Annotated in this window: 107 protein-coding genes, 3 tRNA genes, 4 pseudogenes and 1 other annotated feature (2 of these 115 only partly in view); of the genes and pseudogenes, 66 read left to right on the top strand and 48 right to left on the bottom strand. The window is 52.1% G+C overall.

Annotated elements, in window-relative coordinates:
• The 4 genes from OGW44_RS10095 to sid all read right to left on the bottom strand — a co-directional run.
• Positions 1 to 2,086 carry the 5' portion of a TrlF family AAA-like ATPase gene (locus OGW44_RS10095; protein ID WP_185654774.1) on the bottom strand. Its footprint begins 668 nt before the window's first position, so only the first 2,086 of its 2,754 coding nucleotides appear in the window; the start codon lies at positions 2,084 to 2,086; the stop codon falls past the left edge of the window.
• A gap of 313 nt (positions 2,087 to 2,399) precedes the next feature.
• Positions 2,400 to 2,975 carry a phage polarity suppression protein gene (locus OGW44_RS10090; protein ID WP_185654773.1) on the bottom strand — a complete coding sequence of 192 codons (576 nt, stop codon included), beginning with the start codon at positions 2,973 to 2,975 and terminating at the stop codon, positions 2,400 to 2,402.
• Positions 2,976 to 2,991: 16 nt separating this feature from the next.
• Positions 2,992 to 3,234: an ogr/Delta-like zinc finger family protein gene (locus tag OGW44_RS10085; RefSeq protein ID WP_185654772.1), complete on the bottom strand. Its 243-nt coding sequence runs from the start codon at positions 3,232 to 3,234 to the stop codon at positions 2,992 to 2,994.
• Positions 3,231 to 4,034, bottom strand: a complete 804-nt coding sequence (sid, locus tag OGW44_RS10080) for a capsid size-determining scaffold Sid (protein WP_185654771.1) — start codon at positions 4,032 to 4,034, stop codon at positions 3,231 to 3,233. The genes OGW44_RS10085 and sid overlap by 4 nt, the downstream gene beginning before the upstream one ends.
• Positions 4,035 to 4,587: 553 nt before the next feature.
• Between sid and OGW44_RS10075 the strand changes: the two genes are divergently transcribed.
• From OGW44_RS10075 to OGW44_RS10055, 5 genes are read left to right on the top strand one after another with little or no spacing between them, the layout of a single operon-like run.
• On the top strand, positions 4,588 to 4,854 hold the full coding sequence (locus tag OGW44_RS10075) for a helix-turn-helix transcriptional regulator (RefSeq protein ID WP_171284075.1): 267 nt from the start codon (positions 4,588 to 4,590) through the stop codon (positions 4,852 to 4,854).
• Positions 4,851 to 5,402, top strand: coding sequence for a host cell division inhibitor Icd-like protein (locus OGW44_RS10070; protein WP_185654770.1), 552 nt, complete (start codon positions 4,851 to 4,853; stop codon positions 5,400 to 5,402). The genes OGW44_RS10075 and OGW44_RS10070 overlap by 4 nt, the downstream gene beginning before the upstream one ends.
• Positions 5,399 to 5,626 carry a hypothetical protein gene (locus tag OGW44_RS10065; RefSeq protein WP_001216597.1) on the top strand — a complete coding sequence of 76 codons (228 nt, stop codon included), beginning with the start codon at positions 5,399 to 5,401 and terminating at the stop codon, positions 5,624 to 5,626. The genes OGW44_RS10070 and OGW44_RS10065 overlap by 4 nt, the downstream gene beginning before the upstream one ends.
• Positions 5,623 to 5,943 carry a DUF5375 domain-containing protein gene (locus OGW44_RS10060; RefSeq protein ID WP_185654769.1) on the top strand — a complete coding sequence of 107 codons (321 nt, stop codon included), beginning with the start codon at positions 5,623 to 5,625 and terminating at the stop codon, positions 5,941 to 5,943. Before OGW44_RS10065 ends, OGW44_RS10060 begins: the two co-directional genes overlap by 4 nt.
• A gap of 13 nt (positions 5,944 to 5,956) precedes the next feature.
• Positions 5,957 to 8,290 carry a primase-helicase zinc-binding domain-containing protein gene (locus OGW44_RS10055; protein WP_185654768.1) on the top strand — a complete coding sequence of 778 codons (2,334 nt, stop codon included), beginning with the start codon at positions 5,957 to 5,959 and terminating at the stop codon, positions 8,288 to 8,290.
• A 546-nt stretch (positions 8,291 to 8,836) separates the two neighbouring features.
• Here the strand turns inward: OGW44_RS10055 and OGW44_RS10050 are convergent.
• The gene (locus OGW44_RS10050; RefSeq protein ID WP_080762977.1) at positions 8,837 to 9,709 is read right to left on the bottom strand and encodes a phosphorothioated DNA-binding restriction endonuclease; all 873 of its coding nucleotides are present in this window, start codon (positions 9,707 to 9,709) and stop codon (positions 8,837 to 8,839) included.
• 258 nt (positions 9,710 to 9,967) lie between these two features.
• Between OGW44_RS10050 and OGW44_RS10045 the strand changes: the two genes are divergently transcribed.
• From OGW44_RS10045 to OGW44_RS10035, 3 genes are read left to right on the top strand one after another with little or no spacing between them, the layout of a single operon-like run.
• Positions 9,968 to 10,417 (top strand): STM2901 family protein, encoded by a 450-nt coding sequence (locus tag OGW44_RS10045; RefSeq protein WP_047414564.1) that lies wholly within the window; start codon positions 9,968 to 9,970, stop codon positions 10,415 to 10,417.
• The gene (locus tag OGW44_RS10040; RefSeq protein WP_016155588.1) at positions 10,411 to 10,737 is read left to right on the top strand and encodes a DUF1493 family protein; all 327 of its coding nucleotides are present in this window, start codon (positions 10,411 to 10,413) and stop codon (positions 10,735 to 10,737) included. The genes OGW44_RS10045 and OGW44_RS10040 overlap by 7 nt, the downstream gene beginning before the upstream one ends.
• A gap of 18 nt (positions 10,738 to 10,755) precedes the next feature.
• Positions 10,756 to 11,241: an Hcp family type VI secretion system effector gene (locus OGW44_RS10035; RefSeq protein WP_016151545.1), complete on the top strand. Its 486-nt coding sequence runs from the start codon at positions 10,756 to 10,758 to the stop codon at positions 11,239 to 11,241.
• Between the two features lie 62 nt (positions 11,242 to 11,303).
• Here OGW44_RS10035 and symE read toward each other — a convergent pair whose 3' ends face one another.
• Entirely contained in the window at positions 11,304 to 11,666 is a 363-nt protein-coding gene (gene symE / locus OGW44_RS10030) for an endoribonuclease SymE (protein WP_185654767.1), read from the bottom strand.
• Between the two features lie 778 nt (positions 11,667 to 12,444).
• On the opposite strand from symE, the gene OGW44_RS10025 reads away from it, so the two are divergent.
• The 3 genes from OGW44_RS10025 (at position 12,445) to pdxY (ending at position 16,138) form a co-directional block, all read left to right on the top strand.
• Positions 12,445 to 13,815, top strand: a complete 1,371-nt coding sequence (locus OGW44_RS10025; RefSeq protein ID WP_016155590.1) for a tyrosine phenol-lyase — start codon at positions 12,445 to 12,447, stop codon at positions 13,813 to 13,815.
• 188 nt (positions 13,816 to 14,003) lie between these two features.
• On the top strand, positions 14,004 to 15,269 hold the full coding sequence (locus tag OGW44_RS10020) for an aromatic amino acid transporter (RefSeq protein WP_016151548.1): 1,266 nt from the start codon (positions 14,004 to 14,006) through the stop codon (positions 15,267 to 15,269).
• 11 nt (positions 15,270 to 15,280) lie between these two features.
• A complete protein-coding gene (gene pdxY / locus OGW44_RS10015) occupies positions 15,281 to 16,138 on the top strand; it encodes a pyridoxal kinase PdxY (protein ID WP_137367023.1) in 858 nt (285 codons plus the stop codon).
• A gap of 471 nt (positions 16,139 to 16,609) precedes the next feature.
• Here pdxY and OGW44_RS10010 read toward each other — a convergent pair whose 3' ends face one another.
• Positions 16,610 to 18,163: an L-lactate permease gene (locus OGW44_RS10010; protein ID WP_016151550.1), complete on the bottom strand. Its 1,554-nt coding sequence runs from the start codon at positions 18,161 to 18,163 to the stop codon at positions 16,610 to 16,612.
• 580 nt (positions 18,164 to 18,743) lie between these two features.
• Between OGW44_RS10010 and OGW44_RS10005 the strand changes: the two genes are divergently transcribed.
• Genes OGW44_RS10005 through OGW44_RS09995 form a run of 3 tightly spaced genes read left to right on the top strand, consistent with a single transcriptional unit; the run spans position 18,744 to position 21,586 of the window.
• A complete protein-coding gene (locus OGW44_RS10005) occupies positions 18,744 to 19,463 on the top strand; it encodes a (Fe-S)-binding protein (RefSeq protein WP_016155592.1) in 720 nt (239 codons plus the stop codon).
• A 10-nt stretch (positions 19,464 to 19,473) separates the two neighbouring features.
• A complete protein-coding gene (locus OGW44_RS10000; protein WP_016151552.1) occupies positions 19,474 to 20,901 on the top strand; it encodes a LutB/LldF family L-lactate oxidation iron-sulfur protein in 1,428 nt (475 codons plus the stop codon).
• A complete protein-coding gene (locus OGW44_RS09995) occupies positions 20,894 to 21,586 on the top strand; it encodes a LutC/YkgG family protein (protein WP_019078288.1) in 693 nt (230 codons plus the stop codon). Before OGW44_RS10000 ends, OGW44_RS09995 begins: the two co-directional genes overlap by 8 nt.
• 49 nt (positions 21,587 to 21,635) lie before the next feature.
• On the opposite strand, the gene gntP is transcribed toward OGW44_RS09995, so the two are convergent.
• A complete protein-coding gene (gene gntP / locus OGW44_RS09990; RefSeq protein WP_019078289.1) occupies positions 21,636 to 22,979 on the bottom strand; it encodes a gluconate permease GntP in 1,344 nt (447 codons plus the stop codon).
• A 260-nt stretch (positions 22,980 to 23,239) separates the two neighbouring features.
• Between gntP and uxuA the strand changes: the two genes are divergently transcribed.
• The 5 genes from uxuA (at position 23,240) to OGW44_RS09965 (ending at position 29,044) form a co-directional block, all read left to right on the top strand.
• Positions 23,240 to 24,424 carry a mannonate dehydratase gene (gene uxuA, locus OGW44_RS09985; protein ID WP_016151555.1) on the top strand — a complete coding sequence of 395 codons (1,185 nt, stop codon included), beginning with the start codon at positions 23,240 to 23,242 and terminating at the stop codon, positions 24,422 to 24,424.
• A 78-nt stretch (positions 24,425 to 24,502) separates the two neighbouring features.
• Positions 24,503 to 25,978 carry a fructuronate reductase gene (locus OGW44_RS09980; RefSeq protein ID WP_185654766.1) on the top strand — a complete coding sequence of 492 codons (1,476 nt, stop codon included), beginning with the start codon at positions 24,503 to 24,505 and terminating at the stop codon, positions 25,976 to 25,978.
• A 221-nt stretch (positions 25,979 to 26,199) separates the two neighbouring features.
• Positions 26,200 to 26,973 (top strand): Uxu operon transcriptional regulator, encoded by a 774-nt coding sequence (gene uxuR / locus OGW44_RS09975; protein ID WP_185654765.1) that lies wholly within the window; start codon positions 26,200 to 26,202, stop codon positions 26,971 to 26,973.
• A gap of 647 nt (positions 26,974 to 27,620) precedes the next feature.
• Complete coding sequence (locus OGW44_RS09970) at positions 27,621 to 27,830, top strand: hypothetical protein (protein ID WP_047358398.1); 210 nt, start codon at positions 27,621 to 27,623, stop codon at positions 27,828 to 27,830.
• 176 nt (positions 27,831 to 28,006) lie between these two features.
• Positions 28,007 to 29,044 carry a porin gene (locus OGW44_RS09965; protein ID WP_016151559.1) on the top strand — a complete coding sequence of 346 codons (1,038 nt, stop codon included), beginning with the start codon at positions 28,007 to 28,009 and terminating at the stop codon, positions 29,042 to 29,044.
• 61 nt (positions 29,045 to 29,105) lie between these two features.
• Here OGW44_RS09965 and OGW44_RS09960 read toward each other — a convergent pair whose 3' ends face one another.
• From OGW44_RS09960 to OGW44_RS09945, 4 genes and pseudogenes are all read right to left on the bottom strand, one after another.
• Positions 29,106 to 29,507 (bottom strand): hypothetical protein, encoded by a 402-nt coding sequence (locus OGW44_RS09960; RefSeq protein WP_016155598.1) that lies wholly within the window; start codon positions 29,505 to 29,507, stop codon positions 29,106 to 29,108.
• Between the two features lie 215 nt (positions 29,508 to 29,722).
• A pseudogene (locus OGW44_RS09955) lies at positions 29,723 to 30,886 on the bottom strand (MFS transporter); the annotation flags it as partial.
• A gap of 97 nt (positions 30,887 to 30,983) precedes the next feature.
• Positions 30,984 to 32,264 carry a DUF445 domain-containing protein gene (locus tag OGW44_RS09950; RefSeq protein WP_185654764.1) on the bottom strand — a complete coding sequence of 427 codons (1,281 nt, stop codon included), beginning with the start codon at positions 32,262 to 32,264 and terminating at the stop codon, positions 30,984 to 30,986.
• Between the two features lie 75 nt (positions 32,265 to 32,339).
• A complete protein-coding gene (locus OGW44_RS09945; protein ID WP_016151563.1) occupies positions 32,340 to 33,266 on the bottom strand; it encodes a LysR family transcriptional regulator in 927 nt (308 codons plus the stop codon).
• A gap of 219 nt (positions 33,267 to 33,485) precedes the next feature.
• On the opposite strand from OGW44_RS09945, the gene OGW44_RS09940 reads away from it, so the two are divergent.
• Positions 33,486 to 34,718 carry a dicarboxylate/amino acid:cation symporter gene (locus OGW44_RS09940; protein WP_003019196.1) on the top strand — a complete coding sequence of 411 codons (1,233 nt, stop codon included), beginning with the start codon at positions 33,486 to 33,488 and terminating at the stop codon, positions 34,716 to 34,718.
• A gap of 30 nt (positions 34,719 to 34,748) precedes the next feature.
• The gene (metC, locus tag OGW44_RS09935) at positions 34,749 to 35,939 is read left to right on the top strand and encodes a cystathionine beta-lyase (protein WP_016155600.1); all 1,191 of its coding nucleotides are present in this window, start codon (positions 34,749 to 34,751) and stop codon (positions 35,937 to 35,939) included.
• Between the two features lie 92 nt (positions 35,940 to 36,031).
• On the opposite strand, the gene mdtM is transcribed toward metC, so the two are convergent.
• The 3 genes from mdtM to OGW44_RS09920 form a co-directional block, all read right to left on the bottom strand.
• Positions 36,032 to 37,273: a multidrug efflux MFS transporter MdtM gene (gene mdtM / locus OGW44_RS09930; protein WP_185654763.1), complete on the bottom strand. Its 1,242-nt coding sequence runs from the start codon at positions 37,271 to 37,273 to the stop codon at positions 36,032 to 36,034.
• Positions 37,274 to 37,596: 323 nt separating this feature from the next.
• Positions 37,597 to 38,247, bottom strand: a complete 651-nt coding sequence (locus tag OGW44_RS09925; RefSeq protein ID WP_094168652.1) for a LysE family translocator — start codon at positions 38,245 to 38,247, stop codon at positions 37,597 to 37,599.
• 48 nt (positions 38,248 to 38,295) lie between these two features.
• The gene (locus OGW44_RS09920) at positions 38,296 to 39,111 is read right to left on the bottom strand and encodes a helix-turn-helix transcriptional regulator (protein WP_172860610.1); all 816 of its coding nucleotides are present in this window, start codon (positions 39,109 to 39,111) and stop codon (positions 38,296 to 38,298) included.
• A 230-nt stretch (positions 39,112 to 39,341) separates the two neighbouring features.
• Here OGW44_RS09920 and OGW44_RS09915 point away from each other — a divergent pair, with 230 nt between their 5' ends.
• Positions 39,342 to 40,280 carry an Rpn family recombination-promoting nuclease/putative transposase gene (locus OGW44_RS09915; protein WP_172860611.1) on the top strand — a complete coding sequence of 313 codons (939 nt, stop codon included), beginning with the start codon at positions 39,342 to 39,344 and terminating at the stop codon, positions 40,278 to 40,280.
• A 51-nt stretch (positions 40,281 to 40,331) separates the two neighbouring features.
• Here the strand turns inward: OGW44_RS09915 and OGW44_RS09910 are convergent, their stop codons facing one another.
• Positions 40,332 to 41,744: an aminotransferase-like domain-containing protein gene (locus OGW44_RS09910; protein ID WP_172860613.1), complete on the bottom strand. Its 1,413-nt coding sequence runs from the start codon at positions 41,742 to 41,744 to the stop codon at positions 40,332 to 40,334.
• A 177-nt stretch (positions 41,745 to 41,921) separates the two neighbouring features.
• On the opposite strand from OGW44_RS09910, the gene OGW44_RS09905 reads away from it, so the two are divergent.
• The 6 genes and pseudogenes from OGW44_RS09905 to tssD all read left to right on the top strand — a co-directional run bounded on the left by OGW44_RS09905 (position 41,922) and on the right by tssD (position 44,462).
• On the top strand, positions 41,922 to 42,086 hold the full coding sequence (locus OGW44_RS09905; RefSeq protein ID WP_064484482.1) for a DUF1127 domain-containing protein: 165 nt from the start codon (positions 41,922 to 41,924) through the stop codon (positions 42,084 to 42,086).
• A 148-nt stretch (positions 42,087 to 42,234) separates the two neighbouring features.
• Positions 42,235 to 42,699 carry a MarR family winged helix-turn-helix transcriptional regulator gene (locus OGW44_RS09900; RefSeq protein WP_046275088.1) on the top strand — a complete coding sequence of 155 codons (465 nt, stop codon included), beginning with the start codon at positions 42,235 to 42,237 and terminating at the stop codon, positions 42,697 to 42,699.
• A 5-nt stretch (positions 42,700 to 42,704) separates the two neighbouring features.
• Positions 42,705 to 42,881, top strand: a pseudogene (locus tag OGW44_RS09895) (hypothetical protein); the annotation flags it as partial.
• A gap of 151 nt (positions 42,882 to 43,032) precedes the next feature.
• Positions 43,033 to 43,464: a tlde1 domain-containing protein gene (locus tag OGW44_RS09890; protein WP_260490287.1), complete on the top strand. Its 432-nt coding sequence runs from the start codon at positions 43,033 to 43,035 to the stop codon at positions 43,462 to 43,464.
• The gene (locus OGW44_RS09885; RefSeq protein ID WP_185654761.1) at positions 43,464 to 43,970 is read left to right on the top strand and encodes a hypothetical protein; all 507 of its coding nucleotides are present in this window, start codon (positions 43,464 to 43,466) and stop codon (positions 43,968 to 43,970) included. The genes OGW44_RS09890 and OGW44_RS09885 overlap by 1 nt, the downstream gene beginning before the upstream one ends.
• Positions 43,971 to 44,462, top strand: a complete 492-nt coding sequence (gene tssD / locus OGW44_RS09880; protein WP_185654760.1) for a type VI secretion system tube protein TssD — start codon at positions 43,971 to 43,973, stop codon at positions 44,460 to 44,462. It begins immediately after the preceding gene.
• Positions 44,463 to 44,556: 94 nt separating this feature from the next.
• On the opposite strand, the pseudogene OGW44_RS09875 reads toward tssD, so the two are convergent.
• Together OGW44_RS09875 and OGW44_RS09870 are read right to left on the bottom strand one after the other, a co-directional pair.
• Positions 44,557 to 44,870, bottom strand: a pseudogene (locus OGW44_RS09875) (SymE family type I addiction module toxin); the annotation flags it as partial.
• A pseudogene (locus OGW44_RS09870) lies at positions 44,851 to 45,006 on the bottom strand (type I restriction endonuclease); the annotation flags it as partial. The pseudogenes OGW44_RS09870 and OGW44_RS09875, both read right to left, overlap by 20 nt.
• A 148-nt stretch (positions 45,007 to 45,154) precedes the next feature.
• Between OGW44_RS09870 and OGW44_RS09865 the strand changes: the two are divergent.
• Positions 45,155 to 46,807 (top strand): DUF262 domain-containing protein, encoded by a 1,653-nt coding sequence (locus tag OGW44_RS09865; protein ID WP_185654759.1) that lies wholly within the window; start codon positions 45,155 to 45,157, stop codon positions 46,805 to 46,807.
• A gap of 69 nt (positions 46,808 to 46,876) precedes the next feature.
• Here OGW44_RS09865 and yjiA read toward each other — a convergent pair whose 3' ends face one another.
• From yjiA to OGW44_RS09845, 4 genes are all read right to left on the bottom strand, one after another.
• Entirely contained in the window at positions 46,877 to 47,833 is a 957-nt protein-coding gene (gene yjiA / locus OGW44_RS09860) for a GTPase (RefSeq protein WP_104651993.1), read from the bottom strand.
• A 12-nt stretch (positions 47,834 to 47,845) separates the two neighbouring features.
• Complete coding sequence (locus OGW44_RS09855; RefSeq protein WP_003830038.1) at positions 47,846 to 48,040, bottom strand: YbdD/YjiX family protein; 195 nt, start codon at positions 48,038 to 48,040, stop codon at positions 47,846 to 47,848.
• A gap of 49 nt (positions 48,041 to 48,089) precedes the next feature.
• Positions 48,090 to 50,240: a pyruvate/proton symporter BtsT gene (gene btsT / locus OGW44_RS09850; protein ID WP_003830033.1), complete on the bottom strand. Its 2,151-nt coding sequence runs from the start codon at positions 50,238 to 50,240 to the stop codon at positions 48,090 to 48,092.
• Between the two features lie 289 nt (positions 50,241 to 50,529).
• Entirely contained in the window at positions 50,530 to 51,072 is a 543-nt protein-coding gene (locus OGW44_RS09845) for a hypothetical protein (RefSeq protein WP_016151578.1), read from the bottom strand.
• A 191-nt stretch (positions 51,073 to 51,263) separates the two neighbouring features.
• On the opposite strand from OGW44_RS09845, the gene tsr reads away from it, so the two are divergent.
• On the top strand, positions 51,264 to 52,925 hold the full coding sequence (tsr, locus tag OGW44_RS09840; protein ID WP_047358388.1) for a methyl-accepting chemotaxis protein: 1,662 nt from the start codon (positions 51,264 to 51,266) through the stop codon (positions 52,923 to 52,925).
• Positions 52,926 to 52,964: 39 nt separating this feature from the next.
• On the opposite strand, the gene OGW44_RS09835 is transcribed toward tsr, so the two are convergent.
• From OGW44_RS09835 to OGW44_RS09825, 3 genes are all read right to left on the bottom strand, one after another.
• Positions 52,965 to 53,480, bottom strand: a complete 516-nt coding sequence (locus OGW44_RS09835; protein WP_047358387.1) for a GNAT family N-acetyltransferase — start codon at positions 53,478 to 53,480, stop codon at positions 52,965 to 52,967.
• Positions 53,481 to 53,532: 52 nt separating this feature from the next.
• A complete protein-coding gene (locus OGW44_RS09830; RefSeq protein WP_016155619.1) occupies positions 53,533 to 54,894 on the bottom strand; it encodes an MFS transporter in 1,362 nt (453 codons plus the stop codon).
• Positions 54,895 to 55,105: 211 nt separating this feature from the next.
• Positions 55,106 to 56,020: a GntR family transcriptional regulator gene (locus OGW44_RS09825; protein ID WP_016151582.1), complete on the bottom strand. Its 915-nt coding sequence runs from the start codon at positions 56,018 to 56,020 to the stop codon at positions 55,106 to 55,108.
• Between the two features lie 137 nt (positions 56,021 to 56,157).
• On the opposite strand from OGW44_RS09825, the gene OGW44_RS09820 reads away from it, so the two are divergent.
• Together OGW44_RS09820 and OGW44_RS09815 are read left to right on the top strand one after the other, a co-directional pair.
• Positions 56,158 to 57,180 carry a zinc-binding alcohol dehydrogenase family protein gene (locus OGW44_RS09820; RefSeq protein WP_149382300.1) on the top strand — a complete coding sequence of 341 codons (1,023 nt, stop codon included), beginning with the start codon at positions 56,158 to 56,160 and terminating at the stop codon, positions 57,178 to 57,180.
• A gap of 13 nt (positions 57,181 to 57,193) precedes the next feature.
• Positions 57,194 to 58,639: a tagaturonate reductase gene (locus OGW44_RS09815; RefSeq protein WP_149382298.1), complete on the top strand. Its 1,446-nt coding sequence runs from the start codon at positions 57,194 to 57,196 to the stop codon at positions 58,637 to 58,639.
• Positions 58,640 to 58,744: 105 nt separating this feature from the next.
• Here OGW44_RS09815 and opgB read toward each other — a convergent pair whose 3' ends face one another.
• From opgB to OGW44_RS09785, 6 genes are all read right to left on the bottom strand, one after another.
• Entirely contained in the window at positions 58,745 to 61,036 is a 2,292-nt protein-coding gene (gene opgB / locus OGW44_RS09810; RefSeq protein WP_185654758.1) for a phosphatidylglycerol--membrane-oligosaccharide glycerophosphotransferase, read from the bottom strand.
• Between the two features lie 230 nt (positions 61,037 to 61,266).
• Positions 61,267 to 61,758: a YjjA family protein gene (locus OGW44_RS09805; protein ID WP_016151586.1), complete on the bottom strand. Its 492-nt coding sequence runs from the start codon at positions 61,756 to 61,758 to the stop codon at positions 61,267 to 61,269.
• 70 nt (positions 61,759 to 61,828) lie between these two features.
• Complete coding sequence (gene dnaC, locus OGW44_RS09800) at positions 61,829 to 62,566, bottom strand: replicative helicase loader DnaC (RefSeq protein WP_016155623.1); 738 nt, start codon at positions 62,564 to 62,566, stop codon at positions 61,829 to 61,831.
• Between the two features lie 2 nt (positions 62,567 to 62,568).
• Positions 62,569 to 63,108 carry a primosomal protein DnaT gene (dnaT, locus tag OGW44_RS09795; RefSeq protein ID WP_016151588.1) on the bottom strand — a complete coding sequence of 180 codons (540 nt, stop codon included), beginning with the start codon at positions 63,106 to 63,108 and terminating at the stop codon, positions 62,569 to 62,571.
• Between the two features lie 123 nt (positions 63,109 to 63,231).
• Entirely contained in the window at positions 63,232 to 63,705 is a 474-nt protein-coding gene (locus OGW44_RS09790; protein WP_016151589.1) for a threonine/serine exporter, read from the bottom strand.
• On the bottom strand, positions 63,696 to 64,472 hold the full coding sequence (locus OGW44_RS09785; protein ID WP_016155624.1) for a threonine/serine exporter family protein: 777 nt from the start codon (positions 64,470 to 64,472) through the stop codon (positions 63,696 to 63,698). The genes OGW44_RS09790 and OGW44_RS09785 overlap by 10 nt, the downstream gene beginning before the upstream one ends.
• A 458-nt stretch (positions 64,473 to 64,930) precedes the next feature.
• Between OGW44_RS09785 and OGW44_RS09780 the strand changes: the two genes are divergently transcribed.
• Together OGW44_RS09780 and bglJ are read left to right on the top strand one after the other, a co-directional pair.
• Entirely contained in the window at positions 64,931 to 65,656 is a 726-nt protein-coding gene (locus OGW44_RS09780) for a helix-turn-helix transcriptional regulator (RefSeq protein WP_075847910.1), read from the top strand.
• The gene (bglJ, locus tag OGW44_RS09775; RefSeq protein WP_029139757.1) at positions 65,617 to 66,294 is read left to right on the top strand and encodes a DNA-binding transcriptional activator BglJ; all 678 of its coding nucleotides are present in this window, start codon (positions 65,617 to 65,619) and stop codon (positions 66,292 to 66,294) included. Before OGW44_RS09780 ends, bglJ begins: the two co-directional genes overlap by 40 nt.
• Positions 66,295 to 66,348: 54 nt before the next feature.
• Here bglJ and OGW44_RS09770 read toward each other — a convergent pair whose 3' ends face one another.
• On the bottom strand, positions 66,349 to 66,810 hold the full coding sequence (locus OGW44_RS09770) for a YbaK/EbsC family protein (protein ID WP_016151593.1): 462 nt from the start codon (positions 66,808 to 66,810) through the stop codon (positions 66,349 to 66,351).
• A gap of 365 nt (positions 66,811 to 67,175) precedes the next feature.
• Here OGW44_RS09770 and OGW44_RS09765 point away from each other — a divergent pair, with 365 nt between their 5' ends.
• Positions 67,176 to 68,519, top strand: coding sequence for a PTS sugar transporter subunit IIC (locus OGW44_RS09765; protein ID WP_016151595.1), 1,344 nt, complete (start codon positions 67,176 to 67,178; stop codon positions 68,517 to 68,519).
• 29 nt (positions 68,520 to 68,548) lie between these two features.
• On the opposite strand, the gene fhuF is transcribed toward OGW44_RS09765, so the two are convergent.
• Both fhuF and OGW44_RS09755 read right to left on the bottom strand, forming a co-directional pair.
• Positions 68,549 to 69,337: a siderophore-iron reductase FhuF gene (fhuF, locus tag OGW44_RS09760; RefSeq protein WP_016155626.1), complete on the bottom strand. Its 789-nt coding sequence runs from the start codon at positions 69,335 to 69,337 to the stop codon at positions 68,549 to 68,551.
• 108 nt (positions 69,338 to 69,445) lie between these two features.
• A complete protein-coding gene (locus OGW44_RS09755; protein WP_016151597.1) occupies positions 69,446 to 70,522 on the bottom strand; it encodes a GGDEF domain-containing protein in 1,077 nt (358 codons plus the stop codon).
• Positions 70,523 to 70,738: 216 nt separating this feature from the next.
• Here OGW44_RS09755 and OGW44_RS09750 point away from each other — a divergent pair, with 216 nt between their 5' ends.
• Complete coding sequence (locus tag OGW44_RS09750; protein WP_019078313.1) at positions 70,739 to 71,014, top strand: DUF1435 domain-containing protein; 276 nt, start codon at positions 70,739 to 70,741, stop codon at positions 71,012 to 71,014.
• Positions 71,015 to 71,053: 39 nt separating this feature from the next.
• On the opposite strand, the gene OGW44_RS09745 is transcribed toward OGW44_RS09750, so the two are convergent.
• The 4 genes from OGW44_RS09745 to rsmC all read right to left on the bottom strand — a co-directional run bounded on the left by OGW44_RS09745 (position 71,054) and on the right by rsmC (position 72,609).
• Positions 71,054 to 71,139: transfer RNA gene (locus OGW44_RS09745), tRNA-Leu, on the bottom strand.
• Between the two features lie 31 nt (positions 71,140 to 71,170).
• A tRNA-Leu gene (locus OGW44_RS09740) sits at positions 71,171 to 71,256 on the bottom strand.
• Positions 71,257 to 71,284: 28 nt separating this feature from the next.
• Positions 71,285 to 71,371: transfer RNA gene (locus OGW44_RS09735), tRNA-Leu, on the bottom strand.
• Positions 71,372 to 71,580: 209 nt separating this feature from the next.
• Positions 71,581 to 72,609 (bottom strand): 16S rRNA (guanine(1207)-N(2))-methyltransferase RsmC, encoded by a 1,029-nt coding sequence (gene rsmC, locus OGW44_RS09730; protein ID WP_016151599.1) that lies wholly within the window; start codon positions 72,607 to 72,609, stop codon positions 71,581 to 71,583.
• 103 nt (positions 72,610 to 72,712) lie between these two features.
• Between rsmC and holD the strand changes: the two genes are divergently transcribed.
• The 8 genes from holD (at position 72,713) to OGW44_RS09690 (ending at position 79,222) form a co-directional block, all read left to right on the top strand.
• Positions 72,713 to 73,126, top strand: coding sequence for a DNA polymerase III subunit psi (holD, locus tag OGW44_RS09725; protein WP_003837254.1), 414 nt, complete (start codon positions 72,713 to 72,715; stop codon positions 73,124 to 73,126).
• Positions 73,095 to 73,541 carry a ribosomal protein S18-alanine N-acetyltransferase gene (gene rimI, locus OGW44_RS09720; RefSeq protein ID WP_005123887.1) on the top strand — a complete coding sequence of 149 codons (447 nt, stop codon included), beginning with the start codon at positions 73,095 to 73,097 and terminating at the stop codon, positions 73,539 to 73,541. Before holD ends, rimI begins: the two co-directional genes overlap by 32 nt.
• Positions 73,542 to 73,555: 14 nt before the next feature.
• A complete protein-coding gene (yjjG, locus tag OGW44_RS09715) occupies positions 73,556 to 74,236 on the top strand; it encodes a pyrimidine 5'-nucleotidase (protein ID WP_016151600.1) in 681 nt (226 codons plus the stop codon).
• A 92-nt stretch (positions 74,237 to 74,328) separates the two neighbouring features.
• On the top strand, positions 74,329 to 75,918 hold the full coding sequence (prfC, locus tag OGW44_RS09710; RefSeq protein WP_016151601.1) for a peptide chain release factor 3: 1,590 nt from the start codon (positions 74,329 to 74,331) through the stop codon (positions 75,916 to 75,918).
• A 305-nt stretch (positions 75,919 to 76,223) separates the two neighbouring features.
• The gene (gene osmY / locus OGW44_RS09705) at positions 76,224 to 76,841 is read left to right on the top strand and encodes a molecular chaperone OsmY (RefSeq protein ID WP_016155629.1); all 618 of its coding nucleotides are present in this window, start codon (positions 76,224 to 76,226) and stop codon (positions 76,839 to 76,841) included.
• A 127-nt stretch (positions 76,842 to 76,968) separates the two neighbouring features.
• Positions 76,969 to 77,130: a DUF1328 domain-containing protein gene (locus OGW44_RS09700; RefSeq protein ID WP_003019081.1), complete on the top strand. Its 162-nt coding sequence runs from the start codon at positions 76,969 to 76,971 to the stop codon at positions 77,128 to 77,130.
• Between the two features lie 245 nt (positions 77,131 to 77,375).
• Positions 77,376 to 78,449: a patatin-like phospholipase family protein gene (locus tag OGW44_RS09695; RefSeq protein ID WP_016151604.1), complete on the top strand. Its 1,074-nt coding sequence runs from the start codon at positions 77,376 to 77,378 to the stop codon at positions 78,447 to 78,449.
• Positions 78,446 to 79,222, top strand: coding sequence for a metal-dependent hydrolase (locus tag OGW44_RS09690; RefSeq protein WP_047358376.1), 777 nt, complete (start codon positions 78,446 to 78,448; stop codon positions 79,220 to 79,222). The genes OGW44_RS09695 and OGW44_RS09690 overlap by 4 nt, the downstream gene beginning before the upstream one ends.
• Positions 79,223 to 79,254: 32 nt before the next feature.
• Here OGW44_RS09690 and OGW44_RS09685 read toward each other — a convergent pair whose 3' ends face one another.
• Complete coding sequence (locus OGW44_RS09685) at positions 79,255 to 80,118, bottom strand: YjjW family glycine radical enzyme activase (protein WP_047358375.1); 864 nt, start codon at positions 80,116 to 80,118, stop codon at positions 79,255 to 79,257.
• A complete protein-coding gene (locus OGW44_RS09680) occupies positions 80,090 to 81,640 on the bottom strand; it encodes a YjjI family glycine radical enzyme (RefSeq protein ID WP_047358374.1) in 1,551 nt (516 codons plus the stop codon). Before OGW44_RS09680 ends, OGW44_RS09685 begins: the two co-directional genes overlap by 29 nt.
• A gap of 261 nt (positions 81,641 to 81,901) precedes the next feature.
• On the opposite strand from OGW44_RS09680, the gene deoC reads away from it, so the two are divergent.
• The 4 genes from deoC (at position 81,902) to deoD (ending at position 86,376) form a co-directional block, all read left to right on the top strand.
• On the top strand, positions 81,902 to 82,681 hold the full coding sequence (deoC, locus tag OGW44_RS09675; RefSeq protein ID WP_016155634.1) for a deoxyribose-phosphate aldolase: 780 nt from the start codon (positions 81,902 to 81,904) through the stop codon (positions 82,679 to 82,681).
• A gap of 179 nt (positions 82,682 to 82,860) precedes the next feature.
• Positions 82,861 to 84,183, top strand: coding sequence for a thymidine phosphorylase (gene deoA, locus OGW44_RS09670; protein WP_016151609.1), 1,323 nt, complete (start codon positions 82,861 to 82,863; stop codon positions 84,181 to 84,183).
• 50 nt (positions 84,184 to 84,233) lie between these two features.
• The gene (gene deoB, locus OGW44_RS09665) at positions 84,234 to 85,457 is read left to right on the top strand and encodes a phosphopentomutase (protein WP_185654757.1); all 1,224 of its coding nucleotides are present in this window, start codon (positions 84,234 to 84,236) and stop codon (positions 85,455 to 85,457) included.
• Between the two features lie 199 nt (positions 85,458 to 85,656).
• On the top strand, positions 85,657 to 86,376 hold the full coding sequence (gene deoD, locus OGW44_RS09660) for a purine-nucleoside phosphorylase (protein WP_000224864.1): 720 nt from the start codon (positions 85,657 to 85,659) through the stop codon (positions 86,374 to 86,376).
• Positions 86,377 to 86,461: 85 nt separating this feature from the next.
• Here deoD and lplA read toward each other — a convergent pair whose 3' ends face one another.
• Both lplA and OGW44_RS09650 read right to left on the bottom strand, forming a co-directional pair.
• On the bottom strand, positions 86,462 to 87,478 hold the full coding sequence (gene lplA, locus OGW44_RS09655; RefSeq protein ID WP_016151611.1) for a lipoate--protein ligase: 1,017 nt from the start codon (positions 87,476 to 87,478) through the stop codon (positions 86,462 to 86,464).
• Positions 87,479 to 87,498: 20 nt separating this feature from the next.
• Positions 87,499 to 88,140 carry a YtjB family periplasmic protein gene (locus OGW44_RS09650; RefSeq protein WP_016155636.1) on the bottom strand — a complete coding sequence of 214 codons (642 nt, stop codon included), beginning with the start codon at positions 88,138 to 88,140 and terminating at the stop codon, positions 87,499 to 87,501.
• 115 nt (positions 88,141 to 88,255) lie between these two features.
• Here OGW44_RS09650 and serB point away from each other — a divergent pair, with 115 nt between their 5' ends.
• The 3 genes from serB to nadR all read left to right on the top strand — a co-directional run bounded on the left by serB (position 88,256) and on the right by nadR (position 91,985).
• Positions 88,256 to 89,224 (top strand): phosphoserine phosphatase, encoded by a 969-nt coding sequence (gene serB, locus OGW44_RS09645; protein WP_047358373.1) that lies wholly within the window; start codon positions 88,256 to 88,258, stop codon positions 89,222 to 89,224.
• Positions 89,225 to 89,307: 83 nt separating this feature from the next.
• Positions 89,308 to 90,690 (top strand): DNA repair protein RadA, encoded by a 1,383-nt coding sequence (gene radA / locus OGW44_RS09640; protein WP_185654756.1) that lies wholly within the window; start codon positions 89,308 to 89,310, stop codon positions 90,688 to 90,690.
• A gap of 65 nt (positions 90,691 to 90,755) precedes the next feature.
• A complete protein-coding gene (nadR, locus tag OGW44_RS09635; RefSeq protein WP_016151614.1) occupies positions 90,756 to 91,985 on the top strand; it encodes a multifunctional transcriptional regulator/nicotinamide-nucleotide adenylyltransferase/ribosylnicotinamide kinase NadR in 1,230 nt (409 codons plus the stop codon).
• A gap of 93 nt (positions 91,986 to 92,078) precedes the next feature.
• Here the strand turns inward: nadR and ettA are convergent, their stop codons facing one another.
• Positions 92,079 to 93,746 carry an energy-dependent translational throttle protein EttA gene (ettA, locus tag OGW44_RS09630; RefSeq protein WP_003019019.1) on the bottom strand — a complete coding sequence of 556 codons (1,668 nt, stop codon included), beginning with the start codon at positions 93,744 to 93,746 and terminating at the stop codon, positions 92,079 to 92,081.
• Positions 93,747 to 94,154: 408 nt separating this feature from the next.
• On the opposite strand from ettA, the gene sltY reads away from it, so the two are divergent.
• Together sltY and trpR are read left to right on the top strand one after the other, a co-directional pair.
• Positions 94,155 to 96,092 carry a murein transglycosylase gene (sltY, locus tag OGW44_RS09625; RefSeq protein ID WP_047358370.1) on the top strand — a complete coding sequence of 646 codons (1,938 nt, stop codon included), beginning with the start codon at positions 94,155 to 94,157 and terminating at the stop codon, positions 96,090 to 96,092.
• Positions 96,093 to 96,181: 89 nt separating this feature from the next.
• A complete protein-coding gene (gene trpR / locus OGW44_RS09620) occupies positions 96,182 to 96,508 on the top strand; it encodes a trp operon repressor (protein ID WP_019078321.1) in 327 nt (108 codons plus the stop codon).
• Between the two features lie 76 nt (positions 96,509 to 96,584).
• On the opposite strand, the gene yjjX is transcribed toward trpR, so the two are convergent.
• Positions 96,585 to 97,100 (bottom strand): inosine/xanthosine triphosphatase, encoded by a 516-nt coding sequence (yjjX, locus tag OGW44_RS09615; RefSeq protein WP_016151618.1) that lies wholly within the window; start codon positions 97,098 to 97,100, stop codon positions 96,585 to 96,587.
• A gap of 52 nt (positions 97,101 to 97,152) precedes the next feature.
• On the opposite strand from yjjX, the gene gpmB reads away from it, so the two are divergent.
• Positions 97,153 to 97,800, top strand: a complete 648-nt coding sequence (gene gpmB, locus OGW44_RS09610) for a 2,3-diphosphoglycerate-dependent phosphoglycerate mutase GpmB (protein ID WP_016151619.1) — start codon at positions 97,153 to 97,155, stop codon at positions 97,798 to 97,800.
• Here the strand turns inward: gpmB and robA are convergent.
• Complete coding sequence (robA, locus tag OGW44_RS09605; protein ID WP_003837295.1) at positions 97,797 to 98,666, bottom strand: MDR efflux pump AcrAB transcriptional activator RobA; 870 nt, start codon at positions 98,664 to 98,666, stop codon at positions 97,797 to 97,799. The genes gpmB and robA overlap by 4 nt on opposite strands.
• Positions 98,667 to 98,877: 211 nt before the next feature.
• On the opposite strand from robA, the gene creA reads away from it, so the two are divergent.
• The 4 genes from creA to creD are packed head-to-tail and all read left to right on the top strand — an operon-like array spanning position 98,878 to position 102,902.
• On the top strand, positions 98,878 to 99,351 hold the full coding sequence (creA, locus tag OGW44_RS09600) for a protein CreA (RefSeq protein ID WP_016155640.1): 474 nt from the start codon (positions 98,878 to 98,880) through the stop codon (positions 99,349 to 99,351).
• Positions 99,352 to 99,363: 12 nt separating this feature from the next.
• Complete coding sequence (gene creB, locus OGW44_RS09595) at positions 99,364 to 100,053, top strand: two-component system response regulator CreB (RefSeq protein ID WP_016151622.1); 690 nt, start codon at positions 99,364 to 99,366, stop codon at positions 100,051 to 100,053.
• Positions 100,053 to 101,477, top strand: a complete 1,425-nt coding sequence (gene creC / locus OGW44_RS09590; protein WP_019078322.1) for a two-component system sensor histidine kinase CreC — start codon at positions 100,053 to 100,055, stop codon at positions 101,475 to 101,477. Before creB ends, creC begins: the two co-directional genes overlap by 1 nt.
• Positions 101,478 to 101,534: 57 nt before the next feature.
• Positions 101,535 to 102,902, top strand: coding sequence for a cell envelope integrity protein CreD (creD, locus tag OGW44_RS09585; RefSeq protein ID WP_185654755.1), 1,368 nt, complete (start codon positions 101,535 to 101,537; stop codon positions 102,900 to 102,902).
• A gap of 60 nt (positions 102,903 to 102,962) precedes the next feature.
• Here creD and arcA read toward each other — a convergent pair whose 3' ends face one another.
• Positions 102,963 to 103,679 carry a two-component system response regulator ArcA gene (gene arcA / locus OGW44_RS09580; protein ID WP_001194359.1) on the bottom strand — a complete coding sequence of 239 codons (717 nt, stop codon included), beginning with the start codon at positions 103,677 to 103,679 and terminating at the stop codon, positions 102,963 to 102,965.
• A 95-nt stretch (positions 103,680 to 103,774) separates the two neighbouring features.
• Here arcA and yjjY point away from each other — a divergent pair, with 95 nt between their 5' ends.
• The 6 genes from yjjY (at position 103,775) to thrC (ending at position 110,041) form a co-directional block, all read left to right on the top strand.
• The gene (gene yjjY, locus OGW44_RS09575; protein ID WP_042998021.1) at positions 103,775 to 103,915 is read left to right on the top strand and encodes a YjjY family protein; all 141 of its coding nucleotides are present in this window, start codon (positions 103,775 to 103,777) and stop codon (positions 103,913 to 103,915) included.
• 399 nt (positions 103,916 to 104,314) lie between these two features.
• On the top strand, positions 104,315 to 105,001 hold the full coding sequence (locus OGW44_RS09570; RefSeq protein WP_016155643.1) for a tRNA/rRNA methyltransferase: 687 nt from the start codon (positions 104,315 to 104,317) through the stop codon (positions 104,999 to 105,001).
• 211 nt (positions 105,002 to 105,212) lie between these two features.
• Positions 105,213 to 105,278, top strand: a complete 66-nt coding sequence (thrL, locus tag OGW44_RS09565; protein WP_032337689.1) for a thr operon leader peptide — start codon at positions 105,213 to 105,215, stop codon at positions 105,276 to 105,278.
• Positions 105,214 to 105,334, top strand: a sequence feature (Thr leader region). It overlaps the preceding gene by 65 nt.
• Before the next feature lie 23 nt (positions 105,335 to 105,357).
• Positions 105,358 to 107,820 carry a bifunctional aspartate kinase/homoserine dehydrogenase I gene (gene thrA / locus OGW44_RS09560; protein WP_185654754.1) on the top strand — a complete coding sequence of 821 codons (2,463 nt, stop codon included), beginning with the start codon at positions 105,358 to 105,360 and terminating at the stop codon, positions 107,818 to 107,820.
• A gap of 1 nt (position 107,821) precedes the next feature.
• Entirely contained in the window at positions 107,822 to 108,751 is a 930-nt protein-coding gene (thrB, locus tag OGW44_RS09555) for a homoserine kinase (RefSeq protein WP_016155645.1), read from the top strand.
• Positions 108,752 to 108,754: 3 nt separating this feature from the next.
• Entirely contained in the window at positions 108,755 to 110,041 is a 1,287-nt protein-coding gene (gene thrC, locus OGW44_RS09550) for a threonine synthase (RefSeq protein WP_019078326.1), read from the top strand.
• 84 nt (positions 110,042 to 110,125) lie between these two features.
• On the opposite strand, the gene yaaA is transcribed toward thrC, so the two are convergent.
• Both yaaA and OGW44_RS09540 read right to left on the bottom strand, forming a co-directional pair.
• Positions 110,126 to 110,899: a peroxide stress protein YaaA gene (yaaA, locus tag OGW44_RS09545; protein WP_185654753.1), complete on the bottom strand. Its 774-nt coding sequence runs from the start codon at positions 110,897 to 110,899 to the stop codon at positions 110,126 to 110,128.
• Between the two features lie 77 nt (positions 110,900 to 110,976).
• Positions 110,977 to 112,407, bottom strand: a complete 1,431-nt coding sequence (locus OGW44_RS09540) for an alanine/glycine:cation symporter family protein (RefSeq protein WP_104652008.1) — start codon at positions 112,405 to 112,407, stop codon at positions 110,977 to 110,979.
• A gap of 274 nt (positions 112,408 to 112,681) precedes the next feature.
• On the opposite strand from OGW44_RS09540, the gene tal reads away from it, so the two are divergent.
• Positions 112,682 to 113,635, top strand: coding sequence for a transaldolase (gene tal / locus OGW44_RS09535; RefSeq protein WP_016151631.1), 954 nt, complete (start codon positions 112,682 to 112,684; stop codon positions 113,633 to 113,635).
• Between the two features lie 110 nt (positions 113,636 to 113,745).
• A protein-coding gene (gene mog, locus OGW44_RS09530; protein WP_019078329.1) for a molybdopterin adenylyltransferase crosses the window boundary here: on the top strand, positions 113,746 to 113,952 show its beginning. Its footprint extends 381 nt past the window's final position; 207 of the gene's 588 nt are visible here — the first part of the coding sequence; it begins with the start codon at positions 113,746 to 113,748; its stop codon lies beyond the right edge, outside the window.

Below are 113,952 nucleotides of genomic sequence, written 5' to 3'. Positions count from 1 at the left end.
TATCTATAGCACTTCTAAAACTACTTTCTAAGAATTGATTATCGGCGCAAAAATCCACATTAACCTTAAAATTAGCATTGTCATCATTAATTTCTACTAAGAACTTCCTTCTTCTTGAAGTAAGTTCTTTCCGTAACTCGATTAAACGCTTATAGCTTGAAGATGTTTCTGCTTTTTTTATATCAATATTTTTTTCATCGATAGCTATTTTTGCTAATCTCTCAGTTAGTTGATTTCTAGAATTAATTAAAGACGCATACTCATTTGGGTTGTTAACGCCATTTGCTTTAAGCGAAGATACTAAATTTGTATATTGGGTTTGATTAAAAACCATTGCTTTTTTGAGATCGCTTAGTTGGTACCAATTACTAAAGCTTTCAATTTCTTCAATCAAAGAGGCTGCGTTATCAGTTGCAGCCTTTATAGCATCTTCAACTTTTATTTGGATTTCTAATAATTTATCTTGTACTTCAATCTCAAGGGGGCTGCTGAAAAGCAAAGGGTCTTTATTAAAACCATCAGGTTTATTATTCGAAATGTTTTTTATTAATTGCTTGAAAAAGTCAGTATTCCTTGATGATATAAGTTTCACAATACCATCTTGGCTAATTGATTTTTGATAATTGGCTAATATAGCGGCATGACTAGATTTTTCAATTGATGCAATTTTTTGATTTACATCATTCAATTGTCCTGTTAGCACTGTTTTTGTGGCTATATTGCTTCTAAGTTCTTTTGTTTCCCTTCTTAATTGAGAAAGTATATTAACTTCATTTTCCCATGAATATTGCCACTCATTGAAGTTGACTATATTTGACTCATCTATGAGATTTAAAAGATAATTAGGAGATCTTGATATCTCATATATTTGTTTTTGACTAAATATTTTAACAGGGAATCGCGAGGACACTTCACCTTCTTCCGGTATAAGATTTTCATCATCGAAGCGATTAATTGATACGTTTTGATCTGAGAATGACCAGTGTAAGAGATATTTGTTATCTCCTTTTAAATATTCAATCTGTATATTGCTATCGTCTAGGAATACTCCATCATCTTCTCGATTCTTAGCTTTTTTCGCGAGTTTCTGATAAGCTGCGTACATCTCTTGATTAGAGGGGAGTTGTTCAAGTTCTCGCTCCCTGCCTAATGCAGTTCTAATGAATTCTAAAATAGTTGATTTACCGCTTCCCCTGCCACCAATTATGCAGTTTAGCCAAGGATGAAAGTCGATCGAAAATTCATTATTGCGTCCACAATATTTAGTTTTGTTAATCTTTATTTTTGTAATTCTATTCTCGGCGTAGATATTTGGCGAATCTGGGAAGTTATCAGACCTTTTTAATGAGTCGGCTCCATCAAATAATGCTAGTTTTAATCCGTCTATAGAAGGAGTGCCCATTTTTACCCAAGTAAATGCCCTTCCAACTGTATCAGGATGATGAGAGTCAGAACCAATTACTTCAGGTAAGCCAGTTTGCAAGGATATATATCCTTTTAACGGGCTTGTGCCAGGCTGGTTAGCTTCATACTCTTTGTGGGTTCTAATTACCTCAACAGCTGAAGCATTAGTTAATATCTGTCGTAGCGTAGATCCTGTGGCGTGTACTCTACATAGACCGCTAGCTTTGTCAATATGAGCAGGTATCGCAACTCCGCCACGCTCAATAATCAGATCAATGACCTCTTGAGGACTGCATTGTGTAACTGCATCACTATCTCCTTCAGAACCATTGTATTTTGCTGCGCCTATTATCTGTGAGATAAAACTTGTGGTTTTATTTGGGTCAAAAACCCCTAAAATATGTATGTTGCCATGAGATGTTATTTCTACTGAAGGAAAGATATAAATTGAATGTCCTTCATCTCTTAATTTTATGGCTTCGTCTTTTAATTGGTCAATCCATGCTCCTGAGTTATGGTCGGTTACTGCTATGCATTCTATTCCTTTATTTATATAGTCTAATAGCCAATTTCTCGGCGTCATATTGTTTTTGATTTCATGATTACCTTTGCCATAGTCCATTGAGGCGGGTGTATGCGTATGGAAATCAAATTTCCACCATTTTGAACCTATTTGCTGCATGAGAAACTCCTTTTAAATGTTTTTTAAAATTCTATGTTTTAGATAGCATTTATATAGTGGTTTACTTTACTCCTTTTTTGTCGCTGTGCCCCTACCAGATATTTATATATGAAGTTGTATCTTGCGCGCAATGCTCTCCCCGCCACGCCTGCCCGCTTCGTGGGGCGTTTTTAATGCAGGTGCATGAAGGGGCTCAGGCCGCGCCAGTACTGATGCGGCAGGGTGTGGAAAATTCAGTTTTTTGCATGCAAAGCCATGCAGCGTAGGCATGCATGGCTATTTTTATTAAAAAGACGGGTATTTTCGGGGCGTTTTATGCGGATTTTTTGCGAGTCTGCGCGGCCTGTCGGCGCATGAAAATCTGACTCTGTTCAGGCGTATATTTTGCCCAGTTGTCGTCTCTCGATGCTCTGTCAGGCCGGAAACCGATGGTTGTCAGAATGTCGCGATCTTCCCCTGCGTAATCAATATTTCCTCCGCGGGTTACATGAACGGACAGCGCTTCGCGAACACTGGCGGCCGCCCGGTCGAGAGCCCGTTCTCTGACGATGTCAGGTTGTTCGCTGAAATGCATTAATTCCGGTGCCAGCGCAGCGGCCAGCGCGTCGCCGCTTACCTGCATAAAGGCGTGGAGCTGACGCCGGATACTGATACGCTGAACAGCTTCATGCGACCGGATGTACTGCCCGGCCGACTGATTTACTGCCCATATTTTCAGGTCAATATCATCACGCAGCGCCTGTGCTGCCTCCGGTTCATAACGGGTACAGGTCAGCTCCAGCTCTTTCAGCGCCATTTCAGCTCGTGCCAGTGCTGACTTGCTGCTCATCCAGTCCGATTTATTCTTCTGACAGGTTTCAAAGGCCTGTTCCAGTAGTGCTCGTGCCATTGTCTTTTCTCCTGAATCAGTGGCGCTGCGATGAGCGGGCGCAGTCCAGAATTCGGGGCGGTGTTTCTGGTACTGTCTGTGGTGGTTCGGGTTTTTCTTCTGCCGGTGGTCGTATCACCTCGTCGATAGACTCGATGGTGCGAAAGGTCGTGGAGCAAAAGACATTCACGCACTGGAGGTAGCTCTGTTTGACGTTTTCCGACAGGTAGCGGCTGGTACGAACATGGGCAGCCTGTTTGCAGTACGGGCAGCGCATCATGGCTTAACCCCCTGTGATTTTTTCTTCTGCGCCAGCTCTTTAGCCCGCGCCATTCTGAGAGCAGGGCTTTTATAGAGTTTCATGTCCACGCCGGTAAGAGCCGGACGGTGAAGCCCAATTATTGAAATTACCGGCTCCTGCGCCATGTTGAATGTGTAGAACCTGCTTTGCGCCAGTACATTCTCACCCAGCTCCTGAATGAGAACGTTGTGAGGGTGTTCTTCTCCCTTAATTTCGAGCTCACGCAGACGTAACGCAAAAGCGCGTACCAGCGCCGGGGGAATCTCTTTCATGACCGCCGACCACTCATTCCGGGCATGGGCAGAAAGCGCCTCTGAATGGGCGCTGACGTATTCTTTTCCTGATGTACAGGCGGCCAGCATGGTACTGGCTTTATCATCGTTGAGCTCATCAATCAGGGCGGTGAATTCCTCCGCCAGCTCCCGACCAGCCACTCGCTGACTGTGTTCGGTTTTCAGTTCCGGGGTCATCATGCCGCGCAGTTCACGAAAACGGGTACGCCAGTTCTGTTCGGCTTCCGCACTTTCATTCAGGGCGTTCTGACGCTCTTTCCCGCTGCGGGTAATGGCGGCATCAATATCATTCAGTTTCAGCATATTTTCCGTGTGCGCGGATTTGGCCTTGCTGAATGTCTCAAGCGCATTATTTATCGTGACCTCTGCGTTCTGGTTTGCTTTCTCGTTAAGGGTATCCAGTGCGCAGTCTATGGCCGTGCGGATTTTCTCATCCTGCGTGCTGCCGATGGTTTTCATTACTGCGGTAAACAAATCTGGTTTCATCGTCGGGTTCTCTCTGTGTTTTCAACCTGACGCCATTCTGCCGCCCCTCAGACAACAGCTCGATTCATTGCCGTTGTAGCAGACATGGCACAAACAGGACTTCAAAACCCGGCTGGCCAGAGAAAGGTCACAGGAAAACCCCTCTCTCTGTTTGTTTTTTTACGATTAACTATTCACTACTGTTCACCTTTAAAAAAAAGATAATTAATACAGTAAGATAAGTGGTGAACAGTTGAGGATCTGACTGTTCACCGTCTGTTCACCACTGTTCACCCTCCTGTTTTTTCAGCCAGTTACTCACTTAGACTTTTTGGTAATTAAAAAATAAATTCATATAAACAAAAACAATAGAAGGATTGCCAATGGATTGCCACAGGATTGCCAGTGTATGCCACCGTTTGCCTCTGTTTGCCATTCACCTGTTAACGGTTTGTTGTGTGGGATTTCACTGCAAAATGACTTGTTGCCCTGCGTAAAAATATTCACAAAATAGAGAGCTACCCGAAGCCGGACGGACACGACCGGCACTGTATGGACTTTGTGAGGTAGCCCGATGCACACCGCTTTTTCTTCCACGTCTTCTGCTCCTGCCGCGCCGCTGATGCCGGTTTCTGATACCGTTCACGAACGCTTTATCCGTCTGCCCGAAGTGATGCATCTGTGCGGCCTGTCCCGCTCGACCATTTACGACCTCATCAGCCGGGAAGCCTTCCCGAAACAAATCTCCCTCGGCGGAAAAAATGTGGCGTGGGCGCAGTCTGAAATCACTGCATGGATGGCGGATCGCATTGCCGAGCGCAACCGGGGCTATGACGCATGATGACAACCACTCAGCAAACAGCCCCTTTTTCTGGCTTGCTTCTTTTCGCCGTTTCCAGGTATAGTTTTCCCGCTGTCGCAAAATCGGCAGCCGGGATTGGCGTCCCGTTTACAACATTGGCGACACCGGACGCGCCTTGCGTCTTTTTTTGTGTCTATGCCTCAGCGCATCCATTTTTGATCCAGAGATTTATCTGTCTATGGATCCTTCGTGTAATGGTGGCTCAGGCGGGGGCTTCTCACGAAGCGCCGGTTTCCAATGTTGCCGGTTACGCCAACCCCGTCTGGGCTACCACCAGTGAAATTGGCGTTTCCAGTGGTAGCAGTCACATGCAAACATTGGAGGTTGCCACTATGGCTACGACCCTCACCCCGTCACACTCGCAGTTTGTCTTTGTGTTTGCCGCCGTTCGTCGCGCAGACCGTAAACCCCGTATCTGTATGCTTCGCACCGTTGCCGGTGATGAGCACGCCGCACGCCTTTCCCTCGTTCGCGATTACGTCCTCTCGTTTGCTGGGCGTCTGCCGGTTGCGGAGGTGCGCGCATGAGACACACCACCATTACCGCCCGTGACCTCGAATGCCTCGAGCACATGCGCAATGTTGGCCAGCTCGTCGGCGACCTGATGCAGGTGCAGGACTGCGCCACCGTTCGTCGTGACCCGGCGCAGCACTTACAGCTCACCTCCGTGATTTACCTCATGACCGCCCAGCTCGACGGCGTGGTCGAACGCTGCAATCAGCAGTGGCTGACCGGGGAGGGTAACGTATGAAAAAGCCATTACCACCCGTATTACGCGCCGCGCTGTATCGTCGTGCCGTGGCCTGCGCATGGCTGACCCTGTGCGAACGCCAGCACCGCTACCCGCACCTCACCCTCGACGCGCTGGAAAGCGCCATTGCCGCCGAGCTGGAGGGCTTCTACATGCGCCAGCACGGCGAGGAAAAAGGCCGCCAGATTGCCTGTGCACTACTGGAAGATTTAATGGAAGCCGGACCACTGAAAGCCGCGCCGTCGCTGTCCTTTCTCGGGCTGGCCGTGATGGATGAGCTTTGCGCCCGTCATATCACGTCGCCGGTACTGCACTGAGGGAAAAATAACCATGAAAATGAACGTAACAGAAACGGTAAAACAGGTGTGCGGCCACTGGTCGCGCATTCTCCCTGCGCTGGGTGTGAAGGTGATTAAAAACCGCCATCAGTCCTGCCCGGTGTGTGGCGGCTCTGACCGTTTCCGCTTTGACGATAAAGAGGGGCGCGGGACGTGGTTCTGCAATCAGTGCGGCGCAGGTGACGGGCTTAAGCTGGTAGAAAAAGTGTTTGGCGTGACTCCCTCAGAGGCCGCCGGGAAGGTGAACGCCGTGACCGGCAATCTGTCGCCGGTTGCCCCGGAAGTGATTGCGGCCGCAGAGGCCGAAACTGTGGCCGACCGCAAAGCAGCGGCCGCGCTGGCCGTCAGGCTCATGGAGAAAACCCGACCGGAAACCGGCAACGCCTACCTCACCCGCAAGGGTTTCCCCGCTCTGGAATGTCTGACGCTCACCGCCATGCATAAAACCGGCGGCGTGACGTTCCGCGCCGGGGATGTGGTTGTCCCGCTGTATGACGATACCGGCGCACTGGTTAACCTTCAGCTTATCAATGCAGACGGTATCAAACGCACCCTGAAAGGCGGTCAGGTCAAAAGGGCATGTCATGTCATCGAAGGGAAAAAACAGGCCGGAAAACGCCTGTGGATTGCGGAGGGTTATGCGACCGCGCTCACCGTGCATCACCTGACCGGGGAAACCGTCATGGTGGCGCTGTCCTCCGTGAACCTCCTTTCTCTGGCGAGCCTTGCCTGTCAGAAGTCCCCGGCCTGTCAGATTGTGCTCGCTGCCGACCGTGACCTTAACGGCGACGGCCAGAGTAAAGCTGCTGCGGCCGCAGATGCCTGTGAGGGCATTGTTGCCCTGCCGCCGGTGTTCGGTGACTGGAATGATGCGTTTATGCAAAAAGGTGAAGAAGCCACGCGGAAAGCCATTTATGACGCCATCCGGCCACCGGAGCAAAGTCCGTTTGATACTATGAGCGAGGCGGAATTTACCGCCATGAGCGCCAGCGACAAGGCTTTGCGGGTGCATGAGCACTACGGCGAAGCGCTGGCGGTGGATGCGAACGGTCAGCTCCTGTCCCGCTATGAAAACGGCATCTGGAAAAATATCCCTGCCGCCACTTTTTCACGAAATGTGGCTGACTTATTCCAGCGTCTGCGCGCGCCGTTCTCGTCCGGGAAAATTGCCTCGGTGGTGGAGACCCTGAAACTGATTATTCCCCAGCAGGATACACCGGCACGTCGTCTGATTGGCTTTCGCAACGGGGTTCTCGATACCCAAAGCGGCCTGTTCAGCCCGCACAGTAAATCACACTGGCTGCGCACGCTGTGCGACGTGGATTTCACTCCGCCGGTGGAAGGGGAAACGCTGGAGACTCACGCGCCGAACTTCTGGCGCTGGCTCGACCGTGCGGCCGGTAAAAGTCCACAAAAACGCGACGTGATACTGGCTGCGCTGTTTATGGTGCTGGCGAACCGTTACGACTGGCAGCTCTTTCTCGAGGTCACCGGTCCCGGCGGGAGCGGCAAAAGTATTCTGGCCGAAATCGCAACCCTGCTTGCCGGGGAAGATAATGCCACGTCAGCCGATATCGACACACTGGAAGACCCGCGCAAGCGTGCCTCCCTGATTGGCTTCTCGCTTATCCGTCTGCCAGACCAGGAAAAATGGAGCGGCGACGGCGCAGGGCTTAAGGCCATCACCGGCGGCGATGCGGTCTCGGTTGACCCGAAATACCAGAACCCGTACTCAACACATATTCCGGCGGTGATTCTGGCCGTGAATAATAACCCGATGCGCTTCACCGACCGCAGCGGCGGTGTGTCACGTCGCCGGGTGATTATCCACTTCCCGGAGCAGATTGCGCCGGAGGAACGCGACCCGCAGCTCAGGGATAAAATTGCGCGCGAACTGGCCGTCATTGTGCGCCAGCTTATGCAGAAATTCAGCGACCCGATGACCGCCCGCGCACTGCTCCAGTCGCAGCAGAATTCCGACGAGGCGCTCAGCATTAAGCGCGATGCAGACCCGACATTTGATTTTTGCGGCTATCTGGAAATGCTCCCGCAAACCAGTGGGATGTTTATGGGGAATGCCAGCATCATCCCGCGTAATTATCGTAAATATCTCTATCACGCGTATCTGGCCTATATGGAGGCTAACGGGTACAGGAACGTGCTCAGCCTGAAAATGTTCGGGCTGGGGCTGCCCATGATGCTGAAAGAGTACGGCCTGAATTATGAGAAGCGACACACCAAGCAGGGGGTACAGACCAACCTGTCGCTGAAAGAGGAAAGCTACGGCGACTGGCTGCCGAAGTGCGACGAACCCGCAGCAATATAACCTTACTCAGACCGGCAACAGCCGGTCTTTTCCTTTCTGGCCATTGCCACAGGGTGAACAATCCACTGTTCACCCTTCACCGTATATTCACCCTGTATCACCATGAAGTTATTGATAAAAGATCAGAGGTGAACAGTGTGAACAGTAAAACTTGAAAAAACTATTTATCACCCCAGCGCATCGCCCGACCGGGCAGATCCAGAACGAGCACAAATCACAAAGGTGAAGAGTCGACTGTTCACTCTTCACCAACCATTCACCACTTATCGCCATGATATTAAAAAGAAAAATGAAAAGGTGAACAGTGTGAACAGTTATATGGAAAAAAAGAATTTTACTGATGTTCAATATTACCCCGGTTAGGATCCGTATATCGGAACCTAACCGATGGGGAAAATATCAATTTCCTTTTGAATACCAATCAGTTGTGAACTTAAGGGGCTTAAAAAACCATGGGGGCACAAAAGGGGGCACATGAACATGTTTTTTTGTTTATTTTCTTTATTTTCAGTTTATTACATTGTGTTTTGAGTCCGGCCTTCGCACTCACCCTCTAAACACCTCCTTCCTGTGCCACTCTACAAAACCTTCTTTTGGATAATTCTCGCGCATCATAGGCAGCGCTATCGATTTACCGTCGAAATCCCAGAACAGTCTGCCCACCATGCCGCTGCCATTCACTGCGGGTGACACCTGAACTCGCATACTCTCATCCAGCCCAATCGAACCTTTATCAAAGGCTTTATGGTGGATTGCACACAGCGCCAGTCCGTTTGAAATCTCGCACGGGCCACCATGCTGTTTCCATTTGATATGGGCCGCTTCAAGCGCAACTGAAGTGCTGTCGTGGCGCATATTGAAGCCACAAATGGCGCATTCATAGTTATAAGCACGCAGAACCTGCTGGCGGAACAACGGGTCCCGCTGTTTGCGGATTTGCAGGATATCAAACCCCAGTTCATCCGCGATTTCTTCCTGAATGCTTTCGGTGAAGTGCGCTTCGAGGATTTGCTGGGCCAGGGCGTTGATGAGGTTCTTGTTCTTTTTCAGCAGGGCAAAATGTTGTTCATCAAAGCCTCCGGAAACGTTATGCGTCACCAGTTCTCCGGCAGGGGGCTGTTTGCTGCTGCCGGATGTTGAGCAATGCTCGGCGTTTTGTAGCTCCCAGAACCCATCGCCCTGTAAGCGCCAGAAGGGCATATCCGGGCGGTACTGCGCGCGCTGTGGTCCAAATCGTTCCAGCAGGCTATGCAATGGGTCGCGAACTTCCGAACCGTAGTCAAACAGGCGACTGTGACCCTGCTGATAACCCGCCAGCACATGAAGCAGCAGCAAAGGTTTGTGCGGCGCACGCTGCTCGCCTTTACGCCAGATGGTGATGTCGGCAATTGCCTGTTGCAGGGTTTTACTGGAAGTCATTGATTTCATTATCAGGTAAATAATTGCGATGATGCTCGCAAAATATCACCTGATCAAGCAAAGACGGGTTGATGCGCTATCGACGTCACTTATTGGTATCAATTTGATAAAGCACTATGCGTGGCATGTTGTCTGACATCAACGACATCACTTTTATGTTTTCTGAAAAACACATACGCCACGGCAGTTACCGTTCCCCCACCAGGGTACGCAGGAGTACGATAAGCATGCAAATTATTGCATATCGAAGGATCTCTGATGGACACAGTAGAGGAGCTCAACGGAACATACTTTTATAAAGGGGTCTGCAACATTTCTGCAGGTGAGCTATTTTTCTGGATTTTCCTCGACAAGATTGATGAACAATTTGGGGGAATTAAAGATGTGGTAGAAATGTCATGTATCATTCTTGGGCTACCATTGTTGAAAACACGGGGTAAGCCATATGGGGCAACACAAGGTACATCAATTGCCTCCAAATATTCTCGTGAGTTTCTTAACGTAAGATTGCCCGTCAGGCTTCCTACCATCACCAATGCCAGTATCAAATATTTAAAACCCATGATGACTAACAATCTGGGGGCATTCGTTGGACGAACAATTCCTGTGATTGGTTGGGCATTACTCGCAAGTGATGTCGCCCAAATTGTCTATAAAACGGTGAATACCTACAACACCATTGCCAGAGAGGAAGATCGCGTATGGTGACGGATAATGAGGTATTAGAATTTTTTCGGGGGGAGTTATCTCTCGCGGTAACGTTTACTTTCAAACCTATCCCGATTGAACTTGATACGCCGCTGCAAGGTTACGCTGAATGGGATGAATTACCGTATGCCATTGATGATTTTGGAGAGAAATATAACGTTGATGTTTCTGTGATTGATTTCGAGGCCTATTACCCGTGGGAAAGAGAATCGGTCTATCGAAAATGGTTTACCAAAGAACCCATCAAGCAAGTGTCAAAACCGCTTACTGTGCGTATGTTTGCAGAGTCAGCCAGAGCAGGCCGCTGGTTATATGATTGATTACAAGGAGGGTTGAAAATGGCTGTACCCGTTCATTTATTTTTAAAAGACGATGGTGGCGCGATGATTCGTGGAGGCTCGGATGTCCAGGGACGTGAAGGCAGTATTGAGTTACGTGGTTTAACACATAACCTTAGCATTCCAACCGATGGTGCCACTGGAAAGCTAACCGGCACACGCCAACATGGCCCATTTCTTTTTGACAAAGAGATCGATTCCTCCAGCCCATACCTTTACAAAGCAGTTGCGACAGGTCAGACACTTCAAAGTGCGGAACTTAAGTTCTATCACATAAACGACGCAGGCCAGGAAGTGGAATACTTTAATACCCTGCTTGAAGGTGTAAAAGTTGTATCAGTGACACCAATCGTGCATGACACACGTACGGTAACGGGAACCGGACATTTGGAAAGCGTACAACTGCGCTATGAAAAAATCACCTGGTGTATTGTAGATGGCAATATTCAATATACCGACGCCTGGAACGAACGCACTACGGCATAAAGCAAAAGTGGCGTAATACCCCAAAAAAGGCGCCCTTCGGCGCCTCAATTACCATCACACTCTCACCCCTTCGACCCTTTCCCCGCAATCACCCCGATAAACTCCAGCACCTGCTTTTGCTTACGCGCGGAGAGCTTTTCCACGGCGCGCAGGGATTTCATCAGTTCTGACTCTTCGGGTTCGGGCGCGCGGGCGGTTAACACAATGCAGCCTTGCATGACGCGCACATTGACGCGGGTGCCGGTGTCGAATCCGGCGGCTTTAAGCCACTGGCCCTTCATCACAATGGACGGAAACTGGACATACTTCACCGGCAAACGGCTGTAATCAGGATAACCGCTCGCATAACCTACCTTCAGGCAACGGTTATCTGCGACGTACACTTCTGGATCAAATGAAACTGCAATACAATGCGTATCAGTCATGGTCGCTATTCCTCGATAATAGTTACTGCGATTAGCGATGCGGAGGTGTTGGCGCACCTTCGCATCGCGCTAATAAAACCCCTGTAAATTACCCCAGTAATTGGCGGGAAGTCCAGATGTAAATAAGATGAAATAAGCGCGATTAGCACGCTTTCGGAATAAATAGAAATCCTCTCTATCCCAATAAACATAGTATTATTCATCGTATAAATTCATTCCTGTCCCATCCTCCTGATACCTGCCATTTCCAGAAAATAACGCCCATCTGTATCAGACCAAAAATGCGATCTAACTCACTGAAGCAAATAGTAAACTCTGAAACAACGCCGTTTTGTACACTTTGCTTTACACTTTTAGTGATGTGAATCACAAATATAAACCCGTGAAGTGATCCGACTCTCACAAAATGGGGTGTACTCATTCAGCAATACAGTATGAGCACAGACTGGAAAGTTAAGTTTTCAGTATTTCCCCTCTCCACGGGGGCACCATCGCAAATGGCAAATCAACACGCAAAAAAAAACTTGTTGAATATGAACGGGTAAAAAAATGACGTGTGATTTGCATCACCTACATTTACAGCTTTTTAAATTATTGCCAGTGATTAATGTTGACCAGGCTATTTCCATAATCAATTAAATCTTGCATAGTGCCTCCACATTATTTCTCCCCCTGACTCAGGAGGCGAATAGTTATATTTCATCAGACTTTATTGATGAACCAGGTATGCTTTACTTCACATTAATACGTACATGACCACTGTTACTGGAGAAACAAAATGAATTATCCGGCAGAACCCTTCCGTATTAAAAGCGTTGAAACTGTATCTATGATCCCGCGTGATGAACGCCTTAAGAAAATGCAAGAAGCGGGATACAATACTTTCCTGTTAAATTCGAAAGATATTTATATTGACCTGCTGACAGACAGTGGCACCAACGCAATGAGCGACAAGCAGTGGGCCGGCATGATGATGGGTGATGAAGCCTACGCGGGCAGCGAAAACTTCTATCATCTGGAAAGAACCGTGCAGGAACTGTTTGGCTTTAAACATATTGTTCCTACTCACCAGGGGCGCGGCGCAGAAAACCTGTTATCGCAGCTGGCAATTAAACCGGGGCAATATGTTGCCGGGAATATGTATTTCACTACTACCCGTTATCACCAGGAAAAAAATGGTGCGGTGTTTGTCGATATCGTTCGTGACGAAGCGCACGATGCCGGTCTGAATATTGCTTTTAAAGGTGATATCGATCTTAAAAAATTACAAAAACTGATTGATGAAAAAGGCGCCGAGAATATTGCCTATATTTGCCTGGCAGTCACGGTTAACCTCGCAGGCGGGCAGCCGGTCTCCATGGCTAACATGCGCGCGGTGCGTGAACTGACTGCAGCACACGGCATTAAAGTGTTCTACGACGCAACCCGCTGCGTAGAAAACGCCTACTTTATCAAAGAGCAAGAGCAGGGCTTTGAGAACAAGAGCATCGCAGAGATCGTGCATGAGATGTTCAGCTATGCCGACGGTTGTACCATGAGTGGTAAAAAAGACTGTCTGGTGAATATCGGCGGCTTCCTGTGCATGAACGATGACGAAATGTTCTCTTCTGCCAAAGAGTTAGTCGTTGTTTACGAAGGTATGCCATCCTACGGCGGCCTGGCCGGACGCGACATGGAAGCTATGGCGATTGGTCTGCGCGAAGCCATGCAGTATGAGTACATCGAGCACCGCGTGAAGCAGGTTCGCTATCTGGGCGACAAGCTGAAAGCCGCTGGTGTACCGATTGTTGAACCGGTGGGCGGTCACGCGGTATTCCTTGATGCGCGTCGCTTCTGCGAGCATCTGACGCAGGACGAGTTCCCGGCGCAAAGCCTGGCTGCCAGTATCTATGTGGAAACCGGCGTACGTAGTATGGAGCGCGGAATTATCTCTGCGGGCCGTAATAACGTGACCGGTGAACACCACAGGCCGAAACTGGAAACCGTGCGTCTGACTATTCCACGCCGCGTTTATACTTACGCGCATATGGATGTAGTGGCTGACGGTATTATTAAACTTTACCAGCACAAAGAAGATATTCGCGGGCTGAAGTTTATTTACGAGCCGAAGCAGCTCCGTTTCTTTACTGCACGCTTTGACTATATCTAAATAATAATTATGGCCCCATCTCAGGATGGGGCTTTTTTGTATTTCTTTTCCATGAACAGGAAGCCTTTGCGGTGCCCGTTACCGTGACATAACTACAAAAGTAAACCCTGACTCCGACATTTTTATTATCCGCATGATGTACAAATGACAGCTGTAATTATAACGAATAGTCTACAGGAACATTTATCATGGATATTAATGCCATTGAGCGACAGAGTAGTACCCCCGGACTGATTAGCGGAACCATGTTGGTTATCGCGACCGTAGTGGGTGGAGGGATGTTTTCCCTGCCGATTGCGATGGCTGGCGTATGGTTCCCCGGTGCGTCAGTTATTCTTCTGTTTATCGCCATCATGATGTTATTAACCGGTCTGATGCTGGTCGAAGTTAACCTGCATTATGGCGCCGGTGCCAGTTTTAATACCTTTACTCAGGATTTATTAGGTCGAAAGTGGAATATTGTGGTCGGTATCGCTTTCGGCTTTGTGCTGTATATTCTGACCTATGCCTATATCTCTGGTTCGTCGGCGGTGATGGCGCAAACCGTGTTCAAATACAGCGGCGTGCGCTTTCCGGCGAATATCTCGGTGGTGATCGTCAGTATGCTGGTCGGGGCGATTGCCTGGTACAGCTCCTTGTTGGTTGGACGTATTACTACCGTGTTGATTATCGGTAAGTTTATTGCGTTCTTTGCCACCTTCTCTGGCCTGGTGGGGCATATCGAAGTGGCGAAACTCGTCGACAGCGTGGCAGTGGCGCTGCCCAATTCGCAGTACCTGCCGTATATCCTGATGACGCTGCCGTTCTGCATTATCTCGTTTGGTTTTCACGGTAACGTGCCGAGCCTGGTGAAGCTGTATGGCACGAGCGGGATCTCAAATATTACGCGTTCGATTATCATCGGCACGCTGTTTGCCCTGCTGCTGTATATCTTCTGGCTGGGCGTCACGATGGGCAATATCAGTCGTTCCTCGTTCCCGCCAATTATCGCCAAAGGTGGCAATATCGACGTGTTTGTCGAGGCTATCAGCGGGCTGTTCACCAGCCGTTATATGGATCTGATCCTGACCTTCTTCGGCAACTTTGCGGTAGCCAGTTCCCTGCTGGCGGCGACGCTTGGCCTGTTCGATTACATCGCCGACCTGTTTCACTTCCCGGATGACGGCATGGGTCGCCTGAAAACCGCGCTGGTGACCTACTTCCCGCCAGCCGCCGTGTGCTTCTTTTTCCCGAACGGGTTTGTGCACGCCATTGGTTACGCCGGTCTGGCCTTTACCATCTGGAGCGTGATCCTGCCGCCGTTCCTGGTGAAAGCGGCGCGGAAACGTTTTCCGACCGCCAGCTATACCGCGCCGTGTAATAACACCGTGCTCAATCTGGTCATTGTCTGTGGGGCGGTTGTCTATCTGACGGTTGTTCTGGACGTATTTGGTCTGCTGCCAACGTTTCGCTAGACGGAGTCAAAATGAAAAACGTGTTGTCTGTTCAGTCGTCAGTCGTTTATGGCTATGCCGGAAATAAAGCCGCCGTGTTGCCGATGCAGCTCTCGGGGATCGATGTCTGGCCGTTTTACACCGTACAGTTTTCCAACCACACCCAGTACGGGATGTGGCAGGGCATGGCGATGCCGCACGGCGAGCTGAGCGCCATCATCTGCGGGCTGGATGATCTGCAAAAACTGGCGCAATGCGATGCCGTGCTGTCCGGGTATCTCGGGGAAAAACGCCATTGCGAAGAGGTGAAGCTCGCGGTCACCACCATTCGCCAGCGTAATCCCCAGGCGCTCTATTTTTGTGATCCGGTGATGGGCGACCCGCAAAAAGGCTGCATCGTCGCGCAGGGCGTGGAGTCCTTTTTTGTCGATGACGCCATTCAACTGGCCGATGTGATGGGGCCGAATCTCTATGAGCTGGGCGTGCTGACGGGCAGACAACTACGTAGTTTTGACGAGGTGGTGGAAGCGGCGCAGCAGCTGGTGGCGTGGGGCGTGAAGAAGGTGCTGGTGAAACATCTCGGCGACTGCTCGCGCGACAAACAGGCGTTTGAAATGCTGCTGGTGACGGCGGAACAGACGTTACACATCGCCCGGCCGCTGTATACCTTTGCCAAAATGCCGGTGGGCGTTGGGGATCTGATTTGCAGCGTGATGCTGGCTTCACTGCTCAACGGTTATGAGGACAAGCAGGCGCTGGAGCGGACCACCAGTGTCGTCGACGCGGTGATGCGGCTGACGAAAGAGCACGACTCGTATGAACTGCGGCTGATAGACGCGCGTCACCAGATAATGGAGCCGCAAATTCGCTATCAGGCAACGGTGCTGTAGCGCCGCAAGGAGGCTCTATGTTTCTGACACTGCTACGATTTCAGCATCCGCTGATCTACCGTTTTGCATGGCTTCGTCTGTGGGTCAGGGTGTTAAGAGCGTGCGGGCTGCGTAAGTGAAAGGGGAGAACATTTTTCTCTGCTGCCGGATGCGGCGCTTGCGCCTTATCCGGCCTACAAATGAGCGTGAAACGTAGGCCCGATAAGCGAAGCGCCATCAGGCATTAGCGCCAGGCATTACACGCGGAAGTAGCGTGGTGGGATCAACGCGGAAAAGGCGTCGAACTTCTTCACCATCTTTTTCCAGAACAACATAACAACAATCCTCGATTTGAAACATCGGCGCTATTTTAGTCAGCGCCGACAAATCGTAAAGCCAGTCGCTTCGTTTCGATCCTGAAGCGGTGTAAACCTTTTTGGTCACCGCGTCGTCAAATACGGTTGCCGTGAATTTGACGGGGTTGACAATGGATTACGCCATAAACCAGTAATAAAAGAGACCGACTTTCAGGCCGAGGATCACAATATAGGCGCAGCAGTATTTCATGGTGCCAGACATTATCTGGTTGGCCTGTCCGTCCATTTTGGTGGCTGAAACCGCAATGGCGATACTCTGCGGCGAAATCATTTTCCCCCCCGTTGCACCAGAAGTATTCGCCGCCGCGAGCCAGTTGGGATCGATATGCAGTTTACTGGCGGCAATGGTTTGCAGTTTGCCGAACAAAATATTTGAGTTGGTATCGCTGCCGGTAACAAACGTGCCCAGCGCGCCAATCACCGGGGCGAGGAAGACGTAGGAACTGCCGGTCAGATCGACAATCGACTGGGCCAGCGTGGAGATAATTCCGCTGAGATCCATCACCGTGGCCAGCGCGACAATCGCCATAATCGCCACAATGGAATTTTTAAGCTGGAAAATGGTTTTGATAAACACTTCCAGCATCCCGCGTGCGGACGCTCCCTGAATAAAACCGCCGATAAGGGTCGCAAAGATGATCAGCATCCCCGGCGTGGTCACCCATTCAACTTTCAGCGCCAGCGTGTTGCCGTCGGCGAGCGTGAAATGCAGCACCGAGGCCAGTTGGGACGCCGCGCCTTTGATCGTCGGGAACAGCGGTGAGCACAGTAGGATAAAAACAAAAATAAACAGATAGATAGAGCCTACGCGGAACAACACTTTTGCCGAGCGCGGCGTGGTTTCGCGGGTATGGCTGACCTCAATGCGCCACTCGGGATCGGTTTTCCCTTTGCGCAGGCGGCTGACCATCGCCACGGCAAACAGGCTGACCAGGCTACCGGCAAAGGCGGGCAATTCCGCGCCAAGATGAATGGCGACAAAATATTGCGGAACCAGCGTGGTGATGCCGCAAATCAGCGTGATCAGAAATACGCCACGAATGGCTTTCAGGCCGCCGCCAATAATGCAGACAATGACAAACGGCAGCAGGATATTAAACAGCGCGAGCTGCAGAATAATGGTTCCGCCTAAGGTATACACCGGCAGATTAACCTGTTCCGCCAGAATAGATACCGGGATCCCGACCGCGCCGAATGCGGTGGGAACGGTATTCGCCACGAGAGAAGCGATCGCCGCCTTCAGCGGGTTGAATCCCAGCGCAATGAGAATGCCGATCGGAATGGCGACCGCCGTGCCATAACCTGCCGCGGCTTCAAGGAATCCGCCGAAGCACCATGAAATCAGTAGCACCTGAATACGCTTATCTTCGCTAATGCTGGCGAGAATATCGCGCAGAATATCCAGCGCCTTGGTCGCCTGCATGACGTTATAACTGAAGATGGCGCCGAGGATCACAATCACAATCGGCCATAACCCCTTCAGGGCGCCATAGCCTATCGCGGCTTTCAGATTCTGTACGGGCATTTCCCAGAATATGGCCGACAGCGCGGCAGTGAATACCAAAGAGATCAACACGGAATAATGGATGGGCATTTTCAATTTCAATATTAAAAATACCATCAGTAGTAAAGGAGAGAGTGCCAGGGCAAACATAAAATATTCGTTCATTGCTATTCCTGATTGGTTCATTAAACCTGATTTATATTTATGGTGGGGAGGCTACATTGCTGGGTTAATAAAGTATGTAAACTGAATCGCTTCAGTGAATAAAGTAATTATGATTTGTAGTTTTGTAACTATTGTAATCTTTTAATTAAAATCCAATGCCAGGTAAATATACTTAAGAGTAAGCTGAATACCTATAAATAGTTATATGATAACCTTTTTAATAATGCTGGTGATGAGAATAGTAAGCACCTGAAACTGTTTTTAAGGTGTTCATAATGCTGTGGTTTTAAATATAAAAATGTGAGCGAGACCGAAAGAAATAAACCTGGTTGTTGCATATGGGGGTTGATTAGGGGATTATTTGGTTTTGTCATACAAATGAAAATACAGACATATGCGACTGTCCTGACTTAAGAAGCGGAGAGTCGGTATCAAAGGAAAACGACCCGAGCATCACCATGAACCCAGGCATTAGTAAAAATAGCAAACAGAAAAACTGGGCGTGAAATACGGCTGAACCTTTGCTTGATATCGCGATATCAAGCGCAATAAACAGAAATGAAGCAATGGAGTAGTTATTGTGAATGTAAATTTCTTTGTTACCTGCATTGGTGACGCACTGAAATCACGGATGGCACGAGACTCCGTATTGCTGCTGGAAAAACTGGGTTGTCGCGTTAATTTCCCCGAGAAGCAAGGGTGTTGCGGTCAGCCAGCCATCAACAGCGGTTACATCAAAGAGGCGATCCCTGGGATGAAAAACCTGATCGCCGCCCTGGAAGACAACGACGATCCGATTATCTCGCCAGCAGGCTCCTGTACCTACGCGGTAAAAAGCTATCCGACGTATCTGGCCGATGAACCGGAATGGGCGCTGCGTGCCGAAAAGGTTGCCGCGCGTATGCAGGATCTCACCTCCTTTATCGTCAACAAGCTGGGCGTGGTGGACGTCGGCGCCAGCCTGCAGGGCCGCGCTGTCTATCATCCCTCTTGTAGCCTGACTCGAAAGCTGGGGGTGAAGGAAGAGCCGCTCACGCTGCTGAAAAACGTGCGCGGGCTGGAGCTGCTGACGTTTGCCGATCAGGATACCTGCTGCGGCTTTGGCGGGACGTTCTCTGTCAAAATGGCCGAGATATCCGGCGAGATGGTGAAAGAGAAAGTCTTACATTTGATGGATGCGCAGCCGGAATATTTGATTGGCGCAGACGTCAGTTGCCTGCTGAACATTGGCGGTCGACTGCAACGGGAAGGCCAGCCGGTCAAAGTGATGCATATTGCTGAAGTGCTGATGAGCCGCTGAGGGGAAAGAGATGTCGATAAAAACCAGCGATGTAGAATTTAAACTGCGCATTCGTCAGCAGATAGAAGATCCGATCATGCGCAAAGCCGTGGCCAATGCGCAGGAGCGTATTGGCGCAAATCGACAAAAAATGGTCGATGAGTTAGGCCACTGGGAAGACTGGCGCGATCGTGCCAGCCAGATCCGCGATCACGTGCTGAGCAACCTCGACGCTTACCTGTATCAACTCTCCGAGAAAGTGACGCAAAACGGCGGCCACGTCTATTTCGCCAAAACCAAAGAAGAGGCCACCGCCTACATTCTGCAGGTCGCGCGCAGCAAAAACGCGAAGAAGGTGGTGAAGTCCAAGTCGATGGTGACCGAGGAGATCGGCGTCAACCATGTCCTGCAGGATGCGGGAATCCAGGTGATCGAAACCGATCTCGGGGAATACATCCTGCAATTGGATCAGGATCCACCTTCGCACGTCGTGGTCCCGGCTATTCATAAAGATCGCTATCAGATCCGCCGCGTGCTGAACGAGCGTCTGGGGTATGACGGCCCGGAAACCCCGGAAGCCATGACCTTGTTCATTCGCCAGAAGATCCGCGAGGATTTCCTGAGTGCCGAAATCGGTATTACCGGCTGTAACTTTGCCGTGGCGGAAACCGGTTCAGTATGCCTGGTGACCAACGAAGGCAACGCGCGCATGTGCACCACGCTGCCGAAAACGCACATTGCGGTGATGGGCATGGAGCGTATCGCGCCAACCTTTGCTGATGTGGATGTGCTGATCACCATGCTGGCGCGCAGCGCCGTGGGCGCTCGTCTGACGGGCTATAACACCTGGCTGACCGGCCCGCGTGAGGCGGATAACGTGGACGGACCGGAAGAGTTCCATCTGGTGATTGTCGATAACGGTCGCTCGCAGGTGCTGGGCTCTGAGTTTCGCGATGTGCTGCGCTGCATCCGCTGTGGGGCCTGTATGAACACCTGCCCGGCGTATCGCCACATCGGCGGACACGGCTATGGCTCGATCTATCCCGGCCCTATTGGCGCGGTGATTTCTCCACTGCTCGGCGGCTATAAAGATTTTAAAGACCTGCCGTACGCCTGTTCCTTATGCACGGCCTGCGACAGCGTCTGCCCGGTGCGTATTCCGCTGTCAAAACTGATCCTGCGTCATCGTCGGGTGATGGCCGAGGAGGGCATTACCCCGAAAGCCGAGCGACGGGCGATCAAAATGTTCGCTTATGCCAATAGCCATCCGGGGCTGTGGAAAGTCGGAATGATGGCGGGCGCGCATGCGGCAAGCTGGTTTATCAATGGCGGGAAAACCCCGCTCAAGGTTGGCGCGATTGGTGACTGGATGGAGGCGCGCGATCTGCCTGATGCTGACGGCGAGAGCTTCCGCAGCTGGTTTAAGAAACATCAGGCGCAGGAGAAAAAGAATGGATAACCGTACCGCGTTTTTAAACACCATCGCCCAGGCGCTGGGTCGCCCGCCGCGTTTCGAACCGCAAGCGGATGCCGCGCCGGTTAACAATTATGCCAACGAGCGCCTGACCGAACTTAGCCCACACCAGCGCTGCGATGCGTTTATCCAGTTCGCCAGCGAAGTGATGCTGGCCCGCTGTGAACTGACTCGCGAGGACCAGGCCGCAGAAGCAGCGCTACGCCTGTGTGAAGAATTGGGTCAGCCGGTAGTGCTGAGCGGCGACAGCCGGCTGGTGGCGCTGGGCATCACCGAACGTTTGCAGCAGGAATGCAACGCCGTGGTCTGGGATCCGGCGCGAGGCAGCGAAAATATTACCGAGGCCGAGCAGGCGAAAGTCGGCGTAGTGTATGCCGAGTATGGCCTGACCGAGTCCGGCGGCGTGGTGCTGTTTTCCGCGCCGGAGCGCGGGCGTTCTTTGAGCCTGTTGCCGGAGTCCTCGATTTTCGTGCTGCGTAAAAGCACCATCCTGCCGCGCGTGGCGCAACTGGCAGAAAAACTGCATCAGAAAGCGCAGGCCGGTGAGCGTATGCCGTCGTGCATTAACATTATCAGCGGACCCAGCTCGACGGCGGATATTGAGCTTATCAAGGTGGTTGGGGTGCATGGCCCGGTGAAGGCGGTGTATCTGATTATTGAGGATTGTTAAGGCAGGAGAAAGAACCGCTCTGGCGCTGTGGGCCAGAGCGGTATCGACGTTATGCAATCATGCTGATGATCAACACGATAATCAGACCAACCACGGAGTTCACCAGCTCCAGCAGACCCCAGGTTTTCAGCGTATCCTTCACCGACAGGTCAAAGTAGCCTTTGAACAGCCAGAACGAGGCATCGTTGATATGGGTCAGGGTGTTGGAGCCAGCCGCCGTCGCCAGTACCAGCAACGCCGGATCGACGCCCACCAGTTGACCGGTTGCCGGGTCGAGAATGGCTGCGCTGATAATCCCCGCTGCCGTCATGGCTGAGACCACGCCCTGACCGGTTGCCAGACGAATAAGCACGGTTATCAACCACGCCATGATGTACGGAGAAATATTGCCGTGCGACATCAGCATACCGATGGTATCGCCAATGCCGGTATCAATAATGGTCTGCTTCAGTACGCCGCCCGCGCCGATGATCAGGATCACCATGGCGATGCTTTTCACCGCGTTTTCAAAGGCGTTCATCACCCACTGCATGTCGTGACCACGCGCGGTACCAAACAGCACGAAGGCGACAATCATGGCGATAAACATCGCAATTGGCGAGGAGCCTAAGAAGTTGACCACTTCCCACGCCTGTGTTCCTTTCACCAGCCAGATGTTGGCGATGGTGGTGGAGATCATGATGATCGCCGGGATCAGCGGAACCAGAATAGAGATGCCGAAAGACGGTAGATTGTTCTGGTCAACCGGTACGTCGGCCTTCATGAATGACGGCGTCGGGCGATCGAGGTTGCCGAGGAACTTCGGCAGGATAAGCCCGGCGCAGATCACGCTCGGAATAGTCACCAGAATACCGTAGATGTAGACCATACCCATGTCAGCGCCGTAGGCGTTAACCAGCGCGACCGGACCAGGCTGCGGCGGGAACAGAGAGTGGGCGGTGGTGGCGGCGGCAACGGCAGGAATCGCCAGCTTGAGGAACGGGATCTTCGCTTCTGCGGCAATGACGATCACCAGCGGCGCCAGCATAATAAACGCCACTTCATAGAACATCGCCAGGCCGAAAATCAGACCAATAATGATCACCGACAGCTGTACATAGCGCAGACCGAGTCGCGCCAGCAGCGTATGAGCAATCTGATGCGCCGCTCCGGAATCGACCATCAGCTTACCGATGACTGCCCCGAATACCACGATAATCGCCAACTCACCCAGCGTGCTGCCAAAGCCGGATTTCATGGTGTGCAGCAGCGCCATTAAGTCCATACCCGCCAGCATGCCGACCGAGAGCGCCGCCAGCAGCAGGGCGACCATCGAGTTTATTTTGAATCTTAGATTGAGCACCAGCATCAGACCGATGCCGAATACGACCCACAGAATATTGAGAACATGCATATAACGTCTACCTTTATTGGTTGAACTATTATGATTTTGGTTGATATGTTATCTGTATTGGTTAACCATTGATGCGATGAATGTCACATTGCGTTACATGTTTACATCTTTACTGCGCTTCCTGGCCGCAAAATGGCGATATAATCAGCAAAAATCGTGATTTGGTTAACCAATTCATTCCTTCAGGTTGACATGTCATACCAAAAGGAGGAATTTATGTGCCATATCGTCGAGTCCATAACGTAAATGAGGAATAAAAGATGGAACAGACATGGCGCTGGTATGGTCCTAACGATCCGGTCACCTTAGCGGATGTACGTCAGGCGGGTGCCACGGGCGTGGTCACCGCCTTGCACCATATCCCGAACGGGGAAGTGTGGACGGTTGATGAGATCCTAAAACGCAAAGCCATTATTGAGCAGGCGGGCCTGGTCTGGTCGGTCGTCGAAAGCGTACCGATCCACGAAGACATTAAAACCCGTTCTGGTAACTATCAGCAGTGGATCGCCAACTACCAGCAAAGCCTGCGTAACCTGGCCCAGTGCGGCATTCGTACCGTGTGCTACAACTTCATGCCGGTTCTCGACTGGACCCGTACCGACTTGGAATACGTCCTGCCGGACGGCTCCAAAGCGCTGCGTTTTGACCAGATTGAATTCGCCGCCTTTGAGCTGCACATCCTCAAACGTTCGGGCGCGGAAGCGGATTACACCGCCGAAGAGATTGCTCAGGCGAATGAACGCTTCGCCACCATGAGCGATGAAGACAAAGCGCGTCTGACCCGCAATATCATCGCCGGTCTGCCGGGCGCGGAAGAGGGCTATACGCTTGACCAGTTCCGCCAGCATCTTGCGCGTTATAAAGATATCGATAAAGCCGCACTGCGCGAGAACTTTGCCGTCTTCCTGAAAGCAATTATTCCTGTGGCGGAAGAAGCAGGCGTGCGGATGGCGGTACACCCGGACGATCCGCCGCGCCCAATCCTCGGCCTGCCGCGCATAGTTTCCACCGTGGAAGATATGCAATGGATGGTCGATACGGTCAACAGCATGGCGAACGGTTTTACCATGTGCACCGGCTCCTACGGCGTCCGGGCGGACAACGATCTGGTCGACATGATCAAACAGTTTGGCCCACGTATTTACTTCACCCACCTGCGCTCCACGCTGCGTGAAGATAACCCGAAAACCTTCCATGAAGCGGCGCATCTTAACGGCGACGTCGATATGTACGAAGTCGTGAAAGCGATCGTTGAGGAAGAGCAGCGCCGTAAAGCCGAGGGTAAAGAGGACCTGATCCCAATGCGTCCGGACCACGGCCACCAGATGCTTGACGATCTGAAAAAGAAAACCAACCCAGGCTACTCCGCGATTGGTCGCCTGAAAGGGCTGGCGGAAGTGCGTGGCGTTGAGATGGCTATCCAGCGCGCTTTCTTTAGCCGCTAAAGCGAGTTGCCGGTCACCTGTTTGGCCGGCTTTTTCTTTTCTCTTCCGTTGGTCATTCAACGGGTTCTGGAGTTCACGATGACAACGACAATTGCCAATAGCAACCTGCCGGTTGCTCGCCCTGCATGGGACAGCTCGCGCCTGCAATCCCGCATTGTTCACCTGGGATGCGGCGCATTTCACCGCGCGCACCAGGCGCTGTACACCCATCATCTGCTGCAAACCACCGACAGCGACTGGGGGATCTGTGAAGTTAACCTGATGCCGGGTAACGATCGCGTCCTGATTGAAAACCTGCGCAAACAGCAACTGCTGTATACCGTGGCGGAAAAAGGCGCGGACAACACCGTGCTGAAAGTGATTGGCTCGATGAAAGAAGCGTTGCACCCGGAGCTTGACGGCTGTGATGGTATTTTACAGGCTATGGCGCGCCCGCAGACGGCAATTGTCTCGCTGACGGTCACGGAAAAAGGTTACTGCACCGATGCTGCCAGCGGACAGTTAGATCTCAATAACCCGCTGATTAAACACGATCTGGCGAATCCAGGCGCGCCGAAATCGGCGATTGGTTACATCGTACAGGCGCTGCATCTGCGTCGTGAGCAAGGGCTTGCGGCCTTTACCGTGATGTCTTGCGATAACGTGCGTGAAAATGGTCATGTGGCGAAAGTCGCAGTGCTGGGTCTGGCGCAGGCGCGCGACCCGCAGCTGGCGCAGTGGATTGAGGCTAACGCCACTTTCCCGTGCACCATGGTAGACCGCATTGTTCCGGCGGCGACGCCAGAAACGTTGCAAGAGATTGCCGACCAGTTGGGCGTGTACGATCCGTGTGCTATCGCCTGTGAGCCATTCCGTCAGTGGGTTATCGAAGATAACTTTGTTAACGGTCGCCCTGACTGGGATAACGTTGGTGCGCAGTTCGTTGCCGATGTGGTGCCGTTTGAAATGATGAAACTGCGAATGCTCAACGGCAGCCACTCTTTCCTCGCGTATTTGGGCTATCTCGGCGGCTATGAAACTATCGCTGATACCATGACAAATCCGGCGTACCGCAAAGCGGCATTCGCGCTGATGATGCAGGAGCAAGCGCCGACGCTGTCGATGCCGGAAGGCACCGATCTTAACGCCTATGCGATGCTGCTCATCGAGCGTTTCAGCAACCCATCACTGCGTCACCGCACCTGGCAGATTGCGATGGACGGCAGCCAGAAATTGCCGCAGCGCCTGCTGGATCCGGTGCGTCTGCATCTGCAAAACGCCAGCGACTGGCGTCACCTGGCGCTGGGCGTGGCGGGCTGGATGCGCTACACCCGTGGCGTGGATGAACAGGGGCAGGCCATTGATGTTGTCGACCCCTTGCTGGCTGAGTTCCAACGCATTAACCAACAGTTCCAGGGGGCCGAACGCGTGGCGGCGCTGCTGGGGCTGAGCGGCATTTTTGGCCATGATCTGGCGGAAAACGCTGATTTTGTTGAGACAATTATCGCGACGTATCAACAGCTGTGTGAACACGGCGCACGCGAGTGCGTTGCGGCGTTAGGCGCTGACGCATAATCCCCGAAGTATGACGGGTCAATCAAAATGCTGATTTGGTTGACCCGTTTTCTGTTTTTGGCTTCCCGCAAATGCTATAGTTCAGGCGAAAAAATGTTTTTTGTAGGCTTGATAAGATGCGTCAGCGTCGCCATCAGCCAACGGCATAGGTGCCGGATGGCAGCGCATGTGCCTTATCCGGCCTACGGATCTGAATTGACGCATCTGACGGACATAACACGATGAAATCGAACACTTCTCAACAAAGACCCTACCAGGAAGTGGGTGCAATGATCCGCGATCTGATTGTCCAGACGCCGTACCAGCCCGGGGAGCGTTTGCCGCCGGAACGTGAAATTGCTGAGATGCTCAATGTCACTCGCACGGTGGTTCGCGAAGCGTTAATTATGCTGGAAATTAAAGGTCTGGTGGACGTGCGCCGCGGCGCCGGGATCTACGTACTCGACAATGCAGATGTGCAGACCATCGACAGTACGGATGTCAATCATTGCAATGACGCGGGCCCGTTTGAGCTGCTGCAGGCGCGACAGCTGCTGGAAAGCAATATCGCCGAATTCGCCGCGCTGCAGGCTACGCGTGAAGATATCGTTAAAATGCGCCAGGCGTTACAGCTGGAAGAGCGGGAGCTGGCCTCCAGCGAAGCGAACGGTTCTGAAAGCGGTGACATGCAGTTCCATCTCGCCATAGCCGAAGCCACGCATAACAGCATGCTGGTGGAGCTGTTTCGCCAGTCATGGCAGTGGCGTGAAAACAACCCGATGTGGATCCAGCTCCATAGCCACCTTGACGATACCCATTACCGTAAAGAGTGGATGGGTGACCACAAACAGATCCTGGCGGCATTAATCAAAAAGGATGCCCGCGCAGCCAAGCTGGCAATGTGGCAGCATCTGGAAAACGTCAAACAGCGCCTGCTGGAGTTTTCAAATGTTGATGACATCGACTTTGATGGTTATCTGTTTGATTCCTGGCCGCTGGATAAAGTTAACGCCTGATTTTCCTTCCTCTCCCATGCGGGCTGTTGCAGCCCGCGCGACACTTTTCAGCACAAAAGTTTATTGCATAACAACGCTTTTTTCTCGTCATGAACGTCACGTAAACAAAGCTTTCCATCACCTCAGATGATGATTTTTCCTCCGTCGTTATGCGGTGAAAATTGATTTATATCAATTAAAAACAACTTATTTTTGCATGCGAAAATAAGTTGTTTTTACCTTATTTTTACCTTTCCGTGCTTATTTTTAGACAAAACGGGCCTGTGTTAAGTGAGAATCAAACTGATTTACGCGGTGGTCAGAGCGAGGCAGCCTGGAATAACAGTGCATAAAAACAGGCGCTTCACGGAAATGTAGACATTAATAACGGCACGTAACTTATTGGCTGTAATGATGTTTTGATTTGAGGTCATGTTTATTGTCAATAGTTCTGGCTTTTTTAATCAAATGAATAAAAGTGAATATATGTAAAGTTAAAATTACACATTATTCTATAATCAAGTTATCTTTCATTTGAAATGCTGTTCCAGTTTTTTGTCCGTTATTAACAGTTTCATTACTATTGTCACTGTATTTTGCCGTTGACATGTTTTTACACTGACTGCATATTTCATCGCCATAAGCGTGTTTGCGTTCAGGAGATGATAATGCCCTCTCGAGATTACCCCGATATTAGAAAGGCCAGGGGTACCCGTTCAAAAGATATGGTTCTTTTAAGTGCCCGTGTCGATACCTCTCTGTGGGAATATGTTCGTACGCTGGCATTTGAAACCCGTAAAAGTAAACAAGATATTATTGCCGAAGCAATAATGTTATATCGCTCTGTTAATGAGAGCGTAAGCGAAGAATCCAAGTAATTACTCTCTGTTCGGGTTTTATTTAACCCAAAATGATATGTGTCTTGCCACTTTATTATTACCTTCATTGGTGTGTTAGAGGTTTTCCCCTTTTCCATAGGGGGCTTTTTTATGCGGGTATTCTGCCTTCATAACAAAGTTGATAGCAAAATTCACAATTAAAAGTGAGTAATAACATGAAAAAGTCAGCAGTGGCATTAGCTGTAATGGTATTAGGGGTAACCTCCGTTCATGCAGCGGAAATTTATAATAAAGATGGCAACAAACTGGATCTGTACGGCAAAGTAAAAGCGGTCCATTCCTGGACTGGCGGCACCGATGCCGACGGTACATACGCGCGTCTGGGTTTTCGCGGTGAGACACAAATCAACGATCAACTGACCGGTTATGGCCAATTTGAAAGTCAGTTTGATGCCTCTAAAGCAGAAGGTTCTCAGAATGGCGTCAATACACGTCTGGCGTTTGCTGGCCTGGATTATGGCCATGACGTTAGCTTTGACTACGGTCGTAACTACGGTATCGCTTACGACGTGGGAGCTTACACTGACACTCTTTCAGAGTTCGGCGGCGACTCCTTTGAAGATGCTGACCGCTTCCTTACTTCACGTACTTCTGGCGTTGCAACACTCCGCACCAAAAATCTCTTTGGAGCCGTTGATGGTCTGAACATTGGTGCGCAATACCAGGGTAAAGGTGATGCCAACTCGGAAGACCCGACAAAACCTAATTTGACTAAGCAGCACGGTAACGGCTACGGCTTCTCCCTGGGCTATGACAACATTGCGGATTCCGGCGTGTCTGCTATTGCGACCTACACAAATAGTTCAATCACAGCAGCCCAAAAGAAAGGCAATAAAGACGGTAAATGGGATGGCGAAAACGCAGAGTTCTGGGGCGCGGGTCTGAAATATGATGCTAATGCCATCTACGTCGCGACCATGTACGGCGAGTCCCACAACCTGATTCAGGATGCGGATAAAGCTGAGCACTTTGAAGCAATGGCTGCGTATGTGTTTGATTTTGGTCTGCGTCCGAACGTGGGTTACGTTCACGCGCGTGACAACAACAATAATGACCTGACTGAATACGTAGCGTTGGGCACGGATTACTACTTCAACAAAAACATCGTGGCTGATGTGGGTTACAAAATTAACCTGCTCGACGGCAAAGACGACGACAACCAGGTTGTTGCGGGTCTGACCTATCAGTTCTAAGTTTTTGTTCTGATATGCAAAAGGCGTCTTAGTTAAGACGCCTTTTTTAGCTCTGCCGTGTTTAAACTGGCTGACTCTCTTTCACCTGTCCACCGCTAAACAGCCATTGCCAGATGCCCACTTTTACCCATGCGACCACGCAGAGAATCAGGTAAAAAAGTGGATTATGCGTAATGGTAACGTACATGACCTCCATTAAATCCACATGCAAATTTCCGGCAATTGCCATATTGATAACAAAAATTGAGGCTACCGCGCTGGCCAGTAAAATAAATACGGCCTGAAGCTGGGTTATCTCTGGTAACCTGCCAGAGGCCCATTGCCATAAAAATGTTGTTGTTAACAGGAATATAAGAAACAATCCTAACGCGCCAAACAGGCCAAAGTCTTTATAATCCTTTAGCGTGCCAATTAAACCCACCAAAATAATTAACCCCAGTAGTATTTTTTTAAACCATGACATGTACTTTTCCCGAAGATAGTGTTGATGCTGAGTTAATATGTCCATTTTTACGCATTTTAAATTGAGTTTATAAATGAACAGCCGGGGATTATAAATTGTCTGGCGGGTAATTGCCGATTATTTGTGGTTTATTAAATGTTGACATTTGATTGCGGACTAATCCTAAGATACCTGTTTATAAGGTTGTCGATTATACCCTTTTTGGGGGAGGCGAAACGCTGTTTGTATAATTGTGTGAGGCTGATCAGTGCCGCAATAAACAAGGCGATGGCACCGCATAGCGTGGCATTAACGATCGCTTGAGCGCCGCTTCCCAGCAGGCTGGTTAATAGCGGTCCGAGTATTTGCCCAATGCCGTAAGTCAGGGTGACCAGGCCCAGCAGATTAATATTGCGCGGTACGCTAAGTTGACGGGCGAGCGGCATGACCAGCGAAGTGGTCCCCATAAACGTTGCGCCAAAACCCACGCTGCTTATCACCAGCAGCGGCAAGGAGTCGCTGGCGAGCGTCATGACCACGCAGGCGCTTTGGATCAGTAAATTCGCCGTCAGGCATTGCAATACCCCCCAGCGTCGGGCTGCCCACAGCCAGGCGAAACAACCCGGAATAATCGATATGCCGACCAACGACCAGAGATGGGCCGTCAGCAGCGGCGACCCGGCACTTTTCGCCATCAGTGGCAGGTATGTAGCGACAATGATGTAGCCAAATCCGGCCAACCCATACAGTAGCGCCAGCAGCCACCAGGACATAGGCTGATGCTCTGTTTTTACCGGTGCTGCGGCGGGGAGCGCATGGTCGCGAGATGGCAGGAGCATAACGAGTAGCACAAAGAATACAGCGGAAGCTGCCGCTGCCCCCAGCCAGAGCGTGTGCGATGACAGCGCAAAATGCAGACCGCTGATGACATATTCATTGCCCAGCAAAATGCCTGCGCCAACGCCGGAGAACAATGCGGCGATCACGAAGGGATGCCGGGTATGATGCAGGACGATCATCGAACCAAAGATCATCATACCGGCACTGGCGACGCCTGCCAGAAAACGGATCAGCATCACCAGCGCGGGTTGCTTAACGCTTGCCATTGCCAGAATCAACGCTGCGGTAGCGAGCGCAGAAGTTAACAACATCGGGCGTAAACGTGAGGGAAGATGGAAGAGCCCGAAGGAGAAGAGCAGGCTTCCCGCCAGATATCCGGCGTAGTTGGCGCTGGCAATCCAGGAGAGCTGGTCAAACGTAAACTGACCTTCCGACAGCAGTACCGGGAGCATCGGCGTATACAGAAAGCGTCCAATTCCCATGCCCAGCGTTAAGACCAGCATGCCAAAGAGCGCGACGCTGATGGCATGACGATTTGAATCGGGGCTTCCCTGGGACATACGGACTCTCATTTCACGCTGTTAGTTTGATAATTGTTATATTACATGTGCAAATGATAATGAAAAGTAAAATAAAAACAGGGATTTTACTTTCTCCTTAAAAATTCGCCAGCGTCAGCAGGGAAGGAATTTGCGACAACAGATATAACACCAGCCCAATAGAACCGCCGACCAGCGTGCCGTTGATGCGGATAAACTGTAAATCTTTGCCGATGTTTAGCTCAACTTGCTGCGACATATCGCGCGCATCCCAGCTTTTCACCGTGTCGCTGATGTGGCGCGTCAGGAAGGTGGCGAACTCCGGCGCAACTTTATACGCGGCCTGCTCCAGATGCCCATTCAGTGAGGCGCGCAGGGCGCTGTCGGCAACCAGTGTTTCGCCGAACCACTGTCCGGCGCTGGCGATGCGCTGCTTCACGCGCGAATCGTCAGCGTTAATGTCGGTTTTCACCCACTGGCGCAGGTCAGCCCACAGTTCGCCAAGATAACGGTTGAAGGCTTCGTCTTCCTTCAGATAGTTTTTCATGCTTTCGGCCCGCACGGCCATCTCCGGATCGTGTTTGAGCTTATCGATTAGCTTAAACGTGGCGCGATCGAAGGCGTGGCGGATCTGATGCGCCCGATCGTGGCTGATGTCATCCAGTAAGGAATTAACGGCATCAGACACCAGTTCGGCGCTGTGCTCGCCCAGCCATTCAGTCGGCAGGATCTTCGCTTTCAGCGGATGCTCGGTCTCCAGCCAGTGCACGATCTGTCGGGCGATAAACGCCCGCGAACTGTCGCGCTGGAGCAGGGCGATAAGTTGGGCGATCAATGTGTCGAGCAACACCTGATGGCGATTGTTTTTGGTCATGCTTTCCAGCATCAGCGCGCTGGTACCGGAGAGATCGACCTTGTCGATGGCTTTGTGCACCGCCCGCTTGATCAGCCGCTGAATGCGGGCGTCGTCGGTGAGTTCGAGAAAACCGCTCATGATCTGCAGCAGATGCTGGCCAATTCGCTGGGCGTTTTCCGGCTGGCTGAACCAGTTACCGATCAACAACGCCGGTTCATGGCGGCGGATCAGGGCGATCAGGGACTGGGTGTCGAGAAATTTTTCCTGCACAAACTGACCAAGATTCTCCCCGATCCGATCCTTATTGCGCGGGATAATCGCCGTATGTTGCGAGATAAACGGGATTGGTACCCGTCGAAAAAGCGCCACCACGGCGAACCAGTCCGCCAGCGCGCCGACCATCGCCGCTTCGGCGATCGCTTTGATCCCGAGCACCCAGAAGTTAGGCGGCAGAAACAGCGTGATGACGAAGGTAGCGGCGGCAATCAGCAGCAATGAGAGCGCCAGTCGCTTGGCGCGTTTGAGTTCAGCAATTTTATTCATAGGCTTAAGGATAGAGCCAGACGGGGGGAGCGCGCAAAAAATGTGGAGCGCCTCCCATTTTCAGGCGAGCAAAGCTTACTCCGGGATCCAGTTGTCCCAGGCGGGTAAGGGGCCGAGTTCCGCCACCAGAAAATCGATAAACGATCGCACCTTCGGATTGCTGTACTTACTGGGAAAATAGAGCGCATACAGGGCGTGGGTTTCGCAGGTGATGGTGCCGTCGAGCATCAGCGGCGTTATCTCTTCTTTTTGAATATGATCGCCAATCAGATAGGTGGGCAAATACGCCACTCCCTGATCTTCTAACACCGATTTCAGCAATACCAGACTGCTGTTGGCCTGGATAGGCATATGCAGTTTTAACTGATGCAGACGATCCTGTTCATCCGCCACCTTCAGCACTGGCGTGAGACCTGGGTAAACCAGGCAATCATGATTGACCAGATCGCTACGACGCTGGGGCATGCCTTTTTTGGCAAGGTAGCCGGGTGAGGCGCAGTACGCCCAGCGGACAGGCACCAGCTTGCGCATTGCGTAGTTCTGCGGTGGTGCGGTGGAGATTCGCAGGGCGATGTCGAAATCCGTTTCGTTCAGATTCACGAAGTTATCGTTGAGATCGATATACAGATTCACATCTGGGAACTGGGAACGATATTTATCCACCAGGTTCACCAGCCGGGAATAACCAAACGCAATTGAGCAGGTTATGCGTAATTCACCCTGCGGGCTGTGGTAATAACCGGAGGTGGTATTCAGCGTTTCATCGAATTCTTTCAAAAGCTTATTGGCGCGGTTAAAGAGATATTGCCCGGCATCGGTCAGGGTAATACTGCGGGTGGTACGTTTAATTAATGTCGTGCCTAACGTATCTTCCATTGCCGCCAGGCTTTTGCTGACCGCAGATGGCGAGACGTTGAGTTGAGCTGCGGCTTCTGATAATCCTCCGCAGTCGACGATTTTAATGAAAAACTCCAGATGCTTGAGTGAAATCGGCGTACTCATAGTTTCCTTTTATTCACAAGTGATTTGCAAAAACGGTACGAATAGGCCGTTACATTCGCGTTTTAAACATGCAACTATTGAATCACAGGAAACAACTTGCTGGCAAAATGAAAAAATAACAACTTAGGTGAGTTACGTCACAAAATAAAAGGAGGCGAAACGGAAACTCATCACATTGTGAATTTAATCTCATTAAATATTATTCTAAAGGTACCGATTATGTGGTCACGACTCGAACCCTACAGATCGTCGATTATTTTATTAGTTGCTCTGGTGATTGGCGGCTTATTAGGTATTTATGCCCCCTCGTTTGCAAGTAAACTCCAGCCAATCGGCCAGATATTCTTAAATCTGCTATTTATGATTATTGTGCCGCTGGTGGGGATCAGCGTCATGTCTTCGATCGCCAGTATGACCGACCTGAAAAGGCTGGGGCGCATTATGGCGATTATCTTTATTGTTTCGATCGCAATGGCCTTTATTCCGGCTGCCGGGATCGTTGCGCTGGCGCTATGGTATAACCCGGCGCAGGGCGTCACTATCGATCTTTCGCAGTCGGTGCAGGCGGGCAGCGGTAAGATGGATTTTGTCAGCATGATCACGACCAGCGACTTTATCGGACTGTTTTCTAAGTCCAATATTCTGGCGCTGATTGTGATGGCGATTATTGCTGGTGTGGCGATTGGTCAATCGGATCAGGCCGGTAAGCGCATTGCGTCGCTGCTGGAAGATGCCAATACCGTGATCATGAAGATCGTCTCAATCATTATGAAGGTTGCACCGATTGGCCTGGGCTGCTATTTCGCTGCCACTATGGCCAGTCAGGACTCTGCACTGCTGCTGACCTTTGCTCGCGCCATCGGCCTGTTCATGGTGGCCACGCTGGTCTACTTTGTTTTTGGCTCGATTCTCTATTCGTATATTGGCGGCGGGATTCCGGCGGTCAAAGCCTTCTGGCGTAATGCGATTGAACCGTCTGCGACTGCGCTGGGAACCTGCTCTTCGCTGGGGACTCTCCCGGTGACGCTGCGTGCCGGTAAGGCGATGGGGATTAACCCGGAAATCGTTGATGTCTCCATTCCGCTACTGGTTAACCTGAACAAAGGTGGCGTGGCGATGATTGCCGCGCTGAAAATTGTCTTTATCTATTCCGTGCTGGGCATGGAGTTCACCACCGAGACCTTCTTCCTGACCATGCTGATTGCGGTGCTCTCCGCCATTATCGTCGGCGGCGTACCGGGCGGGGCATTCCTCGGTGAAATCTTTATCGTCACTACGCTGGGCCTGCCAATGGAAGCGATCCCGATGTTGGTAGTGCTGGGCACGATTACCGATGCGCCTGCCACACTGATTAACGTTATCCATGATTTGAATGCGGCGCAGATTGTTGAACGGTTCGCTGGAAAAAAGCAGACCAACACTGAAATAAACTCTACTGCTGCGGTGGTATAGGTTTCACACGGATTAAGAACAGGAGATGTTATGAAAGACGCAATGAAGCTTGAGACGCAATTAGTTGTTGCGGGTCGCGACAAACGCTACACCCAGGGAGCGGTGAATCCGGTTATCCAGCGCGCCTCTTCGCTGGTGTTTGATACCGTGAAAGACAAAAAATTCGCCACCGCCAATCGCGCAAATGGCGAGCTGTTTTACGGTCGTCGCGGAACCTACACCCACTTTGCCTTCCAGAAGGCAATGAGCGAACTGGAAGGCGGCGTTGGCTGCGCGCTTTACCCGTGCGGCGCTGCGGCGGTGACCAATGCGATTCTGGCGTTTGTTCAGGGTGGCGATCATATTTTGATGACGGGCGCGGCCTACGAGCCAACCCAAGATTTTTGCAATAAGATCCTGAGTAAATTCAATGTGGAAACAACGTATTACGATCCGTTGATTGGTGCTGGTATCGTTGATCTTCTGCGTCCGGAAACGAAAGTTGTATTCCTCGAATCGCCAAGTTCGATCACCATGGAAGTCCAGGATGTACCGGGGATGGTGAAAGCTATCCGCGCGGTTAATCCGGAGATTGTCATTATGATCGACAACACCTGGGCGGCGGGTGTGCTGTTCAAAGCGCTGGAATATGGCGTGGATATTTCCATTCAGGCGGGAACGAAGTACACCATCGGTCATTCGGACGGCATGCTGGGCACGGCGGTGTCCAACGCTCGTTGTTGGGATCGTCTGCGCGAGAACTCCTATTTGATGGGGCAAACGCTGGATGCCGATACGGCCTACAACGGCAGCCGTGGATTGCGCACCCTGGCGGTACGTCTTAAGCAGCATCAGGAGAGCAGCATCCATATTGCCCGCTGGCTGTCGGCAAGGCCGGAAGTGGCGCGGGTGAATCATCCGGCATTACCGGAATGCCCGGGGCACGAGTATTTTCAGCGTGACTTTGCCGGAAGCTCAGGCCTGTTCTCGTTTGTGCTGAAAAAGAGACTGACCGACGAGCAGATGGCGAATTTCCTCGATAACTTCTCACTGTTCCATATGGCCTATTCGTGGGGCGGATTTGAGTCGCTTATTCTGGCGAATCAGCCGGAAGAGCTGAACAGCATTCGCCCAGCCGGAGAGGTAGATTTCAGCGGCACACTGGTCAGGGTGCATATTGGCCTTGAGGATATTGGCGACCTGATTGCCGATCTGGAAGCAGGGTTTGCGCGCATTGCTTAAGATAATGTGATGGTTGCCGGATGCGGCGCAAGCGCCTTATCCGGCCTATCACTACGACATAGGCCGGATAAGCGTCAGTGCCATCCGGCAGGTTAGTTTTCAGTGGCTAACGTTGTTGTTTCATGCTGGCGAACCCGCTTCAGTAAGCCTGCCAGGGTAAAGACGACAGCAATACCCGCCGCAACCGCCAGCAGATGAAACGAAATCCTGCCGCCGTTAAACCACAGCCAACGTCCGATTTCGACAGAAACCGCCATCACCGTCAGGATGACCATATTCAGCGACGCCGAGACCGTACCCTTCGGTAAGTTGTTGGAAAACAGCGTAAAGCGGAACAGCGTCGGAAAGATCATACCAATGCCAAACGCATACAGGCTGGTTCCCAGCACCGACCACAGCCAGACGTGCGGCCACAGCAAATTGCCGACAATCAGCACCGCCAGTCCGCTCAGTTGAATGGGGGCCGCCCGCCAGATAAAGCGTGGCTGGGTTGGATCCTTCACAAAACGAACAACCACCATATTGGCGACGATTACCGCGCCAAACACCGGTGCCTGCGCCCAGGCAAACTCTGATGTGCTCATCCCGCCAGCGTCGATCAGGATCACTGGCGAGACCGCCACCCAGCTCATCATCGGGATATAGCTTAACGACAGCGTGGCTGCGCCAAACAAGAACACCCGGTTACGGAAAACGTCGCGGAAATCACGCAGTACGCCGCGTGCACTGAACGGCACCGCGCCGCGCTTAACGGTTTCCGGCATTGCTAACGCTAGCCCAATCAGGGCGATAAGCCCCATGGCGGCGATAATGGCGAACAGGATTTTCCAGTGTACAAAGTGCAGCAGCGCTGCGCCGGAGAGCGGGCCGATAACCGGCGCAACCAGCACAATGGAGGTGATTATCGCCATTAACTTTATGGCCTTCGTTTGCCCAAACGCTTCCTGCACCGTGACATAGCCAACGGTAGCGATAAAGCAGATGCTGGTGCCCTGTACAAATCGGGCGACCAGAAATTGCGTCATTGAGGTGGTCAATAGCGTGGCAGCGCAGGCGAGCGTAAAAATTAACGCCCCCGCAATCAGCACCGGTCGACGGCCAATCCGGTCGGAGAGCGGTCCCAGCAACCATTGCAGCGCCATGCCGCCAGCCAGATAGAGGCTCACCGCAGCGGGGGCCAGGCTGACGTCGGCGTTGAAATCACGCACCACATTGATGATGCCTGGCTGGATCAGGTCCGTCGACAGATAGGCGGCGAAGTCATATAAAATCAACGCGACAGGAAAAAATAGCGTCGTGGTGCGTTGGGAGAAAAACGCGAGAATCCGTTGCATAAAACAGCTCCTTTTCGGGAGAAAACCCTCAACGGGAATAGCGAAATTCAATACCGTCTTTGAGACGTCAGACTGATGACAGAAAAAAGCAGACTGCAAATGTACTGAATTTCATGTAATCAAAAACGCTGCCTGCGCGAGGCGCAAACAGGAGAAACGTTTTCAGACTCGGGTCAGAAAACGTAACGATTACAGGTAACAATCAGCACATCGCACCTCGGGAAGAATTGGTTGAATGGATAATAGCCACCCAAAGTGTAATGCGGATTGGATATTAATTAAACGAGTTTATCCGCTTTATTTGCAGAAAATCGTCACGCTTATCAGAAAGTGACGCTCTGCAGAAAACGCAGCGCGATCGCACTGCCGAAGACGATCAATACGCCGCCGGCGATACGCTCGATCCACAATATCCCTCTGGTTAACCGTCGCTGGATCTGCGGTAAGCCGATGAACATCACGATCAGCAGATCCCAGAACAACACCACGCTGGTCATCCAGATCCCGCTCATGGTTTGTTGCAGCAGCGTCACCGACGGGCCGAGCAGGGCGGTCATCAGCGCCAGATAGAACAGCGCATTTTTTGGGTTGAGCAACGACGAACCTAATCCCAGCAGCAGCTGTTTGCCAAATCCTGGACAGGTAGACTGGGCGTCTGCTCCGGTCAGGGTTTGCGGGCGGCTGCGTATCAGTAGGCTGCCAATCCATAATAAATAGAGCGCGCCCAGCAGCTCAATAACCGTAAACAGCAGGGGAAGCTGGCGCAGGATCCCCCAACCAATAATCGCCAGCAGGATATACAGCCCGTTGCCGATGGCGATCCCCACGCACAGCCCGGCGCTGCCGCGCATCCGGTAACGTACGGCGTAACCGACCAGTAAAAAGAAGTCCGGCCCTGGGCTGAGTAGTGCAACAAAATGCGCCAGCGCCAGCGCGGGAAAAGCAGACGGAAAAAGTTCAGCAAGCAGCGACATAGCGACCTCAGAAAATGAAACAGAGATCAGCGTACGCCTGACGCAACGCTAATTATTGTCTGATATTGATCGTCCCAGTGCGTACTGACGCGGTGTGGCTGCTGTGTAGCGAACAAAGGTGCGATGGAAATGGCTCTGGTCGGCAAACCCGCTCTGGTAGCCGACATCGACAATCTCGTCCCCGGCCCGTAACCGCTGACGGGCATAGTCAATCCGCATCATGTTCAGATAATTTCCCGGCGTCAGCCCGATGTCCTGCTTAAAGGTCCGAATCAGCGTCTCTTTACGCATGTGACACTCATCTGCCAGCTCATCCAGCGAGGGTGGGGAGTGCAGACTGGACTGCAACCGCTCGCGCATATACTGGCTGGTGACGCTTAGGTTTTCCGGTGTTACCGACTGCAATGGCAGCGAGCGCAGCAATGCTTGTGCGGCATCAGTTATCTGCGTCGTTTGCCGTTGCGGCATGAGCGCCACAAGGTGCATGTAGCACTGGAATAATTGCGGATCGCGGATAACAGGAGTGCGCGTGCAAAGCCGTTGATTGCTGTTCAGCGCTGGCAGATGGGCAAGGCACCACCGGGCATCAAGATAAAGCATGTGATAGCTGCGAAATTGCCCGTTGACGGGATTACAGCTGTGAGGTGCCAGTGGTGGGATCACAATGAGATCGCCCACCTTCAGATGGTATTCCTTGTCATCGCACAGGCAGCAGGTTCCTCCCTCGAGAATTGCCCCAATCGAGAGCTGAGAGTGGTGATGGCGCTTATAGGCCTGCTGACTTTGCCAGGTGCTGCGCAGCTCCAGCCACGGCAGTTGCTCATCACGCCAGAACGATTGTGGAATATCTCGGGTATGCGTCACATCGTGTCCTCCATGAAAGTGATGATTTGTTATAGCACAGGCCCTGCGGTGAAAAAGCGGGAATGTGCATTGAGGTCGTGATTCTGCGTGATACGTTCCAGACAAATGCAGACGTTACAAAGGGGCGTTTTTATCCCGGAAATCGCCTCGCAAAGAGAGAAAGTTACAGGTGAGAGTGTGGTTTACCAGCGCTACAGTCACGGCATCTTATTTCCAGGTGATGGATCGCCATGAACAAAGCACCGACTTCCACCCCGCATGATGCGGTCTTTAAAACGTTTTTGCGCCACCCTGAGACAGCTCGGGATTTTCTACAAATACATCTTCCCGCTTCGCTGCGCGAACTTTGCGATTTTCAGACGCTGAAACTCAAGCCGGATAGCTTCATTGAAGAGGATTTACGCGCGCACTATTCCGATGTGCTGTGGTCCGTGAAAACGACGGAAGGTGATGGCTATGTCTATGTGGTGATTGAACACCAAAGCACACCGGATGCGCATATGGCATTCAGGTTGATGCGTTACGCGGTAGCGGCCATGCAGAAGCATTTAGATGCCGGGCATCAGCAATTACCGCTGGTGGTGCCGATGTTGTTCTATCACGGTGCGAAAAGCCCGTATCCTTATTCCCTATGTTGGCTGGACGAGTTTGCTAACCCGAAGCTGGCTCGTCAGCTGTATGCTGTGGCGTTTCCACTGGTGGATATTACAGTTATCCCGGATGACGAAATTGTGCAGCATCGACGTATGGCGCTGCTGGAGTTAATCCAAAAACATATTCGTCAGCGCGACCTTATGGGGCTGGTCGAGCAAATTGTTTCCCTGCTACTTACCGGACTGACTAATGACAGCCAGATAAAGACGCTGTTTAATTATATTTTACGAACTGGCGATGCGCCTCGATTCAGTGAGTTTATTCGTGAGGTTGCCGAACGTTCACCGCAGTATAAGGAGCATTTGATGACGATCGCCGACAGATTGCATGAGGCAGGGCTACAAAAAGGCAGGCTGGAAGGGTTACAGGAAGGACGACAAGAAGGGCTTATAGAAGGACGACGTGATGAGGCGCTCCGTATTGCCCACACTATGCTGGCAGACGGTATTGATATCTGCACGGTACAAAAAATTACCCGGCTTTCCGCAGAAGATATTCAGGGTTTAAGTCATTAGATATGAGTTAAATCGCATAATCGCCTGGCCGAAATCACCGGGCGGTCCGGTTTACTCTATCGCCATCTTTACCGCCTCGCCGAGCTTTTGCATCACTTCCTGATGCTTCTCGTTTGGCGGCAACGCGCAGTTAATGCGCACGCAGTTGCGGTATTTTCCGGATGCGGAGAACAGCGATCCCGGTGCGACCTGGATTTTCAGGCGACAGAGCTGCTTAGCGACGCAGACCATATCGACCTGGAGCGGCAGCTCGACCCACAGCATAAAGCCGCCTTTTGGTCGGGTGACGCAGATCCCGCAGGGAAAATATTCCCGTACCCAGCAGGTGTAGATCTCCATATTACGCTGATAAATCTGGCGCATACGCCGGATATGCCGATGGTAATGACCTTCGCGCACAAAGGAGGCTGCTGCCAGCTGCGTAGCGGGAACGTTAGTACCAATGACGGCGTACTTCATGTGTAGCAGTTTGTTGTAATAGCGACCGGGAACCACCCAACCCACGCGCAGTCCGGGGGCTACGGATTTGGTAAACGAACTGCAGAGTATTACCCGGCCGTCACTGTCCCAGGAGTGGATCGTACGCGGGCGCGGATACTCTGTGGCCAGTTCGCCATACACATCATCTTCAAAAATGACGATGTCGTGACGCTGGGCGAGGGCGAGCACCGCCCGCTTACGCGCATCCGGCATAATGAACCCGAGAGGGTTGTTGCAGTTGGGTACCAGCAGCACGCCTTTGATCGGCCACTGATCCAGCGCCAGCTCCAGCGCTTCAATGCTGATCCCGGTATCTGGATCGGTTGGGATCTCAATCACCTTGATCCCCAGGCCGCGCAGTAGCTGCATTGTGCCGTAGTAGGTGGGGGATTCAACGGCGACAATGTCCCCTGGCTGACAAACCGCCAGCAGCGCCAGCGACATTCCGCTCTGGCTCCCGTTGGTTATCACAATATCATCGGCGTTGAGGACTGAACCGCTGTCCAGCATCAGACGGGCGATCTGCTGGCGTAGATCCTGGCTGCCGGGAAGCTTGTCGTACCCCAGCACTGCCTTCAGGTTATGCTGCACTACGCGGCTGAGTTCGCGCCAGAGCGGTTTCAGGCTCGGTTGACTGACATCTGGCGCGCCGCTGCTGAAGGGGATCACAGATTTATCGCTATGCCCTTTTAGCATATCCAGCACCAGATCCCACTGCGTTATCTCGACCGGACGCTGCACCGGGCGCGACATCGGCGGCACGGGCGGCTGTGCCTTTTGTGGTGCGACAAAATAACCGGAACGCGGCTGCGGGGTGATCAGCTGTCGCTGTTCCAGCATCTGATACGCCTGCTGGACGGTGCTGATACTGACCCCGTGCTCCTGACTCAGGTTACGTACCGAAGGCAGTTTTTCGCCATGGCGATACAACCCCTGCTCAATGCGTTCGGCCAGCAGATTGGCCAGATGTTGATAACGCGTCATGCTGTATCCCTCATGGGTACCATACAGATTAAAAAACCAGTACAGATTGGCGTGAAAAAAGCGATGCAGAACTCTTTTTAACCAATCTGTATGTTAAATAAAAGTACTTTGTGAGTCTGTATTGCTTAGGGCCAAATCCGTGAAGATAAAGCCTCAGACAAGGCGGGGAGGCAAGGTATGGAATTTCATGAGAATAAAGCAAAGCAGCCATTTATTGGGTTTGTTCTGATCTGGCGGGCATATAAGGCGTGGAGGTTACGGGCGCAAACGCGGCGCGTATTGCAACAGATGAGTAATGAGCGGCTGCGGGACGTCGGGCTGCGACGCGATCAGATAGAGTGATTTTCTTCCATCGACAGAGGCTGGAGGGTTATCACCCGGCCTCTTTTTATATTCACATTATTTATCAATTCATGCTTCTGGATAGCCTGTTTCTTGATACTTATCCTGATAAGTATTATTTTCTTCTCAGCAATGAGGGGAAAGTAAGATGACGGAAGATGAACTGTTTGCCCGCCGTCCGATGGGGATGCGCATGGCAATGGTGGTGCGCCAGTGGCGAGCCATTATTGATGCTGCCATCACTGATACTGGCCTGACGCAGTCAAGCTGGACGGTACTGATGCAACTGTATCAACTGGGAGACAACGTCTCGGTCAGTGAACTGGCACAAATGCAGGGCATTGAACTGCCGCCGCTGATGCGCACCCTTTCGCAACTGGAAAAGCAGGGCTATCTGCTGCGTTCCACATCGCCTTATGACAAACGCATCCGTCTGCTAACGCTGACCGCGCAAGGCCGCTCAAGGCTTGAAGAACTTAACCGGGTGATTGAGACATATCAACATCGCGTCACCTGCACCATTCCTGAAGCGGAGCTTGCCTCATTCAGCGCGACCTTAAATCAACTCGCCTGCAATTTGCGGAGAATCCGCGAAGAAGACAATCAACACTAAAAACTATGATGACCCCAGAACAAAAATTTGCCCGTTGGGTAAGGGTGAGTATTGCCGCTTTCCTGGTAATATTCGCCTGGTTTATCGTTGCCGATATCTGGATCCCGCTGACGCCGGACTCCACGGTGATGCGCGTGGTAACGCCTGTTTCTTCACGCGTATCCGGTTACGTCGCGCTGGTAGCAACGCTAACGATGGTATTTCTGGTACACCGGGTGTTTTCAGATTGCCTGCAGCTTCCCCGTTATCTAATTATTCAGAATACGATTTATTTGTTCGAGAAATAAAGATGTATGAATTATAAATATTTTGAATTTTAATAATTGTGACTTTATGAACATATTTAATTTTAAAATTAAATATGATAAGCATAATTATTATATTTTAAAGGATGTAAATCATATGACATGGGAATATAAAGTATCGACAGGTATACTGAGCCATAACGGTAAATTAATTGCTTATTGCTACAGTGGTGCTGGTGAATCAAAGGATAAACCGAACTGTGAACACATACGTAACAAGGGCCCCATTCCACGAGGCGTTTATTTTATTGCTGGATGGAATAATCATAAAAGTCCCTCCGCTATTATCCTCGAACCTATTGCAGGGACAAATACTTTTGGCAGAGATCATTTCGAAATTCATGGTGATAAAAAAGGGCAGCCACCGGGAACGGCATCTGCAGGATGTATCATTATGAATGGACAAGATAAGCGCCAAACCATTTACGATTCGGGTGACACAATTTTTGTGGTAAGATAATGAAATTTATTTTTATCTCCTCTCTATTTATTCTTTCGGGTGCTCCCTGTGCTGCAGTGCATACTGCAGCACAGCTTCTGCAGATGATAAATGAAAAAGGAGCAAATACCGTTGTACACGAACTTTATGATGGCAGTGAGTCAGAATGGTGGAACCATATTATTCCTGAAATTAGCAAAGGTAATAATGACTGGTTAACGGTAGCAAGTGCTCTTGAATCCGGAGTTGATGCCAGTACGGCGGAAGATTTACAGGGGGCGGTCTCTGAAGCCATTCCACATAACCCAGTTGGTGTTCTGGCTATCCTCAACGATAACAGACCATTGCTGAATATTGAGAAGATATGCGCATTTACCTCTTACCCTGAGTCAGAAGAAGAAATGAATAAGCTATTTGTTAATTCCATCAGGGAAATGTATAAGGTCAAAACGACAGAGGGGAAGCGGTGTATTGCGGTTATGATCAATAATGTTGAGAATTCTATTCCATTTAACAAGGATTTATAAATGGCTATCCCCGGATATATGTCATTAATCGATGATGCTGGTAATATTATCAAAGGTAGTGTAATGGTAAAAGACCGTGAAAATCAGATCGAGATTTTAGGTCTGTATCATAATGTGAGCTACAACTCTGATTTGCATAATGGGAGGGTGTTGAATAAACGCCAACATCGTCCATTTTTAATTGAAAAGGAAATTGATGCTTCTAGTGTGCTTTTGTACAAATCATTAAGTACCGGAGAAACATTAAGGAAAGCGGTTATTGACCTCTATCGAATAAATTATGCTGGTCAGGAAGAGGTCTATTTTACGATAACCCTGGAAAATGTGAAAGTCGTTACGCTTTTTTCACTGATGCACGATGTTAAAGATCCTTATTACAAAAAACAGACCCATCTTGAACTTGCTCAGCTCCGTTACAAGAAGATTACCTGGCACTATCATGATGGGAATATAGTCCACTATGATGATTGGGATTATCGCTTAGGGTCTTGAGTAAACGGCTCCGGATAAAATGATCTTACCCAGAGCTGTAATGCAATCAATACACGGCGCTTATACTCATGAGCGCTGACTGGCATCCGGGCGGTTATTTCTGCCTGACAGGCTTCGCCGAAATTACGTCGATAAACTCCTGCACCTGCACCTGCACCTGCACCTGCACCTGCACCTGCTGTTGCTTAGTTGCTTACGTGCGGACAGCTTGCACACCCGACGCAGCGAATGTAATAACGCTAGTTCTTCCGGCTCCGGCAGCTTGGCCATCAGCACAATGCAGCCGGGCATCACTCTGACATCGAATTTGCAGCCGGTGGTGAAACCGGCTGCCTCCAGCCACTGGCCTTTCATAATAATTGCCGGAACATGCGTGTAATCCGGATAACGCGACTTTGCCGCGTACGATGACCTTGCTGTCCCGGAGTTTGATCTCTTGTCTGATTTGCGTTGTGTCGTTCCAGCCTGCATCAAGGATGGCGGGCATAACGCGTTTGGTGATGATGTCTGCTTCCGTCAGGGTTCTAAGGTTCAGGTCAGACATGTCCGTTCTCTACCGATAACGGGGGATAGCTTAACTTGACAGTTGTTATAAAAATCATGAAGAACATGGAGATACAAATCTTCTAAGGTTGCCTTTCTGTAGATCAAGAAAGATAATGTAGCCATTAACTATTAATTTGGATGTGAAAATGGAAGCTAAAGAGTGTAAGGTCCAAGATATCCTTACCGAAAACAAAAAATACATCATTCCTTCTTATCAGCGACCTTATAGTTGGACTGTTGATAATGCAGAACAGCTTATTGATGATATATATGAAAGTTCTCAATCTGAAGAGCGTGAATATTTTATAGGGAGTATGATTTGCATCAACAAGGGGCAGAATCAATATGAGGTTGTTGATGGGCAGCAACGTTTGACAACACTTAGTATTATTGTGTCTGAGCTGAAAAAAAAGATATCAATACAAGGTATTAAAGACGATCTGCAAAAAAGAGTTTTGCCAATTGATGTCTATTCTGATGAAGCGGAAGAACCTAGGCTAGTTGTCAGAAAGAAGGAGTATGAACTTTATAAGTATTATATTCTTCAGGATCTTAAGAATTATAAACCAGAAAAACCGTCAGATACTGATTTGGTCTTTATTAGCAATGCGGAAGTTATTAGGGATTACTTAGCGAAGTTATCAGATGATGAGTTGAGGTTATTGGCTAAATATATATTACAAAATGTATATATAGTGTTTGTGCAAACTGATGATTTTGCATCATCATTCCGGTTATTTAATGTTCTAAATAGTCGGGGATTACCTCTGAGCAATGCAGATTTATTGAAAAATGCGCTTTTTGAGTCTGCGGCTGCACATAATAAAAAATCTGAACAAATTGAGTCGGCATGGTCCCAAATTGAGGATATGGTTGGTGTTAGAAGGCTTGATAAGTTTCTTACACTTCACAAACTTTCAGAGAAGAAAGATCGTGACAGGGTATTACAAAAAGGATTTGAATCCTTTATTGAGAATTTACAAGAAAAATTTGATGGCGATGCTATCGCGATGTCGCTGATGTTAGTCAGTTCTGCTAAAAATTACTCTAAAATACTGGAGAATGATTTTGAACATTCTTCTATTCGAAGGAAAATAGCTTCCCTGAGTAATCTTGGAGTAGATGAATGGATCCCTCCTGCCTTAGCCTTCCTGAACAGAATGGTTCGTACAGAAGAGTTTACATTAGAAGAATTTTCTCAGTTTATTACCTGCTTTGAAAAAGTATATATGCATGGTTGGTTGAAAAAACAGATTAAAAGCCAAAGAGAGATGGTTTGTTATTCTGCGCTTGTTGCCATAAATAATGGTATGCCTCTTCCTTCTATAATTAATCAAATTAATCAGCATGCGGATAATGAAGGATTTATTACTGCACTTGATGATGATTTATATGAACCAAGGCCTAATCAGGTTAATTTAATTAAAGCGATTTTACTTCGTCTTGACATGGAACAGCAAGACGAGAGTGTAATTAAAACTTATACAGGAAGAATAACTATTGAACATATTCTCCCTCAGGCTTTGGTGAATGAATATTGGATTAATCGATTTGAACCACATGAACATGTTTACTGGTTGCATAAAATAGGTAATTTGACTCTTATTAGCGGTACTAAAAATTCAGAAGCGCAGCATTCTGACTTTATTAAGAAAAAATCTATTTATGAAAAATTGAATAGCAAAAGTTCATTTGATCTCACAAAAGATGTATGTAAATCAGCCGAATGGGGATTGTCCGAGCTTAAAATACGGCATGAAAATATGAAGTCTCAATTAAAACAACTTTGGCTAGTATAACCTTAGTGTGAAATTTACACATGCCACGTTACAGGCATGTGTAAATATGAATAATGTGAAATAGCAGAGTTACTTCTTCAATCCCGCAAACGCGGCTCGGATCTCGTCTTCCGGCAGATTAATGCCGATAAATACCAGCGTACTGTGCGGTTGCTCATCGCCCCACGGGCGATCCCAGTCGGCGCTGTACAGACGCTGAACGCCTTGGAACAGCAGGCGGTTCGGCTCGTCTTCAATCCACAGCATGCCTTTGTAGCGCAGCAGCTTCTCGGCGGATTCCAGCAGCAGATTTTCCATTACCCGTGACACGTCACTGATGTTTACCGGGTAATCCAGCTCGACGACGATCGAGGAGATATCGTTTTGCTTGTCGGCGATAAAGTGGAAGCGTGGTTTGGCGCTGACCACGTTCTCCTCGAGCATGAAACCGTTGGTATCGAACAGCAAGGAGAGGTCGATATCACCATGCGTGACGGTATACACCGGGGCGCGGGCGTTGATGCGCGCCAGGCGCTCACGCAGTTTCTCGCTTTCACCCGCCACGTCGGTTTTGGTCAGCAGGATGCGGTCAGCGTAGCCCACCTGCGACTGGGCTATGGTGAACTGGTTCATCTGCTCGTCGGCATGTACCGCGTCAACCAGCGCAATCACACCGTCCAACAGGTAGCGTTCGCAAATCACTTCATGGGAGAAAAAGGTCTGGATAATCGGGCCGGGGTCGGCCATGCCGGTGCATTCGATCACCAGACGGTCGAAATGGATGGCGCCTTTGTCGAGGTTGTCGAGCAGATCTAACAGTGCGTCTTCCAGCTCACTGGAGCGGGTACAGCAAATGCAGCCGTTGGTCAGGGTTTTGATCTGCGTGGCGCGGTCGCCAATCAGCTGATCGTCCACCGAGACTTCGCCGAATTCGTTTTCGATAACGGCAATCTTATAGCCGTGCTGCTCGTTGAGAATATGGCGCAGCAGGGTGGTTTTACCCGCGCCAAGAAAACCGGTGAGTAGGGTAACTGCAATCGGGGTCATTCATTTCTCCTTCTAACAGCAACTGCTTCCGCCGCTACCGTAGCGGGCTTCCTGGCGCTCGCGGAAGAATTCTTCGTAGGTCATGTACGGCTTATCGGGATGGTTGGTCTTCATGTGCTCGACGTAGTTGTCGTAGTCCGGAATGCCAATCAGCATCTTTGCCGCCTGACCGAGGTATTTTTTTGCCTGACCTAAAGTACCAAACATAAACAATCCTGATAAGCGAAAAGCCCCGCCGAAGCGGGGCTGAATACGGTTAGTGATGTGAAGAGGTTTTCACGCCGCCTTCCGGCACCGGTACATACGGCGTCTCTTTATCAGAGCGACCGTTGATGGCGCGGGCTTTCTGCCAGGTACGGAACCCGTAGAAAATGATGCTGTACACCACCACCAGGAACAGAATACTCAGGCCTGCGTTGGTGTAGTTGTTGACAACGATGTGGTTCATGTTGGCAATCTGCTGAGCGGTCAGTTCGCCGCCGTTAGCAATCTTCTCTTTGTACTGATTCGCCATGAAGAAGAAGCCTTCCATCTGCGGGTTGGTGCTGAACAGTTTCAGACCCAGCGCCCAGGTGGTGCAGATAAGCAGCCATACTGCCGGAACAACGGTAACCCAGATGTATTTGGTGCGCTGCATTTTAACCAGTACCACGGTGCCCAGAACCAGTGCCACGGCAGCCAGCATCTGGTTAGAGATACCGAACAGCGGCCACAGGCTCTTAACGCCGCCCAGCGGGTCAACAACGCCTTGATACAGCAGGTAACCCCACAGGCCTACGCAGCCCGCAGTACCGATGATACCCGCAACCAGAGAGTCGGTTTTCTTCAGGAACGGAACGAAGTTACCCAGTAAATCCTGCAGCATAAAGCGGCCAGAACGGGTACCGGCATCCAGTGCGGTCAGGATGAACAGTGCTTCAAACAGAATACCGAAGTGGTACCAGAAGCCCATATCAGCCATTGGCAGCACTTTGTGGAACACGTGAGCGATACCAACGGCCAGCGTCGGCGCGCCACCTGCGCGGTTCAGAACGGACGGTTCACCGATGTCTTTCGCGGTCTGCAGGATCTGCTCAGGCGAAATGACGAAGCCCCAGGAGCTGACGGTCGCCGCCGCATGTGCGGTTACGTCTTTCAACTGCGCCATAATCAGCGGGGCGTTCTCGCCGCTCATTTCATGCAGGTTCGGCATGGTGATGCCAAGGCCCGCAGGCGGGGTGTTCATTGCGAAGTACAGACCCGGTTCGATAATGGACGCGGCAACCAGCGCCATAATCGCCACGAAGGATTCCATCAGCATGGCGCCGTAACCGATAAAGCGCGCGTCGGTTTCACAGGCCAGCAGCTTCGGTGTGGTACCAGAAGCGATCAGCGCGTGGAAGCCAGATACCGCACCACACGCGATGGTGATGAACAGGAACGGGAACAGAGCGCCTTTCCACAGCGGACCAGTACCATCAACGTACTGAGTCATCGCCGGCATTTTCAGTTCCGGGTTGAGGATAACAATCCCCACCGCCAGACCGACGATAACGCCGATTTTCAGGAAGGTAGCCAGATAGTCGCGCGGCGCGAGGATCAGCCATACCGGCAGCAGCGCAGAGATAAACGCGTAGCCGATCAGGGTAAAGGTAATGGTGGTGTCTTTAAAGGTCAGCGCCGGGCCCCAGTATGGGTCGTGAGCAATCACGCCGCCGAAGTAGATAGACGCAACCAGCAGCACAATACCAATCACCGACACTTCGCCCACGCGACCCGGTCGCAGGAATCGCATGTAGATCCCCATGAATAGCGCGATAGGTACGGTTGAGCAGACGGTGAACACACCCCATGGGCTTTCAGCCAGCGCTTTCACCACGATCAGCGCCAGTACCGCAAGGATGATGATCATGATTAAGAAGCAGCCGAACAGCGCAATGGTTCCCGGGATCGGGCCCATCTCTTCTTTGATCATCTCACCCAGAGATGCGCCGTTACGGCGTGAAGAGATAAACAGCACCATGAAGTCCTGCACCGCACCGGCCAGCACGACACCCGCCAGCAGCCACAGCGTACCGGGCAGATAGCCCATCTGCGCGGCCAGTACCGGCCCAACCAGCGGACCTGCACCTGCGATAGCGGCAAAGTGGTGGCCAAACAATACGTTACGGTTGGTTGGAACGTAGTTCAGACCGTCATTGTTGATGACCGCCGGCGTGGCACGCGTCGGGTCAAGTTTCATCACCTTTTGGGCGATGTACAGACTGTAGTAACGATAGGCCACCAGATAAACAGAAACTGAGGCGACCACGATCCACAGGGCACTGATGTGCTCACCCCGACGTAATGCCACTACCGAGAGGCAGAATGCACCGATGATTCCGAGAATCACCCAGGGTATGTGCTTGAATATCTTTTTCGTATCCATAGTAAAACCTGGTATCTAATTAATAATTGGCCGAAGCCGCGTGGGTTTGATCTTGTGTTTGAGGAGGTAAATTGACTGCTATGTTGGGGGGATCTTGCCAGAGAAATACGCGCGTAAAGTAAGGTAAATAAGTGAGCGGTTGTATGTCAGCTTAAGCGGTCCCAAGTGTCAGTGAGCGGTAAGCAATGGGGGAGAGTGGGGGAATTTATGTGATTGAGATCACGGCATTATAGCGTTCGCCCATCTACATGCCGTGTTTTCCAACTGACGAAGCATCTCACTGAGATACTTAGATCACGATATAACAGTAAGGCGTTTGTTCGATGTCTTTAAGCAACACATGTTTCTTACGTGATTTAGTCAGGTAATATTTTTCATCCAGATAATAGTCAATCAGTTCATCGAGGCGCTCTTTGTCTATGCGGGGTGTTACCCCTAGCGTCCAGAAGCTACGCAGCTCTAATTCCGAACGTTTGATTTTTGCGCTTTTAACCAAATCCGCAATCATATTTCTGACGCAGCTTGTCGGATCCTGGTTCTGCTTGAGCTCAAGCGCAATGTAGCTGTCCTGCGTCCATCCTTTTTTCCGCAATAAGAAATCTGCACGCACAGACAAACGCTGTGGATTTTTCCGCAGATCGCAAGCGAGGGTCTGTTCACGCCACCATTCATGACCCGTCGAAGCCAACAGATTGGCAAATTCTATTTGCATCCACACTTCCCAACCGGAGATGTTGTACTGATCGATGATATTGAGCTTTTGACGAACATCTTCACGTTCAAAAAAGTGGTGTGCGAGAGTGGATAGGTGATCAAAATCGCGATTCAACATAGAAGCATCCTTTTCTTAAAAAACGGGAATCCTACACCTAAGGCGCAACAGAACGACAAATTTTTTGCGTAATTTGTCATAGGGAGCGGGATTTAATGTGAAAACGATAATTCTGTGGCAATTGCTGACACCATAAAGTTTTCTCTTTCCAGGCCGAAAACCAGAGTATCTGTCTAGCGGAAAGAGAAAACATGTTAAAACGAATGAAGATTGTTACCAGCTTACTGCTGGTATTGGCGCTATTTGGCCTTTTACAGCTCGCCTCCGGCGGCTTGTTTTTTAACTCACTTAAGAATGACAAAGAGAACTTTACCGTTCTGCAAACCATTCGCCAGCAGCAGTCTGCGCTGAACGCCACCTGGGTTGAGCTGCTGCAAACGCGTAATACCCTGAACCGGGCGGGTATTCGCTACATGATGGATCAGAGCAATATCGGCAGCGGTGCGACCGTTGCTGAGCTGATGCAGGTAGCCAGCACGGCGCTGAAACTGACGGAAAAAAACTGGGCGATTTACGAGTCGCTCCCGCGCGATCCGCGTCAAAGTGAAGCCGCGTTCCAGGAGATCAACCGCACCTATGACATCTATCACGGCGCGCTGGCGGAGCTGATCCAGTTACTGGGTGACGGGAAGATCAATGCGTTCTTTGATCAACCCACGCAGAGCTATCAGGATGGTTTTGAGAAGACATACATCAACTACATGCAGCAGAACGATCACCTGTATGACAATGCGGTAGCAGATAACAACAGCTCTTACAGCCAGGCGATGTGGGTACTAGTCTGTGTACTGATTACCGTACTGGCGGCAATTATTGCGGTCTGGTTCGGCATCAAACTGACTCTTATCTCCCCAATGAACCGTCTGATCGACAGCATTCGTCATATCGCCAGCGGCGACCTGGTGAAGCGTATTGAGGTGGAAGGTTCCAACGAGATTGGCCAACTGGCGGAAAGTCTGCGTCACATGCAGGGTGAGCTGATGAACACCGTAGGTGATGTGCGTAACGGTGCCAACGCGATTTATAGCGGGGCCAGCGAGATTGCGATGGGCAACAACGATCTCTCCTCGCGTACCGAGCAGCAGGCTGCATCTCTGGAAGAAACCGCAGCCAGCATGGAACAGCTGACGGCGACCGTGAAGCAGAACGCCGAAAACGCGCGTCAGGCCAGCCATCTGGCCCTAAGCGCTTCTGAAACCGCGCAAAAAGGCGGCAAAGTGGTGGATAACGTGGTGCAAACCATGCGCGACATCGCTTCCAGTTCGCAGAAAATCGCCGACATTATCAGCGTCATCGACGGCATTGCCTTCCAGACCAACATTCTGGCGCTCAACGCCGCGGTAGAAGCTGCGCGTGCGGGCGAGCAGGGCCGTGGTTTTGCAGTGGTTGCGGGTGAAGTTCGTAACCTGGCCCAGCGTAGTGCGCAGGCCGCGCGCGAGATCAAGAGCCTGATTGAAGACTCGGTCAGCCGTGTGGATGTGGGTTCAACGCTGGTAGAAAGCGCTGGTGAAACCATGGATGAGATCGTCAATGCGGTAACCCGCGTGACCGATATCATGGGTGAAATCGCCTCTGCTTCTGATGAACAGAGCCGCGGTATCGACCAGGTCGGTCTGGCCGTTGCTGAGATGGATCGTGTGACGCAGCAGAACGCCTCGCTGGTGGAAGAATCCGCCGCCGCCGCTGCGGCGCTGGAAGAGCAGGCCAGCCGCCTGACCCAGGCCGTTGCCGTGTTCCGTATTCAGCATGACCAACAGCGCGCGCGTGACGTTGCTGCCGCTAAACCGGTTTCAACGGTCCAGCCGCGAAAAGCTGCGGTAACGGATGCCGGGGATAACTGGGAAACGTTCTAAGTTGGTAATGCCCGATAAGGCGTAGTCGCCCGCGGGCAATTAACGCAGCATCAGGCGCATGGCGCAGCGTAGTTCGTACGTCTGCCCGTGCGCCGCTTCGTCTTCTCTTTTCTGGCGCAGCAGTGCAGGAAGCGTCTCGTCAGCCAGCATTTCGAACCCCAGTCGAGCGTACAATGGCGCATTCCACGGCACATCACGGAAGGTGGTCAGCGTGAGCGATGTATAACCTTTCTCGCGCGCCTGTTCGGCAACATAGCCAATCAATCTGCGACCAATACCTTTTCCCTGCCACTCCAGATGCAATGAAAGTTCAGCAATAAACAGCGATGACCCCAGCGTTTCGGCAACTAAAAAACCGACCGGATGCTCGTCGACCTGCGCCAGCCAGCTCATGCCAGCAGCGGCAAATGCCCGATGCTGGTCAACCGATATAATCTGGTCGTCAGCAATCCACGCCAGTTCGGGGATGAGTAAAAAACGTTGCCCCGCAGATCGTTCGATGGCGGGAAGAGCGGCAGTTTCTGCCAGAGTGGTGGAGCGTAAGGTGATGTTCATTTGTCGAGCATAACATGCCCGATAAGCGCGGTGTTATCGGGCATCATGAGGATTAATCTTTACGCGGATCGCTGATGGGTTGGCGCACCAGGAAGATGTAGGCGAGGGCTCCCACCATGGTGACGCAGCCACAAATGATCAGCGCCAGACGGAAAGAGTTGGTGGTATCAACAATAAATCCGGTGACGATTGGTGCAAACGACGCGCAGATAAAGCTGGCAAAGTTCTGGATACTGCCCACGGAGGCGGTCATGCGTGAGGCGACGGCTACGTGGATCAGGCCCCAGCACGAGGTGCCGGCGAAGTGGATACAGAACAGCGCCATACCGATCAGTAAGACGGCGGCCATCGACGTTGTGGCCTGCGGCACGATGAAAGTGAAGGCCGCAGAACAGAACATCCCGGCGATAATACAAATCTTACGGCTCTTAATCGGTGCCATACCGCCTTTCACCAGCCAGTCGGTGACAAAACCGTTAATTAACATGCCGGCTGCGCCAAACAGGAATGGGATCGCCGCCATTAATCCGGTGCTTTTTAAATCCAGGTTGTAGGAGGTTTGCAGGTAGCCTGGCAGCCACGCCAGATATAACCACGCGGTGTAGTTGATGCCGCTAAAGCCCAGCATCATGCCCCACATAGTGCGGTTGCGGAACAGGCTGCGCCATTCGGCAAAGCTCAGCGGATCGCGGCGGGCATTGACGCTACCGGCGTTCAGATACGCTTGTTCAGTAGCGCTCAGCGCAATCTGCTCGCGGTTGCGATACAACATGTACCAGCCGATGGCGAGGAAAATACCCAGCACGCCGATGGTAATAAACATCCAACGCCAGCCCATCACCAGCATCATGGCAGCCAGAATCGGCGGGCTAATGGCAACACCGATGGTGGAAGCGGCGTTGAATAACCCCATTGGGCGACCGCGCTCTTTGATGTTAAACCAGTCGTTGATGACCTTTACGCCGCACGGGTTCATGGGCGCTTCGCCGATCCCCATCCCGATACGCACGAGAACAAACTGAGTGAAGCTGTGAACCATGCCAGACATCGCCTGAAACAGCGACCAGAAGAACATCCCCAGCCCCAGCATAATGCGCGGACCTTTGCGATCCAGCAGCGGGCCGCAGGGCAGCTGTGCAATACCGTAAGCGAGAGAAAACACTGACAGCAGTACGCCGATTTGCGTGGCGCTCAGCCCCAGTTCTTCACGAATCGTTAAGTTGGCGACCGACAGTGAACTGCGGTCGAGATAATTAATCACCGCAGCAAAAAATAATAAAATCATTGCTGTGGTCTGAATACGTTTTATTCGGCTACTGCGTTGCACCATGCCCTCAGGCGGAACGTTAATATCCGCAGATGACGACGTGCCAAACGAAGAACTCGGGTCGAGGGTAATATTATTTTTTTCCACGCCGGACTCCTGAACCTCAATAATTTATTTTCACACAGCCGGGCTGTGCAGTATTGAAAAATACCAGTGATGAATCAATTTGCTCATCACCGCTCACAAAAGTTTTTAATGCAGTCGACTTAGCGTGAGCATAGGCAAGCGGTATTTTTCCGGCGTTTTTATTTTTATAAAATCGTGCTCCCGGTAATGGTTTGCTGTTTTTTATCGGTACTTAATGAGCGGCGCTATGGCTTTGGTTGATGGAGCGAATCATCGATTGTTTGGCTGAATTCAAATGGTTACAGAGCGCCAGGGTGGCATCCAGGTCGCTGCGGCAAATCAGTGCGCTGAGGATGGTCATATGCTCATCAATGGCAATGATATTGCGCTGCTTGAGGTCGCTTTCATCCCACTGATAATGAAAATGGAAAATCACGGAGATGATTTCAAGTGATTGATTAAAAAATATATTATCTGCTGCGGAGAGCAGTAAAGCATGAAACTCACGGTCTAACTGCGAGAACATACGAAAGCTGCTGCCGATGCTGTCGCGCAGGACCCGGTGGCGCTCCAGCAGTGTTTTAGCCTGCAGCCAGCGCGGGTCATCGTCGGGCAGATTGAGAAAATGCTGCAGGGAATGGGTTTCCAGCATCTCTCTGAGTTCAAACAGCTGTTCCGCATAGGCCTGATCGAACTGCTTCATGCTCCAATGGCCGCGTTTTTCGTTTTTGATCAGATTGTAACGTTCGAATTTTAAAAGATATTCTCTCACCACCACCGGGCTGACCCCTGCAGCTCTGGCAAGCTGTAGTTCGGAGAAACTCTCCCCTGCGCGTAGCTGACGCTGGTTGATCATGGTGAAAAAAGCCTGCTCAAAAATCCGGTTTTGCTCAGTCATGGAGGCGGTGGTACAGGCAAAACCGTCGTCATGGTCGGGTTTACGTACGATGACATAGTGGCTGCCGACCTGGGTCAGCACGCCGCACTCGCCTAAGTGGCTCAGCATATGGCGCACGGTGGTGCGGCTGATGTTGTACATCTCCGCCAGCGCGCTTTGCGACGGGAGGGGGGAAGGGATATGACCACGCGCCATATCATCGATTATCTGGTTAATCACATTGTGGCGTAAGTTCTGTGAACGGCTCATGGCTTCTCCTTTTTGCGTATTAAAACCCGATTTAAAACATTTTTATGCGCTGGGATTCACAGATTGTGTTTCTGCTTTCTCCGGCTTTTTTATTTTCGTTGATATCTGAGGCAACAAAAAAACAGGAGAGCAGAATCATGTCTACGATGAATACGTTGATTTGCCAGGAACCTAAAAAATTAGTCTGGAAAGAGCGTGAAATACCTATTCCGGGTGAGGGTGAAGCATTAATAAAAATTAAATCAGTCGGGATTTGCGGTACCGATATTCATGCCTGGGGTGGCAATCAGCCATTTTTCAGCTATCCACGTGTACTGGGGCATGAAATATGTGGGGAAATTGTCGGGCTGGGCAAAAATATACAGAATCTGAAAAATGGTCAGCAGGTGGCGGTTATTCCTTACGTGGCCTGCCAGCAGTGTCCGGCCTGTCTGAGCGGGCGCACTAACTGCTGCGAGAAGATTTCGGTGATTGGCGTGCATCAGGATGGCGGCTTCAGCGAATACCTGTCCGTACCGGTCACCAACCTGTTGGATGCGCAGGGAATTGATCCGCAGGCGGCGGCGCTGATTGAGCCTTATGCCATTAGTGCGCATGCGGTACGCCGGGCGGCGGTGGCTCCGGGTGAGCAGGTGCTGGTGGTCGGTGCCGGTCCGATTGGTCTGGGCGCGGCGGCGATTGCCAAAGCCGATGGCGCACAGGTGGTGGTCGCCGATACCAGTCCGGCTCGCCGGGAGCATGTGGTTTCCCGGTTGGGGCTCCCGGTTATCGATCCGTCTGCTGAAGATTTTGATGCGCAACTGCGTGACCAGTTTGGCGGTTCGCTGGCGCAAAAGGTCATTGATGCCACGGGCAATCAGCATGCGATGAACAACACGGTGAATTTGATTCGCCATGGCGGCAGCATTGTTTTCGTTGGGCTATTCAAAGGCGATTTGCAGTTCTCCGATCCGGAGTTCCACAAAAAAGAGACCACCATGATGGGCAGTCGCAACGCCACACCGGAAGATTTCGCCAAAGTGGGCAGCCTGATGTCGGAAGGCAAACTGACCGCCGACATGATGCTCACGCACCGTTACGCGTTTGCCACACTGGCAGAAATCTACGAACGGGATGTGATTAACAACCGTGAGCTGATTAAAGGCGTGATCACGTTCTGAGAGGGTAAATGCGATGAAGACATTGAATCGACGTGATTTTCCGGGGGCAAGCTACCCAACGCGCGTGATCCAGTTTGGTGAAGGGAATTTCCTGCGAGCGTTTATCGACTGGCAACTGGATATCCTCAACGAGCAAACCTTTCTGAACGCTGGCGTGACCATCGTTCGCCCGATCAATAGTGATTTTCCACCGTCGCTGAATACCCAGGACGGGCTGTATACCACGCTTATTCGCGGGCTAAACGCGCAGGGCGAAGCGGTGAGCGAGGCGCGGCTGATCCGTTCGGTGAATAACGAAATCAATCCGTATCAGGACTTCGCGGCGTATCTGGCGCTGGCCCACAATGCGGATATTCGCTTTGTGTTTTCAAATACCACCGAAGCCGGAATTAGCTATCACGCGGCAGACCGGGTCGATGATGCGCCGCCGGTAAGCTTTCCGGCTAAACTGACGCGTCTGCTGCTGGAGCGTTTTAATCATTTTGAGGGCGCGGTGGATAAGGGGTGGGTCATTATCCCGTGCGAGCTTATCGACTATAACGGCGAGGCGCTCAAAACGCTGGTACTGCAGTATGCGCAGGAGTGGCAGCTTCCCCCGGCGTTTGCCGACTGGGTGGCGACGGCAAACACCTTCTGTTCCACGCTGGTCGACCGCATTGTCACCGGCTACCCGCGAGAAGAAGCCGCCGCGCTGGAGGCTACGCTTGGCTATCACGATGCGTTTCTCGATACCGCGGAGCATTTTTACCTGTTTGTGATTCAGGGGCCGCAGTGGCTGGCCGAGGAGCTGAAGTTAGCGCAGTGCCCGCTGAACATTCGGGTAGTGAGCGATATCAAACCGTACAAAGAGCGTAAGGTCGCCATTCTCAATGGCGCGCATACGGCGTTGGTGCCGGTGGCCTGGCTGTGTGGGCTGGAGACCGTCGGCGAAGCGATGCAGGATGCCGATGTCCGTCACTTTATCGAGCGGGCGATTAGCGAGGAAATTATACCGGTATTGGATCTCCCGGCGGATGAACTGCGTGAATTTGCCGACGCGGTGAGCGGGCGTTTTCAAAACCCCTACATTCGTCACCAGTTGCTTTCCATTGCGCTTAACGGGATGACCAAATTCCGTACCCGAATTTTGCCGCAACTGCTGGCGGGCCAGCAAAATGGGCGCTGGCCCGTGCGGTTAACGTTCGCCCTCGCGGCGCTGCTGGCGTTTTATCGCGCAGAGCGGGAGGGAGAACGCTATCCGATACAGGATGATGAGCAGTGGGTTAGCCTGTATGCCAGTCTGTGGCCGCGAGTTGGCAAAGATTTAACGCTGCGTGAACTGGTGGATACTGTGCTCGGCGATGCGGCGCACTGGGGTGAAGATTTGACGTTGCTGCCCGGGCTTGCCGGGCAGGTGACGGCAAACCTGGAAATGATTCTGGTGCAGGGTATGCGCCAGGCAGTGAAAAGTCTGGAATAAGGTTGCCATGCAGCGCCCGGTGTGGTGTTGGGCGCTGTTTTTTTTCAGACAATAAATGCGGCTAGCTGTAAGGCTGATAAGCGAAGCGCCATCAGCCATTTCATGTTACGAGCCCTGAGCGACCACTTTGATTTCAACCATCCCGATCCCCAGCTTACGCGGCGAGTGGCCGAGAATATTGCCCTCGTTGGTGGCGACCGGATCGGGTGGGACAATCACCAGCGTATCGGCATCCGCCGGGTTATCAAAATGCAAGGTAGTGGTAGTGACATCATGGCCTAACACCAGCGTCTGTTCCTCGTGGCCAACTCGCACGGGAATAGGACGATTGGCATTGTCGCCGAAGGCCTTCGCGGTGATGACCAGATCGAATTTCTTCGGCAGCGGGGCCTTGTACTCGATGGTCACCTCTTTGCTGAGCTGCGCATTGGACCAGCGTCCCCAGGATTCGGGGCGTGATATGCCGCTAAACTGTTTAACCTCTTCCGGCGCGCCCGCCACGTTGAAGACGAAGCTGTCGGCTTTGTAGCGAATGTCGTTATCGACAATTTTCAGCGTATCAACGTTACCTTTGTAGCGCTCCATGTCGATCACCGTGTCTTTAAACACGGTTTTACTTTTCCATTTGGCTTTGTCGACGTGCTGCACGATTTGCTGTCCGCCTAACTGGCCTTGCGATACGCACCAGTCGGTGGAGAGCGCCAGCTCCGGGGCCCATAGCTGCGCCATTTTGTAGCAGCGATCAACCCAGACAAAGTTATCTCGCGGCGCGAAATCTGCCAGTTGGAAGCGCAGCGGGGCCGAGTATTCGCTTTCCGGCAGCGGCTCGACGCGTTTGTCCGATACGCGCAGCAACAACGGCAGGCGGAAATGGCTGCCGGAGAAAGAGATCATGTTTTTGTCCTGGTCGACGGTGAACTCTTTCATCTCTTTCGGGAAATTCCACAGGCGGATGATATCGGGCTTCCACGCCAGCATTTTTTCTTTGATGTTCAGGAACACTTCAGACACGGATTCGCTCGACAAACTGCTGCGGCCAAGACCGATAAAGTTATCGCCACCGAGAATATCCAGTACCGTTGCCCCGTTATCCATCGTGTTACGCTTCACCGCCAGCGTGTCCTGCTGTGGCTGGTCGCCGCGCAGCACGAAGAACAGGTTGTTGCGATCCTGCTTGTTCAGATACTTCCATGCGGTGTTGTTCATCGCCAGATGATCGGAAGAAACCACGATAACGGTATCTTTGAACCACGGTGAGGCTTTGATCTTATTGATAAATTCGGCAATGTTTTCCTGGCTGCAGCTGACCGCGCTGAAGGATTGGTTGGCCTTCCCGTCGATGTCATAACGTTTACGGTTGCAGCTACGTGAGATAAATCCATCTGGATGATGAGTATCCACAGTCAGCGTAAATAGTGAAAAGCGCTGGCCCGAACGTGAAAGCTCTTCGAATTTTTTCCATGCTTCATCCAACACGGTATCGTCGTAGAAGCCCCAGTCGTTGCGATAGGCTGGGTCCGCAACCACGCTTTTTAACTCTTCCGCACCGTACAGATGATCAAAACCGTGAGATTTCAGGAACACGTCTTTGCCGGCAAAGCGCAGGTTGGCTCCCTGCACAAAGTAGTTTTGATAGCCGGAGTTTTTCAGGATATCGCCCAGACAGATATTGTTGGGGAAGAAGCTGGAGACCGACGCCGAGGCGTTGCCTTCAAACGGCGCAAACAGCGGAATACCACACTGTGAGGCGACCATGCCAGCGATGGTGTAATCGGTACCCGGCAGTTGCATGGTATTGCTGAAATCCAGACCTTCGTTTTTCAACGCACCGAGTTCCGGGGTCAGATCCGGGAACGCGTCGTTGTTAAAATAGGTGCGCTCGAGGCTTTCGCCATAGATATAAACCAGGTTCAGCTTCGGGTTGGGAATCGTTTTTGACGGCTCTTTATAATAGGTTGGGAAATCCGGATCGCCATAGCGCGACTGCGACTTTACCAGTTCGGTTATCTGGTGAAACGCCGGGCTGGCATCTACGGAGGCCAGCGCCAGCAGCAGGGCTAGCAGACTGTAACCCACATGATGCGGATGATGGCGACGGCGGCGCAGAATCCAGCCGAGAGCGACAAAAACGGTCGTCAGGACCAGCGCAATCCCGACGCCAGGTAAGATATATTTTCCAATTCCCGCGCCGGTCAGGCTGTTGGTCAGCGTGTACAGAACCGCGTCATTGATACCGTCGCCGGTGAAATAGTCACTGGCATACAGCGTGATATTCAAGACAATAAAAATCCCCAGCACCGTTAACGTGGCAGCAAACCACCAGGTATTGCGACCCGCTTTCCAGGCGTAAATCAGCACTGAAGCGAGAAACAGAGTGATGGAGATGAGTTCTGACAACGATCGATCCTCAGTAAACCGGGCAAACGCCTGGCAGGCTAATGATTTGGGGAAAGCACAATGTAATAGCGATGTTGCATTGCTGCAATTGTAGTGACATTAAATTACGTTGTTATTCAGAATTGGTTTAGATATGCGTGTTTTTTGCGGGGGATTTACTGATTATTTGACGTGTGAATTTTATGGGGCGCAGGTTGATGCCGCGCAGGGTATACGCGGCATGTCGTACGTCAGGAAATGAAGTTCATTCCCTGTTTTAACACCAGATCGCAGGCCTTGGTTTTTACCTGCTTCGCCAGCGAGCTGTTGCCAATTGTGTTCAGGTCCAGTTGTTGACCATCTTTGGCGTTGAGTAGACCCTGAATGCCGTCCATATAGTTGGTGTCTTGTTTCTGCTCCGGAGCACTGAGGCCCAGTTTATCCAGCACCTGGTTTTTGACGTTTTGCGTGTCGGTGACCGAGGCCAGTTTCTGTTTCGCGCAATATTCCAGGATCCCGGCGGCGTTATTCATGCTGCTGGAGGTCAGCGACTGATTGCTGCCATTCAGTAGACTGGTCAGGGAAGAGAGTGACGAGCCGCCCTGCGAGCCGGAGCTTTGTTTGCTCAGTTCGCTGGCCGCGCTGGAGAGCGAATCCTGCCAGGAGGCGGCGAAAACGCTGGTCGAGATGAGCGTGCTGGCGGCAAGCGCACAGCACAGCAGACGTTTGGTTGTTTTCATCATTATATGCAACTCGTGTTATGCCTTTTCAGCGCAGTATAGCGCCGGCAGTCTTAGGAGTGGTCCTAATACGTTAATACTCTTTACCGGTTACCCGACTACGGTAGCTTTCCCAGTTAAAAATCACCCACAGGCTGTTGCCAAGGCGCATACGGTCCATTACCCGCTCGCCCAGCAGTTTGTTCATTTCATCCATATTGCTGTTGGTCAACATACCGGTCGGGCGTTTTGAAGACGAGCGGCGATCGACGATCTGGTTGATGATCACTTTTTCATAGCGGGATTCGGTCTGCACGCCGATTTCGTCGATCACCAGCAAATCGACATTGCTGAGATCGTTGAGTAGCTGTTCTTCGCTGGTTTCACGGTTGCTGAAGGTATCTTTCATGGCTGACATAATGTCCGCAACGGTGATAATCAGCACCGACTTGCCGCGCAGCAGCAGTTCGTTGCAGATAGCGGCGGCCAGATGGTTTTTGCCGGTGCCGGGCTTGCCAGAGAAAATAAAGCTGGCGATGTTGCCGTCAAACTCTTCAACGTACTGGCGAGCTTTGCTCAGGGCGTTCATCTGACCTTCGCATTCCACCCGATAGTTATCGAACGAACAGTTCTGATGCAGTGGACGAATACCGGAACGGTTGAATGTGCGCTGCATTTTCATGGCTCGGTTTTCACGGGCCAGCGCTGCGGCGCGAATTTCACCTTGCTCTTTTTGCCATGCCAGCAGCTCCTCGCCCGTTTTAAAGGCTGGCTCGACATTAGCCGGCATCATTTTTTGCAGACGTTTCATCAGGTCGCCAACGTTTTTCATCGTTATCCTCTAAAACCCGGTGGAATATGGTTGTCAGGCTCGCTGACACTGTTCACATCGCGCTTCGGCATTCCGCCATTGCTGGCCCGGCCAATCTGGATGCTGCGTGCCAGTTTTTGCTGCCACTGAATATGGTGAAAGACTTTGCCTTCGGCCTGCCAGTAGGCGACAAATGAGGCCAGTTCCTCGGCGGTGACCGGTTCTCTTAACGCCACGCCCCACAGAGCGGCCTGGCGCTGAAAGTCGGCATCGGGCTGCCAGTCAGCGTACATCGCAAATTTCCCCATTGGCACGACAACAGGAGCGGTTTGCGGCTCTTCATAAAATTGTGCATCCAGCGTCACATCGCTTCCCGGGCGTGACAGTTTCTCTTCAAGCGCCAACAACTCGGCCAGTCGTGCAGGCGTCACCGCGTAAAATGCTGGCGCGTTATTGGCGAATACGGCTACGGCACCGCCCGCAGACCTGGCCAGCACCGTATGGTGATCGTGTAGTAAGGCGTCAATGCTAGTGACGTCCGGCGTCAAAATTTTGCTGGGCATAATGTTTCTCAATACTGAACAACAACCGAGAAGGGGACTGCTTTTATAGTAACACAGAGAAGAAGGAGAGCAGCAGATGAGGGGGCGATTCCCCTCAAAGCGAGGAGCTAACAAAGCGTGCCGCTAAACGCGCGGGCGTTTGCGATACAGCCATAATCCCGGTACGGATAGCCCGATGGAGAGCGCTCCGACAATCGAGGAGGCTTTCAGAAAATTGGTCAACAGCGTGATCATCAGCGCTTCGCTGTAACCAAAATGGCCGATTTTTACCGCCGAGATCATGGCGGTATAGGCAGAGATCCCAGGGAACATGGGGATTACTGCCGCAACGGTGAAGACTTTCGGATGCGCCAGATACCAGCGTGACCACTGGATCCCAATGCAGCCGACCAGTAGCGACGCCATAAAGGTCGACCATTCGATATTAAATCCTGCGCTCATCATCACCATTCGTGAACCGTGGCCGAGTGCGCCGAGTAACGCGCACCAGGGGAGCGCCCGATGTGGTACGTTAAATACCATGGCAAAGCCAAGCGCCGGGATTGCCGACAGGATCATGTCCTGCATTAGCGCCAAAATGAAATCGATCACGCCCATCCGCGCAGCCCCCATAAGGTCATCGACATGACTACGCCAATGCAGGTCGCCAGCGTCAGCAGACTGGCAATAGCCCAGCGAGCGAGCCCAGTATTAATGTGTCCCTTAAACATATCCGCGACGGAGTTGATCAACGGAAAACCCGGAACCAACAGCAGCACGCTGGCGGCCATGGCGATGGTTGGAGTGTGGTTAAACGTCGGCAACGTCAGCAGCAGACCAGAAATCGAGGTTGCCACAAACGCAGTAATGCAGAAGTTGATTTGCGGGTGCAAATGCCGGGACGCCAGAATCTGGCGAATATACATTGCCACCATACTGGCGAAAAAGGTGATCACCGCGCCATCCCATCCGCCATTATTGAGTTTACAAAAGCAGGCGCAGGACAAGCCGACCATAAAGGCGACCAACCATCTTGGATAGCGCAGCGGCTTAATCTGGCTAAAGCGTTTCTCAACGCCTTTAACATCCAGCAGTTTGTGTTCCGCCAGAATAACGATGTGCTGCACCTCCGTCACGACGTGCATGTTAATTCCGCGATCCTGATTTTTTCGCGTTGAAGTCAGGCACTGCCCGTCTTTAATGGTGGTCAGGACGATGGCGTTAGAGGAGATAGCGCTTTCTACGCTATCCATGCCAAGCGCCAGCCCGAGGCGGGTGGATAGCTCGTCAACCAGCGCACTTTCTGCCCCATGCTGAAGTAAAAAAAGACCGCATTGAATACATAACCGTGTAACCGTTCGCTGTGACGACTGCTCTGTTTGCATGACTCGCTCTGACTGAAAAGGATCTCTTTGCGTGGCGGATGTCTTCTTTTTATCATGAAGCATGATCCTGTTGGCTCTGGCTAAGATCAATCTTTGCGTCGAAAAAAGATGCAGATCGTACGTCTGATGCGTTTGCACACCTCACTTGCTTATCAATAAAGACAGCGCTTATGAAAATGTAATGTTATTTATCAGGATGGAAAATACGTAAGCAACGCTAACGATCTATTGTAGTTCTTTTAATTGTACAAAGAGTGTATTCATGAGTAATTATTGGCATGATGGTTCAATAGTTTGATGCTACTGGGATTGTAGCGGTATAACTTTGTTTATAAATAAAAGCCAAGGATAAACAATTCACCTCGTCTATTGTTTAGGGTTTCCTGTTAATTAATACTTTTAATTTATCAGGGGATTTTTAATAAGTGCGAATACGGACTGGTGAGTGTGGAGGAGATATGTTGCCAGGACGCTGCAAAAACGCAATTATTATTAGTAAATTACCGATCGTACAAACCGGACTTAAAGGTGTAATGCAGGGGCAGTTCGCTGATTATGAACTTACCTACTGCCGCACCGTCGAAGAATTGACGTTGCTGCAGCTGCGTTGTGCCGATTTGGTGATTGCTGATTTATCCGGAGACTGTAATCATCCACGTTCAGTCTGCGAACAGTATTATTCTTTATTATCTCAATACCGCGATATTCACTGGGTATTTCTCGTTTCTCGTGTTTTTTATCCGCTGGCCATTGAATTGCTGATGTGTCCTGTCAGTTCGCTGTTATCTGATGCCGAGACGATTGAAAGTTTGGTGAATGTTATTCACGCAGGAAATAGCCGTGCCGAGAGAATTAGCAAGTCGCTGCTCTCTCCGCCCGTGATGCCAGAATTAGCAGACCATAGCGCCCGCTCAATTGTACTTACCCTCTCGGAGAGGAAAGTGCTGAGACTCCTGGGAAAAGGTTGGGGAATTAATCAGATTGCGACATTGCTGAAGAAAAGCAATAAAACAATCAGCGCCCAAAAGAACAGTGCTATGCGTCGCTTGTCGATACATAGCAATGCAGAAATGTACGCCTGGATAAACAGTTCTCAAGGATCGCGAGAATTGAATTTACCTTCAGTTTATGGAGAAACCACGGAATGGAAAGCCGAAGCATCAAAAGAAACGTTGCGCTGGTAGAGAAGTGCGCGATGAGTAGCGTCGGTATTAAGAGCCTGTTTAATACCATGCCGGATAACCAATACGAACTACATATCTTTTCGAGCCAGCCTGCATTTAGTCAGGTTATGTTAAAAACGTCGTTTTCGGCGGTTATTTTCTCCCTCTCTGCAATCAGAACCGATCGCAGGGCCGGGTTAGCTTATCTGACGGAACTGGCTGTAAATTTTCCGCGTATTCGCCGGGTGGTTATTGCTGATGATGACGCTGAAGCGCGATTAATCGGCTCTTTGTCACCGTTGCCGTTAGATGGCGTTGTGAGCAAATCTTCTTCATTAACGGTACTGCAGGACGCGTTATTTACGGTATTGAACGGCCCCAACCGGGGAACCGAAGGTTCTAAAAACCATTGGTATATCAATCAAAGCCGTATGCTCAGTCCAACAGAACGAGAAATACTGCGCTTTATGTCGAATGGCTATTCAATGCCGCAGATCGCTGCTCAGTTAGAGCGGAATATTAAAACCATTCGGGCACATAAATTTAATGTGATGTCCAAGCTGGGCGTTAGCTCAGATGCCGGACTGCTGGATGCTGCAGATATCCTGCTGTACCTGCGTGCAGGTGAACCTGCACCTTTTCTACAGGCGGCTTCTTAGCGGGTAATGTTAGATCGTTTCGTGCCGGGTTTCGTTATCGGCACGGAACGTGAATCATCCCTGACACACATCCACCCAGGTGGCGGAAGTCAGCTCAGCCATCCTTTCTGGCGTGATACGAACGGCGCTGTGGATGGCGCCTGCGGCGGGAAGCACTTCAGCGTAATGCTTCAACGAAACGTCGCAGTATACCGAAATCGGCGTTTCCAGTCCGAAAGGGCAAACACCGCCAACGGGATGGCCCGTCGCGTTCACTACTTCATCGCTACTCAACATACGGGCTTTGGCACCGAAAGTGCTCTTTAGCTTTTTGTTATCCAGTCGGGCATCACCTTTGGCGACGACCAGAATAATGTCGTTCTTGACCTTAAGCGAAAGCGTTTTCGCGATCTGGCCTGGTTCGACGTTATGGGCTTTCGCTGCCAGATCGACGGTAGCTGTGCTCTGATCTAATTCGATAATCTCAATATCTGGTGCATATTGCGCTAAAAATTGGCGTACTGATTGCAAACTCATTCTTCTCTCCAAATCGCCTACAGGCAGCTCCATCCAGTAGAAAACCGCATGGCGTAATTTGTCATAGGGGCAAGCTCGCTGTAAATATTTTAATGTAACAATATGGCAACATTGGCAGTTTTTCGATCGTCTTCACAATCAAAGAAACCGGTTACAGTAACCGGTTGCAGAATGCTCAAATGGCGATTAATACTGAAGTTGTCACTTCCTCTGTATTACATAATAAGAGCCATCTATGAAACTGAACTCAAAATGCAGTAGCGCTGGCGTTCCTCCCGGCACGGTTGCGAAAAGCAGTAATGGGCTTTACGTGGTGGTGTTGATACCAGCACGGTTGCAGGGTTTTGCACAACGGGAGAACGGCTATGTCTACTAATCATGCTGTATTTAATGTGATTTTCCGCTTCGTTGAAAATTACGTCAGCCCTGTTGCCGGGCGCATCTCTTCACAACGTCATGTGATGGCTATCCGTGATGGGTTTATTTCGGCGATGCCCTTTATGATCGTAGGCTCGTTTCTGCTGGTTTTCGCCTATCCACCTTTCTCTCCGGATACCACCTGGGGGTTTGCACGTGCGTGGCTGGATATGGCGAAACAGTTTGAAGGCCAAATCCTCACACCGTTTGATATGACGATGGGGATCATGTCAGTCTACATATGTGCGGCTATCGCTTATAACCTGGGCAAGCACTATGTGAAGTCACATCAGCTAGATCCCTTCATGTGCGCGATGCTATCGATCATGGCTTTTTTGCTGATTGCTGCACCGAAAACCAAAGGCACTATGCCGGTTGATAGCCTGGGCGGTACGGGGATTTTCACTGCGATCCTGGTGGCTATTTACTGCGTTGAAATGATGCGCTTCCTGAAGGCGCACAACATCGGCATTCGTTTACCCGATCAGGTGCCGCCGATGATCAAAAACTCCTTCGATCTGCTGATCCCTGTGCTGGTGGTGGTGCTGACGCTGTACCCGCTGAGTCTGGTGATTCAGTCGCAGTTTGACATGCTGATCCCGCAGGCCATCATGGCCATCTTTAAACCACTGGTGTCTGCAGCGGATTCTCTGCCAGCGATACTGCTGGCGGTGCTGATCGGCCATCTGCTGTGGTTTGCGGGTATACATGGCGCGGCAATTGTGTCGGGAATGCTGCAAATGTTCTGGCTCACCAATCTCGGGATGAACCAGTCGGCGCTGGCGCAGGGCGCGCCTTTACCGCATATCTTTATGGAAGCGTTCTGGACGTTCTTTATTGTGGTTGGAGGTTCCGGCGCGACGATGGGGCTGGTGATTTGCTATCTGCGTAGCCGTTCGGCCCATCTACGATCGATCGGGCGTTTGAGCGTTGTCCCGAGCATTTTTAATATTAACGAACCTGTGATTTTCGGTACGCCGATTGTCATGAACCCAGTGTTCTTTATTCCCTTCCTGCTGGCCCCTATGGTGAACGCAGTGCTGGCCTGGGCGGCGATGAAGCTGGATTTAATTGGGCGGGTGATTTCAGTGGTTCCCTGGACGGCCCCGGCACCGGTTGGCGCGGCATGGGCGTTAGGCTGGGATTATCGTGCGGCCATTCTGGTTGTCCTGCTGGCACTGGTGTCTGCCGTCATCTACTTCCCATTCTTTAAGGTTTACGAAAAGCAGCTATTAGCGCAGGAAAAAGAAGAAGCACAGCGTATAGAAGAAGAAAATCAGCAGGTTGCATAACTGACGGGCGAGGGGCTACGGCTCCTCGCTTACTTCAGCGTGCAGTCACCGCATTGCTGGACATCGGGCAGGCGATAGCGCTGGCAGCAGGTTCTGCGTACTAACAGTCCTTCGCGCGGAACAACGGTACGCCACAGGGGGTTATCCTGACCGCAGGAGAGTTGCTTCTCAAAAAAACAGGTTTGGCGCAGTGTGGTCAGCAGTTCTTCACCTAATAACGGCTTCATTTCCGTTAAATACCAGTGAATTAAATATCCGGTGTTGCTCCAGATAAGCTTCGCATTGATCTCCCCTGTCGCTTCCAGCGCCTGCACAACCGGCGTCAGCGCCGAGAGAATCAGTGTTTCCATGCGTTGCTGAGGAGACTGGGCCGTGACCTGGTGATCCTGATGCACGTCGATCCAGAAGCAGGCAGCACGGCCTGTTTCGTGGAATTCTACGTGCATGTGTTCAGGAGAGACGTCGATGGCCTCTTTTTGCGTCAGCAGGGCCACCATGAGCGGAGGCATCATCAGGCCGATATACCACTGCGCCCAGAGAGAAATTAGCGGCTTATTTTCGCGTGGCAGCGTGGGCTGATTGCGATAAATATGGTCCGAATAGACAGCCAGCAATGAACTTAGCGTCGTTGGTTGCGTCCATTCATGTAGCGTCATCGCACCTGGCACGGGCGTTTCGTCAAGACGAATGAAGTCCAGCAGGTGCTCACGGGTGTTGGCTATCGTTGCGCGTACGGCAGCAGCCAGCGAGGGTATCTTTGCAGGCAGAGGGCTACGCCAGATGACATCTTCAACGATCGGTGCGGAACGATAAGCCATGTCGATATAAGGATGTTAATCTTAATGATAATGATTGCTAATCCTATAATTGACATTGAGCGATGGCAAGATCTTTGTCGCCATCCCGGGCCACACCGCACAGATAGCTCAGGCAGAAGGGCAGTTTACCCGCAGGTCATCGCTGACCAGCGTACTGTTGCGCCCAAGGCTCTTGGCCTCATAAAGGGCTTTATCCGCTCGGGCAACAGCGGCATCAATATCCTGCTCGACCAGAGGCGCAATACCAATACTCACGGTTACGTTGGTTGCCACGCTCTCGTTAAACATGTGCGGAATTTTAAGGTCGTACACCTTCTGGCGAATACGTTCGGCGGCAGCCTGGGCCTGCTGGGGATCGACCGCGGTCAGCAAAACCATAAACTCTTCCCCACCAAAGCGCGCCACCACGTCCCGGGAGCGCACGGAGTCACGAATTGCGGCAGAGACGCGGATCAGCGCCTGATCTCCCATCATATGACCGTAGTGATCGTTATAGGCTTTGAAATGGTCGATATCCAGTAGCAAGACGTAGTGCTTCGCGTTGCTCAAGGCCAACAGCGTATCGAGTCGGTGTTGCAGCCCCCGACGATTGTACAAACCGGTTAGCGGGTCGAGCATGCTGAGCCCGTTCAGGGTTTCCCGTTCTTCCAGCAGTTTATACATCAGCTGCTGGGCGAAGCCATCGTAGCGCTTCTGTATCACATGCTGGATGGCGATCCCGGCCATGGGTAGCGCCATAAAATAGATAATTCGCAAACCATGCTCGCTGCCATTCAGCCATAAACAGACGGCGACGGAAGGCAATGAGTGAAGCGTAAACGCGATGATATTATTGGCAAAAGCGATAGAACCAATAAACAGCACGCTGAGAAGCGCGATTAATAGAAAATAATAATCATTATGACCCAGAGCGTTATATTTCAGGAAAATATGTAATGCCCATAGCAAACCAAAAACGATTGAAATAAAAGGAAGATTAATTCTTTTATCCACATATTTCCTATGCCATGCCAGCAACAATGTACTCATCACGAGAATCAGCAACGCCGGTACTGACAACGCTTTGACGGCAAACAGGGGAAAAAAAAGCGTAAACAACGCGGAGACTGCGTTGAGTAGCAGAAACAATCGTAAAGAGAGTTGGTATTTTTTGGTGCGCAGAGCTCGCCAGGATTGTACTGTCATAGGTAAATATTGTTAGTTATCTGCAATGTACGAAGGTGTGTTGGTAAATAAAACAAATAACGAACGGGGTATCATTCGCAGAGGTTTTTATTGTTTTTAGTTGAAAAGCTAACCGGCGAGCAATTTATCACCTTAAATTATTCATGTCATCAATCGTTAAGTAAAACTCATATAATTGATAGTGCCTCCCAGCTGACAAATGAGAAAATATATCATATGATATTGGTTATCATTATCAATGTCATAGGTGGTACCATGTTGCAACGTACGCTGGGCAGTGGATGGGGTGTTCTGCTGCCGGGAATACTGATTGCCGGGATGGCATTTAGCGACCTGTCGGTCTACGTATGGAAGGCGATGATTGTATTAGGATTACTGTTGACTTCACTCATGCTGTACCACAAGCGTTTGCGGCATTTTGTCCTGTTGCCTTCATGTGCGGCGCTGATCGGCGGCATTGTTCTGGTGATGATGAACGGGAATCAGGGATGAACAAAATAGGGAAGAAAATCGAGAGGGAAATAAGATAATTGGTGCGAGGGGGGGGACTCGAACCCCCACATCCTAAGGACACTAACACCTGAAGCTAGCGCGTCTACCAATTCCGCCACCTTCGCACAGTCATCTTATTTTTTGATATCGCCTCGTTGGTGCGAGGGGGGGGACTCGAACCCCCACATCCTAAGGACACTAACACCTGAAGCTAGCGCGTCTACCAATTCCGCCACCTTCGCCCAGTGCGAGCAATATCAACGTGGATTATGGTGCGAGGGGGGGGACTTGAACCCCCACGTCCGAAAGGACACTAACACCTGAAGCTAGCGCGTCTACCAATTCCGCCACCTTCGCATACCATCGACACTCAAAAAAGTATCGTTACCACGGAGGCGCATTCTAGTGGTTTTCAACTTTTCGTCAATAGTTAATTGCCCAGGACGCGCTTAATTGATGTAAAAATGGGCGCTAAACGCAGGCCGTGTAAACGAAGTGCCACCCCGCATTTAGCAAACCCTGCCGGATGGCGGTGCAGGCACCTTATCCGGCATGGGATGGCCGTTCTACTTCTTCGCCTGACGCGTCATGATGGTGCGATAGACCTTGAAGCGACCGGTCTGCGCGATAACTTCGTGGAAGCCAAACACTTCATCCAGTACCTTCGGATAAGGCAGGAAGGCGTTCGCCACGATACGCAGTTCACCGCCGCTGTTGAGGTGGCGCACTGCACCACGAATCAGCGTTTGCGCGGCATCGAGGCTGGTCTGCATCCCGTCGTGGAACGGTGGGTTGGAGATGATCATATCAAAGCGACCCGTCACGTCAGAAAAGACGTTACTGGCGATTACGTCTCCTTCAATACCGTTGGCAGCAAGCGTTGCGCGGCTGGCTTCAACGGCGGCGGCACTAACATCGCACAGGGTTAAGCGCACTTTTGGCGAGTGGCTGGCTAAGGCGACGGAGAGTACACCTGCACCGCAGCCGACATCCAAAACTTTGCCTTTGGTGTGCGGCGTCAGCGTGGAGAGCAGCAGTTGGCTGCCAACATCCAGGCCGTCACGGCTGAATACGCCCGGCAGCGTTTTGATGGTCAGATTTTCGGTCTGGTATTCATCCCAGTATTTTTCTGCATCAAAGACCGGCTGTTTTTCCAGACGACCATGGTACAGGCCACAGCGACGCGCGCTGTCGACTTTGTTCAGCGGTGCGTATTCGGCCAGCATCTGCTCTGCGCTACGTACGCCGCTGCGGTTCTCACCAACAACAAAAATATCGGTGCCCACCGGTAACAGTGACAGAATGTTCATCAACTGGAACTGGGCTTCCGGCTTATTCTTCGGCCAGTAGTAGATCAGCGTATCGCTATCGGCAACGTCATCGGCCTGGGCGACGAGGCTAAAGCGAACGTTGTCGCCCATCTGGCGGTTAAGCACCTGCCAGTGGTGAAGCTGCTGAGTGTGCGCACGGCTGGCGGCGCATTCAAAATGGGCAGGCAGGTCATCCTGCAAATCACCGGCAAACAGAATACGGCTTTGTTCGAAATCATCACTGTGGCGCAGCAAGACTTCACTTGCCGGGGTAAAAGCAGACATGGAGTGCTCCTTAAATTGTACAGCGGGGGATTATAGTTGTTTGATGGCACGGATTCGACAAATTTGCTATATTTGCGCCCCTGATAGACAGGAGTGTTTCGCTATGACATCCCGACGAGACTGGCAGTTACAGCAACTGGGCATTACGCAGTGGTCATTGCGTCGTCCCGGCGCACTGCAGGGCGAGATCGCGATTTCAATTCCTGCGCACGTCCGTTTGGTGATGGTTGCTGCACAATTACCCGCACTAACCGAACCGTTGATGAGCGATATTTTACGCGCATTAACCGTCAGCCCGGATCAGGTTTTACAACTGACGCCTGACCGTGTCGCCATGCTGCCGCAGGGCAGTCGCTGTAATAGCTGGCGGCTGGGAACCGAAGAGCCGCTGCTGCTGGAGGGCGCTCAGGTCGAGAGTCCTGCCTTTAATGAATTACGGGAAAACCCCGCGGCCCGCGCCGCGTTATGGCAACAAATCTGCGCATATGAACACGATTTCTTCCCTCGAACCGACTGATTTACCTGCAGCATTTCAGATTGAAAAACGCGCTCACGCTTTTCCGTGGAGTGAAAAAACATTTGCCAGCAACCAGGGCGATCGCTACCTCAATTTTCAGTTGAGGGTTGACGACGTAATGGCCGCCTTTGCGATTACACAGGTCGTGCTGGATGAAGCTACGCTGTTCAATATTGCCGTCGATCCTGACTTTCAGCGCCGGGGCCTGGGGCGTGAGCTACTGGAATACCTGATCGATGAGCTGGAAAAGCGTGGCATTTTGACACTGTGGCTTGAAGTACGCGCCTCAAATGCTGCCGCTATCGCGCTGTACGAAAGCCTGGGCTTTAACGAGGCGACGATCCGGCGCAATTACTATCCGACGGCCGATGGTCATGAAGACGCCATTATAATGGCATTGCCAATCAGCATGTAAGACAAGGTGTAATGATGAAGAAGTGGGACTGGATTTTCTTTGATGCCGACGAAACGCTGTTTACGTTTGACTCGTTTACCGGCTTACAGCGGATGTTTCTCGACTATAGCATTACCTTTACCGCTGAAGATTTTCAGGACTACCAGGCCGTAAATAAACCGCTGTGGGTGGATTATCAAAACGGTGCGATAACCTCATTACAACTCCAGCACGCTCGTTTTCAGAGCTGGGCTGAACGCCTGAAGGTTGAGCCAGGCCAGCTTAATGACGCCTTTATCAATGCGATGGCGGAGATTTGCTCGCCGTTGCCAGGGGCGGTTTCTCTGCTCAATGCGATTCGTGATAAAACAAAAATCGGTATTATTACTAACGGCTTTACGGCGTTGCAGCAAATCCGCCTTGAGCGGACGGGGCTGCGCGACTATTTTGACCTGCTGGTGATTTCTGAGCAGGTTGGCGTGGCAAAACCCGATCCCCGTATTTTTGACCATGCGCTGGAGCAGGCGGGCAATCCTGAGCGTTCCCGCGTACTGATGGTGGGCGACACCGCAGAGTCCGATATTCTTGGCGGCATTAACGCCGGGCTATCCACCTGCTGGCTAAATACGCACCACCGCGAGCAGCCAGCGGGCATTCAGCCGACCTGGACCGTAGCGTCATTAAGTGAACTGGAGCGGCTCCTGTGTAAACACTGATTGCCTCCCCCCCGTTGATGGGTAAAATAGCCGCAATTTTTCGTATTCAACTTGCACGGCCTGTTGCCGTGCTTACCTAAGAAGATTTGACTATGACGTTGTCTCCTTATTTGCAAGAGGTGGCCAAACGCCGCACTTTTGCCATTATTTCTCACCCGGATGCCGGTAAAACGACAATTACTGAAAAGGTACTGTTATTCGGACAGGCGATTCAGACCGCCGGTACGGTAAAAGGCCGTGGCTCCAGCCAGCATGCGAAATCTGACTGGATGGAAATGGAAAAACAGCGTGGTATCTCCATTACCACCTCTGTGATGCAGTTTCCATATCATGACTGCCTGGTAAACCTGCTGGACACCCCAGGGCACGAAGACTTCTCTGAAGATACATACCGTACTCTGACGGCGGTGGACTGCTGCCTGATGGTCATCGACGCCGCAAAAGGTGTTGAAGACCGGACTCGTAAGCTGATGGAAGTTACCCGTCTGCGTGATACCCCGATCCTGACCTTTATGAACAAACTCGACCGTGACATCCGCGATCCGATGGAGCTGCTGGATGAAGTCGAGAATGAACTGAAAATCGGCTGTGCGCCGATCACCTGGCCGATTGGCTGCGGTAAGTTGTTCAAAGGCGTCTATCACCTATATAAAGACGAAACTTACCTGTACCAGACGGGTAAAGGCCACACCATTCAGGAAGTGCGCATTGTTAAAGGTCTGAACAACCCGGAACTCGATGCCGCCGTGGGGGAAGACCTGGCACAGCAGCTGCGCGACGAGCTGGAGCTGGTGCAGGGCGCGTCTAACGAGTTCGACCATGAGCTGTTCCTCGCGGGCGAAATCACCCCGGTATTCTTCGGTACCGCGCTCGGTAACTTCGGCGTTGATCATATGCTGGATGGCTTAGTGGAGTGGGCGCCTGCGCCGATGCCGCGTAAAACCGACACCCGCGTTGTTGAAGCCTCAGAAGAGAAGTTCACCGGCTTCGTGTTTAAAATTCAGGCCAACATGGACCCGAAACACCGTGACCGCGTGGCGTTTATGCGCGTGGTGTCCGGCAAGTACGAGAAAGGCATGAAAATGCGCCAGGTGCGCATTGGTAAAGACGTGGTTATCTCCGATGCGCTGACTTTTATGGCCGGTGACCGTTCTCACGTGGAAGAAGCGTATCCGGGCGATATTCTGGGTCTGCACAACCACGGCACTATCCAGATTGGCGATACCTTTACCCAAGGCGAAATGATGAAGTTCACTGGTATTCCGAACTTCGCGCCGGAGCTGTTCCGTCGCATTCGTCTGAAGGATCCGTTGAAGCAGAAACAGCTGCTGAAAGGGCTGGTTCAGCTGTCCGAAGAGGGCGCAGTGCAGGTTTTCCGTCCGATCGCTAATAACGATCTGATCGTGGGCGCTGTTGGTGTGCTGCAGTTCGACGTGGTGGTTTCACGCCTGAAGAGCGAATACAACGTTGAAGCGATTTATGAGTCGGTCAACGTAGCGACAGCACGCTGGGTAGAGTGTTCTGACGTGAAGAAATTCGAAGAATTCAAGCGTAAAAACGAAATTCAGCTGGCGCTGGATGGCGGCGATAACCTCACCTATATCGCGCCGACCATGGTTAACCTGAATCTCACCCAGGAACGTTACCCTGACGTTCAGTTCCGCAAAACGCGCGAACACTAATCGACCTTCAGGGCACGGTATCCGCCGTGCCCTACAACTTTTCCTGTCTTTTAAATCCCTTGCGGAATGTTCTTAAAACCTCTCGTTTTTCTTTTGTTTGCACGTTTTTTAGTCAATCTGGACTGCGATCACGAAATCCTGAACTATATTTAACAATGTGATGACATAAATGTCGGCGTTAAATGCTTTTTAGGCTGCCTGTTGCAGCTTCTATTGCTGATATTTATTCCACTTACAAGATTAGTTGCTGGCTCAAGCCGTTTACGGCAGAGCGCAGCTTTTAGCAAACATACAGGAATACATCGATGACAATGACAGGACTTAAGATTTCTAAAACGCTGCTGGCCGTGATGCTGACCTCCGCTGTTGCAACGGGTTCTGCTTATGCAGAAAACTCCACGACGGATAAAACGCAATCCGGCGTCGAAAGTGCGGGGCAGAAAGTCGATAGCTCCATGAACAAAGTCGGTAATTTCATGGATGACAGCACCATCACTGCGAAAGTAAAAGCCGCGCTGGTGGATCACGATAGCATTAAGAGCACCGACATTTCCGTCAAAACCGACCAGAAGGTGGTGACGCTAAGCGGGTTTGTTGAAAGTCAGGCACAGGCCGAAGAGGCAGTTAAAGTCGCCAAAGGCGTTGAGGGTGTGACCTCCGTTAGCGACAAACTGCACGTACGTGATAGCAAAGACTCTTCTGTAAAAGGCTATGCGGGCGATACGGCAATCACCAGTGAGGTAAAAGCCAAGCTGCTGGCCGATGATATTGTCCCTTCCCGCAAAGTGAAAGTTGAAACCACCGATGGCGTGGTACAGCTTTCAGGAACCGTTGAATCACAGGCTCAAAGCGATCGTGCTGAGAGCATCGCCAAAGCGATTGATGGCGTGAAAAGCGTCAAAAACGATCTTAAAACTCACTAATTAGACTTAATTCGTCCTCCCGACGTTTGTCGGGAGGCGTGTTGTGCACCACACTGAAAATATCGCCGATGGGCAGCCTGAGTGCTCATATCAAGCGGTGACATTAACTATGGTAAAGGAGAAGCGCATGTTTCGATGGGGCATCATATTTCTGGTTATCGCGTTAATTGCCGCTGCACTGGGTTTTGGTGGACTGGCGGGTACCGCTGCTGGCGCAGCGAAAATTGTTTTTGTGGTGGGGATCATTCTGTTTCTGGTCAGCCTATTTACAGGTCGTAAACGGCCCTAGCGACATCCCCTTTATTCTTCAAGTTAAAGGTGCGCTGGCTACGCGTGCTCGCCCGTATCACTTACCAGAGTAAGCAGATCGGGATTCACGCCCTTGCCGCCTTCTTGTGACTTGAATTATTTTGGGGATTAACCGTAAAGATAACTTGCTACTAAGCCAGTCCACCGGACTGGCTTTTACGGTTTTAGCATCAGGCAATTTGCGTTACTTTGTTGTTCTATTACAAAAACAACAGGAAGGCAGAGGTGGGGCAGAGAATACCCGTCACGCTCGGCAATATTGCGCCGTTATCGTTACGTCCGTTTCAACCAGGCAGCATGGCGCTGGTGTGTGAGGGCGGCGGACAAAGAGGCATCTTCACCGCTGGCGTACTGGATGAATTCATGCGCGCGCAGTTCAATCCTTTTGATCTCTTCTACGGGACCTCCGCTGGCGCGCAAAACCTTTCAGCCTATCTTTGTAACCAGCCGGGTTACGGTCGTAAAGTCATCATGCGTTACACTACCCGACGTGAATTTTTTGACCCGGTGCGCTTTGTGCGCGGGGGAAATTTAATCGATCTCGATTGGCTGGTGGATTCGACCGCGTCCCAGATGCCGCTGGCGATGGATAACGCCGAGCGCCTGTTTGCCGCAGGGAAATCGTTTTATATGTGCGCCTGTCGGGGCGATGACTACACGCCAGGCTATTTTTCGCCGAACCGGCAAAACTGGCTCGATCTTATTCGTGCCTCCAGCGCGATTCCAGGGTTCTACCGCGCTGGGGTTGCGCTGGATGGTGTGAATTATCTCGATGGGGGAGTCAGCGACGCCATTCCCGTGCAGGAAGCGGCGAAGCAGGGGGCAAAAACGCTGGTGGTTATCCGCACCGTGCCTTCGCAAATGTATTACACCCCGCAGTGGTTCAAGCGTATGGAACGCTGGCTGGGCGAAAGCAGCCTGCAACCGCTGCTGAATCTGGTCCAGCACCATGAAGCCAGCTATCGCGCGATTCAGAGTTTTATTGAGAAACCGCCGGGCAAGCTGCGTATCTTTGAGATCTACCCGCCCAAACCGCTCCATAGCATGGCATTAGGAAGCCGTATTCCGGCGCTGCGGGAAGATTACAAGACCGGACGCCTGTGTGGTCGTTACTTCCTGGCAACCGTCGGCAAGCTGCTGGCGAAAAATGCGCCGTTGCCTCGTCAGACGCCGAAGATTGTGGTGCCGGGACCGGTCGTGGTTCCACCTGCGCCGGTGGCTAACGACGCTCACGCCCCCGTGGTGACCAATGCGCCTCAGGCTAACGACACGACGTTTAATAATGAGGATTTGGCGTGAGTTATCGTTTTATTGATACGCATTGTCACTTTGATTTTCCGCCGTTTACGGGCGATGAATCTGCCAGTATTCAGGGCGCGACTGACGTCGGCGTGCAAAGCATTATCGTTCCGGCCACCCAGGCGGCAAATTTTTCCCGTGTACTGGCGTTAGCGGAAAATTACCCTCCATTGTTTGCCGCCCTGGGGCTGCACCCCATTGTTATTGAGCAACATAGCGATGACTGCCTGGAGCAGTTGCAGCAGGCGCTGGATAAGCGCCCGCAAAAGCTGGTGGCGGTAGGTGAGATTGGGCTGGATCTTTATCGGGACGATCCGCAATTCGATAAGCAAGAGCGGCTGCTGGAAGCGCAGCTTAAGCTGGCGAAGCGTTACGAACTGCCGGTGATCCTGCATTCGCGGCGCACTCATGACAAGCTGGCGATGCACCTGAAACGCCATGCTTTACCGCGAACCGGCGTGGTGCATGGATTTTCCGGGAGCGTGCAGCAGGCCGAACGTTTTGTGCAACTGGGCTACAAAATTGGCGTGGGCGGCACCATTACCTATCCGCGCGCCAGTAAAACCCGCGAGGTAATGGCGCAACTGCCGCTGGACTCACTGCTGCTGGAAACTGACGCGCCGGATATGCCGCTCAACGGCTTTCAGGGACAGCCGAATCGCCCGGAGCAGGTGGTCAGAGTCTTTGATGTCCTCTGCGAGCTGCGCTCGGAACCTGCGGATGTTATCGCTGATGCGCTGTATCGCAATACGACGGCGTTATTTGATTTTTAATTGCCGGACGATGGATACGTCGCATCCGGCAATTACAGGTACAGCGCCGGGAAGATCAAATTATCCACTCCGCGCTCGCGCAATCCTTGCGCCAGTTGCTCCACATCCTCAGGCGTGGCGCTCGGCCAGTCCTTCGCTTCGCCGTACACCCCGTGCGCATGAAAGGCATTTAGCCGCACCGGTACATCACCTGAACGTTTGATAAACGCCGCCAGTGCATCGATATGCTGTAGATAATCCACGTGGCCAGGAATAACCAGCAGGCGCAGTTCCGCAAGTTTTCCCTGCCCGGACAAAAAGGTAATGCTTTGTTTAATCAGCGTGTTATCGCGGCCTGTCAACTGTCGATGACACGCGCTATCCCAGGCTTTTAAATCGAGCATTACGCCGTCGCATACCGGCAGTAGTTTTTGCCAGCCGGTTTCGCTCAGCATGCCGTTGCTGTCTACCATGCAGGTCAGGTGTTGCAGCTGCGGATCGGTTTTGATCGCGTTAAACAGCGCCACGATAAACGGCAACTGGGTGGTCGCTTCGCCGCCGCTGACCGTAATTCCTTCAATAAACAGCACCGCCTTGCGAATATGCTGCAGCACTTCATCAACGCTCAGGGTTTGCGCCATCGGCGTGGCCTGCTGTGGGCACATGTGCAGGCAGGTATCGCACTGCTGACATACGTCGGATTGCCATCTCACTTTCCCCGCGCTCAGGCTCAGCGCCTCATGCGGGCAATGCAGGACACATTCCCCGCAGTCGTTGCAGCGTCCCATCGTCCACGGATTGTGGCAATTTTTACAGCGCAGGTTACATCCTTGCAGAAACAGAGCCAGGCGACTGCCCGGCCCGTCGACGCAGGAGAAAGGAATGATCTTACTTACTGAAGCGCATCTGCTGTTCATGGCTAATCACGCGAGGTTGTCGTTCCAGAATGCGGGTATTGCGCGCGGCTTCTTCGCCCAGCCAGGTGGTGTTGGTGCGTGAACCTTCGGCGCGATATTTTTCCAGATCCGACAGGCGTACCATATAGCCGGTGACGCGGACCAAATCGTTACCACTCACGTTGGCGGTAAACTCACGCATCCCAGCTTTAAACGCCCCGAGGCACAATTGCACCAGCGCCTGAGGATTGCGCTTGATGGTTTCATCCAGCGTGAGAATGTCGCTGATCCCAGCGTGATAATACGCATGATGCGGCGCGACGGTTTGCAGGTGAGTGATCGGATCCGGCTCATCGCCGTAGGGCAGACGCGCGCCCGGCGTGGTGCCGATGTCAGAACTGATCCCTGACTGTGCGTGCAGCATTGCGCGCTGCTTCCAGCCAAATTTCACCGGGCTACTTTCTACAAACTCCGCCAGTTGGGCGCTGATACGATACCCGAGCTGATTGGCGACCTCGTCTTTTCCGTAGCGAGCATTCTGCCCCGCCTTATCGCACAGCAGGTTCACCGCCTCCGCCAGGCCATACATGCCGAACATAGGGACAAAACGTTCGGGATCAATCAACCCTTCCTGCACCAGGAAGCTATTCTCAAAGAAATGTGATTTTTCATAGAGGAATTCACATCGTGAATCAATGATGGCGATTTGCTGCTGGCAATAGTGCGGTAGGGTGCGCGTAAAGAAGTCATCGACAGAGGTGCTGCGCTCTGCGATGGCTTTCAGATTGAGCCTGACCAGCGTGCTTCCACCCCCGGCGAGCGGCAACGAGTTGTAACAGCTGACGACGCCATACTGACCTTTTGTGAAAATTTTATCATTTTCGGGGCCGTTGGAAATGTGCGGCTTACTGCACTCGCAGATATTTTGCGCCACGTTGAGCAGCAGGTCGTCAGGTGTAATTTGCGGATCATAAATGAACGTTAGATTAGGCGAAACCTGCTTTAACTCTGCGTCTGCGCGTAAAATTGCACGGGTGACAGGCGTATCTGCGGGGCCGATATTGGCATGCATAAATGCGTCTGGCAGGGTTCTGTCGAGATAACGCCAGAAACGTTTTATTCGAATATCGATCTCATCTTGTGTTAGAATTCTAACATACGGTTGCAACAGAACGTCGAGCTGGCCGAGATAGACCGGCATCGAGGTGACTGACGGAACGTGGTGATACAGGATGGTGAGTAAGGATAACGCGTCATCAAGATCCCTGGCTCCTTCCAGTTCCAGCCATGAGGAACCGTTGGCCAGAAAACGCGCGTAGTCGGGTAAAACATAGCGCGGTTTGAACGGGGCATGACCTTCATACATATCGCAGATCACCCCGTCATCCAGCGCCTGGCGAGCCTCAGCAGGTAGTTGCGGGTAAGGCAGCGCGTTTTCAGCCTCCAGCGCCAGGAAGTGGCGTTTCTGCTCAGGGCTGAGCACCGGACTGGTCACGATTTGTTGGCAACGCTGTTGCAGCGCGAGTTCGCTTGAAGTGGGCATCGTTGATTCCTTTTTATCCCGAAGGTGTAACGCCATTGTAGAAAGCAACGCCGCCACAACCTTTGATCCGGATGCGCCTGATGCCACCGCATCCCTTCCTGAAAGGTGATTTATTTGAAGTAGATCTCATTAGAGTAATGCAAATCTGTATGTGGTTTTCATTAACTGTGATGTATATCGAAGTGTAATAGCGAGCGGATGTTAGAATACTAACAAACTCGCAAGGTGAAATTTTATACGGCGATGCCGTTGGAGAATGTTATGACCGATTTAACAGCAAGCAGCCTGCGTGCACTGAAACTGATGGACCTGACCACCCTGAATGACGACGACACCAATGAAAAAGTGATCGCGCTGTGTCATCAGGCGAAGACCCCGGTAGGCAACACTGCCGCTATTTGCATCTATCCGCGTTTCATTCCTATCGCGCGTAAGACGCTGAAAGAGCAAGGCACTCCGGACATCCGTATTGCAACCGTGACCAACTTCCCGCACGGCAACGACGACATCGAGATTGCGCTGGCTGAAACCCGCGCGGCGATTGCCTACGGCGCGGATGAAGTTGACGTGGTGTTCCCTTACCGTGCCCTGATCGCCGGTAACGAGCAGGTTGGTTTTGATCTGGTTAAAGCATGTAAAGATGCGTGTGCGGCGGCAAACGTGCTGCTGAAAGTGATCATCGAAACCGGTGAGCTGAAAGAAGAGAGTCTTATCCGTAAAGCGTCTGAAATCTCCATCAAAGCGGGTGCTGATTTCATCAAAACCTCTACCGGTAAAGTGCCGGTAAATGCGACGCCGGAAAGCGCACGCATCATGATGGAAGTGATCCGCGACATGGGCGTTTCTAAAACTGTAGGTTTCAAACCGGCAGGCGGCGTGCGTACTGCAGAAGATGCACAGCAGTTCCTGGCGATTGCCGACGAACTGTTTGGCGCTGACTGGGCCGATTCCCGTCACTATCGTTTTGGCGCATCCAGCCTGCTGGCGAGCCTGCTGAAAGCGCTGGGTCACGGCGACGGTAAGAGCGCAAGCAGCTACTAATTACTCGTCATACTGCAAGCCGCAGGTGCGTTAGCTGCACTCCCTCACCCCAGTCACTTACTGTAGTAAGCGCCTGGGGATGAGCTTCCTTGCCGCTTCCTGCGACTCGAATTGTTTAGAGTAATCATTCATTGCAGTGGGTTTTCCGCTGCATTTAACCTGATTTATCGGGGGTTACCATGTTTCTCGCACAAGAAATTATTCGTAAAAAACGTGATGGTCATGCGCTGAGCGATGAAGAGATTCGTTTCTTTATCAATGGGATTCGCGACAACACCATCTCTGAAGGGCAAATCGCCGCCCTGGCGATGACCATTTTCTTCCACGATATGACAATGCCTGAGCGTGTTTCGCTGACCATGGCAATGCGTGATTCAGGAACCGTGCTGGACTGGAAAAGCCTGCAGCTGAACGGCCCGATTGTGGATAAACACTCTACCGGCGGCGTGGGTGACGTAACGTCACTGATGTTAGGCCCGATGGTCGCTGCATGCGGCGGCTATATTCCGATGATCTCCGGACGTGGTCTGGGTCATACCGGCGGTACGCTCGATAAACTGGAAGCCATCCCAGGGTTTGACATCTTCCCGGACGATGCGCGTTTCCGTGAAATTATTAAAGACGTGGGTGTGGCGATTATTGGGCAAACCAGCTCGCTCGCACCGGCGGACAAACGTTTTTATGCCACCCGCGATATTACCGCGACGGTGGATTCCATCCCGCTGATTACCGGCTCTATCCTGGCGAAAAAGCTGGCGGAAGGGCTGGATGCGCTGGTGATGGATGTGAAAGTAGGCAGCGGCGCCTTTATGCCGACCTATGAGCTTTCTGAAGCGCTTGCCGAAGCGATTGTCGGCGTGGCGAACGGAGCGGGTGTACGTACCACCGCGCTGTTAACCGATATGAACCAGGTACTGGCATCCAGCGCAGGTAACGCGGTAGAAGTCCGCGAAGCGGTGCAGTTCCTGACAGGTGAATACCGCAATCCACGTCTGTTAGACGTCACGATGGCGCTGTGCGTGGAAATGCTGATCTCCGGCAATCTGGCGAAAGACGATGCCGAAGCCCGTGCGAAATTGCAGGCGGTGCTGGATAACGGCAAAGCGGCAGAGATTTTTGGTCGCATGGTTGCGGCGCAGAAAGGCCCGACCGATTTCGTTGAAAATTATGCGAAGTACCTGCCGACGGCAATGCTCAGCAAAGCGGTATATGCTGATACCGAAGGTTTTGTCAGCGCTATGGATACCCGTGCGCTGGGAATGGCGGTTGTTTCCATGGGCGGCGGTCGTCGTCAGGCTTCGGACACCATTGATTACAGCGTTGGCTTTAGCGACATGGCGCGTCTGGGCGACAGCGTAGACGGACAGCGTCCGCTGGCGGTGATCCACGCCAAAGACGAAGCCAGCTGGCAGGAAGCGGCGAAAGCGGTCAAAGCGGCAATTAGCCTTGACGATAAAGCGCCAGAAATTACACCGACAGTCTATCGTCGTATTACCGAATAACTGTATACTGATCTGATCGCTTTTTTGCGGCGCAGATGTTGGAGAACAAGATGAAACGTGCATTTATTATGGTGCTGGACTCCTTTGGTATTGGTGCGACTGAAGATGCGGATCGCTTTGGCGACGTAGGCTCAGACACTATGGGACACATTGCAGAAGCCTGTGCGAAAGGCGAAGCTGACAAGGGTCGCAAAGGTCCACTGAATCTGCCTAACCTGACCCGTCTGGGCCTGGTGAAAGCTCACGAAGGTTCTACCGGTAAAATTGCTGCTGGTATGGACGGTAACGCGGAAGTGATTGGTGCCTACGCCTGGGCGCATGAACTCTCTTCCGGGAAAGACACGCCGTCTGGCCACTGGGAAATCGCGGGTGTTCCGGTTCTGTTTGACTGGGGTTATTTCTCCGATCATGACAACAGCTTCCCGCAGGAACTGCTGGATAAACTGGTCAAACGTGCCAACCTGCCGGGCTACCTCGGCAACTGCCACTCTTCCGGTACCGTGATCCTGGATCAACTGGGTGAAGAGCATATGAAAACCGGCAAGCCGATTTTCTATACTTCTGCAGACTCCGTGTTCCAGATTGCCTGTCACGAAGAGACTTTTGGCCTGGATAAACTCTACGAACTGTGTGAAATCGCTCGTGAAGAACTGACCGAAGGTGGTTACAACATCGGTCGTGTTATCGCGCGTCCGTTTATCGGTGATAAAGCGGGTAATTTCCAGCGCACCGGTAACCGTCACGATCTGGCCGTTGAGCCGCCAGCACCGACCGTGCTGCAGAAACTGGTCGACGAGAAAGACGGTCACGTGGTTTCCGTCGGTAAAATCGCGGATATTTACGCTAACTGCGGCATCACCAAAAAAGTGAAAGCTACCGGCCTGGACGCGCTGTTCGACGCCACCATCAAAGAGATGAAAGAAGCGGGTGATAAGACCATCGTCTTCACTAACTTCGTTGATTTCGACTCTTCCTGGGGACATCGTCGCGATATCGCTGGTTACGCTGCAGGTCTGGAACTGTTCGACCGCCGTTTGCCTGAACTGATGGAACTGGTGGGTGAAGATGACATTCTGATCCTGACCGCTGACCACGGCTGTGACCCGAGCTGGACCGGCACTGACCACACCCGTGAGCACATTCCGGTGCTGGTTTACGGCCCGAAAGTGAAACCAGGCTCTTTAGGTCACCGTGAAACTTTCGCGGATATTGGCCAGACGCTGGCGAGCTACTTTGATACATCGCCGATGGACTACGGTAAAAACATGCTGTGATACCCGTTGTCTTTCGCGCTGTAGATGCGTTGACTTCATTCGCTCACCCCGGTCACATAGGTAATCTATGCTCCCGGGGGTTCCGAATTCGTCGCCTTCCTACAACGCGAAATCCTTAGGGTATTTGAATTCGTTTTGTCGGTTGGGAAAGGCATTGCTACCCCCTCGACATAAACAATAAATCAAAAGGGAACTGAAGATGGCAACTCCACATATTAATGCAGAAATGGGTGATTTCGCTGACGTCGTATTGATGCCGGGCGACCCGCTGCGCGCAAAGCATATTGCTGAAACTTTCCTCGAAGATGTTCGTGAAGTGAACAACGTTCGCGGCATGTTAGGTTTCACCGGTACTTACAAAGGCCGTAAGATCTCCGTTATGGGTCACGGGATGGGTATCCCGTCCTGCTCTATCTACACCAAAGAGCTGATCACCGATTTTGGCGTGAAGAAAATCATTCGCGTAGGCTCCTGCGGCGCTGTGCGTATGGACGTTAAACTGCGTGACGTGGTTATCGGTATGGGTGCCTGCACCGACTCCAAAGTAAACCGTATTCGTTTTAAAGATCATGACTTCGCAGCTATCGCTGACTTCGACATGGTGCGTAATGCAGTTGATGCGGCAAAAGCACTGGGCGTAGACGCGCGCGTGGGCAACCTGTTCTCCGCTGACCTGTTCTACTCTCCGGACGGCGAAATGTTCGACGTAATGGAAAAATACGGCGTGCTGGGCGTGGAAATGGAAGCGGCGGGTATCTACGGCGTTGCGGCTGAGTTTGGTGCGAAAGCGCTGACCATCTGCACCGTGTCCGACCATATCCGTACTCACGAGCAGACCACTGCCGCTGAACGTCAGACGACCTTCAACGACATGATCAAAATCGCACTGGAATCCGTTCTGCTGGGCGATAAAGAGTAAGTGTTGTGATGCCCGGTAGCGCTGCGCTTACCGGGCATACAATCGATGTATGCCGGACCGCCATCCGGCATTTTCAGGCCAGCGTTTAGCTCACTGCACTGGCAATCCACGCTGACAGCTCGCGTAACTCTTTCTCCTGCTGTGGGAAATCAACCAGCAGCGCTTCGCACTCCTGTTGCAGCATATCCGCACGGTACAAACACCCCTGCAGACGACCCGCCAGCGCTTCTAACGGCGCGGGATTGAGGCTGTCGGTAAAGACCTGCGTACGGGTGATATGACCTTTTTCCACGTCGAAATGCAGCTCAACGCCGCCCCAGGTGAAACGCTCGTCCAGAAGGTGCGAGAACGCAGGCGCCTGACCAAAATTCCACTCCCAACTGCTCTGACGGGCAAAGGTTTCGGCAAAGTTCGGCAGATCCGGGGTTTTGTCCGGCGAGATAATTTCCGCTTCGACACGTTCGCCGTAGTGGGCAAAAAAGGCTTCCGTGATAGCCTGACAGACCTGTTGATGGGTGATGCCCGGCAACAGCTCCGTTAGATTCGCTACGCGTGAGCGAACCGAGGTGATGCCTTTGGCGGCGAGTTTCTTTTTATCCGGATTGAGATAGTTTGCCAGGCGGCTGAGATCGGCGTTCAACAACAGCGTGCCGTGGTGGAATCCGCGGTCTTTCGTTTCCCGATAAGCAGAGCCGGAAACTTTGCGATCGCCGTCTGGCGTTTTCACGACCAGATCGTTACGCCCGGAGGCGTCGGCGTCTACGCCCAGCGCGTTCAGGGCATGGAGGACAATAGCGGTAGAGATGGTTTTGTCGTACTCCGGTTTACCGGCCATAAAGGTAAAGCAGGTATTGCCTAAGTCATGGAACACCGCGCCGCCGCCGCTGCTGCGACGGGCGAGCCGCACGTTGTCTTCTTCCATACGGCGGGTATTACACTCTTTCCACGGGTTTTGCGCCCGGCCAATCACCACCGTATCGGCATTACGCCACAAGAACAGGACGCGCTGCGTGGCGGGCATTTGGCGAAAAATGCACTCTTCGACCGCGAGGTTAAACCACGGATCGTAAGAGTCAGAGATAAGCAGGCGTAGTGTCGTCATGGTCGATTTCCTTTCTGTTATTACTCTTTCTTCTCGTTGTCTTCTTCCTGTACCGGTTTGTTGGCGGTCAGCAGGAAAGGGGATTGCTGCCAGCGGGTGCGCTTGCCTTGCAACAAGGTACGGGTGAGCACCACGCCAATTGCCAGTGACAGAAGCAGCATTAGGCGTAAGATGTTGGTGGTGTTATCCACCTGCTTGGCTTCGGTGGCGAGCGTGTGGGTATCCAGCGTCAGGCGTAGATAGCCCAGCGGACCATTTCTTCCCTGAATGGGCTCGACAATCTGCTGGTTAAAATAGCCCCCGGCTTTTTTGCCGTCCAACGCCAGTCGGTCTCGAACGTTGACGCTCTCACCGGTGCGTGTAATCAGGTCTCCCTTTTCATCGTAGACGCCCGCATCCAGAATACGGCTACTTTCCGTGAGCTGCGAGAGTACCGCTTTAATGCGCTTTTCATCCGGCGTTTCGGTACGCATCAGCGGGGCGACGTTCAAGGAGACCTGGCGAGCCAGCGTGCGCGCCAGCTCTTCGAGCTGCGGATTACGCTGCTGTTGGTGGCTTTGACTAAACCAGGACGCGCCCTGCATCAGAGCAACGAGCAGCGCAAGGCAGGACAATACAATCACTGCACGATGAAGTCGGAATTTCAGTTTTGTGCGAGCCATATTCCACCTGCTGAAAATTTGAGACTTAATGTTGCCAGAAGCGCTGGTTACAGGGTAGCCTCATGCGTTATTTTCCCCTGATGATTCCGACCCGAACGATTTTACAGGAGCTTTAATGCCTAACATTACCTGGTGCGATCTACCTGAAGATGTTTCTCTGTGGCCAGGTCTGCCTCTCTCTTTAAGCGGTGATGAAGTCATGCCGCTGGATTACCACGCGGGCCGCAGTGGCTGGCTGCTGTACGGTCGTGGGCTGGATAAACAACGGTTAACGCAATACCAGAGCAAACTGGGTGCAGCGATGGTGATCGTGGCGGCGTGGTGCGTTGAGGATTATCAGGTGATTCGTCTGGCGGGCTCGTTAACGCCGCGTGCGGCAAAACTGGCGCATGATGCCAAACTGGATGTTGCGCCACTGGGTAAAATTCCGCATTTGCGCACGCCGGGTTTGCTGGTGATGGACATGGATTCAACGGCTATCCAGATCGAGTGTATTGATGAAATTGCCAAACTGGCGGGAACCGGCGAAATGGTTGCCGAAGTTACCGAACGCGCGATGCGCGGCGAGCTGGACTTTACCGCCAGCTTGCGCAGCCGCGTGGCGACGCTGAAGGGCGCTGATGCCAATATTTTGCACCAGGTGCGCGAAACGCTACCACTGATGCCTGGCCTGACTCAACTGGTGTTAAAACTGGAAACGCTCGGCTGGAAAGTGGCAATTGCCTCCGGCGGTTTTACCTTCTTTGCCGATTATCTGCGTAACAAACTACGTCTGACGGCGGCTGTGGCAAACGAGCTGGAGATCATAGACGGTAAATTCACCGGCAACGTGATCGGCGATATCGTCGATGCCCAGTACAAAGCCAACACCCTGACTCGCCTGGCGCAGGAGTATGAGATCCCGATGGCGCAGACGGTGGCGATCGGCGATGGCGCCAACGATCTGCCGATGATCAAAACGGCTGGACTGGGTATAGCGTATCATGCCAAACCCAAAGTGAATGAAAAGACGGAGATTACGATCCGTCACGCTGACCTGATGGGCGTGTTCTGCATTCTCTCTGGCAGCATGAACCAGAAATGATTTAATTGCCTGATGGCAAAGTGACCGTAGGCCGGATAAGCGCCCACGCTGTCCGGTAAACGCGCTAACGAAAGAGGTAAAACGTGGCCAAAGTTCCAAAACGCGCCTTTGTTTGTAACGAATGCGGGGCCGATTACCCGCGCTGGCAAGGACAATGCAGCGCCTGTCAGGCCTGGAACACCATTACCGAGGTACGCCTTGCAGCGTCACCAACGGTGGCGCGTAACGAGCGGCTCAGCGGCTATGCCGGAAATGCGGGCATCGCAAAAGTGCAGAAGCTGTCTGATATCAGCCTTGAAGAGTTGCCGCGTTTTTCCACCGGATTTAAAGAGTTTGACCGCGTGCTGGGCGGCGGTGTGGTGCCCGGCAGCGCCATCCTGATTGGCGGCAACCCCGGCGCAGGGAAATCAACGCTGCTGCTGCAAACGCTGTGCAAGCTCGCTGAGCAGATGAAAACCCTGTACGTCACCGGCGAAGAGTCTTTGCAACAGGTGGCGATGCGCGCGCATCGACTCGGTCTGCCGACGGCGAATCTGAACATGCTGTCGGAAACCAGTATCGAACAAATTTGCCTGATTGCCGAAGAAGAACAGCCGAGGCTGATGGTTATCGACTCCATTCAGGTGATGCACATGGCGGACATTCAGTCTTCGCCGGGCAGCGTGGCACAGGTGCGCGAAACCGCGGCTTACCTGACCCGCTTTGCCAAAACGCGCGGCGTGGCGATTGTCATGGTCGGCCACGTCACCAAAGACGGCTCGCTGGCCGGTCCAAAGGTGCTGGAGCACTGTATTGACTGCTCGGTTCTGCTCGACGGCGACGCCGATTCTCGTTTTCGTACTCTGCGTAGCCATAAAAATCGCTTTGGCGCGGTGAATGAGTTGGGCGTCTTTGCCATGACCGAACAGGGGCTGCGTGAAGTTAGCAACCCTTCCGCTATCTTCTTAAGCCGTGGCGATGAAGTCACCTCCGGCAGTTCAGTGATGGTGGTCTGGGAAGGCACACGCCCGTTGCTGGTGGAGATTCAGGCGCTGGTCGACCATTCGATGATGGCGAATCCGCGTCGTGTGGCGGTCGGCCTGGAGCAGAACCGTCTGGCGATTCTGCTGGCCGTGCTGCATCGTCACGGCGGCTTGCAGATGGCGGATCAGGACGTGTTCGTCAACGTGGTCGGTGGCGTGAAGGTTACCGAAACCAGCGCCGATCTGGCACTGCTACTGGCAATGGTTTCCAGCCTGCGCGACCGACCGCTGCCGCAGGACTTAGTGGTCTTTGGCGAAGTGGGACTGGCGGGCGAAATCCGTCCGGTACCCAGCGGCCAGGAGCGTATTTCCGAAGCGGCGAAGCACGGCTTTCGTCGGGCGATTGTTCCTGCCGCCAACGTGCCGAAAAAAGTGCCGGAAGGGATGCAGGTCTTTGGCGTTAAGAAGCTTACGGATGCTTTAAGCGTGTTTGACGACCTATAATAAAATACCCGCCGTCTTTCCGGCGGTATTGGGTATTACGTTTATTTTTACAGCAGGAGGCTCTTGTGTCATTTGATTATCTGAAAACTGCCATTAAGCAAAAGGGCTGTACCCTGCAACAGGTGGCAGATGCCAGTGGCATGACCAAGGGATATTTAAGTCAACTGCTGAATGCCAAAATTAAAAGTCCCAGCGCGCAAAAGCTGGAGGCGTTGCACCGGTTTCTCGGGCTGGAGTTTCCGCGCCAGCAGAAGAATATAGGTGTGGTATTCGGTAAGTTTTATCCGCTGCATACCGGCCATATCTATCTTATCCAGCGCGCGTGTAGTCAGGTCGATGAACTGCATATCATCATGGGGTATGACGACACGCGCGATCGCAGCCTGTTTGAAGACAGCGCTATGTCGCAACAGCCCACGGTGCCCGATCGTCTACGCTGGCTGCTGCAAACCTTTAAGTATCAGAAAAATATCCGTATTCACGCCTTCAACGAAGAGGGTATGGAGCCGTATCCACACGGTTGGGATGTGTGGAGCAACGGGATCAAAACGTTTATGCAGGAGAAAGGGATCCAGCCTAACTGGATTTACACCTCTGAAGAGTCAGATGCCCCGCAGTATCTGGAACATCTGGGGATCGAAACCGTGCTGGTGGATCCCAAACGAACGTTTATGAACATCAGCGGCGGGCAAATCCGTGAGAACCCGTTTCGCTACTGGGAGTATATTCCTACAGAAGTGAAGCCGTTTTTCGTGCGCACCGTGGCGATCCTCGGCGGAGAGTCGAGCGGAAAATCGACGCTGGTGAACAAGCTCGCCAATATCTTTAACACTACCAGTGCGTGGGAATATGGGCGTGATTACGTCTTCTCCCATTTGGGCGGTGATGAGATGGCGTTGCAGTATTCCGACTACGATAAAATCGCCCTGGGACAAGCCCAATACATTGATTTTGCTGTCAAGTATGCCAATAAAGTGGCGTTTATCGACACCGATTTTGTTACCACTCAGGCCTTCTGCAAAAAGTATGAAGGGCGTGAACACCCGTTTGTGCAGGCCCTGATTGACGAGTATCGCTTTGACCTGGTGATCCTGCTGGAGAACAATACTCCATGGGTGGCGGATGGCTTACGCAGTCTCGGCAGTTCGGTTGACAGAAAAGCGTTTCAGTCGTTGCTGGTCGAGATGCTGCAGGAAAACAATATCAATTTTGTGCACGTTCAGGAGCCCGACTATGACGGTCGATTTCTGCGCTGCGTGGAGTTGGTGAAAGAGTTGATGGGCGAGCAGAGATAGCGTAAATGCCGGATGGCGTTGCGCTTATCCGGCGTCGCACTAACCTCGTAGGCCGGAGGAGGCGTAACGCCGCCATCCGGCGCTTAACGGTAATTACTTCGAAATACGCTTGTACTTAATACGCTTCGGCTCCAGCGCATCTGCGCCCAGCGTGCGTTTCTTGTACTCTTCGTATTCGGTAAAGTTACCTTCGAAGAACTCAACCTTACCTTCATCCTGGTAATCCAGAATGTGGGTCGCGATACGGTCGAGGAACCAACGGTCGTGCGAGATGACCATCGCGCAGCCCGGGAACTCCAGCAGGGCGTTTTCCAGCGCGCGCAGGGTTTCGATATCCAGGTCGTTGGTTGGTTCATCAAGCAGCAGCATGTTGCCGCCAACCTGCAGCAGCTTCGCCAGGTGCAGACGACCGCGCTCACCGCCGGAGAGTTCGCCTACGCGTTTACCCTGATCAACACCTTTAAAGTTGAAGCGGCCTACGTAGGCGCGGCTTGGCATCTCGGTGTTGCCGATCTTCATGATATCCAGCCCGCCGGAAACTTCTTCCCACACGGTTTTGCTGTTGTCCATGGCGTCACGGAACTGGTCAACGGAAGCTAGCTTGACGGTTTCACCCAGCGTGATGGTGCCGCTGTCTGGCTGTTCCTGACCGGACATCATACGGAACAGGGTAGATTTACCCGCGCCGTTCGGACCGATGATGCCGACGATGGCGCCTTTCGGTACGGAGAAGCTCAGGTCGTCAATCAGAACGCGATCGCCGTAGGATTTACGCAGATTGGTGACTTCAACGACTTTATCACCCAGACGTGCTCCTGGTGGGATAAACAGTTCGTTGGTTTCGTTACGCTTCTGGTATTCGGTGTTGTTCAGCTCTTCAAAGCGTGCCAGACGGGCTTTACCCTTAGACTGACGGCCTTTAGCGCCCTGACGCACCCACTCCAGCTCTTTCTCAATGGATTTACGGCGAGCCGCTTCCTGAGACGCTTCCTGCGCCAGACGCTGATCTTTCTGCTCCAGCCAGGAGGAGTAGTTGCCTTCCCATGGAATACCTTCGCCGCGGTCAAGCTCCAGAATCCAGCCCGCAACGTTGTCGAGGAAGTAACGGTCGTGGGTAATCGCCACCACGGTACCTTCGAAGTCGTGCAGGAAGCGTTCCAGCCACGCAACGGATTCGGCGTCCAGGTGGTTAGTCGGTTCGTCGAGCAGCAGCATGTCTGGTTTTTCCAGCAGCAGGCGGCACAGCGCGACGCGGCGGCGTTCACCACCGGAGAGGTTCTCAATTTTAGCGTCCCAGTCCGGCAGACGCAGGGCGTCAGCGGCACGCTCAAGCTGCACGTTCAGGTTATGACCGTCGTGCGCCTGAATGATCTCTTCAAACTTGCCCTGTTGCGCAGCGAGTTTATCGAAGTCGGCGTCCGGCTCGGCGTACTTTGCGTACACTTCATCCAGACCTTTCAGCGCGTTAACCACTTCGGCAACCGCTTCTTCCACGGATTCACGAACGGTATGTTCCGGGTTTAGTTTCGGTTCCTGCGGCAGGTAACCGATTTTAATGCCAGGCTGTGGGCGAGCTTCACCTTCGATATCGGTATCAATGCCGGCCATGATGCGCAGCAGGGTCGATTTACCCGCGCCGTTCAGACCAAGAACACCGATTTTGGCGCCAGGGAAGAAGCTCAGTGAGATGTTTTTAAGAATATGACGTTTCGGCGGAACGACTTTGCCGACACGATGCATGGTATAAACAAATTGGGCCACGTTGGACTCGCCTCTTTATTTATCCCGTCATACTTCAAGCTACAGATGCGTTGGCTGTGAGTTACTCGGCTCATCCATGAGCCTCGCCCTTGCGGGCCGCTGCTCCGCAGCGTTCAAATCTGTTCCTGACAGATTTGTTGTTCCCCCCAGTCACGCACTTTGTACGCTCAGGGGATTTACTCCCTCGCCGCCTTGCTGCAACTTGAATTATTTAGGGCTAATTATTGGTAAATAGTTATCAAAGGCGAAGTGTAGCCTTTTTCATTGCCCAATCCCAGCCAGCAGATCTCACTCGCAACAAAAGTAAAAAAGTGTCCGTGACGTGGCGCATTCTGCAATGTCTGGTTAGCATGAACTAATTAAGCGGCATGATGCTGCACAGACGTAACATGAGAAGAGGAAGAGCTTGTGGACAAAGCCAATCAATTTACCTGGCGCCTGCTGGCGGCCAGCGTATGTCTGCTGACGGTCAGTCAAGTGGCGCGAGCCGATTCCCTGGATGAGCAGCGCAGTCGCTATGCGCAAATTAAACAGGCCTGGGATAACCGACAGATGGATGTCGTAGAGCAGATGATGCCCGGCCTGAAGAATTATCCTCTGTATCCTTATCTGGAATATCGTCAGATTACTGACGATCTGATGAATCAGCCCACCATTACCGTTACCAATTTTGTGCGCGCCAACCCGACGCTGCCCCCCGCGCGTACTCTGCAATCACGTTTCGTGAATGAACTGGCGCGACGGGAGGACTGGCGTGGACTGCTGGCGTTCAGCCCAGAAAAACCGGGTACCACGGAAGCGCAATGCAACTATTACTTTGCGAAATGGAGCACCGGGCAAACCGAAGAGGCCTGGCAGGGCGCGAAAGAACTGTGGTTGAGCGGGAAAAGCCAGCCGAACGCCTGTGACAAATTATTCGGCGTATGGCGCGCCTCAGGAACTCAGGATCCGCTGGCGTATCTGGAGCGTATTCGTCTGGCGATGAAAGCCGGGAATACCGGTCTGGTCACGGCGTTGGCTGGACAAATGCCCGCGCAATACCAAACTATCGCTTCGGCGATCATCGCGCTGGCCAACGATCCGAATTCGGTGATGACCTTTGCACGCACCACTGGCGCGACGGATTTCACCCGACAGATGGCGGCGGTGGCTTTTTCCAGCGTGGCGCGTCAGGACGCGGAAAATGCCCGCCTGATGATCCCGTCTCTGGCGCAGGCGCAACAGCTGAATGACGAGCAAACCCAGGAGCTGCGCGACATCGTCGCCTGGCGTCTGATGGGTAATGACGTTACCGATGAGCAGGCCAAATGGCGCGATGACGCCATTATGCGCTCGAATTCCACCTCGCTTGTGGAGCGACGTGTACGCATGGCGCTGGGAACCGGCGATCGTCGTGGTCTGAATACCTGGCTGGCGCGTCTGCCAATGGAAGCAAAAGAGAAAGATGAGTGGCGTTACTGGCAGGCGGATCTGCTGCTTGAGCGCGGGCGCGAGGCGGAAGCCAAAGAGATCCTGCACCAGCTCATGCAGCAGCGCGGTTTCTATCCGATGGTAGCGGCACAGCGTCTGGGTGAAGAGTACGAGCTGAAAGTGGATAAAGCCCCGGCAAACGTTGACTCTGCGCTGACTCAGGGACCGGAAATGGCACGTGTGCGCGAGCTAATGTACTGGAACCTGGACAATACCGCGCGCAGTGAATGGGCGAATCTGGTCACCAGTCGCACGAAGTCTGAGCAGGCTCAGCTGGCGCGTTACGCGTTCAACAATCACTGGTGGGATCTGAGCGTACAAGCGACGATCGCCGGTAAGCTGTGGGATCATCTGGAAGAGCGTTTCCCACTGGCCTACAAGGATCTGTTTACACGCTACACCAGCGGCAAGGATATTCCGCCAAGCTATGCGATGGCGATAGCGCGTCAGGAAAGCGCCTGGAACCCGAAAGTAAAATCGCCGGTTGGTGCCAGCGGGCTGATGCAGATTATGCCGGGCACGGCGACGCATACGGTGAAAATGTTCTCGATTCCAGGTTACAGCAGCCCGAGCCAACTACTGGATCCTGATACCAACATCAACATTGGTACCAGCTATTTACAGTATGTCTATCAGCAATTCGGTAATAACCGCATTTTCGCGTCGGCGGCCTATAACGCCGGACCGGGGCGCGTTCGCACCTGGCTTGGCAATAGCGCGGGTCGTATCGATGCTGTCGCGTTTGTCGAAAGCATTCCATTCTCTGAGACGCGTGGCTACGTGAAGAACGTGCTGGCTTACGATGCGTACTATCGCTATTTCCTCGGTGACAAACCGGAGTTGATGAGCGACGCAGAATGGCAACGTCGTTACTGATCGTGTCGGTTGTGTTATGCTATCGTACTCGTTAAAGAGTACAAAAGGGGGAGGCAAGCACGCTTCCCCCGCAACGATGGCGATAACTTATGACTCAGCAATCACCCTATTCGGCAGAGATGGCAGAACAGCGTCACCAGGAGTGGTTACGTTTTGTCGATCTGCTTAAACACGCCTATGAACAAGACTTACACCTGCCCCTGCTCAATTTGATGTTAACGCCGGATGAGCGCGAAGCGCTGGGCACGCGCGTGCGTATCATTGAAGAGCTGCTGCGCGGCGAGATGAGTCAGCGCGAGCTTAAAAACGAGCTCGGGGCGGGGATCGCCACCATTACACGGGGGTCGAACAGCCTCAAATCCGCACCGGTGGATCTGCGTCATTGGCTGGAGCAGGTGCTGCTAAAAAATGCCTGATGGCACTTCGCTTATCAGGCCTAAGTATGTGGCGCGGTTGTGGCCGGATAAGGCGAAGCCGCCATCCGGCACAACGCTATAAATACACTGCGTTATGAAACGGGCTGAGCGCCAGAATCACCGCCTGGTGGTATACGCTTGAGCGCGTCAGCTTGCCCGCGGTAAAGACGCCGATAGCGCCCTCTTTACGGCCAATCTCATCAATACCCGTGTAGTCCGACATCACCGGACCGAGCGCTTCGCCCTGACGGACTCTGTCGAGAATGACAGCTGGCAATGGCAGCGTGGCTGAACGGGCTTCGCCGCGCTGGACGCCATTATCAATCACCACCCAACTGAAGGTCGCATCGTCGTCAATTCCCGCTTCAATAGCGACCCAGAAATCAGCCTGCGGGTGCAGACGGCGCGCATTATCAACGCGATTTCGTGCGCCAGTGCGCGTTTCCTGGTTTCCGAAAGGTTGTTCCGGCACGCCACTCTCGACGGCGACGGGTTCAATATGGCAGGATCCTTCCCCGAAAATCTCTTCAAATGCCCGCAGAATTGCCTGAATTTTGGCAGGATTGGTGGTCGCAGAGATAACCTTGTGCATAATTAAGCTCAGTTTGAAAATTCATCGCATCGCAGTATAACGGAAAAAAAGCATGTTACAGGTATACCTTGTTCGCCATGGCGAAACGCAGTGGAACGCCGAGCGACGTATTCAAGGCCAGTCAGACAGCCCACTGACCGCTAAAGGTGAACAGCAAGCCATGCAGGTGGGCGAACGCGCCCGCACGTTTGGTATTACGCATGTCATCAGTAGCGATTTAGGTCGTACACGACGCACCGCAGAAATCATCGCCCAGGCCTGTGGCTGTGATATCACCTATGACTCACGTTTGCGCGAGCTGAATATGGGCGTGCTGGAGCAACGTCATATCGATACGCTGACGTCGGAAGAAGAGGGCTGGCGTCGCCAGTTGGTGAACGGTACGGTGGAGGGGCGTATTCCTGAAGGGGAATCAATGCAGGAACTGAGCGATCGCGTCCACGCGGCGCTGGCATCCTGTCTGGAGTTGCCGCCGGGGAGTCGTCCGCTGCTGGTCAGTCACGGTATTGCACTGGGTTGCCTGGTGAGTACGATTCTGGGATTACCGGCATGGGCTGAACGTCGCCTGCGTCTGCGCAACTGTTCTATTTCTCGCGTCGATTACCAGGAAAGTTTGTGGCTGGCGCCGGGATGGGTAGTTGAAACGGCAGGGGACATCTCACATCTGGACGCCCCTGCGTTAGACGAACTGCAGCGCTAGCGGCGAATCGGAATCAGGAATTCGCAGCGCAGGTTGATCGGGCGATCTCCCGCTTTGGCATCTTCTGCCGGGTAGTATCGCTCGATATCCTGCCCTTTACGGCGCGTCAGGTTCAGCATTGGCATGCATGTGCCGTAAACCGTCAGGATAAACTCCTGTACACCGGTCCCCAGCCCTTCATAGGTAAACATCACATACTCGCCGCCTTGTAGCAGGATAGGCTGTGCCGACGGCACATAACCATTGGCCTGTTCCGGCGTCAGTGCTGTGGTGTAAAACACTTCCTGCTCGTCATCTTTTTCAATGCTCGGACGCGTTTCGTTCAGCCCGTACAGCACCGGTGGGATCGCAGGAGCCTGGCTAAGGAAGTCGCGCCAGAACTGAATTCGCATTTCATGACGGAAATCTGAAATCTGCTCCAGCGAGCAGGAATAGCTTTGCGTGGTGCCAAGCAGTTGCGTATCTTCCAGCGTGACAAACTCGTGCGCAGGCATGGCAAATTCACCCAGTCGCATAGGCGGGCGAATACCAAACGCGCTCCATTCCGGCGAACGGCGATACAGCGCAGGCGTCTGGGAAAACTGTTTCTTGAACGCGCGGGTAAAGGTTTGTTGAGAGTCAAAGCGATATTGCAGCGCAATATCCAGAATTGGGCGTGCAGTCAGGCGCAGCGCCACTGCGGATTTCGATAAACGACGGGCGCGGATATAGGCGCCAATAGCATGGCCCGTCACGTCCTTAAACATTCTCTGCAGGTGCCACTTGGAATAGCCTGCTTTTGCCGCCACATTGTCAAGCGACAAAGGCTGATCCAGATGACCTTCCAGCCAGATTAATAGGTCGCGAATAATGCCAGCCTGATCCATAAAATATCCTCATCCTTTCAACAACGAGTACCTGACGTCAGGTATGAGGATAATAGCATTTTTTGCTGTTTTAGCATTCAGTGTTTTTTTTGCTCATAAATGCTTTTTTCGATCATTCGAAAGCGTGATTATTGTAATCCTGTGATCTGTATACGTTTTATCTTAGAATGTCGAATAATTACACAGAGTAACTTTTAAAAATGGTAACAATATGAAATATAAGAGCTTAATCATTTCCTCAATTCTGCTGATGTTGGCGCAGGTTGTCCATGCGGAGCAGATTGGATCTGTCGATACGGTGTTCAAAATGTTTGGGCCGGATCATAAAATTGTGGTCGAAGCGTTTGACGATCCTGATGTTACCAACGTGACCTGCTACGTGAGCCGGGCGAAGACCGGCGGCATCAAAGGTGGGCTGGGGCTGGCGGAAGATACCTCCGATGCCGCCATTTCCTGTCAGCAGGTGGGGCCGGTAGAACTGAGCGACAGAATCAAGAACGGCAAAGCGCAGGGCGAAGTGGTATTTAAAAAACGTACCTCGTTGGTGTTTAAATCCTTACAGGTCGTGCGTTTTTACGACGCGAAACGTAATGCACTGGCCTATCTGGCCTATTCAGATAAAGTGGTCGATGGATCGCCTAAAAATGCCATCAGCGCGGTGCCCATCATGCCGTGGCGGGAATAACAAGGAAGCAAAATGCAACAACCGTTGATCTGGTTGGTTGAGGATGAGCAGGGCATCGCCGATACGCTCATCTACATGCTGCAGCAGGAAGGTTTTAGCGTGGAAGCGTTTGAGCGCGGGTTACCTGCGCTGGAGAAATCTCGCCAGCGTTGTCCTGATGCGATCATTCTGGATGTCGGACTACCGGATATCAGCGGTTTTGAACTGTGTCGACGCCTGCTAGAGCGGCATCCAGCGTTGCCGATCCTGTTTCTGACCGCGCGTAGCGATGAGGTGGATCGCCTGCTGGGTCTGGAAATTGGCGCGGATGACTATGTTGCCAAGCCTTTCTCACCGCGCGAGGTGTGCGCCCGCGTGCGTACGTTGCTGCGGCGGGTGCAGAAATTCTCTGCTCCTTCATCTACGACGCGCTGTGGTGATTTTGAACTTAATGAGCTGGCCGCGCAGATTACCTGGTTCGGCAAGCCGTTAAACCTGACGCGCTATGAATTTCTGTTGCTGAAAACGCTGCTGTTGTCGCCGGGGCGCATTTACTCACGCCAGCAGTTGATGGATTTAGTCTGGGCCGATGCACAGGACACCTTTGACAGAACGGTCGATACCCACATTAAAACGCTGCGCGCCAAGCTGCGGGCTATCAACCCTGAGCTTTCCCCCATCAATACGCATCGCGGTATGGGATATAGCCTGAGGAGCGTCTGATGCGCATTGGCATGCGTTTGTTGCTCGGCTATTTTCTGATTGTTGCCGTCGCCGCCTGGTTCGTTTTGTCGATCTTTGTACAGGAAATTAAACCAGGCGTCCGCCGGGCAACCGAAGGCACTTTGATTGATACCGCCACGCTGCTGGCCGCGCTGGCGCGCGATGACTTGCTCTCTGACTCTCCCGCCAACGGCAAGCTGGCGCAGGCATTTTCGCAACTGCATAACCGCCCATTCAGCGCTAATATCAGCGGCATTAACAAAGTCCGTAATGAATACCATGTCTACATGACGGACGCGCAGGGTAAGGTGTTGTTTGATTCCGCAAACCAGGCTGTCGGTCAGGACTATTCTCGCTGGAACGACGTGTGGTTAACCCTGCGTGGGCAATATGGCGCCCGCAGTACGCCGCAAAACCCGAACGATCCGGAAAGTTCAGTGATGTACGTGGCCGCGCCGATCGTAGACGGCGGACGTATTATCGGAGTGCTTAGCGTCGGTAAACCGAACGCGGCGATGGCGCCGGTGATTAAACGCAGTGAACGGCGGATGCTGTGGGCCAGCGCCGTATTGCTGGGCATTGCCTTAGTGATTGGCATCGGGATGGTATGGTGGATAAACCGCTCCATCGCCCGGCTGGCGCGCTATGCCGACTCCGTTACCGAGAATCGCCCCGTCCCACTGCCTGATTTAGGCAGCAGCGAGCTACGTAAACTGGCGCAGGCGCTGGAAAGTATGCGACTGAAGCTGGAGGGCAAAAACTACATTGAGCAGTATGTTTATGCGTTAACGCATGAACTGAAAAGTCCGCTGGCGGCCATTCGCGGCGCGGCTGAGATTTTGCGCGAAGGTCCGCCGCCGAACGTGGTTGCGCGCTTTACCGATAATATTCTGACGCAAAATGCGCGCATGCAGGCGCTGGTCGAAACCCTGTTACGCCAGGCGCGGCTGGAGAATCGACAGGACATTACGTTGACGCCAGTGGCGGTAGATGCGCTGTTTGCTCAGCTCAAAGAGGCGCGCAGCGTGCAACTGGCGGCAAAAAACATCACGCTTACCATTATGCCTTCATCGCTTAGCGTTGCCGCCGATCCTGCGTTACTGGAGCAGGCATTGGGGAATTTGCTCGACAACGCTATCGACTTCACGCCACAGGACGGGACGATTACGCTGAGCGCGCATCAGCAGGATGAACTGGTCACATTGCAGATAATCGACAGTGGCAGCGGGATCCCCGACTTCGCGTTGCCGCGTATTTTTGAGCGTTTCTATTCGCTGCCCCGTGAAAATGGGCATAAGAGCAGCGGTTTAGGGCTGGCGTTTGTCAGTGAGGTTGCGCGACTGCACGAGGGGACGGTGACATTGTGCAACCGACCACAAGGCGGCGCACAGGCCTCGTTTACGCTTCACGCTCACTTCACATAACTTCAAATTCTCCGCACATAGCTGTTCTACCTTGCTGATATTGCAAAGGAGAACGCTATGTTTAAATCACCCCTGTTTTGGAAAATAGTCACCTTAGGTGGCGCAATACTGCTGCTGTTAATCCCGCTGACGATGGTCAGGCAGATCATCGTGGAGCGATCGGATTACCGCGATGAAGTCGAAGATGCTATCCGACAGAGCACCAGCGGGCCGCAAAAGATGGTAGGACCGCTGATAGCCATTCCGGTAACGGAACTTTACACCTCACTGGAGGATGGCAAAGAAATCCAGCGTAAGCGTAGCTATATCCATTTCTGGCTGCCGGAGTCGTTGGTAGTTGAGGGGAATCAGAACGTTGAAGCGCGTAAAATCGGTATTTATGAGGGCCAGGTCTGGCACAATGATGTTTCGGTGAAGGCTGAGTTTAACGCCGAACGGTTGAGTGATTTAAATCATCCAAATATCAGCATCGGCAAACCGTTTATTGTGGTTGGCGTGGGGGACGCGCGTGGGATTGGCGTGGTAAAAGCGCCGCAGGTCAATGGAACGTCGCTGGCCGTTGAGCCTGGGACAGGGCTGGATGGACGTGCGCAGGGGATCCACATTCCGCTACCCGATGCGAGCTGGGCTGAGCAAAATCTGAGCATGGCGTTGTCGCTTAATTTGAGCGGAACCGGCGATTTCTCCGTCGTTCCGGTTGGACGTAACAGTGAAATGACCTTAACCAGCAACTGGCCGCATCCCAACTTTCTTGGGGACTTCCTCCCGGCTAAGCGCGAAATTAGCGAATCAGGATTCAAGGCTCAGTGGCAAAGCAGCTGGTTTGCGAACAACCTCGGCGAGCGCTTTAACGATGAAAAGATTGGTTGGCTGGGTATGCCAGCGTTTAGCGTCGCCGTCGCCACGCCTGCAGATCAGTATCAGTTAACGGACAGGGCGACAAAGTATGCCATCCTGCTGATTATACTGACCTTTATGTCTTTCTTCGTCCTTGAAAGTATGACCAATCTGCGCCTGCACCCGATGCAATATCTGCTGGTGGGGCTATCGCTGGTAATGTTTTATCTGCTGCTGCTGGCACTGTCGGAACACATTGGTTTTACGGCGGCGTGGATAACGGCAAGTCTGGTCGGGGCGTTGATGAACGGTGTGTATCTGCAGGCGATATTGCAGGGCTGGCGGAACAGTATTTTGTTCACCGTGGCGCTGCTGGGGCTGGATGGTGTGATGTGGGTGCTGCTACGTTCACAGGATAGCTCTTTACTGCTGGGAACCGGCGTGCTGTTGTTCGCGCTTTGTGGGGTAATGTTCCTGACGCGTCATCTTGACTGGCACTCGCTGGCACAGCCAAAAACAAAGCCAAAATCTACAGAACTTCCAGAGCTTCAGCCTGCGCAGAGCGACGAATTTCGCTTGTGGAAATAGAGCGGTAGGGAAATGAAAAACGGCGCATAAAGCGCCGTTTTTATACCAGTGAGGATTGAATTAATCCTGCAGGTCGCCGCAGAAACGGTAGCCTTCACCGTGAATGGTGGCGATGATTTCTGGCGTATCCGGCGTTGATTCGAAATGCTTACGAATGCGGCGGATCGTCACGTCAACGGTACGGTCATGCGGCTTCAGTTCGCGACCGGTCATTTTTTTCAGCAGTTCTGCGCGAGACTGGATTTTGCCCGGATTCTCACAGAAGTGAAGCATGGCGCGGAATTCGCTGCGTGGCAGTTTATACTGCTCACCGTCAGGACCAATCAGAGAGCGGCTGTTGATGTCCAGCTCCCAGCCATTGAACTTGTAGCTTTCGACGCTACGGCGTTCTTCGCTGACAGTACCCAGGTTCATGGTACGGGACAGCAGGTTACGAGCACGGATAGTCAGTTCGCGCGGGTTAAACGGCTTGGTGATGTAATCGTCTGCGCCGATTTCGAGGCCGAGAATTTTATCGACTTCGTTATCACGGCCCGTCAGGAACATCAGCGCAACGTTAGCTTGTTCGCGAAGTTCGCGCGCTAACAGCAGGCCATTTTTCCCAGGCAGATTGATATCCATAATCACAAGGTTGATATCATATTCAGAGAGAATCTGATGCATTTCCGCGCCATCTGTCGCTTCGAATACATCATAGCCTTCTGCTTCGAAAATGCTTTTCAACGTGTTGCGTGTTACTAACTCGTCTTCAACGATAAGAATGTGCGGGGTCTGCATGTTTGCTACCTAAATTGCCAACTAAATCGAAACAGGAAGTACAAAAGTCCCTGACCTGCCTGATGCATGCCGTAAATTAACATGATCGGCGTAACATGACTAAAGTACGTAATTGCGTTCTTGATGCACTTTCCATCAACGTCAACAACATCATTAGCTTGGTCGTGGGTAGTTTCCCTCTGGACCCGACAGTGTCAAAAACGGCTGTCATCCTAACCATTTTAACAGCAACATAACAGGCTAAGACATGCCGGACACCCAATAAAACTACGCTTCGTTGACATATATCAAGTTCAATTGTAGCACGTTAACAGTTTGATGAAATCAACGTATCCAAATGTTTGCTTTCATCACAAAATTGCAATATTACAACTAGTTGCACGAGCAAATTAATAAATGTAATGAATCCAACCGGTGCGATCCATTTTAAATTAAATTATCATGGATAAACAGAGGGATATGCAACTTTTGTTAACATAAAAAGCAATAGTACACCCGGGAAATAGTTTAGCATTTTTTAATGGATGCGAAATGCTTTTTCAGTGATTTCTGTTAAAAATATGTAAATTCGCACTGCGTAATATGTTGAAGCACGTCACATTATTCCTTGCAGACTGGCCAAAAAGAGTATCGAAATGCGTTTAACAATTATTCTGGTTGCCCCCGCCAGAGCGGAAAATATTGGTGCGGCTGCCCGCGCTATGAAGACCATGGGGTTCACCCAATTACGCATCGTTGACAGCGAAGCCCACCTGGAACCCGCCACGCGATGGGTCGCGCATGGTTCTGGCGATATTATTGATAATATTAGCGTTTTTTCAACGTTGGCGGAGGCGCTGCATGACGTAGATTTTACCGTCGCGACCACTGCGCGTAGTCGGGCGAAGTTCCATTACTACGCTACGCCGGTCGAACTGGTTCCTCTGCTGCAGGAAAAATCAACGTGGATGGATCATGCCGCGCTGGTTTTTGGTCGTGAAGATTCAGGGCTGACCAACGAAGAATTGGCCCTGGCGGATGTACTCACCGGTGTACCTATGGTGGCTGACTATCCTTCACTCAATTTGGGGCAGGCGGTGATGGTGTATTGCTATCAATTAGCAGGTTTAATACAACAACCCGTCAAAAACATTGAGGTGACGGATGAGCTTCAGCTACAGGCATTGCGCGCGCGCGTTTTGCGTTTATTAGCCACGCTGAACGTTTCTGACGACATCAAGTTGACGGACTGGCTGCAACAGCGAATGGGTCTGTTAGGGCAGCGAGATACGGCAATGTTGCACCGTTTTTTACATGATATAGAAAAAAGCATCACGAAATAAAATATCGACCTACATTTGTTGCGTGGTGTTTTGCTCTGGATTCAAGTAGGGCTGACATACTGTATTGGTCGAAACTAAAAGGGCAAGCAGTCGCTCGTGAACAAGTTTCGGAATGTGACCAATTTAAAAATTTATTGACTTAGGTCAGCAGATACTTTAACCCTAAAAGAATACAGGACAGATAATAAATAATTACAGAGCACACAACATTATGAAACGCATCAGCATCACCATTACCACAACCATCACCATTACCACAGGTAACGGTGCGGGCTGACGCGTACAGGAAACACAAGAAAAAGCCCGCACCTAAACAGTGCGGGCTTTTTTTTCGACCAAAGGCAATGAGGTAAACCATGCGAGTGTTGAAGTTCGGCGGTACATCAGTGGCAAATGCAGAGCGCTTTCTGCGGGTTGCCGATATTCTGGAAAGCAATGCCAGACAGGGGCAGGTCGCGACCGTTCTCTCTGCCCCCGCAAAAATTACCAACCATCTGGTGGCGATGATTGAGAAGACCATCGGTGGTCAGGATGCTTTAGCCAATATCAGCGACGCCGAACGCATTTTCTCTGAGCTGTTGGTGGGTCTTGCCGCCGCGCAACCGGGTTTCCCGCAGGCTCAGCTCAAAGCCTTTGTTGAACAAGAGTTTGCACAGATTAAGCACGTCCTGCACGGTATCAGCCTGCTGGGTCAGTGCCCGGACAGCATCAATGCCGCGCTTATTTGCCGTGGTGAAAAAATGTCGATCGCCATCATGGCTGGCCTGCTGGAAGCGCGCGGGCATAACGTGACGGTCATCGACCCGGTAGAGAAATTGCTGGCGGTAGGTCATTACCTCGAATCTACCGTTGATATCGCCGAATCTACGCGCCGCATTGCCGCCAGCCGTATTCCTGCGGACCATATGGTTCTGATGGCAGGATTTACCGCCGGGAATGAGAAAGGAGAGTTAGTGGTGCTGGGGCGTAATGGCTCTGACTACTCTGCCGCCGTACTGGCCGCCTGTTTGCGCGCCGATTGTTGTGAGATCTGGACCGATGTCGATGGCGTATATACCTGCGATCCGCGCCAGGTACCCGACGCCCGACTGCTGAAGTCGATGTCTTATCAGGAAGCGATGGAGCTTTCTTACTTCGGCGCTAAAGTGCTGCACCCGCGCACCATTACCCCTATTGCCCAGTTCCAGATCCCGTGCCTGATTAAAAATACCGGCAATCCACAAGCGCCCGGCACGCTTATCGGTGCCAGCAGTGATGATGACGATTTGCCGGTAAAAGGGATTTCTAACCTCAATAACATGGCGATGTTTAGCGTCTCCGGCCCTGGGATGAAAGGCATGGTGGGGATGGCGGCGCGTGTTTTTGCCGTGATGTCGCGCGCAGGCATCTCGGTGGTGCTGATCACCCAATCCTCTTCTGAATACAGCATCAGCTTCTGCGTCCCGCAGGGCGACTGCGCGCGTGCGCAACGCGCCATGCAGGATGAATTCTATCTCGAACTGAAAGAAGGCTTGCTGGAGCCGCTGGCGGTGACTGAACGTCTGGCGATCATCTCGGTCGTTGGCGATGGTATGCGCACGTTGCGTGGCATCTCGGCGAAATTTTTTGCCGCGCTGGCTCGCGCGAACATTAATATCGTGGCAATCGCCCAGGGCTCGTCTGAGCGTTCCATTTCGGTAGTGGTGAATAACGACGACGCGACCACTGGCGTGCGTGTGACCCATCAGATGCTGTTCAACACCGACCAGGTGATTGAAGTATTTGTCATTGGCGTTGGCGGCGTGGGCGGTGCGCTGCTGGAGCAGCTTAAACGTCAGCAAACCTGGCTTAAAAAGAAGCATATCGATCTGCGCGTGTGCGGCGTGGCGAACTCGAAGGCCCTGCTGACCAACGTCCATGGTCTGAATCTGGAAAACTGGCAGTCGGAGCTGGAAAGCGCGAAAGAGCCTTTCAACCTGGGGCGCTTAATTCGTCTGGTGAAAGAATATCATCTGCTCAATCCGGTGATTGTCGACTGTACGTCAAGTCAGGCGGTTGCGGATCAGTATGCGGATTTCCTGCGCGAAGGCTTCCATGTGGTTACGCCGAACAAAAAGGCCAACACGTCGTCGATGGATTACTACCATCAACTGCGTTTTGCTGCGGCGAAGTCTCGTCGTAAATTCCTGTACGACACCAACGTAGGCGCGGGCTTGCCGGTAATTGAGAACCTGCAAAATCTGCTCAGCGCGGGCGATGAACTGCAACGTTTCTCCGGCATTCTTTCTGGTTCGCTGTCGTTTATTTTCGGCAAGCTGGATGAAGGCATGAGCTTCTCCGAGGCCACCACCATGGCGCGTGAGCTGGGCTATACCGAACCCGATCCGCGTGACGATCTATCCGGTACGGACGTGGCGCGTAAGCTGTTGATCCTGGCCCGTGAAACCGGTCGTGAGCTGGAGCTTTCTGACATTGTTATTGAGCCGGTCCTGCCAAAAGAGTTTGATGATTCCGGTGATGTTTCCGCGTTTATGGCTAAATTGTCGCAGCTGGATGACGCCTTTGCCGCGCGTGTGGCGAAAGCCCGTGATGAGGGGAAAGTATTACGCTATGTTGGCAATATTGAAGAGGATGGCGTCTGTCGCGTAAAAATAGAAGCAGTAGACGGCAACGATCCGCTGTTCAAAGTGAAAAACGGTGAAAACGCGTTGGCGTTTTACAGCCACTATTATCAGCCGCTACCGTTGGTTCTGCGCGGATACGGCGCGGGTAACGACGTGACGGCGGCGGGCGTATTTGCCGACCTGCTACGTACCCTTTCATGGAAGTTAGGAGTCTGACATGGTGAGAGTTTATGCCCCGGCTTCCAGCGCCAATATGAGCGTCGGGTTTGATGTGCTCGGAGCAGCGGTAACTCCGGTGGACGGTTCGCTGTTAGGCGATGTGGTATCCGTTGAGGCGGCTGACCATTTCAGCCTTAACAACCTTGGTCGCTTTGCCAATAAGCTGCCGCCTGAGCCGCGAGAAAATATTGTCTACCAGTGCTGGGAGCGATTCTGTCAGGAGCTGGGTAAAAGCGTTCCGGTGGCGATGACGCTGGAAAAAAATATGCCGATTGGCTCCGGGTTAGGCTCCAGCGCTTGTTCCGTTGTAGCGGCGCTGGTCGCCATGAACGAGCATTGCGGTAAACCGCTCAACGATACGCGCCTGTTGGCGATAATGGGTGAGCTGGAAGGGCGTATCTCCGGCAGTATTCATTACGATAACGTCGCCCCGTGCTTTTTAGGCGGTATGCAGTTAATGATCGAAGAAAACGGCATTATCAGTCAGCAGGTGCCAGGCTTTGATGAGTGGCTGTGGGTACTCGCGTATCCGGGAATTAAAGTGTCGACGGCAGAAGCGCGGGCGATTTTACCTGCGCAGTATCGCCGTCAGGACTGTATCGCCCACGGGCGGCATCTGGCTGGGTTTATCCATGCCTGCTATTCCCGTCAGCCAGGGCTTGCCGCGAAGCTGATGAAAGATGTCATTGCTGAGCCGTACCGTACCCGCCTACTGCCAGGCTTTAGCCAGGCGCGTCAGGCGGTAGCGGAAATCGGGGCGCTGGCCAGCGGTATCTCCGGTTCGGGGCCGACGCTGTTCGCTTTGTGCGACAAGCCGGATACGGCGCAGCGTGTAGCAGACTGGCTGGGTAAAAATTATCTGCAAAATCAGGAAGGCTTTGTTCATATTTGCCGGTTGGACACGGCGGGCGCACGGGTACTGGGATAATCAATGAAACTGTATAATCTGAAAGATCATAACGAACAGGTCAGCTTTGCACAGGCCGTCACGCAAGGGCTTGGCAAGAATCAGGGATTGTTTTTTCCGCACGATTTGCCGGAATTCAATCTGTCAGAAGTCGATGAGATGTTGAACCAGGATTTCGTTAGCCGCAGCGCGAAGATCCTTTCCGCATTTATCGGTGATGAAATCCCACAGGAGATTCTGGAACAGCGCGTGCGTGCGGCGTTTGCCTTCCCGGCACCGGTTGCTCAGGTTGCCGCGGATATCGGCTGTCTGGAGCTGTTCCACGGCCCAACGCTTGCATTTAAAGACTTTGGCGGGCGCTTTATGGCGCAGATGCTGACGCATATCAGCGGCGACAAACCGGTCACCATTCTGACGGCGACCTCTGGAGACACTGGTGCGGCAGTCGCACATGCCTTTTATGGTCTGAAAAATGTGCGCGTGGTGATCCTTTATCCGAACGGCAAGATTAGCCCATTACAGGAAAAACTGTTCTGTACACTGGGTGGCAATATTGAAACCGTGGCGATTGATGGCGATTTTGATGCCTGTCAGGCGCTGGTGAAACAGGCGTTTGATGACGAAGAGCTGAAGGTCGCTTTGGGGCTGAATTCGGCTAACTCAATCAACATCAGCCGTCTGCTGGCGCAAATCTGTTACTACTTTGAGGCCGTGGCTCAACTGCCGCAAGAGGCGCGTAATCAACTGGTTATTTCCGTTCCCAGCGGCAACTTTGGCGATCTGACTGCCGGGCTGCTGGCAAAATCACTGGGCTTGCCGGTGAAGCGTTTTATCGCGGCGACCAACGTCAACGATACGGTTCCACGCTTTCTTGCACAAGGTGAGTGGGCGCCGAAAGCGACTCAGGCGACGTTGTCGAATGCGATGGATGTCAGCCAGCCAAATAACTGGCCGCGGGTGGAAGAACTTTTCCGCCGTAAAATCTGGCGTCTGAATGAGCTGGGTTATGCCGCTGTTGACGATGCCACTACTCAGGACACGATGCGTGAGCTGCATGAGATGGGGTACACCTCAGAACCGCATGCGGCGGTGGCTTACCGTGCGCTGCGTGACCAACTGAACCCTGGCGAGTACGGCCTGTTCCTCGGTACTGCGCATCCGGCCAAGTTTAAAGAAAGCGTTGAAGAGATTCTTGACCTGACGCTGGCTCTGCCAAAAGCGCTGGCGGAACGCGCGGACCTGCCGCTGCTTTCTCATCACCTGCCTGCTGATTTTGCTGAACTGCGCAAGCTGATGATGACCCGCGGTTAACGGTTGTGCCCGCTGGCGCTTTGCTTAGCGGGCCTACAAAACCTGTCGGCCGGATGGGGCGTTCGCCGCCATCCGGCCTTTTTACTACTGCTCCTGGCGCTTAAACACCAGTTCGCCATTTCCTGACGCTTCTTCATCAAAGAAATAGCCTTCGCTGTTAAAGGCGGTCAGCTGTTCTGGCTGCGTTAGGCGGTTCTCAATAATGTAGCGACTCATCAGGCCGCGCGCTTTTTTGGCATAGAAGCTGATGACTTTGAACTTACCGTTCTTCTCGTCGAGGAAGACCGGTTTGATAAGCTCCGCATTGAGCTTTTTCGGCTTCACGGATTTAAAATACTCATCCGAGGCGAGGTTAATCACTACGCTGTCGCCTTGCGCTTCCAGCGCTTCGTTAAGTTTATCGGTGATGGTATCTCCCCAGAACTGGTAGAGATCTTTACCTTTCGCATTGGCCAGACGAATACCCATCTCCAGACGGTAAGGCTGCATCAAATCCAGCGGACGCAAAACGCCGTACAGCCCGGACAACATCCGTAAGTGTTGCTGAGCGAAGTCGAAATCCGCTTCGCTGAAGGTTTCAGCCTGCAGTCCGGTATACACGTCGCCTTTAAACGCCAGAATGGCCTGGCGCGCGTTTTCCGGCGTGAAATCAGGCTGCCAGTCATGGAAACGCGCGGCGTTCAGATCCGCCAGCTTGTCGCTAATTCCCATCAGCTTGCCAATTTGCGGAGCAGAGAGTTGGCGCGCCACGTGAATAAGCTGCTGAGAGTGATCCAGCAGTTCGGGCAATGTATGACGTGTCGTTGCCAGCGGACTTTGGTAGTCGAGCGTTTTTGCAGGTGAAATCAGAATCAGCATATCCAGTCCTTGCAGGAAATTTACTGCGACTTTAGCAAAAAAAACGACAGAATTGATCGATGGTTGCGATTGCCGCGCTATCCGCGCGGCGTCTCATCCCAGCTTTCGGGCGCAAGTTGTTGTCTGATATCAGGATAACGGCGCGGATCGAATTCTGGGCGCACCCCGAGTTTGCGTTGGCGTAGATAGTCGCAGGCGATAGTCTGCACAACCGGTGAAAGCAGCAGAATCGCCGTCAGGTTAGTGATGGCCATACACGCCATAATGATGTCCGCCAACTGCCAGACCAGCGGAACGCTGACTAACGTTCCGCCGATAACGGTGCTAACGGTGGCGATCCTTAATAGCCAGACGACGCGGATATTGTCCAGCTTCAGGAAAACGAGGTTATTTTCCGCATAGATGTAGTTGGCTACGATAGAGCTAAAAGCAAACAGAATCACAATTAACGCCACGAATCCGGCACCCCATTCTCCCGTTACTGAAACCATCGCTTTCTGGAGTAACTGGATGCCTTCCATCGGTACATAGCTGGCATCATTACCCGCCAACAGAACAATCATCGCGCTGGCCGTACAGAGAATCAGCGTATCAACTAATACTCCGATCATTTGCACAATGCCTTGTGCCGCAGGATGCGGAGGCCAGGATGCTGCTGACGCGGCCGCGTTCGGAGTTGATCCCATTCCGGCCTCATTAGAAAACATACCGCGTTGAAAGCCGCTGGCAATGGCCTGGCTTAGTGTATACCCGGCGGCACCGGCTGCGGCTTCCTGCCAGCCAAAGGCACTTTTTATAATGGTCATGATAATGCCGGGGAGCTGCCCGAAATGCCAAAGACAGATGACGATGCTGCAACCGACCCACAACAGCGCCATCATCGGAACGAACCATTGCATCAGGCGGGCAACGCCTTTAATGCCGCCAATGATTGCCAATAATGACACTATTGCCAGTGCGATACCGGTAAAGAGGGGAGGGATATCAAAAGCAAAGGTCAGCGCATGAGAGACCGAATTTGCCTGAACGCTGTTAAAAATCAGACCATAAGCAATGAGTAAAAAGATGGCAAAAAGAACGCCCATCCAGCGCATGCCCAGCCCACGCTCCATATACCACGCAGGTCCGCCGCGAAACTGTCCCTTGCTGTCGCGCTCTTTATACAGTTGGGCAAGAGAGCTCTCGGCAAATGACGTCGCCATACCAATGATCGCCGAGACCCACATCCAGAACACGGCTCCCGCGCCGCCAGCGGCAATCGCCAACGCCACGCCCGCCAGATTTCCGCTACCGATACGTGCGGCAAGACTGGTGCATAAAGCCTGAAAGGAAGTTAAACCGCCCGGCTGCGGGCTGATGCTGTTTTTAAGACTTTTGCCAAACTGACGAATATAGCGAAACTGAATAAACCCTGTACGCCAGGTGAACCAACATCCTGCACCAAGCAGGAGGTAGATCATCACCGATCCCCAGAGTATTTCATTAATAAATGAGAAAAAATCAGGCATTAACATCCCTCTTGTTGATGCCGGTAAGCGCGAATATTCCCATGTAAGCGCTACCAATAATCGACCAGTATATACCTTATAGGGTGATTGATTGCGGGAGTTTATCATAACAATCGTTATATCCCTTAATTGCGCATCACAGGCTTGGCGATGCGTAATCAGGGCTGAGCGGCTGGTCGGACAATCCAGGCGGTTGCGCTGAGAGTGCGTCGTGCTATCATCAGGGAAGATCGGTTACATCCCCCTAACAAGCTGTTTAAAGAGAATCGCTATCATGACGGACAAATTGACCTCCCTTCGTCAGTTCACCACAGTAGTGGCCGACACCGGAGACATCGCGGCAATGAAGCTGTATCAGCCTCAGGATGCCACAACTAACCCTTCTCTCATTCTTAACGCAGCGCAGATCCCGGAATACCGCAAGCTGATTGATGACGCTGTAGCCTGGGCTAAGCAGCAGAGCAACGACCGTGCGCAGCAGGTCGTCGACGCGACCGACAAGCTGGCAGTAAATATCGGTCTGGAGATCCTGAAACTGGTCCCAGGTCGTATCTCCACTGAAGTTGACGCTCGTCTGTCCTACGACACCGACGCGTCCATCGCTAAAGCAAAACGCCTGATCAAAATGTACAACGATGCTGGCATCAGCAACGATCGCATCCTGATTAAACTGGCTTCAACCTGGCAGGGCATCCGTGCCGCTGAGCAGCTGGAAAAAGAAGGCATCAACTGTAACCTGACTCTGCTGTTCTCCTTCGCGCAGGCACGTGCATGTGCAGAAGCTGGCGTATATCTGATTTCTCCGTTCGTTGGCCGTATTCTTGACTGGTACAAAGCCAATACCGACAAGAAAGAGTATGCACCGGCAGAAGATCCGGGTGTGGTTTCCGTAACGGAAATCTACGAGTACTACAAACAGCACGGTTACGAAACCGTAGTTATGGGTGCGAGCTTCCGTAACATCGGCGAAATCATTGAGCTGGCAGGCTGCGATCGTCTGACGATTGCTCCGGCACTGCTGAAAGAACTGGCGGAAAGCGAAGGTGCTATCGAACGTAAACTGTCTTTCTCCGGCGAAGTGAAAGCGCGCCCTGCACGCATCACCGAAGCTGAGTTCCTGTGGCAGCATAACCAGGATCCGATGGCTGTAGACAAACTGGCGGACGGTATCCGTAAGTTTGCTGTAGACCAGGGTAAACTGGAAAAAATGATCGGCGATCTGCTGTAATCATTAGTGCGTGGCCCTGATATGGGTCACGCTACCTCTTCTGAAACCTGTCTGTCCTTCCCTTCGCAGTGTATCATTCTGTTTAACGAGACTGTTTAAACGGAATAATCATGAATACTTTACGCATTGGCCTGGTTTCCATTTCTGACCGTGCTTCCAGCGGCGTTTACCAGGATAAAGGTATCCCGGCCCTTGAAGAGTGGCTGGCGTCTGCCCTTACCACCCCTTTTGAGCTGCAAACGCGGTTGATCCCGGATGAACAGGCGATCATCGAACAGACCTTATGCGAGCTGGTTGACGAAATGAGTTGTCATCTG

The sequence above is a fragment of the Citrobacter sp. Cb023 genome, assembly GCF_030336805.1.
GTDB classification, from domain to species: Bacteria; Pseudomonadota; Gammaproteobacteria; order Enterobacterales; family Enterobacteriaceae; genus Citrobacter; species Citrobacter braakii.
Note: the sequence above shows the minus strand (reverse complement) of the source record. Positions and strands in the feature narration are given on the sequence as shown.

What these genes read in the sequence shown, in the direction of transcription:
- OGW44_RS10090 (WP_185654773.1), bottom strand. Translation starts at nt 2,975, where the DNA reads ATGGCACGAGCACTACTGGAACAGGCCTTTGAAACCTGTCAGAAGAAT.
- OGW44_RS10085 (WP_185654772.1), bottom strand. Translation starts at nt 3,234, where the DNA reads ATGATGCGCTGCCCGTACTGCAAACAGGCTGCCCATGTTCGTACCAGC.
- sid (WP_185654771.1), bottom strand. Translation starts at nt 4,034, where the DNA reads ATGAAACCAGATTTGTTTACCGCAGTAATGAAAACCATCGGCAGCACG.
- OGW44_RS10075 (WP_171284075.1), top strand. Translation starts at nt 4,588, where the DNA reads ATGCACACCGCTTTTTCTTCCACGTCTTCTGCTCCTGCCGCGCCGCTG.
- OGW44_RS10070 (WP_185654770.1), top strand. Translation starts at nt 4,851, where the DNA reads ATGATGACAACCACTCAGCAAACAGCCCCTTTTTCTGGCTTGCTTCTT.
- OGW44_RS10065 (WP_001216597.1), top strand. Translation starts at nt 5,399, where the DNA reads ATGAGACACACCACCATTACCGCCCGTGACCTCGAATGCCTCGAGCAC.
- OGW44_RS10060 (WP_185654769.1), top strand. Translation starts at nt 5,623, where the DNA reads ATGAAAAAGCCATTACCACCCGTATTACGCGCCGCGCTGTATCGTCGT.
- OGW44_RS10055 (WP_185654768.1), top strand. Translation starts at nt 5,957, where the DNA reads ATGAAAATGAACGTAACAGAAACGGTAAAACAGGTGTGCGGCCACTGG.
- OGW44_RS10050 (WP_080762977.1), bottom strand. Translation starts at nt 9,709, where the DNA reads ATGACTTCCAGTAAAACCCTGCAACAGGCAATTGCCGACATCACCATC.
- OGW44_RS10045 (WP_047414564.1), top strand. Translation starts at nt 9,968, where the DNA reads ATGGACACAGTAGAGGAGCTCAACGGAACATACTTTTATAAAGGGGTC.
- OGW44_RS10040 (WP_016155588.1), top strand. Translation starts at nt 10,411, where the DNA reads ATGGTGACGGATAATGAGGTATTAGAATTTTTTCGGGGGGAGTTATCT.
- OGW44_RS10035 (WP_016151545.1), top strand. Translation starts at nt 10,756, where the DNA reads ATGGCTGTACCCGTTCATTTATTTTTAAAAGACGATGGTGGCGCGATG.
- symE (WP_185654767.1), bottom strand. Translation starts at nt 11,666, where the DNA reads ATGACTGATACGCATTGTATTGCAGTTTCATTTGATCCAGAAGTGTAC.
- OGW44_RS10025 (WP_016155590.1), top strand. Translation starts at nt 12,445, where the DNA reads ATGAATTATCCGGCAGAACCCTTCCGTATTAAAAGCGTTGAAACTGTA.
- OGW44_RS10020 (WP_016151548.1), top strand. Translation starts at nt 14,004, where the DNA reads ATGGATATTAATGCCATTGAGCGACAGAGTAGTACCCCCGGACTGATT.
- pdxY (WP_137367023.1), top strand. Translation starts at nt 15,281, where the DNA reads ATGAAAAACGTGTTGTCTGTTCAGTCGTCAGTCGTTTATGGCTATGCC.
- OGW44_RS10010 (WP_016151550.1), bottom strand. Translation starts at nt 18,163, where the DNA reads ATGAACGAATATTTTATGTTTGCCCTGGCACTCTCTCCTTTACTACTG.
- OGW44_RS10000 (WP_016151552.1), top strand. Translation starts at nt 19,474, where the DNA reads ATGTCGATAAAAACCAGCGATGTAGAATTTAAACTGCGCATTCGTCAG.
- OGW44_RS09995 (WP_019078288.1), top strand. Translation starts at nt 20,894, where the DNA reads ATGGATAACCGTACCGCGTTTTTAAACACCATCGCCCAGGCGCTGGGT.
- gntP (WP_019078289.1), bottom strand. Translation starts at nt 22,979, where the DNA reads ATGCATGTTCTCAATATTCTGTGGGTCGTATTCGGCATCGGTCTGATG.
- uxuA (WP_016151555.1), top strand. Translation starts at nt 23,240, where the DNA reads ATGGAACAGACATGGCGCTGGTATGGTCCTAACGATCCGGTCACCTTA.
- OGW44_RS09980 (WP_185654766.1), top strand. Translation starts at nt 24,503, where the DNA reads ATGACAACGACAATTGCCAATAGCAACCTGCCGGTTGCTCGCCCTGCA.
- uxuR (WP_185654765.1), top strand. Translation starts at nt 26,200, where the DNA reads ATGAAATCGAACACTTCTCAACAAAGACCCTACCAGGAAGTGGGTGCA.
- OGW44_RS09970 (WP_047358398.1), top strand. Translation starts at nt 27,621, where the DNA reads ATGCCCTCTCGAGATTACCCCGATATTAGAAAGGCCAGGGGTACCCGT.
- OGW44_RS09965 (WP_016151559.1), top strand. Translation starts at nt 28,007, where the DNA reads ATGAAAAAGTCAGCAGTGGCATTAGCTGTAATGGTATTAGGGGTAACC.
- OGW44_RS09960 (WP_016155598.1), bottom strand. Translation starts at nt 29,507, where the DNA reads ATGTCATGGTTTAAAAAAATACTACTGGGGTTAATTATTTTGGTGGGT.
- OGW44_RS09950 (WP_185654764.1), bottom strand. Translation starts at nt 32,264, where the DNA reads ATGAATAAAATTGCTGAACTCAAACGCGCCAAGCGACTGGCGCTCTCA.
- OGW44_RS09945 (WP_016151563.1), bottom strand. Translation starts at nt 33,266, where the DNA reads ATGAGTACGCCGATTTCACTCAAGCATCTGGAGTTTTTCATTAAAATC.
- OGW44_RS09940 (WP_003019196.1), top strand. Translation starts at nt 33,486, where the DNA reads ATGTGGTCACGACTCGAACCCTACAGATCGTCGATTATTTTATTAGTT.
- metC (WP_016155600.1), top strand. Translation starts at nt 34,749, where the DNA reads ATGAAAGACGCAATGAAGCTTGAGACGCAATTAGTTGTTGCGGGTCGC.
- mdtM (WP_185654763.1), bottom strand. Translation starts at nt 37,273, where the DNA reads ATGCAACGGATTCTCGCGTTTTTCTCCCAACGCACCACGACGCTATTT.
- OGW44_RS09925 (WP_094168652.1), bottom strand. Translation starts at nt 38,247, where the DNA reads ATGTCGCTGCTTGCTGAACTTTTTCCGTCTGCTTTTCCCGCGCTGGCG.
- OGW44_RS09915 (WP_172860611.1), top strand. Translation starts at nt 39,342, where the DNA reads ATGAACAAAGCACCGACTTCCACCCCGCATGATGCGGTCTTTAAAACG.
- OGW44_RS09910 (WP_172860613.1), bottom strand. Translation starts at nt 41,744, where the DNA reads ATGACGCGTTATCAACATCTGGCCAATCTGCTGGCCGAACGCATTGAG.
- OGW44_RS09905 (WP_064484482.1), top strand. Translation starts at nt 41,922, where the DNA reads ATGGAATTTCATGAGAATAAAGCAAAGCAGCCATTTATTGGGTTTGTT.
- OGW44_RS09900 (WP_046275088.1), top strand. Translation starts at nt 42,235, where the DNA reads ATGACGGAAGATGAACTGTTTGCCCGCCGTCCGATGGGGATGCGCATG.
- OGW44_RS09890 (WP_260490287.1), top strand. Translation starts at nt 43,033, where the DNA reads ATGAACATATTTAATTTTAAAATTAAATATGATAAGCATAATTATTAT.
- OGW44_RS09885 (WP_185654761.1), top strand. Translation starts at nt 43,464, where the DNA reads ATGAAATTTATTTTTATCTCCTCTCTATTTATTCTTTCGGGTGCTCCC.
- tssD (WP_185654760.1), top strand. Translation starts at nt 43,971, where the DNA reads ATGGCTATCCCCGGATATATGTCATTAATCGATGATGCTGGTAATATT.
- OGW44_RS09865 (WP_185654759.1), top strand. Translation starts at nt 45,155, where the DNA reads ATGGAAGCTAAAGAGTGTAAGGTCCAAGATATCCTTACCGAAAACAAA.
- yjiA (WP_104651993.1), bottom strand. Translation starts at nt 47,833, where the DNA reads ATGACCCCGATTGCAGTTACCCTACTCACCGGTTTTCTTGGCGCGGGT.
- OGW44_RS09855 (WP_003830038.1), bottom strand. Translation starts at nt 48,040, where the DNA reads ATGTTTGGTACTTTAGGTCAGGCAAAAAAATACCTCGGTCAGGCGGCA.
- btsT (WP_003830033.1), bottom strand. Translation starts at nt 50,240, where the DNA reads ATGGATACGAAAAAGATATTCAAGCACATACCCTGGGTGATTCTCGGA.
- OGW44_RS09845 (WP_016151578.1), bottom strand. Translation starts at nt 51,072, where the DNA reads ATGTTGAATCGCGATTTTGATCACCTATCCACTCTCGCACACCACTTT.
- tsr (WP_047358388.1), top strand. Translation starts at nt 51,264, where the DNA reads ATGTTAAAACGAATGAAGATTGTTACCAGCTTACTGCTGGTATTGGCG.
- OGW44_RS09835 (WP_047358387.1), bottom strand. Translation starts at nt 53,480, where the DNA reads ATGAACATCACCTTACGCTCCACCACTCTGGCAGAAACTGCCGCTCTT.
- OGW44_RS09825 (WP_016151582.1), bottom strand. Translation starts at nt 56,020, where the DNA reads ATGAGCCGTTCACAGAACTTACGCCACAATGTGATTAACCAGATAATC.
- OGW44_RS09820 (WP_149382300.1), top strand. Translation starts at nt 56,158, where the DNA reads ATGTCTACGATGAATACGTTGATTTGCCAGGAACCTAAAAAATTAGTC.
- OGW44_RS09815 (WP_149382298.1), top strand. Translation starts at nt 57,194, where the DNA reads ATGAAGACATTGAATCGACGTGATTTTCCGGGGGCAAGCTACCCAACG.
- OGW44_RS09805 (WP_016151586.1), bottom strand. Translation starts at nt 61,758, where the DNA reads ATGATGAAAACAACCAAACGTCTGCTGTGCTGTGCGCTTGCCGCCAGC.
- dnaC (WP_016155623.1), bottom strand. Translation starts at nt 62,566, where the DNA reads ATGAAAAACGTTGGCGACCTGATGAAACGTCTGCAAAAAATGATGCCG.
- dnaT (WP_016151588.1), bottom strand. Translation starts at nt 63,108, where the DNA reads ATGCCCAGCAAAATTTTGACGCCGGACGTCACTAGCATTGACGCCTTA.
- OGW44_RS09790 (WP_016151589.1), bottom strand. Translation starts at nt 63,705, where the DNA reads ATGGGCGTGATCGATTTCATTTTGGCGCTAATGCAGGACATGATCCTG.
- OGW44_RS09785 (WP_016155624.1), bottom strand. Translation starts at nt 64,472, where the DNA reads ATGCAAACAGAGCAGTCGTCACAGCGAACGGTTACACGGTTATGTATT.
- OGW44_RS09780 (WP_075847910.1), top strand. Translation starts at nt 64,931, where the DNA reads ATGTTGCCAGGACGCTGCAAAAACGCAATTATTATTAGTAAATTACCG.
- bglJ (WP_029139757.1), top strand. Translation starts at nt 65,617, where the DNA reads ATGGAAAGCCGAAGCATCAAAAGAAACGTTGCGCTGGTAGAGAAGTGC.
- OGW44_RS09770 (WP_016151593.1), bottom strand. Translation starts at nt 66,810, where the DNA reads ATGAGTTTGCAATCAGTACGCCAATTTTTAGCGCAATATGCACCAGAT.
- OGW44_RS09765 (WP_016151595.1), top strand. Translation starts at nt 67,176, where the DNA reads ATGTCTACTAATCATGCTGTATTTAATGTGATTTTCCGCTTCGTTGAA.
- fhuF (WP_016155626.1), bottom strand. Translation starts at nt 69,337, where the DNA reads ATGGCTTATCGTTCCGCACCGATCGTTGAAGATGTCATCTGGCGTAGC.
- OGW44_RS09755 (WP_016151597.1), bottom strand. Translation starts at nt 70,522, where the DNA reads ATGACAGTACAATCCTGGCGAGCTCTGCGCACCAAAAAATACCAACTC.
- OGW44_RS09750 (WP_019078313.1), top strand. Translation starts at nt 70,739, where the DNA reads ATGATATTGGTTATCATTATCAATGTCATAGGTGGTACCATGTTGCAA.
- rsmC (WP_016151599.1), bottom strand. Translation starts at nt 72,609, where the DNA reads ATGTCTGCTTTTACCCCGGCAAGTGAAGTCTTGCTGCGCCACAGTGAT.
- holD (WP_003837254.1), top strand. Translation starts at nt 72,713, where the DNA reads ATGACATCCCGACGAGACTGGCAGTTACAGCAACTGGGCATTACGCAG.
- rimI (WP_005123887.1), top strand. Translation starts at nt 73,095, where the DNA reads ATGAACACGATTTCTTCCCTCGAACCGACTGATTTACCTGCAGCATTT.
- yjjG (WP_016151600.1), top strand. Translation starts at nt 73,556, where the DNA reads ATGAAGAAGTGGGACTGGATTTTCTTTGATGCCGACGAAACGCTGTTT.
- prfC (WP_016151601.1), top strand. Translation starts at nt 74,329, where the DNA reads ATGACGTTGTCTCCTTATTTGCAAGAGGTGGCCAAACGCCGCACTTTT.
- osmY (WP_016155629.1), top strand. Translation starts at nt 76,224, where the DNA reads ATGACAATGACAGGACTTAAGATTTCTAAAACGCTGCTGGCCGTGATG.
- OGW44_RS09700 (WP_003019081.1), top strand. Translation starts at nt 76,969, where the DNA reads ATGTTTCGATGGGGCATCATATTTCTGGTTATCGCGTTAATTGCCGCT.
- OGW44_RS09685 (WP_047358375.1), bottom strand. Translation starts at nt 80,118, where the DNA reads ATGAACAGCAGATGCGCTTCAGTAAGTAAGATCATTCCTTTCTCCTGC.
- OGW44_RS09680 (WP_047358374.1), bottom strand. Translation starts at nt 81,640, where the DNA reads ATGCCCACTTCAAGCGAACTCGCGCTGCAACAGCGTTGCCAACAAATC.
- deoC (WP_016155634.1), top strand. Translation starts at nt 81,902, where the DNA reads ATGACCGATTTAACAGCAAGCAGCCTGCGTGCACTGAAACTGATGGAC.
- deoA (WP_016151609.1), top strand. Translation starts at nt 82,861, where the DNA reads ATGTTTCTCGCACAAGAAATTATTCGTAAAAAACGTGATGGTCATGCG.
- deoB (WP_185654757.1), top strand. Translation starts at nt 84,234, where the DNA reads ATGAAACGTGCATTTATTATGGTGCTGGACTCCTTTGGTATTGGTGCG.
- deoD (WP_000224864.1), top strand. Translation starts at nt 85,657, where the DNA reads ATGGCAACTCCACATATTAATGCAGAAATGGGTGATTTCGCTGACGTC.
- lplA (WP_016151611.1), bottom strand. Translation starts at nt 87,478, where the DNA reads ATGACGACACTACGCCTGCTTATCTCTGACTCTTACGATCCGTGGTTT.
- OGW44_RS09650 (WP_016155636.1), bottom strand. Translation starts at nt 88,140, where the DNA reads ATGGCTCGCACAAAACTGAAATTCCGACTTCATCGTGCAGTGATTGTA.
- serB (WP_047358373.1), top strand. Translation starts at nt 88,256, where the DNA reads ATGCCTAACATTACCTGGTGCGATCTACCTGAAGATGTTTCTCTGTGG.
- trpR (WP_019078321.1), top strand. Translation starts at nt 96,182, where the DNA reads ATGACTCAGCAATCACCCTATTCGGCAGAGATGGCAGAACAGCGTCAC.
- yjjX (WP_016151618.1), bottom strand. Translation starts at nt 97,100, where the DNA reads ATGCACAAGGTTATCTCTGCGACCACCAATCCTGCCAAAATTCAGGCA.
- gpmB (WP_016151619.1), top strand. Translation starts at nt 97,153, where the DNA reads ATGTTACAGGTATACCTTGTTCGCCATGGCGAAACGCAGTGGAACGCC.
- robA (WP_003837295.1), bottom strand. Translation starts at nt 98,666, where the DNA reads ATGGATCAGGCTGGCATTATTCGCGACCTATTAATCTGGCTGGAAGGT.
- creA (WP_016155640.1), top strand. Translation starts at nt 98,878, where the DNA reads ATGAAATATAAGAGCTTAATCATTTCCTCAATTCTGCTGATGTTGGCG.
- creB (WP_016151622.1), top strand. Translation starts at nt 99,364, where the DNA reads ATGCAACAACCGTTGATCTGGTTGGTTGAGGATGAGCAGGGCATCGCC.
- creC (WP_019078322.1), top strand. Translation starts at nt 100,053, where the DNA reads ATGCGCATTGGCATGCGTTTGTTGCTCGGCTATTTTCTGATTGTTGCC.
- creD (WP_185654755.1), top strand. Translation starts at nt 101,535, where the DNA reads ATGTTTAAATCACCCCTGTTTTGGAAAATAGTCACCTTAGGTGGCGCA.
- arcA (WP_001194359.1), bottom strand. Translation starts at nt 103,679, where the DNA reads ATGCAGACCCCGCACATTCTTATCGTTGAAGACGAGTTAGTAACACGC.
- yjjY (WP_042998021.1), top strand. Translation starts at nt 103,775, where the DNA reads ATGACTAAAGTACGTAATTGCGTTCTTGATGCACTTTCCATCAACGTC.
- OGW44_RS09570 (WP_016155643.1), top strand. Translation starts at nt 104,315, where the DNA reads ATGCGTTTAACAATTATTCTGGTTGCCCCCGCCAGAGCGGAAAATATT.
- thrA (WP_185654754.1), top strand. Translation starts at nt 105,358, where the DNA reads ATGCGAGTGTTGAAGTTCGGCGGTACATCAGTGGCAAATGCAGAGCGC.
- thrB (WP_016155645.1), top strand. Translation starts at nt 107,822, where the DNA reads ATGGTGAGAGTTTATGCCCCGGCTTCCAGCGCCAATATGAGCGTCGGG.
- thrC (WP_019078326.1), top strand. Translation starts at nt 108,755, where the DNA reads ATGAAACTGTATAATCTGAAAGATCATAACGAACAGGTCAGCTTTGCA.
- yaaA (WP_185654753.1), bottom strand. Translation starts at nt 110,899, where the DNA reads ATGCTGATTCTGATTTCACCTGCAAAAACGCTCGACTACCAAAGTCCG.
- OGW44_RS09540 (WP_104652008.1), bottom strand. Translation starts at nt 112,407, where the DNA reads ATGCCTGATTTTTTCTCATTTATTAATGAAATACTCTGGGGATCGGTG.
- tal (WP_016151631.1), top strand. Translation starts at nt 112,682, where the DNA reads ATGACGGACAAATTGACCTCCCTTCGTCAGTTCACCACAGTAGTGGCC.